Source organism: Paenibacillus sp. sgz302190 (assembly GCF_059820445.1).
Genome location: NZ_JBZYAO010000023.1, coordinates 1 through 111,314 on the forward strand (window position 1 = coordinate 1; position 111,314 = coordinate 111,314).

The following is a 111,314-nucleotide window of genomic DNA, read 5'->3' on the forward strand; positions in this document are numbered from 1 at the left end:
AGCTGGCGACGTTCCTGGACCGCGTACTGGGCAAAGATGCTGACGCTCGGGCAAAAACAGGCAGCGACGCTACAGTCTCCGACTGGGCTCAAGGTTATGTAGCCCTGGCGCTGGAGCTGAAACTGCTGCCTAACGGCACAGACGGCACATTCGGCGGCCAAGCGAACGCAACTCGCGACCTGCTGCTCACTGGCGCATACGAAGCCAAGCAGCAATACGTTCCAGCCGGTAAAGTATCGGTAACCGATGCGAAACCGACAGGCGTACAAAAAGTAACGGTCAACTTCAACAAACCGGTAGACACCGGCAAAGCGAAACTGGCTTTGACACAAGGTTCAACGGCCGTAGCGACTACGACGACATTTGCCGATGACAAAAAATCCGCAACCTTGACGTTGACGGACACCAATCTTCGCGCAGGCGACTACACCGTTACGCTGAGCGGTTTGGATACTGCAGCTGTAGATAAAACAACAGCTACTTTCACGGCCCAAGACGAAACCTTGCAAAAAATTGACTTCGTTAACGCCAGCGACACAGTAGCTCGTACCACAAAAGCAACGGTCATGGTCAAAGCAACGAACCAATACGGCGAGAACGCTTCGTTCTCCGCAGGTTCCTACACAGTTATCCTGGGTAACGGCCAAACGGCACAAATTACGAAAACAGATGCAGGCTTGCTGAAATTGACATTTGACAGCACATTGGCTGCTGCAGGCACGGCTTCCCAGTCCAACCTGACGGTCATTCCAGTGAACATCTACTTCAATGACACGCACTTGTCGGCGAGCAAAAACTTCACAGTCGGCGTAGCGCCGTTCATTACGAAAATGGAACTGGGTACTGTAAAATACTCGAACGGTCAAACGAGCATCGCTCAAAAAGGCGAGACAGCAACGATCCCAGTGAGCGTATTTGACCAATACGGCAATGAAATGGGCTTCAGTGCGATCCAAAGCGCCCTGAGTACAAACGCAAACGACCTGGTAACCGATCAAAAAGCGCAAGTGGTATTCTCGCCATACGAGGCGCTGCTGAACGCAGGCATGCAGGATTATGACAACAACGATACCCCAGAAGTACGCGTGAACCTGACCAACAACATCGAGAAAGCCGGCGACTACACGGTTCAAGTGTACCTGCAAGGCGCATCGGCATCGAGCAAACTATCGATCGCATCCAAAGCGGTAGCGACAAAAGTGGAAATCGGCGACATGGGCGACGTGATTGCCGCGGGCGACACAGACGTGTACATCCCGATCGTGGCTTATGACGCAGCGGGCAACAAACTGAGCGTAGACGACCTGACAAGCGATCAAAACGTGGATCGGATCAATGTGGCAGTATCCGGAGCCAGCGCCCTGAACGAAGGTACTACAACCGCAGCAAGCGTAGCGAAAATCTACCAAGGCGGCGAACACAAAGGTTCCATCCGCTTGTCGAACATCACAGCGGGCCATAACGGCGTTGTAACGGTTAATGCCTACATCGCAACGTCCGGTGCGAACAGCACGGCTACGAAGTCCTACACGGTCGGCAACGTACGTATCCCGGATCACTTGAAAGTCGTCACTGAGCCGGCTAAACAAATCGTACCTGGCGGCTACACAAGCTTCGTGGTTCAAGCGATTGACCAATACGGCAAAAGCCAGGATTCCTACCTTGCAACGGACGGCCAAGGCAATGCGTCAACAAACGCTACTCCTACATCTGTTTCCGGCAGCGTGTACTACTACGCAAAAATGACGCCGGTGAACACAACAACAGGCGTTCAAGCGATCACAGCGGACAATGACACTGCATCCAGCGCCGTAACAGCTGCGTTCACATCGGCGAACAGCTTCAAAAACCTTCAAGCTGTGAGCGGCGCTACAGGCATGGTTGAGAACACAGCGTTCAATCAAATGAACGATACGTACCGTCTGGCAACCGGATCCGGCGCGTCGGGAACGTTCGGCGTGAAAGTGGAACTGGTCAAAGTAGACGCATCGGGCAATGAGAGCGTAGTTGATACCGTGACTCGCAACATCGACGTAGCGACATCGACCGACAGCCTGAGCTACAGTCTGAACAGCGTACCGGCTTTGTTCAATGCCATCGATAGTGGAGTTATCATCGACGGCGCTCAATACGATACAAGCGGCACACTGAGTGCAGCGGATCAAAAAGCAGCTAACACAAGTAAACTGGCCCGCGAAGTAACCGTATCTGCAACGAATGCAGCCGGCGACACTGTAGCGCTTCCGAAACAAATTACCGCCATCACTTCTTCGAACACATCGGTAGCTCAAGTCGTGTACGCCAACGGCAAAGGATATGTGATTGGTGACAAAGCGGGAACGGCAACGATCAACGTGAGCTACAAAACGAACGACGGCAAAGTTAAAACAGCAACAACTGCAATAACCGTGAAGAGCGACGCGCTTGCGGTAGATCAAATCAGCTTCGACGATACAAGCAAAACGATCGGACTTAGCGGATTCAACGCCTTCACTGGAATGAACATCGTCGACAACTACGGCATCAAGTACGAAGACGGCGACGCGAAAATGTACAACTACCTGCTCGGCGCAGCATTCTCGGTCGACCATGTAGTGGGCGGAACGGTATCGGTAGACCAATACGGCAACGTAGTGGCAACGCCAACAAGCCCATCGACATCTGTAAGCTTCGACCTGACAGCTACAACACCAAGCGGCAAATCGGCAAGCATCGCATTGACTGCTCAATAATCAATAAGCAAGCAAAGAAGACCCTTCGGGGTCTTTTTTTGTTTGTTTATTTTTATGCAAACAACGTGTTTTTAGCCAATTCAAAATAAAAAATGATGCAGAAAAAACTTTTTTTTCATGTGACGCAACTTTTTTTCGAATACTGCGTTTAATACTTTTGAAAACAGTTAAGGCAAGAAGAACAGTTAGCCTGTTTTGGAAATGATTAAAAATAACTCTTTACGACGCTATTCGACCATTGTATAATGTGAAGTGGTATGAGTGGGTACCTATCTTTTCTTTTCTAGTTAAAGTTTACTAGTTTCCATGTGGCTAAAGGGCTACAAGCGAACTTAGTTATAATTATGCTCCAACTCTGGAAAGGGGGTGAACCGGACAATGAGTGAATCGAGCTCAAATATTGTTAGATCAAACCTACAAAATAAAGCGAAAGATATTCGAGGAGGAGAAAAAAAGGTTATGAAGAAAAGTTTATCCGTAGTTCTTTCTACAGCAATGGCATTATCCGTATTTTCTTCCGTAGCATTTGCTGATACAGCAGCAACAACTACATCAGCAACTACAGCAACAAAAACATCCGCTAACTTCACAGATCTTAAAGATCTTGACGCAGCGACAAAAGCAAAATTCGACGCTATGATTAGCGCAGGCATCTTCGACGGAATCAGCGACACCGAGTTTGGTCTGAAAGAAGAAATGAACCGCGCTCAATTCGCTAAAGTAGCGGCTTTGGTCATGTCTCTTGACATCAACAAAGACCTGAAAACTTCCAGCTTCTCCGATGTTAAATCCGACGATGCAGCTAACGGCTATGCGCTTCCTTACATCGAAGCTCTGAAAACTGCCGGCGTAACTGACGGTTACGGCGAAGGTACTTACAACCCAGCTGGCAAAGTAACTAAAGAACAACTGGCAACTTTCCTGGTTCGCGTCCTGAATAAAGATGCTGAAGCAAAAGCAAAAACTGGCGACGATGCAACAGTTGACGATTGGGCACAAGGCTATGTAGCATTGGCTCTTGAACTGAAATTGTTCCCAGCAGCTGACGGCGGTTTCGGCGGTAAATCCAACGCAACTCGCGACCTGCTTCTGACTGGCGCATACGAAGCTAAACAACAATACGTTCCAGCTGGCAAAATTTCTTTGACAAATGTTAAAGCTACTGGCGTTAAAACAGTTGTAGTAAGCTTCAACAAACCAGTTGACACTGACAAAGCTAAAGTTGCTTTGACTAAAGGTGGATCTACTGCAGTAAATACAACAGCAAAATTTGCTGATGATAAAAAATCCGTAACTTTGTCGCTTACAGACGAGACTCTTCGTGCTGGTGAGTACACAGTTACGCTTAGCGGTTTGGATGCAAATGTTGTTGACAAAACAACAGCTAAATTTACGGCTGTGGATGAAGTAGTACAAAAAATTGATTTTGTAAACGCAAGTGACACTATTGCACTTACAAAAAATTCCACAGTTTTAGTGAAAGCTACCAACCAATATGGTGAGAATGCATCTTTCTCGGCTGGTTCTTACACAGTAATCTTGGGTACTGGTCAAACAGCTCAAATTACGAAAAAATCTGATGGCATTCTCAAGATTACTTTTGACAGCACTGTAGCAAGTGCTGATGGTGTAACCAAATCTCAATCTAACTTGACTGTTATTCCTGTAAATATCTACTTTAACGATACTCACTTGTCGGCAAGTAAAAACTTTACAGTAGGTGTGGCACCATTTATCACCAAAATGGAAGCTGGTACTGTTAACTACTCAAATGGGAAAACAGGTATCACTAAAAAAGGTGAAACAGCAACATTTGATTTGAACGTATATGATCAATATGGCAACCAACTAGGCTTCAAAGCAGTTTCCGATATCTTGTCTTCAACTGCAAATGACCTCGTTGAAGATAAGAAAGCTCAAGTTATCTTCACTCCGTATGAGCAACTTTTGAAAGCTGGTATTCAAAATTATGGCAACAATGATGTTCCGGCAGCTCGTGTCAGCCTGACTGATAATATCGAGAAAACAGGAGATTACACTGCACAAGTGTATCTTCAAGGTGCCGCTGCATCCACTAAAATTTCCATTACTTCTAATGCTGTAGCGACTAAAGTGGAAATTGGTGATATCGGAAGTGTGGCTACTGGGGATACCGATGTTTACATTCCGATCGTTGCATACGACGCTTCAGGAAACAAACTGAGCCTTGATGATTTGACAAGCGATAGTAACAAGGAACGTATCAACGTAACTGTATCTGGTGCTAATGTTCTTAATGAAGATGGAACAACAAGTGTTGCGAAAATTTACCAAGGTGGAGAGCATAAAGGATCTGTTCGAATGTCTTCCATCACAGCAGGTAAAGGCGGTATCGTTTCAGTAAACGCGTATATTGCTACATCTGGCGCTAACAGTAATGCTCAAAAACAAGTTACAGTCGGAAACGTTCGTATTCCGGATCATCTGTACCTTGCTACTGAACCAGCCAAGAAAGTTGTTCCAGGTGGCTACTCGAAATTTGTAGTTCAAGCTATTGACCAATATGGCAAAAGCCAAGATTCTTTCCTTACAACAGATGGTCAAGGAAATGCAGTAAATGCAACGATCGCGGCAGATGGTACTGTGTCAGGAGTTGTTTATTACTATACGAGAGTTACTCCTTTGAATGTAGCCGATGGTATACAAGCTCTTACTGTTGATGACGATTCTAAATCAGGTCCAGCAGACTCAACTGCATTGGCGAGCGACCCTACTCTCCCGGGATATGGAAGCATCACGAATTTGAGGAAATTTGCTTATGTATCTGGTAACAGCGGAGTAGTTAAAAACACAACATTTGATCAACTTAATAATACTTATCGTGCTGCTACAACAGTATCTGCTAGCGGAACGTTTGGATTCAAAATTGAGTTGATTAAAGTAAATACCGACTCTAGCAGAACTGAAACAGTTATTGATACCATTACTCGCAACATCGATGTAATAACTTCAACAGACAGCCTGACTTATAGCCTTAACAGTGTGCCTACTCTCTTCAACGCTCTTGATAGTGGAGTAATTGTTGATGGAGTAAGATACGACAATGGAAACGGCCCTGATGGTGTTGCAGGTAATAGCGATGATCCAATCTTGTCTGCTGCTACTCAAAAATCTGCAAGTGACAGTAAACTGGCTCGTGAAGTAACAGTATCTGCAACAAATGCTGCTGGTGAAACTGTTGCTCTGCCGAAGAAAATTACAGCAATTACATCTTCCAATACCTCCGTTGCTCAAGTTGTATACAACGGTGCTGGAAAAGCTTATGTAATTGGTAATAAAGTAGGTACTGCAACAATCAACGTAAGCTTCTTGACAAACAATAACAAAGTTAAAACAGCGACAACTAGCATTACTGTTAAGAATGATGCACTTGGTGTTGATAAAGTAACATTTGATGATGCAACTAAAACAATTGCTCAAAGTGGTTTCAATACATTTAAAGGTATCAATGTAACTGATAACTACGGCATTACTTATGAAGATGACAAAGCTCAGAAATACAACTATTTGTTGGGCATCACCTTCTCGATTGATAACATTAGAGGCGGTACTGTAACGATTGATCAATACGGTAATGTGAATGCAACTCCAAATGGTACATTGAAAGATACAAAAGGTACTACGGATACAACTGACGATGTAGCTTATGTAACATTCGATGTGACAGCAACATCCCCATCAGGCAAATCTGCAACAGTTTCTTACACAACAACTCACTAAGATAGTTTTTTAGTAAAAAGGAGACCCTTCGGGATCTCCTTTTTACTTTTCATATTTGTTGAGTTATTTGATTACCTATCATTATTAGGGTATAATGAGTGTAAAAAATGTAAATTAGTCATTAGTGAGGAGGTTTACAAATGCATGCGAAATATGCTTTTCGAGTTACAGTTTTATTAATCCTATTCTTGACCATATTTCCAACTGGGATTTTGGCGAATTCAGAGAGTGTTAAATTTGAAGACACGCAAAATCATTGGGCAAGCAAATACATAGACTATTTGGCCAGTAAACAAATTGTTGCTGGCAAGACAGAGACTTCTTTTGCTCCTGACGAAAGTTTGACTCGGGCTGAGTTTACAGCCATGTTGGTAAAAGCGATGAACACCGGCTCGCAAACGTCCGTAACAAAGCAAACATATTTTCAAGATGTGAATCAAAGCGATTGGTTTTATCCGTACGTTACGGAGGCTACACAAGAGGGAATTATTGGCGGATATGAGAATGGTACATTCCAGCCGGATAAAGCAGTTACAAGAGTAGAACTAGCAAGCATACTGGTAAGGGCTCTTGAACATAGCAATATTGGACTTTCCATTGGTGATGCAAGAGAAAAAGAATTGCTTGGCCAATATAGTGATCTAAAAAATCTTTCTTGGGGCGGGAAGGAAATTGCGGAAGTTCTTAATGCTAAAATTATGAATGGTTTGAATGATGAATTATTTGGCCCCAACGAGCAAACAACTCGAGCTCAGGCTTCCGTTGTTATTGTACGTTTTTTAAATTTGATTAAATAAAGCAGTAAAAACCCTTCTATCTACGAAGGGTTTTTACTGCTTTTATATTTGGCTGCTATAAGATCATGAATGCATTTGTTGGTGAAGTTTAGGTTCTTCTGGGTTATGGTTTGAGAGTTTAACAAACTAATTTTTAAACTATTTGTTATTTGTGTGTCATTAGACTTAGACCGCCAAAGAGTAATCAGGTTTCTTGTTTGGCCGAGTTGTATGAGCGCACTGGTTTGATTCGTAAGAATGTCTTTGATCGAATTATTGATTTTAATATCATTGATTCTCTCAGTAGCAAACGCTAGCGATTCTTTATAAAGATTATTTAGGTCTTCGTAGTCACTATCCGTCAAATGATCCTGGTTAATTGTCAAATCCGAATCCGCATACTGCTGCAATCTTACAGCAAACATCCAGAGTGCCATATCCGTATCGCTCAGCCATTTGTAGGTGTCTTTAAGAATTTCGAGGTCGTCTTTTTTTGTATTTGCATCATCTTTGGTTGGGGTTGGGGTAGTTGGAGTTCCGGCAGCTTTATCTTTTACTGTTACATTTACGCTGTAAGTTGCATCGTTCCATACAGCTTCGACGCCGAGCTGCTTCAATAAATAAATCGGGACCATAGTTCTTCCGTTGTAATTAATGGCGGGGACGTCATCGACTTTTAGTTCTTTTCCACTAGATTGTATGCTCACTATGGGATTTCCTTCGAAACTGCCGTGATTGGTAGAGGCATTGACGCTGCTGGATATAAAGAATAAAATCAAAGTTGCGGTTAGTAACCTTTTCACCGGAATCACTCCATTTTGTCGAATTTAGTTATAAAGTATACTTCAACAAAAGGATTGGAATTTCCTTTATATTACCAGATTTTTTAATGACAGGAGTGCACAACTATGAAGAAGAAAAGAGTTCTTGCGACAGCTTTTTCGGTTATTTTTTTATCGACGTCATTTTTGTCCGTATCAAAAGCCGACGCTCCAACGCCAGGATCATCGACGGATCCGGTCATTACCAAGAGTTATTTTGATCAAAATACTTTAAGCGAGGCAAAAGTGAAAGAACTTATCGCTTCGGCGCTAGCTTCACAGGGCGATACGTCCAGCGGCACAAACTCAGGTGGGAGTGCGACTTCATCGAATATGAGCGTAGTTTTGCTAAAATCCGGACAAACTCTCTACGCCGGCAGTGGCAGTGAGTTTATTGTGCGAACGGGCAAAACGGTTGTGGTGAGCAAGGATGGCGAGGGTGTACCCGACGTTACTGCTGGTAAAGATGTGGCAGAGGGGGCAGCAGTGGAATTAAATCATTTGCTCATTTTTCCTCGCGAAGGCCGCGGGATTAAACCGAGTCCAAAAAATACAGCGGACATTTATGTTATGGTTCGCGGCAGTTATCTTTTGCTCAATGCTGACGGTAGTACAGTGACTCCATAATTTTACCCCAGTTGACAACATCTTATGAGTTTTCGGCATCTGCAATCTAGCCATACTACAGTTGAACACAACTTAAGGAGGAGAATAGTTATGGCTAGAAGCAATAACGTCAAGGTTGTTCCCGAGTCGAAGAAGGCGCTGGATATCCTTAAGTATGAAATTGCAGAAGAGCTTGGGTTGCCTGTAGGTAAAAATGCCTATGGTATCGGCAATACGGAGTTTGCTACCGAGCTCGGTTCGATCCCCGCCTCTTCCATAAAAGAGGATTACTGGGGCCATATTTCTTCCAGGGATGCGGGTGCGGTCGGGGGCAATATTACGAGACGGCTGATCCAAAAAGCGGAAGAGACCCTTTTTACTTTGTAGGATAAAAATTGTTATGATTCTATTAATTTCACATGCTTTCGTTGACACTAGACAACAAATGCAGTAAGATAATTAATTGAAGGTCAATGCCTTTGCAGCCTTTTCCACCCGGAGAAGGTTCATTTTTGTTATAAGACAACTATTCTTTATGTCGGAAATGTTTATTTTTTACACCGCACCAGCGAGTAGAATACACATTCCGGTCAGCATGAAAAGCTGCTGATTAAAGCGCGAACGAATGATGGCAAGAGGCATCAATTGGGGGCTTTTCATACATACTATGATTATAGGAGGATGAATGACATGGCACTAGAACGTGGACGTCGTTTATTTACATCCGAATCCGTAACAGAAGGTCATCCTGATAAAATTTGTGACCAAATTTCTGACTCGGTATTGGATGCTTTCCTTGCAAATGATCCGAATGCGCGCGTAGCGTGCGAGGTATCCGTTGCAACGGGTTTGGTATTGGTAATTGGTGAGATCACTTCCAGCTCTGAGTATGTAGATATTCAAGCTATCGCAAGACAAACGATCAAAGAAATCGGGTACACTCGCGCTAAGTATGGTTTTGACTCCCAGACATGTGCGGTTTTGGTATCCCTGAACGAGCAATCCCCTGACATTGCGCAAGGCGTCAACAAAGCGCTTGAAGCAAGAGAAGGTACAATGTCCGATGAGGAAATCGAAGCAATCGGCGCAGGAGACCAAGGTCTTATGTTCGGATTTGCGGTTAACGAAACTCCGGAGCTTATGCCGCTGCCGATTTCGATTTCCCACCAATTGGCGCGCCGTCTGACTGAAGTTCGCAAGAACGGAACTCTTCCTTACCTGCGTCCCGATGGCAAGACTCAAGTTACTGTAGAGTACGATGGAGACAAACCGGTTCGCGTTGACGCGATTGTCGTTTCCACGCAGCACAGCGAGGAAGTAACTTTGGAACAAATCCAAAAAGACATCAAAGAGCATGTTATTAAGCCTATCGTGCCTGCGCAACTTTTGGATGATAATACGAACTATTTCATCAACCCGACCGGCCGTTTCGTTATTGGCGGACCTCAAGGGGATGCGGGTCTTACGGGTCGTAAAATTATCGTCGACACCTACGGTGGATACGCTCGCCATGGCGGCGGCGCTTTCTCCGGTAAGGATCCGACAAAAGTTGACCGTTCTGGTGCATACGCTGCTCGCTATGTTGCCAAAAACATCGTAGCCGCGGGTCTCGCCGACAAATGCGAAGTTCAATTGGCTTATGCAATTGGCGTAGCAAGACCGGTTTCGATCGCAGTGGATACTTTCGGCACAGGCAAAGTTAGCGAAGACAAGCTTGTCGAGCTGATCCGCAAGCATTTTGACCTTCGTCCAGCCGGTATCATCAAGCAGCTGGATCTACGCCGTCCGATTTACCGTCAAACGGCAGCTTACGGTCACTTTGGCCGCAACGACCTGAATGTTCCATGGGAACGTACGGATAAAGCTGAAATTTTAAAAGCGGAAGCTTTAATCAATAGCTAAGATTGTCAAGAGGCCATCCCTCAACGGGATGGTCTCTTTTTGTATTTTTTTTCAATCATATAAATACAACGGCGGCTGCTCCGTAACTTTTTCAATAGAATTAGAGTCTATATATTTGTTAAGTTCAGATAGTAGACTGATAGAGGAGAGTGGAAAAGCAGCATGAGGTTACGGAAGCAGTTGGGGATTGGAGCGCTGGCTTGCGCATTGTCATTGCAGATGGTTATAGGAACCCCGGTCAGGGCGGCTGATTCAACATTGACGTTAAGTTCGCAGGAGACGATTACTTCTGGAGCTATTCTCAAAAATTACGTTTGGTCGACTGCGAGAAACAATAAGAATGTATCGGTGAATGCGAATGTCATAGAAGTAGATTTAACCAACCCCAATGTCAAGATTGACGCAATGGCGGGAACGAACAATCAGTTCACGAAAAACCAGAGTGTGCTGGGTATGGCTAAGGATACCGGTGCCGTGGCAGGGGTTAACGGGGACTTTTTCGATACAACGGCAGAAGGAGCTCCTGAAGGGGCGCAAATAACCAATGGTCAAATCATGTCAAGCCCGACTCAGACATCCGGAATTTATTCGTTTGTGATTACGAAGGATAATCAACCGATCATTGATATTTTTGATTTCAAAGGATCGGTCACGGCCAAAGACGGAACAGCTTTCGATCTTACGGCAGTGAACAAGACGTATTATTGGGATGAAAGCGGCACGCCAATGATTGCGAACGGTCTGCTTCTGTATACGAATGCTTGGGGAAATCAGCAGCGTGCCGTGGACGGAACGAATGTTCCTACGGAGGCATTGGTTCAGAACGGTGTAGTAAAGGAAATCGAAGTAGATACAAACGTCAAAATGATTCCTCCGGCAGACGGTTTCATTCTCAGAGGCTCGGGGCAGGCGAGAGATTTTATCGTCAACCATCTTAAAGTCGGGGATAAAATTACGGCAAAATACGATATGATCCCGCATGACGCTTCCAAAACGTACGACTGGAAAACGTTCAAGACGATGATCGGCGGCAGCACACTGCTTGTCGATGAAGGGAAGCCGAGTTATTTCACACGGAATGTGAATGATTTCAACGGCTACACGCCGCGTTCCAGAACGGCGATCGGCTATTCCAAAGATATGAAAACCGCATATATTCTTACATCCGATAGGAGCGGCGGCAGCCAAGGAATGACGCTTCCCGAGCTCCAGCAGTTCATGATCCAGGCCGGCGTATGGCGCGGTATGATTCTGGACGGCGGCGGATCTACGCAGATGGTATCGAGGCCGTTGGGAGAAACGGCGCCAAAGCTGACGAACAAAACCGAGAATGGCAATCAGCGCGCGGTAGCGAATGGTGTCGGCGTGTACTCGACAGCTCCCAAAGGCCAGCTGAAAGGACTTATTTTAAGGGGAGCGAACGTATTATTCAAAAACGAGTCCAGTACATATCAATTCAGCGCCTATGACGACTATTACAATCCAATGGACGTATCTTCGATTGTCCCGCAATGGAGCAGCTCCGGGTCCGCGGGAACGTTCAAAGATAATGTATTTACACCGGCGCAAGTGGGCAAAACGCAAATTACCGCGACGTCCGGAAAAGGTTCTGCGTCTATGGACGTAGAAGTAGTAGGACGTGACCAGATCGCGTCCATGACTTTTAGCGCAGGCGGATTTTCATTGACGGAGGGTGGGGATTTCAGGCTTCCTATTACAGTAACTACGAAAAGCGGTTTAACGAGAGAGCTGCCTGCCGCTTCGGCGGATTGGGAGCTTAGCGGAATTCAAGGGAAAATTACCGGCGGTGTGCTGCATGTGGATAGTACGGCAGGCAGCCAGGGAGCCCAGGTTATTGCCAGATATGACGGCTACAGTACAATGGTCACATTGCCTGTAGGTCAAGAGAAGATTTGGTACGACCTGGATCATAACGCGGTAATGACGAATGGAGACCAATATCCGGCTGAGGTCGTCTCCAACGTCAAAATAAGCCAAATGAACGGCAATAAAAACCTGGAAATCTCTTATGATTTTACCAAGGGTTCAGGTACAAAAGCGGCTTATGCCAGATTTGACGCTCCGAGTGGGACGCCAGTAGACGGTGAACCGCAGTTTATTACGGCGAAAGTATATGGCGATGGAAGCATGAACTGGGTGCGTGCAGAGTTTGTGGATGCCGACGGCAAGCAGCAGTTGAGAAGCTTTACGGAGAATATGAATTGGACCGGATGGAAAAAGGTAACTGCCGATATGTCGGGCCTGAAGTTTCCCGTAACATTGAAGAGCGTATACGTTGCCAATCCAGCTATTGGACAGGATGAAAGGGCGTCCAAAGGGAAAATTAATATTGATGACATATCGTTCATTTACAAAGGACAAATGGCTCAGCTCCCGAAAAATCAGGTGAAGCTGAACGTAAATAAAAAGCAGGTAAGTCTGAATAACAATCCGATGACATTGGAACAAGCGCCGGTCATTATTAATGGGAATACGATGATACCGATTCGTTTTGTTACGGAAGCACTGGGCGGCAATGTAAAATGGGACGATAAAGAGCGCAAGGTAACGATTATTCGCGGAGACAAACTGATCGACCTATGGCTCGACAATCCGGATTTGATCGTGAATGGGGAACGCGTGACTGCGGAAGTAGCCCCGCGGATTATGAACAATCTGACTATGGTGCCTCTGCGACTAATTTCCGAGAAATTAGGGTGGAAGGTGGGCTGGGAACCTATAAATCAAGGCATTACGCTGGAATAAATAGTGCTAGAAGTACACTTCAAAACTGTAGAATTATGTTACAATATGGGGTAGACCAATTTCGTTTTCATAAAGGAGCTTGTTCCATTTGCAGCCGGACGCTATAGATCGTGTCATAAAAAACGCCATTAACGTCATGGAGAGCAGCAAGTATCAAATTTTTGAAATTGCTGAAACGTCCCGCCTGGAAAGAGAGGCTCTTGTTCGCGAATTGGCAGAAATTAAAGAAGAGGCCAGCATTACTATCGAACTAGTGGATAGGTTGGAAAAGGACTACAAACGATCCCGTATTCGTCTTACGGAGGTAAGCCGCGATTTCAATCGCTACCGCGAAGAAGATATCAAAACGGCTTACGAGGCCGCGATCGCTCTCCAACTGGAGCTTACGATCGCACGCGAAAAAGAAAACCATCTGAAGGCGCGGCGCAACGATCTTCAGCAGCGCGTCAAAAATGTGGACAAGCAAGTGGAACGGGCCGAAACGATAGTCTCCCAAATGAATGTCGTACTTGAATATTTATCCGGCGATTTGAACCAGGTTACCCGCATATTGGAATCAGCAAAAAATAGACAATTGTTCGGGCTGAAAATTATTTTGGCCCAAGAGGAAGAACGCAAAAGAATTGCCCGGGAAATTCACGACGGTATGGCGCAAACAATGGCCAATGTCGTGCTTCGCACCGAAATCGCAGAGCGAATGCTGATGAAGCAAGATGTATCTGCAGTCAAAGAAGAACTAATAGATTTGAAGGGACAAGTCAGAGGGGGGCTTGAAGAAGTACGCAAAATTATCTTCAACCTCCGCCCTATGGCGCTTGACGATTTGGGAATTGTTCCTACATTGCGCAAATATGTGCAGGATTTTGAGGAGAAGCACAAGATCCGTACGCAGTTCAATCTCGTAGGCAAAGAGACTCGTATTCCATCCGGATTGGAGATCGCGATTTTCCGCCTGGTGCAGGAAGCTCTTTCTAACGTGATCAAGCATGCCAAAGCCACTTTCGTATCTGTGGAGTTAACCTTGGAGCCCGAACAGGTTCAGATCTATGTGGTAGACAACGGTGTCGGATTTGATGTAGCACAGATTGAGCAAAGAATTGCTAAGGGAAACAACTTCGGTTTACTTGGCATGCGAGAGCGTGTGGAGCTGCTGGAAGGTTCGATGGATCTGGACTCCGCAAAAGATTCAGGCACAAAAATTACGATGCTGATCCCTATAGGCGGCGCAGAGAACAAGGAGGAAAATCAGTATGGACAACACGGCGAGTCATAAACGCAATGTAAGAATTATTATTGCGGATGATCACCAGCTCTTTCGTGAAGGTGTCAAGCGGATCATTAATATGGAAGAAGACATGGAGGTGATTGGCGAGTGTGGAGACGGTATACAAGTTATTGAACTTTGTAACCAGATCACACCGGATATAGTTCTGATGGACATCAATATGCCGCTTGAGAACGGGGTTGTGGCGACTGAACGGTTAAAACTTATTTTCCCGGATATCAAGGTCATTATTTTGTCTATTCATGACGATGAAAGCTATGTATTCGAAACATTGCGTAAGGGGGCATCCGGTTATTTACTAAAGGATATGGAAGCGGAGTCACTGATCAATGCGATTCGTTCCGTCGTCGCGGGTCATGCTTACATTCATCCTAAAGTGACGGGCAAGCTGATTAATCAACTGAGAAGAATGACGTATTTGGATGACGTAGGCGTAGTGGGCCCAGGTCAAGGAGTCAAGGATTCCGGTCTCAAATATATACATAATACGAATAGCCCGCTCACCAAACGCGAAGCGGAAGTGCTTCGTCTGATGGCTGAGGGCAAAAGCAACAAATTGATTGGCGAGTTTCTCTACATTAGCGAGAAAACCGTAAAAAATCACGTGAGCAGCATCCTCCAGAAAATGGAAGTTGACGACCGGACGCAAGCGGTTATTATCGCCATTAAAAACGGCTGGGTGACTTTGTAGGAACCCCCCCTCCCTCCACCGCATACAATGCAGGTAAGGGAGGGAGCCGCCATGTGGATCGGATTGCTTTGGATAGTTGGCTGCTACGGACTCAGCATTGCCGTGCTTCATATCTTGTTCGGCAGCCGCAAGGCCAGCAGCAAGAAAGCAGCAAGAGTTCTGCTCATTACCAAAAACAATGAAAATCAAATTGAATGGTATATTCGCTCATTGTTCTTCTTTTCGCGGGTCAAAGGACGGGAGCTGCAAACAACCGTTATCGATAAAGGCTCGTCGGATGATACAATGAAGATCATTGAGCGATTATCCCATACTTTCCCGCTGGAGATCTGCAGCGATTCCAATTATGAATCTGTGGATCATTATTTGCACCAGCATGAGATGGAAGCTGTCATTGTCGTAAATATCAGCAATAGAGAGGAACTTATCGAGATTCCGTTTGTCATGCAGTAACCGTTTACTTTACAATTGAAAGCCAGGTGAAGAATGAAGGCTCAACTTTATGCGCTGCATATTGGGTCCAAGCTGGAGTGGCATCTTACGATCCACGCATACACCGACATTCATTATTGGTTCGAGCAATACGCTGCCGACGCCGGCATCGTCATGCTGGAACCTTTTATTTCGTTAGGACAAGCTATACAAATGCTTAACAAGCTTGCCTCCGAAACCTCTCCAACGTCAATCCATTCTCAATCCCTCGAGTATATCAGCATTCTGCGTCGCGCCGCCGAAGCGTGCGGCATGACAAGCGGCTCTTGCGCGTCGTTTCACCTCAAACCCATCGATTACGGCATGTGGAAGCAAGGCATGTTTCCGCGTGTTCGACTGGATACCGATTTTTACCGGAATATGGTCCGCGCCTGCAGTGGCAGGTCGCTTCTAGCCGAAGAACTCCAGCAGCTGCTGGAATATTTGGGAGCCTCAATGAAGCCGGATGACTGGCTGCCCTATATTCAACTTGCATTTCTGAACAAGGATGTCATGGTGACGAACGGCTTCAAGCTCGATGAACGAAGAGACTGGCGCCGGGGCTTTCGGAAAATGGCCTCATACAGCTGCAAAAGATGCGGGAGCGGTTCTGAACGCATGTTTTGGTCGGCCTGTGTGTACTGCGGGCAGGAATGCCCTTATTGCGAAGAGTGTCTGACGATGGGCAGGACGCGCTGCTGTTCTTTGCTCATTCAAGGGGTTGCCGCTGAAATGGGCGGTAGAGAACGGTCCTCCGCGGAGGATGTTGATTATCAAGCATATTTGCAGCCGTGGGGGCTGAGCAAAGCTCAAGCGGCCGCGTCGCTGGAAGGGCTCCGCTTCCTTGAGGAAGCCCGGGGAAGTCACCCGAGCGGCGGCGGGAGCCAAGGAAGCCCCCCTGAAGACGCTGGTCGGAGGGCGCCCCGCAGCTTTTTGATCTGGGCGGTGACGGGGGCCGGCAAGACGGAGATGATTTTTCCTTTTATCCAGCGCACGGTTGCTGCCGGAGGCCGGGCGCTTGTAGCGACGCCGCGCAAGGACGTCGTGCTGGAGCTGCAGCCGCGGATCGGCAAAGCTTTTGCCGATTGCCGCGTCGTCACTTTGTATGGAGGCAGCGAGCAGCGCTGGGAGCAGGGAGAGATTACGGTTGCCACGACGCATCAGCTGCTGCGATTTGATGAAGCGTTCGATCTGGTGATCATCGACGAGATCGATGCTTTTCCTTACCACGGCAATCCCATGCTGGAATATGCCGCCCGCAAAGCGTGCAAGCGCAGCGGCAGCACGATCTTGCTTACGGCGACGCCGCCGCGCGCGGTCCGCAAGGCTGCCGAGCGCGGACGGCTGCCGCACGTAAAGGTGCCGGCGCGGTTTCACCGAAACCCGCTGCCGGTACCGCAGCGGTTGTCCGTTCCCCCGCTGCGCCGGTGCGTGGAGAAAGGCACAGTGCCGCACGCTTTGGCGGCACAGCTGCAGACATCGCTGGAGCGGGGAGCGCAGCTGTTTGTGTTTGTGCCCAACATCAGGCTGGTTGAGCCGATGGTGGAACTGCTGCGCCGGCGCCTGCTGGCGGGGACGGGAGAGCCGGCGTCCCGCGTGGAGGGGACGTCGTCCAAGGACCCGCTGCGGGCGGAGAAGGTGCAGCGGTTTCGGAGCAGGGACATACGGCTGCTCGTCACGACGACGATCCTCGAGCGCGGCGTGACGGTGCCGAAATCCGACGTGTTTATTGTCGACGCGGATTCGGGTCTTTTTGACGAAGCCGCCCTTGTCCAGATGGCAGGACGTGCCGGCAGATCGCAGGAGGATCCGGCAGGCAAGGTTTATTTTGCGGCAAAGGAATGGACGAAGTCACAGAAAGAGGCGGTGCGCCAGATTAAGCAGATGAACCGGATTGCCCGTAAGCACGGGTATTTGAAAGGGGGAGATTCGTGATCGATCGACAATTGTGGAAGAGTTGGGCGAGCCGTGCCGCAGGCGCCTTGCACTCGCTGCTGAGCCCCGGCAAGGGGGAATGCCTGCTTTGCAAGCAGACCTCCGCGGCGGTAAGCGGCAATGAGCTGGGGCTGTGCAAGTCCTGCTACCTCAGCATCCCCTGGATTCGAAGTGCGCTTTGTCCCACCTGCGGGCGAGGAGAGGCTTGCCCGGACTGCGTGCGGAGGAAGCAGGCTTATTTTGTAAAAAGCCGCAGTGCAGTCAGATATGACGCCGCGATGAAAGAATTACTCGCACGATATAAATATCGCGGAGACGAACGATTGCGCGCGGTCGTAGGGCAGATGCTGGTTCATGCATACCGCTTGCTGCAAGCCGAGACGGATTGTGTGAAGCCGGGTCGAGGAGAGGTTCAGCGGCTGATAACTTTTGTACCGGTCAGCGAACGAAGGCTGCTGGAGCGCGGGTTTAACCAAGCCGAGCAAATGGCAGAGGAACTAGGCCGTAGGGTGGGCATCCCGGTGGTCTCGATGCTGCATAGAGCCAGGCATACGGACAAGCAGAGCTTCAAGAACAGAAGCGAGCGGCTTGAGGATCTGCAGAACGCTTTTGAGGCGGACGCACGCTTGTCGGAGCGGGTTACAGGTGCTGCGAGGGCAGGTACGCCCGGTGCTGCGCCGGTCATTTATGTCGTTGACGATGTCTATACGACCGGCAGCACGTTGAACCAATGCGCGAAGGCGATCAAGGAAGCGTTGCCCGCACAAGTGTTTGGGATTACATGGGCAAGGTAGAAAGCAGGAATAAATGCCTGCTGCGAGAAAAATATATTATACAAAACGTGTCGAATTGCGGTAAACTGGAAGTATAAGTCATAAAATAATGGGAATTTTTAAGGGGGGCTGACGAATGAGTCTGAATGTAGGAAATTGCTCGAGATGCGGCCGCATTTATGTCAAAGGCGGCATATACGATGTTTGTCCCAATTGTTTAAAAGAGATTGAGCAGCAATATGAGAAATGTTTGAAATATTTGCGCGACAATAGAGGCGCAACGATTATTGAATTGAGCGAGGCAACGGAAGTTTCGATCAGACAGATCACCAAGTTTATCCGCGAAGGCCGGATTTCCATCATGAACGCGCCTAATATGTCCTACCCGTGCGAAGTATGCGGGACTTTGATACGCGACAACAACATGTGCGATTCCTGCCGGAGCAAGCTTGTTAAGGATGTCAATCATGTTAACGAGGATGAAAAAAGAAGGCAGTCGCAGCTCAGCGCCAATAAAATGACATACAACATTCAAGACCGCTTGAAGGAAAGACATTAATTCTTCGAATTTGCTTTGTAGGATATAAAGTTTTATAAAATAGATGCCGATAATAATCCTAAAGATTATCGGCATTTTCTTATATCTGCGAAATAATGGGGGTGTTAAAGTATGAAAATTAATGAAAATCAGCGAATCGGTGCAGTCAATCCTTACAATAAATCCGGAGACTCCAAGTTCACTTACGCTGCCGGCAAGAAACACAAGCCAAAAGACCATGTCGAGATCTCATCCGAAGCGAAGGAACTGCTTGATGCGCAGGCAAGCTCCCGTTCCGAGGAGAAAATCCGCCAACTCGATGAATTGAAGGATTCCGTTGCGTCCGGGAATTATAAAGTGGATGCCAGAAAAATTGCCGAGAAGATATTTCCTTTTATTAAATAACTTAATAAATTGAAGAAAACAGGTGAAAATGCATGTCCATTCAGCCCTTGTTGGAAATCATAGCTAAAATCACTGAGAATCATCTTGCTTTGTTGGAGTTAGCTAAAGAAAAAACACCGGCTTTGGTGAAGAATGAAGTGGATCAGCTAAACCTTATTGTACATAAAGAGAGTAAGCTGGTAAAACAAATAACTGAGCTTGATCATATGCGATTTCAAGAGACCAGCTCCTATTTATTATCAAGAGGATACACGCCTGAACCTAGAGTTACAATTACTCATTTAATAGGAATTATATTTAAAGCTGAAGATAAACAAGCACTAACGGAGAGTAGAAATCGGCTTTTGGATGTAATTGCTCAATTGAATGATGTTAATGAAAGAAATCAAAAACTTATCGAACAATCGTTAGCTTTTATTAATTATTCGCTGGATTTGGTTCTGGGTACGCCTGAGGATGAAGCCTTTTATCAAAACCCTTCAACTCTTAGTAAATCTGCAACAAGAGCTGGAACTTTTGATACGAAGGCTTAAATATTTGAAAGGGGCGAAATCATGAGATCGACATTTACTGGATTGGAGATATCTAAACGAAGTCTGTTTACTCAACAAGCAGCACTTCAAACGACAGGACATAACATTGCAAATGCTAATACTCGAGGCTATTCCAGGCAGGTTGTTAATATGGTTGCATCAAAACCTCTTGAGCCGCTGGGACTTACTAAAAGCACAGTACCTGGGCAAATCGGACAAGGAGTCGAATTCACCAGCATAACAAGGGTTAGAGATAAGTTTCTGGATGATCAATATTATAATGAGAATAAAAGCTATGGCGACTGGTCCATTCGTAAAGATACATTAGCAAAACTTGAAGCAATAGTAAATGAACCTTCTGATACAGGCATCAGTCAAGTTATGCAAAATTTCTGGAATTCTTGGCAGGAGCTCAGCAAGGCGCCTGATAATCTAACGGCTCGTGCTGTAGTGAAGGAGAATGCACTTGCTTTAACAGATGCGTTTAATCATACAGCAACACAGTTGCAAGATCTGTCTAACGATCTTACAGATAATATTAACGTAAAGGCGTCAGAAATTAATTCAACATTATCCCAGATTGCGAACCTCAATGGTGAAATTTTTAGAATTGAAGGTTTGGGTGATGATGCAAACGATCTGCGTGACCAAAGAGATGTTTTGTTGGATGATTTATCCAAAGTGGTTAATGTAAGTGTAGTGGATACATCTTCGGGGTATAACGTTAGCATGGGAACCCAGCAGTTAGTTACTGGTGATACTGTTGCAACTACAGTAACAGCCCAATCTCTTGCCGATAGTGCACAAAGTGGTGATTTAAATAGTGGAGAAGTGTACGGTCTACTGAAGTCCAGAGATACTCATGTTGCAGCTTATAGAAAGCAGCTTGACGTTATGGTACAGTCTCTAGTACAAGGAGATGTTACGGTTACACTACCTGCTGGAACTGTTGTACCTAATGGTACTATTATCAATGGAGTAACCTACACGGATGTTGCGGGCTCTGTGGCCGGAAGAACGCTCGCTTCGGACCAACAAGTCGTGGTAAAAGGTATTAACGGACTTCATCACCTGGGTTACACGATGGGAAGCCCACTAAGCACTGGTGCAGATATTTTTGTTGTGAAGCCGAGTGCTACAGGTATGAGTGCGGCGAATATTACCGTCAATCCTGATATTGTCAACAATGTACAAAATATAGCTGCTTCTGCACGTACTTATATAGATCCTGCGAGTTCTACAGAAAAACTTGTTATCGGCAACAATACACTAGCTTTGGCATTTGCTGGTTTAAAGAATGCCAAGTTCAATTTTGATCCCACTAATAGCGGCAACACTGTGTTAAATGGTGGTACTATGGACGAATACTTCCGGGCCGTCGTAAGTGAGATTGGTGTGCAAAGCAAAGAGGCAAGCAGGCAAACGGATAATCAGCAGCTGTTAGTTAGTCAAATCGATTCTAGGAGACAATCGGTTAGCGGGGTATCATTGGACGAAGAAATGTCAAATATGATTAAATTCCAACATGCTTATAGTGCTGCTGCCCGTGCGATGACTACTTTCGATCAAATGCTGGACAAAGTGATCAATAGTATGGGTCTTGTTGGAAGGTAGCGAAATTCAATGTTGAATAGGAGGTTTTATTATGCCTAGCCGGGTTACACAGAATATGATGAACTCACAGCTAATACGTAATTTAAATTATAATTTAGCGACTTCAAGCAATTTGCAGAACCAAATGTCAACGGGCAAAAAGCTGAATAAGCCTTCCGATGATCCGGTCGGAATCAGTTTTGCCATGCGTTATCGAGGCGAAATATCAGAAAATGAACAGTTCCAAAAGAACGCCGATGGAGTTCTATCATGGCTTGACAATACGGATACGCTGCTCAACCAAGCCGGGGATGTCATTCAACGTGTTCGTGAATTGACAGTCAAAGGGGCAACGGGAAGTAACGATCAAGGAGCAATGGATGCTATTCAACAAGAGATGCAGCAGTTGTTCAACCAATTGGTCGAAATTGGAAACAGCCAGTTTAATGGAAAGTATGTATTTAATGGCGAGTTAACCAATAATGCTCCTTATAACAAAACAAATCCGGAAGCAGATACGCCGGATACGACTAAAACTAGTTTTAATGTTGGGGTTGGCGTAAATTTGCCGATAAACGTTACAGGTCAAGAAGTGTTCGGCAAGCCGACAGATACCGACAATTTATTTCAAACACTGAAAGATATCATGACAGATTTGAAAAATAGCAATTTTACCGGTTTATCGGCACAAATCGGCAAAATTGACTCCCGAATAAATACATTTCTGGAAGTTCGTTCGGATGTAGGGGCTAAGACAAATCGCATTGAGCTTTCACAGGATCGTCTCAAAGATATTAACTTAAACCTTTCCAGTCTACAGTCCAAAACTGAAGACGCGGATATGGCGCAGGTGTACACTAATCTTAAAACAAACGAAAATGTATACCAGTCCTCCTTATCTGTTGGAGCTAAGCTAATTTCTCCAAGTTTAATTGATTTTCTGCGCTAGGAGGCGAGATGAATGGCATCGTTTCCTACCATTCAAATTCGCCAGACACCTGGCCGAATTGGTATTGAGGCGGAACGAGGGATACTGGACATCCGCCAACCGAGAGCTACACTGGAGATGCAAAGCATCCCATCCAAGTTGGATATTCAATCGCCAAAAGGCGAACTGAAAATTGATCAAAGCGATGCATGGGCGGCATTGGGGAGAGGCCCGATATTAGCCATGTTTAGCAAAATGTATCAGTTAGCTAAGCAGGATGGATTACAGGGAATCCAGCGCATTGGACAAAAGGGTGACCATCTTGCGGCTATTCATCTTAAAACGGATGCCATCGCTGATAATGCGGCAGATGCGGCTTTAGAATCACGTTATGTGAACATTTATCCAGAAGCTTCTTCGGGAAATGTACATATTGATTATACTCCACATAAACCGGATATTAGAGTAACAGATGGCAAAGTAGAAATAAACACGCATCCTAATCCTCCTGAGATGAATAACCGCCAAGGGAAGCTCAATATCTACATGCTTCAGTACCCGAAAATTGAAATAACCCCACCTCAAATTGATTTAAAGCTTTGATGAGGTATAATTAAGCTATAGATGGAAATCTATGGCTTTATTTATTTGGTACAATATAATCACAGGAGATGTTCTTATGATTAAATTAGATACACTGCATTTTGGTGAAATCGAAGTTTCGAAAAATCAGGTCATTCAGTTCAAGCATGGACTTCCCGGGTTTGAGAATATTATAAAGTATGCGCTGTTGCAGCCTGAAGGTAGTGATCCATTTACCTATTTGCAAGCTTTGGACCACCCGGAAATCAGTTTTTTATTGGCCAATCCGTTTGTTTTTCATAAACAATATGAATTTGAATTGCCGGAAGCGCTGCAAGAGGAATTGGAAATCAAGCAGCCAGGCGATGTGCAAGTATGGTCGATTGTAACGATTCAGAAAGACATCAATCAATCAACCATTAATTTGCTTGCTCCTATTGTAATTAATTGGACAACCAAATCGGGAAAACAATTCATTTTGCATGATTCGAATTATGGCACTAGGCAGTTGCTGTTTATTTGATAATGTAACGACAGATTAATCTCGAAGAGGGTGAATCATCATGCTAGTGTTATCTCGAAAAAAAGGGGAGTCCATCGTTATCGGCAACGATATTGAACTTGTTGTTCTAGGTACGGAAGGAGATACGGTTCGGTTAGGTATTCGTGCGCCTAAACAAGTCGAAGTATACCGCAAAGAAATCTTCTTGGCGATACAGGAATCCAATAAAGAAGCATCCCGAAGCACAACTTCGCTCGAAGAAGTGAAAAAAATGTTGAATTTTAGAAAAAAAATTGAATAGGCTCTTCATTTCTCGCATAATCCTTCCGATAATGATATTGTAGGTTATTCAATAGGGCGGCCGACCTACTGGAATAACTAGAAATCCACATGGATGTGGATCACACTATGAACCTTCAGGGAGGAAGAAAAACATGATTATCAATCACAACATCGCAGCAATGAACACTCACCGCCAATTGACGGGCAACACTTCCAATGCTAACAAATCTTTGGAGAAATTGTCTTCCGGTCTTCGTATCAACCGTGCAGGCGACGACGCTGCTGGTCTGGCAATCTCCGAGAAAATGCGCGGCCAAATCCGTGGTTTGGACCAAGCTACTCGTAACTCCCAAGACGGCATCTCCTTGATCCAAACAGCTGAGGGTGCATTGAACGAAACTCACTCCATCCTGCAACGTATGCGTGAACTTGCCGTTCAATCCGCATCTGATACTAATACAGCTCAAGACCGTACTAACCTTCAAGCAGAAGTAACTCAATTGACTTCTGAAGTTGATCGTATCCGTGATACAACGCAATTCAATACACGTTCCCTGTTGAACGGTAACTTGTCAGGAACTACAGCGGGTCTAACTGCTATCGCTACAATTGACAACAACTCAGCATTAAATTCAGCTACAGCAATAACAGACAAATTGTCTGCACTGACAGATGTTAACGGAAACTCCCTGGGAATTTTGTCTTCTGATTCTATCGTTGTTAACTATGTTACTAGCGCTGGTACTTTGATGACAACCAGCTTCGTTGTTAGTGGTTTGACACTGTCCGCTGTTGCTACTACAGAATTCTCCGTAGCTGTTAACACAACTTCTGGTGGTATTGATTTCATCGCTAACACTGCTGGTTTTGCAGGAGCAATTAACGGTCTGACTATTACTGTTAAAGATTCCTCAGGAACAATCAAGCTTAACGGCACAAACATCTTGAGCAATATTCATCAAACTACAGCAGCTGCTGATAAAGTAACTAATGATGGACGAGTTACTTTCCAAATCGGCGCAAATGCAAACCAAAGTCTACAATTAGAGATTAAAGATACCGGTGCAACCGCTCTGGGTATATCTGGTATTAAAATTGATACTGCTCAAGGTGCAAACATTTCAACAAGAGTATTGGATGAAGCAATTCAAAAAGTTTCTTCCCAACGTTCTTCCCTTGGTGCGGTTCAAAACCGTCTGGAACACACAATCAACAACTTGGGTGCAGCTTCTGAGAACTTGAGTGCAGCAGAATCCCGTATTCGCGATGTGGATATGGCTAAAGAAATGATGAACTTCACTAAAAACAACATCCTTACTCAAGCTTCCCAAGCTATGCTTGCTCAAGCTAACCAACAACCTCAGGGCGTTCTTCAATTGCTTCGTGGTTAATAGGTAATAAAAAGGAGTCTTTTTTGACAATTTGTCAAAAAGGACTCTTTTTTGTTTTATTATGGATGAATTTTACTCTGACTTTTATCTTAAATTCTGAACTACCTAAACCGATATATATTTATAGATTATTAAAACTGCCTTCATAAAGATAGATAGCACTAACTATTTCAAGTGGCTTATGATAAGAAACTTTCGAATATGAGAGTTTCATTATATTGAAAAATTCTTACAAGAGGTGTGATCATGAGCCAAATGGAACAAAATTTGCAATTATTATGTACTAGATCTTGGCATTCAGTAGACTTAATTCAACAAAATGAACTTTCCTATGAATACGCAGGTATGATGGACAATTCGGAGTTTTTTGTAGACCTTACTAAAAAAGACCGTGTGTATGAAGTTAGGGCCGAGTTGGACTTAGAAAAACTACCTAATAAAAATCGCAAAGAGTTATTTTTCGTTATAGGACTCTACGGGGCAGAAGAAATTCAAGCATTGATTGAACAGGCAAATGAATACTCGTTGTTTATAATTATTGAACCAAATCCAACGTTGCTGCATTATGCATTTGAAAATAAAAAACTTGAATTTTTAGAAAGAGATAATGTAATACTGATATCACAGTCTGATGATAAATTACCAAATACGTTAGAAAGGTTACTTTCCAGCGTAATCATTTTTATGACATCGAATCTGAAAATTTATGGAACTTATTATTATAGAAGATATGATGCTAAAGTTTATGCAAATGTTGTGAAAACAGTATCCATACAAGTTAAAAATAAAATATATAATACTGGAAATTCCATTGGAGATTCACTCGTAGGAATTCAACAGTCCATGAGTAATTTTAAAAATTTTATTAAATCCAAGGATGCTGGGGCGTTAAAGGGAGCTTATACAGGTCTTCCTGCAATTGTAGTATCCGCTGGCCCATCGCTTGAAAAGAATATACATTATTTAAAAGAAGCAGTTGGAAAGGTACCTATTCTAGCTGTAGATACTATTGCAAGTAAACTAATACAGCAGGGCATCACACCTGATTTTATTTGTTCAGTAGAGCGTGGCATTGAGACTTACAAATATTTTTATCAAGATAGAGCTTATCCTGAATCTGTTACTCTTGTTGGGCCATCAGTACTCTGGCCTGATATATATAATGAATTTAAAGGATCACACATTATTCCGTTTAGAAGGAACGTGGGCGAGCACATATGGCTATCAGGCGCTATGGGCAAAAGTGAAAAAGACCATAGCATTTTCATGGGAATGTCCTGTGCGCACGTTGCCTTCGGTATGGCAGTCCATTTGGGATGTTCACCTATTGTATTGGTTGGACAAGATTTGGCCTACTCGGATGATGGTGTAAGGTCACATTCCTCGGGGACTATTTACGACGATGAGGGTCTTGCTGTTAAAGACGAAGCTGTTATTGTTGAGGGCTACTATAAGCCGGAAGTCCGTTCTACACTTACGTGGAATGTGTTTAAAGGACTGTTTGAAGTAGAGATTGCTCGTCACAAACTTAATGTAATCAACGCTACAGAAGGCGGAGCTAAGATTCAGCATACGATTCAAAGGCCCTTAAAAGATGTAATTGCTGAATATATAGAAGGCCGAAAAGAAATCAATGTTTATGAGTTGATTCGACAAACGCCAACTTATGAATTTGACTTAACGTATATTCAGGAAGGTCTACAGAAAGAAATCGATTACTTTACCTCAGTCATTGAACATGCGAATAAATTGAAAAAGCAACTTTCCCGTATAAGGGTGAACCCGCTTGCTAGCAACAAAGAAATGATTCGAATATTTGAGAAATTAGAGAAAACTAATACTTTATTTCTACAAATTCGAAATCATTCATTGCTTATGCATACGATGCAGCCGGAAGTGATTCTATCTGTACAAGATTTAAATATGCTGGATCAGGTTTTGAGAGTGGATGTTTTGCAAGAAAATCTTAAAATTCAGCTAAGATTTATTGAAATTACAATCGTAACTTTAAAGAAAATTGTTGAATACGTCGAAATGGGCATCGGACAACTAGATGAACAGAAGGAGACAGTGCTATCATGATGCCGTTTTTTCAAGATAAGAACATACTTGTCGTAGGTGGGACAGGCACGATAGGGAAGAGTTTGGTCATGCATATTTTAAAGGATAATCCAAAGGTTATTCGAATCTTCAGTCGCGACGAATTCAAACAATTTGAATTGCAACAAACACTTGGCGAATTTACAAACATTCGTTATTTAATTGGGGATGTGAGAGACAGTGACCGACTACTTCGAGCTATGGAAGGAATCGATTACGTATTTCATGCCGCCGCAATGAAACATGTCCCTGCCTGCGAATACAACCCATATGAGGCTGTCCAGACGAATATCATTGGCACACAGAATGTAATCCAGGCTTCTCTGACAACTGGAGTTAAAAAAACGATTTTTACGAGTACGGATAAAGCGATTGCTCCTTCGAACACCTATGGTGCTTCCAAGTTAATGGCCGAGCGATTGATTGCATCGGCTCAATATAATAGCGGATCCAAAGAAACAAAATTTGCCGCAGTTCGATTCGGCAATGTTATGAACTCAAGAGGCTCAGTTATACCCTTGTTTCAATCGCAAATTGAAAAATCCAGAAAAATAACTGTAACTGATTTAAAAATGAGTCGATTTATGATGTCTTTGGATCAGGCAACTGAGTTGACGATTCATGCAATGAAACAGGCGCAAGGTGGAGAAATATTTGTATTAAAGATGCCTGTAATAAGACTCGAAGACTTAGCGCACGCAGTAATAAATCAAATGTCAGATAAGCTAAACCTAGATCCAACTGATATTCAAATCGAGCAAATTGGTTTAAGGCCTGGCGAAAAAATGTTTGAAGAACTCATGACCATCGATGAAGCCAAAGGTGCTATCGAACTTCCGGAAATGTTTATAATTCCAAACTCATTCTTAAAGATGGAAAAAAGCTATTCGAATGCAAAGCCAGCAAAATTGCAAAGCTATAGTTCTGGTGATGTGGAGCCTATTTGCAAAGCAGAAGTTGAAGAGATGTTAAGAAGGATTTCCGATTGGGAGGCAGTATGAGTGTAGCTGCGATTATTCAAGCGCGAATGGGGTCTACTCGTTTACCAGGTAAGGTCATGAGAAAATTAGGGGATCAAACTGTCCTTGCTCATGTCATTCAAAGGGTAAGAGCAGTTAAAGATATAAGTGAAGTAATAGTCGCTACGACCCATAATCCAATAGATGATATCATCGTTGAAGAGTGTCTGAGATTAGGGGTAGAAGTTTCCCGCGGGAGTGAAGAAGATGTTTTATCGCGTTATTATGAAGCTGCTTCATTAACAGATGCAGGGACGATTATCAGAATAACATCTGACTGCCCTTTAATTGAACCAACAATTATCTCAGAATCAATTAGATATTACAAAGAGCAGTCAATTGATTATGTTACCAACGCAGGCTTCCCCCGAGGTTTGGATGTGGAAATATTTAGTAGGGAAACATTGGAGAAGGCGTTTAAGTATGGTAAAGAACCATCGGAAAGAGAACATGTAACTCCTTATATCTATAATCACCCTGAGTTATTCAAATTATCATCTCTATATAGTGAGCATAATTGGGAGCATTATCGATGGACTTTGGATACAGCTGAAGATTGGGAATTCATTGAAACAATTTATAATCGGTTATACAAAGCAGGCACTATCTTCTCATGGCTTGAAATCCTGAACCTTCTTGAGAAAGAACAAAATTTATTGCTCATTAATTCGCATGTACAACAAAAACAAATTTAATCGTTAATGAGGGATTTATTTGCAAGAGTTAATTGTTTTTCTGGTTATGGCTGGAAAGTCGATTGGTCTAGGTCATTATAACCGTATGAAAGTTATACGAAATGAACTCGGGGAAAGAGGAAAAGTAACCAAGTTTTTAATAGTCGATCCACAATCCGAATTAACTTGGAATGAGAATGAATGTGTTTTTAATGCGTTTTCAGATCTTCTAGCCTATTTAACAAAGAATACACCAATTGTTTTGGTTATTGATATGCCAGTTCAATTTTATGATAGCTTCAATTATGATGAAATAATAAAGCTCGGAATTTCTGTAATTATTATCGATGATAGTGATGAACTACAATGTTCTTTGAAATACCAAAGCAAAATATCTTGCAGCTTAATGTTCGAGAACAAGAAATCAGATTCTCAACACCTGTATGGAAGTCGATATTTGATTATTAATCCAAATTTTCATAGATGGATGGAACAAAAGCGATCTATTAGGCAAGTGCCTCAAAATGTTCTGCTCTCATTTGGCGGCAGTGACCCGAACGATGTAACAAGCATTGTGCTTAAAGCAATGGACAATAACAGTGAGAATAAAGCGCTAAATTTAGAGGTTATTTTAGGATTACTGGCTAATAATCTTAAGGAAGAATACCAAAACATTAATTATCATGTTTACCGAAATGTAACGGATATGGCAGAAAGGCTCTGGGAAACCGATATAGCAATTATTTCAGGTGGGGTAACCATGTATGAGGCGTGTGCATTAGGAACTCCAATGTTATTAGTAAATCAGAATAAGGAGCAAGATGATGAAGCTGCTGCACTAGAACGTCTAGGGGCAGTAATTAATTTGGGGATGCATGATGAGTTCTCTGAAGAGAAGTTAAGGGATGCAATTAATTTGACAAAAGACCATGGATTCCGTAAGCAGCTTTCAGAAAGAAGCAGATCATTGATAGATGGCCAGGGATATCGACGAATTGCCGATGTAATACTAAGTTGTTTAAGAAATTAATAGGCGGAGGAAATTATGTATATTGAAACTCATGAAGGAAAATGGGATGAACTGCACCAGCATACACAATTTAAGCCTAAGTATCCGAGTGAATCGGTGATTAGGTTCGCAAAAGGAAACTTTAAAGAACCTCAGAATACCTCCCTGCTAGATTTAGGGTGTGGTTCAGGCAGACATGTTGTAGCTTTGGCTGATGAGGGATTTATGATGTCAGGAATTGATTTTTCAGAGATTGGTTTAGCCGCAGCCAAAGAATTCTTGGATTCGCGTAAATTAAATGCCGAATTAATTCAGGGGTCTATTTTAACACTTCCATTTGAAAGTGAATCTTTTGACGGTATTATTTCATTCGGAGTTTTGTATTACTTTGTTAAAAGAGATATTGAATTAATCGTTGATGAGATATATAGAGTCTTAAAAAAAGGTGGAAAAGCGTTTTTAGTTGTAAGAAGTACTGAAGATAAAAGGTTTGGTAAAGGTGAAGAAGTTGAAAGAAATACATTCAAGATGACGAGCAATTTTAGTAACGAAGAGAATTTATTGATTCATTTCTTTGACGAAAATGAGATAAAGGATACTTTCCACAAATTCTCCGATATAAATATTGGATTTTGTAATGAAGCACTATCCTCACTAAGTGAGTACAATTCTGACTATTTAATCACTGTAACTAAATAACTACAGAGGATCTGATTATGAAAAAACTGTTAATACTGGGTGCAGGACCTCTTCAAGTTCCCCTTATACGTAAGGCAAGGGAGATGCAGATTTATACAATAGCAGTTGACATGAACTCAGATGCTGTTGGGAGTTCCGAAGTTGATGAGTTCCACCCAATCAGTACGAATGATGTTGAGAAATTATTGGATCTATCTTCGAATCTAGAGATTAGTGGAATTATTACAAATTCGGATTATCCGATGAGGACTGTTGCCAGAATTGCTCAAAAGTTAGATCTGCCTGCACTTTCGCATCCTACTTCTGTTATCTGTACTAACAAGCTTTTACTTAGGGAAATGTTGAGTACTGCAGGCATAAATACAGTTCGTTTTGCAAAGGTTGAGCAGATTAAAGATATCTATGCAAAAGTTGATTATGTAGGGTATCCCTTCATTCTTAAACCCGTTGATTCTTCAGCAAGCCGTGGAGTCAGCTTGGTTGAGAATAGCAAGCAAATTGCTGAAGCTTTTGAAAGAGCTTTGGTAAACTCAAGAGACCAAGTATTAATCATGGAGGAATATGTTACTGGGAGGGAGTTTTCCGTTGAAACGATCACTGAAAATTATCGTACCAGAGTTATTGCCATAACGGAGAAAACAACATCAGGTCCTCCATATTTTGTTGAAACAGGACACATTATACCTGCATCCGTTAATGGGGAAGAAAATGAATTAATAAGCAACCTCGTTAGTTCGTCCCTTGCTTCTGTTGGGTTTGAAATTGGTCCCGCACATACCGAAGTAAAGTTAAATGAAAAGGGCGCCCATGTAATTGAAATTGGCCCCCGATTAGGTGGAGACTATATAACATCTGATTTAGTGCCATTAGCGACAGGATATAATATGCTGGAGAATGCTATTTGCTGTGCGATGGGTTTTCCTCTAAAGACTTTTGAATATACAAAGCAATATGCAGGAATCATTTTCTTGAAATCTCGAAAAGGAACGTATAAATCCGTTGAAGGCATTGAATTATTAGAGAATCACCCTAATGTTGGACGAGTTGAGATTCTGGTCAAACAAGGTGCTGTGATAGGGAAATTGGGCAGTAGCCATGATCGAGAAGGATATATAATTTTGAAATCAGACAATCGAGATGAATTGAATACACTGATGAGGGAGTTGCCTTTGCAGCTTACTTGGGATGTTTCATGAAGGAGGTATTCTTTTGAGCGAATTTTCAGTAGGGAAATATAAAATTGGTCCTAACCATCCGCCTTTTATTATTGCGGAAATGTCTGGGAATCATAATCAGTCTTTGGAAAGAGCGCTTGCTATTGTTGAAGCTGCAGCAGCAGCGGGAGCTCATGCGCTTAAGTTGCAAACATACACAGCTGATACAATGACACTTGATATAGAAGAAGGCGATTTTTTCATAAATGATCCTGAGAGTTTGTGGAAAGGCACTTCATTACATAAGTTATATGAAGAAGCTCATACGCCATGGGAATGGCATGCTCCGATATTTCAAAGATGTAAAGAGCTAGGGATTATTTGCTTTAGTACACCTTTTGATGAGACGGCAGTAGATTTTCTGGAGTCTTTAGGTGCTCCTATGTATAAGGTAGCTTCTTTTGAAAATACAGATATTCCTCTCATTCAAAAAATTGCGAAGACAGGGAAACCTATTATTATTTCAACAGGAATGGCAACTGTAGCTGAGCTTGACGAGACTGTACGAGCTGCACGGGAAGCAGGTTGCAAGGATTTAGTATTATTAAAATGTACAAGTACTTATCCTTCCACCCCAGAAAACACCAACTTATTAACAATACCGCACTTAAAGGAACTTTTTAATTGCCAGGTAGGGTTATCAGACCATACAATGGGCATTGGTGTTGGTGTAGCTAGTGTTGTATTAGGAGCAACTGTTATAGAAAAACACTTTACACTACGACGAGCAGATGGCGGGGTGGATTCTACGTTTTCGCTAGAACCGGAAGAACTAAACGCCTTAGTTATTGAAACTGAACGTGGATGGCAGGCTCTGGGTAAGATCACATATGGTCCAACGGAGAAGGAGAAGTCGTCATTAAAATATCGCAGATCGATCTATATCTCGAAGAATATGAAAGCAGGCGATGTTTTCACTCTTGAGAATGTTCGGACGGTTCGCCCTGGCTTTGGACTTCCTCCGAAACATCTGGGGGAAATCCTTGGAAAATCAGTAAAGGTAGATGTTAGCAAAGGAACGCCTCTTAGCTGGGATTTGTTACTATAACTCTTAAATAAATGGGTGAAAATATGAAGATTCTACTCACCGGCGGAGCCGGTTTCATAGGAAGATGGGTGGCCAAAAGACTGCTCCAAGACGGCCATCAAGTATGGATTATCGACGATCTGTCAAATGGCAGAGAGGATAATTTAGAGGAGTTCAAGGGACATCCGGGTCTTGGGGAATTCAGAGTCGGTAATATTCAAAATGAACAGCTTCTGGCTGAAATGTTTGAATCTCATTCTTTTGATATCTGTTACCACTTAGGTGCATCCATTAATGTTCAAGATTCGATTGACAACCCTCGGACTACTTTTAATAATGATACGCTAGGAACATTCTATTTACTCGAACAGTGTAGAAAACATCAGGTTAAAATGGTGTTCATGAGCACATGTATGGTATACGATCGCTGTAATGATGATAGAGGCATTGACGAGAAGCATCCAATCAAGCCGGCATCACCATATGCAGGGGCTAAAATTGCAGCGGAGAACATGGTTCTGTCCTACTATTATGCGTATCAATTACCAACAGTCGTTATTCGACCATTCAATACGTATGGCCCTTTCCAGAAAACCGGTGGAGAAGGTGGCGTAGTGGCCATTTTCATTAAAAATAAACTTCAAGGCAAGGACCTAAATATTTACGGGGACGGGATCCAAACGCGCGATTTGCTTTATGTGGAGGATTGCGCGCGGTTCGTTGTGCAAGCTGGTTATTCGAGTGAAGTTAATGGCGAAATTATTAATGCCGGCTTGGGACGGGATATTTCCATAAATGAACTGGCGGAGCTTATCGTTCAAGATGAATCAAGAATTAAGCATGTTCCTCATATTCATCCGCAAAGTGAGATTCAGAAGCTTTTATGTAATTATGATAAAGCCAAACGGATACTTGATTGGGAGCCTCAGGTTTCGCTAGAAGAGGGCATTAAACGTACAGAGGAATGGATTCGAACAAGTCACCTGATGTAACAGGTGGCTTGTTTCAAATAACGGAGGTCAATATGAGCGACAAATTAGCTATAGATGGTGGTACCCCAATCCGACAGAAGCTGCTTCCTTACGGGCAGCAATGGATTGATGAAGATGACATTCAGGCAGTTACAGATGTTCTTCGTGGTGATTTTATTACTCAAGGTCCTAAAATCTTGGAATTTGAAAGACATGTTGCAGAGTATGCGGGTTGCAAATATGCTGTTGCGTTTTCAAGCGGAACCGCGGCTCTGCATGGTGCTTGCTTCGCCGCGGGTATTGGTGAAGGCGATGAAGTCATTACAACGCCGATTACTTTTGTCGCCAGCAGCAACTGTGTTTTGTATGTAGGCGGTACACCTGTATTCGCTGATATTAAAAGGGATACTTATAACTTAGATCCAGAAGATGCGGTTCAAAAAATTACGGATAAGACGAAAGCTATTATTCCGGTAGATTTTGCAGGACAACCCGCGGAAATGGAACGCTTCAGAGAGATTGCCAACTTACATCAACTTGTACTTATTCAAGACGCTGCTCACTCTTTGGGAGCTGAATATAAAGGGCGCAAAGTAGGTACCTGGGCTGATATGACCATGTTTAGTTTTCATCCTGTTAAACATGTGACAACTGGTGAAGGCGGGGTCATTGTAACGGACAACAAAGAATATTACGACAGAATGCTGCTATTCCGTAATCATGGAATCACAAAAGATCTGTCTGTCATGCATAAGTCGGAAGGCGCTTGGTATTATGAGATGCATGAGCTTGGTTACCATTACCGGATCACAGATATTCAAGCAGCTCTAGGTGTGTCTCAGATGAAGAAGCTGGATGATTTAGTTGAGAAACGCAGAGATATTGCAAGGATCTATACCGCCGAATTTAATGGTTTGGAGGGTGTTACTATTCCATACCAGCATCCGGATTCAAACTCAAGCTGGCATTTGTACGTATTGCGTCTTGAACTCTCTAAATTGAAAGTAGACCGCAAGGTTATTTTTGATGCATTACGCGCTGAAAATATTGGGATTCAAGTTCATTACATCCCAGTTTACCATCAACCTTATTATCGGAATATTGGCTACTCACAAACCGATTGCCGTGAAGCGGAGGCTTTTTATAACGCGGAGATTACGATACCGCTCTTTCCAAAAATGCAGCGGCAAGATATACAGGATGTAGTGAATGGTGTGAAGAAAGTGATTAAACATTACTTAAAATAAACCGGGAATTTCCCTAGATTACTCTAATCTCATCATGTTCACTTGCCGATATATATAATAAAAGCCGTGATCACGATGGAGGTTGAAGTATGGATCCCAAATTGTCAGCCGTAAATCCGATAACACCGGTAGTTCCTGCGGCAAATCCTGTAAGAAACATTGCACCGGAATCCTCGAATTCCATAGCATCTGTGCAAGATTTGAAAACAGCCGTTTCACAAGGACAAAATGTATCAATTAGTGACGAACAGTTGATCAGGGCAATCGATCGTGCTATTAAAGCTGTCCAAGGACCGAATACATCCCTGGATTTTTCGATTCACGAAAAGACGAAGAAAGTGATTGTTAAAGTACTGGACAAAGATACGGGAAAAACAATTCGAGAAATCCCGGATGAGAAAACGTTAGATTTTCTGGCGAAAGTTTGGGAAGCGGCCGGTATTTTGATTGATGAAAAGAGATAATGAAACCTGAAGGAGGAGATTTCTATGGTTGAGAGAGTCGGCGGACTTGCCAGTTCGATGGACACGGATGCGATTGTTGCTAAGTTAATGAAAGCAGAGAGGGTTCCCGTAGATAAGCTAGGGCAAAAGAAGCAAATACTGCAATGGACGAAAGATGCTTATCGGGATATGAATAGCAAGATATATGATTTTCGAAACAACAAACTTTCTAAATATCGCTTGGAGAGCACCTTTCTTGCTAAGAAAGTCGATATTACCGGCGATACGACTTCGGTAACTGCTGCAGCAACAGGAACTGCTACTCCGGGTACAAGCACAATCAAGGTAAACAATCTTGCTACGGCGGCATCTGTTGTCGGAGAAGCGGACATTCGCTCGAATGCAGCGACTTTTGACCCCAGCAAAGCGCTGTCAACTCAAAGTTTTGCAGGCGGTATCGATACTACGAAAACCAGTTTTACAATTAATGGAAAATCAGTCACCTATGATGCTACTACTGATTCACTGAATACTATTATTGCACGTATTAACCAGCAAACAGATGTGTCGGCTTTCTATGATTCGAGTACAGGAAAGGTATCACTTGTATCTAAACAAACCGGGGAAGTAAATGATACGACAAATGCTGCCTCAAATAGCGGAAAAAATATTACTTTCTCCGGTGATCTATTAACGAATACTTTCAAAGTTACAGGCGCGACAGCCGCTAATGTTACTGCTGGTACGAATGCCAGCGTGGAGATTAATGGATTAGCGACAACCCGTACAAGTAATACATTTTCTGTGAATGGGTTAGATATTACATTAAAGGCAAAGACGACAACTTTAGCTACATTAACTGTCGGTACAGACACAGATAAAGTGGTAGATGCCATAAAATCGTTTATCAGCGATTACAATGATATGGCGAAGACGTTGAACGATAAAATCAGCGAGAGCAAGTACCGTGATTTTCAACCGCTGACAGATGATCAAAAGAAAGATATGAAGGATACGGATATTACGAATTGGGAGACGAAGGCCAAAAGCGGACTCCTTAAAAACGATGACATCTTAAGTAAACTTATTACTGACATGCGAATGGATGCCGGTTCCGTTGTGACCTCCACAGGCGATTCCAAATATAAAACGCTCAGTTCCATAGGTATCACTTCTGGAGCTTATTCCGAGAAAGGCAAATTGTACTTAAGTGACGAAGCTAAATTACGTGAGGCTATCGAGGCCAATCCTGATGCTGTCTCGAAGTTATTTACAGCCACGGGGAATGGAGACAGTGACCATTCGGATGAAGGAATTGCCAAGAAAATGTATGACCATACACAACAAGCATTAAAGAGTTTAATTAATAAGGCAGGAAGTGTCGGTTCCGGGAGTTATGACAATAGTATAATCGGAAAACAGTTGTATAATGTCGCAGGAGACATAGACGCTGGCAATACCCGATTGACTGACATCGAAACTCGTTATTACAAGAAATTTACTGCGATGGAACAGGCCATTAATAGGTATAATTCACAATCTTCCGCTCTGAGTCAGATGAGCAGCAAATAATAATTAGTGGCAAGGAGGATTTCTTGTGATCAAAACACAACAACAAAATAAATACTTGGAGACCTCTGTTCAGACTGCCACGCCTGCACAATTACTCATTATGCTGCATGATGGAGCAATACGCTTTTGCAGGCAAGGTTTAGAAGCAATTAAGTCGAATCATGTTGCTGATGCTAATCATTATTTAGTTAGGGCCCAAGATATCGTTCGCGAGCTTATGGCCACATTAGATAAAAATGCAGATATCGCAAAAAATTTAGAGCCACTGTATGAGTATTTTATTTTCCGGTTAGTCGAAGCTAACGTTAAAAAGGAAGCTGCTTTCGTAGAAGAAATCTTGACTCATCTTATTGAGCTTAAAGACACATGGATTCAAGCCTCAAAACAAGTCAACGCTGCTTTATCCGGGGTTAAGCATGGATAATCATTTGAATGAATTAGAGTCTTTAATGAATTCTATTGTATCTCGGATTAATGATGTCGATATCGATCAAATCGTACAGTTTGTCGAGCAACGGGATCAGCTTGTGAAACAGATAGTTGAGAATGCTTCAGAAAACACGCCTGAACCATACAAATTAAGAGTCATGAACATACTTTCATTGGACCCGATCATCTTAAATAAGATGGATAGCTTAAAACAAGAAGTAAGTCAAAGGATTCAAAAGGTAGATTTCGCCAGACACCAAAGAAGTGTTTATGAAACTGTGTATTCGAGGGAAAGTGCTTTTATAGATAAAAAGAAATAAATGAAACCGAAGTTTTTTTAATAGAGCTATAAACTTTTGACATCTTCTGCCGATATATAGAATAGGCAGGTAAATGATAGTTAGTCCGAACTCACAAATTCATACCCCATATAAGTCAAGGATGGCTTGATAGGCGCTACATCTCCTCCGCAGGATGCGGAAGAGAGCGGCGACTTATTGAGCCGTCCTTTTTTTGTTTGCTCAAACTATCATTTCGTAGAATTTTTCAAGGAGTGGTAAATTATGCTGGTTTTGGGTAGGAGGCCCGGAGAATACGTTATGATTGGGCATGAAATTAAAGTTCAGGTAGTAAGGAGCAAAGACGGCGATCTCAGACTTGCCATAACCGCTCCGAAAGAAGTACCTATACTGCGTGGAGAAGTATACGAATCAAGTTTTGCTTCCGAGAACTGAATACAGCTTGGTTGCGGAACAAACTCAGGGACGAGTCGTTCCCTCCTGATAGTCGGTAGGATACCGAATACAGGAGGATAACGGCTCGTCTTTTTTCATTTCCCGGTAATAAATTGCCGTTTCGGCAATTTGTTATATAAAGCTTCAAGGTGAAAACGGATGTTCACCGTACCCAACTAAAGGAGGAGTTAAATCAATGAGAATCAACCACAACATCGCTGCTCTGAACACGTATCGTCAATTGAGCAGCAACAGCACGCAAACGAACAAAGCACTGGAGAAGCTATCTTCCGGTCTGCGCATCAATCGCGCAGCTGATGACGCCGCAGGTCTTGCGATCTCCGAGAAAATGCGCGGCCAAATTCGCGGCTTGACACAAGCGAGCAGCAACGCGCAGGACAGTATTTCCTTAATTCAAACGGCTGAGGGTGCGCTTAACGAAACGCATTCCATCCTTCAGCGGATGCGCGAACTTTCCGTACAAGCGGCCAATGACACGGCTACTGACTCTGACCGTGCCGAGCTGCAAAAAGAAGTCGCTCAATTGAAATCCGAAGTAGACCGGATTGCAAGCACAACCGAATTTAATACCAAGAAATTGCTCAACGGCAGCTTGAGCGCAGCAAAACTCACGCAAGGCTCGATCGAAGCATCGAACAAGTTCGATGTGGCGGACGTATTGGGGACAAGCGGTTCGATTACAGGCGGCGCAAATGCGACTACAAGCACAGCAAAATCCGGACAATCCGGTACGGGATCTTCTTACACAGCCGGTGGAACAATCGCTGACAAAACCGTTATTCAAACTGGCGTTAACGATAGATTCAACATCCAAATTAACGGAAATTCTTACGAGGCTACGATTGCGGCAAGTTCTTCGGCAGGCTACAGCAAACAAGAGTTTGTAGACGCATTGAACGCGGCTGTTAAAAATGCTGTAAATACTGACTGGAGCAACGAAAATAATCAGGCTACGTTTACCTTGGGAACGGATGGCCGCCTGAGTGTCACTACAGCTTCCAAAGGAAGCTTTGCGGCGGATACTATCACATTCAGTAAGGCTAACTATGGCGATGATGATAAAGCTATAGCAGCTGTTGCTGCAGGTGCAGATGACTTTACATTATCTTATAAAGGACTAACTACTGCTAGTATTGCTCCGGCTGCGGTTGCTGTAGGCGCCTTGGCATCAACAGCGGTAGCCGATCTGCAAACCCAAATTGACGCTGCTTTGACGACTGCGGCAACAGCGGCCGGCACTACTTACACGGCTGGTTCGGTTAAAGTAGGCTATGATAAAGCAGGTCATATTACTTTTACGGATACGAATGGTACAGGAACACTTGCCATTGCTTCCGGTACAGGAACTTTTACCCCAGGCGACAAAAGTGAAAAGACTAATGTCAAAGTTTACGGTTCGGCAGTTGCTGACCAATCCGCTACTTCCGCAATGGGCTTCGCCGAGAAAGCGACGACGATTAACGGCAGCAAGGATTTGAGCGCCGGTCTTTCAGTGGATGCGAATAATTCCAAATTCAATATCCAAATCGGCCATGGCAACGCAGGCGCTGCGGTAACTATTGACTTGACAGCCGATGCCAGCGTGGCAACGAAACTGTCTGTCGGTCAGAATGCCAGCCTTGGACAAGTGAAAGATGCGTTGCAAAGCGCACTTGATAGCAAGCTTGGCAAAGGAACCGTCACTGTGAGCGCGACAGACGGCCGATTGGTTTTGAGCAACAATGTAGGGTCCAAAACATTTAAACTTACTGAAGTAACTCCGGGTACCACTACAGGAGTAAAAACGCTATTTGATTCGGCAGGAACAGCAACCGCTACACCTATTCTTCAAGGCAACAACGTGATTACGGGCGGTAAGGATACAATTAACTCTGTGAAAGCAGGCACAGTGATTTCCAAAGACGTGAATGATCAGTTTACGTTAGGTGTAAACGGTAATGCGGCAAAAACTTTAACTTTAACGGCAGGCACATATGCAACCGCGAAAGATTTGATTGCCGAGGTCAATAACCAAATCAACGCCGACAAAGATCTGGTCGGTAAAGTAAAAGCTCAACTGGACAGCGATGGTAAAGTTCAGTTCGTATCCACAAGTACTGGAACTAGCTCCAGTGTAGTAATAGACGATCCGGCAGTCAAAGCGCAAAGCGCTCTCGGTGCTTTCGGCTACACCGGTTTCTCCAGCCAACTGACTCAAACGGCCGGTAGTGCTGTTGACATTAAAAACGGGTTGGATCTGGCGACAAATGCGAAAGACCGGAAATTCGATGTGACTTTAGGCAATAAAACAGTTACCATTGATCTTTCTTTCGAAGAAGGAATTAACACCGATGCTTCTCTAACCAATAAATTGACTTCCGGCGATGCGATTGTAAGAGCATTGCAAAATCAATTGAATAAAGCGTTTGGCGACAATGCTATTACAGTAAGCACGGTAGAAACAGATAAAGGCGAGCAGAACCTGGTGCTTACTTCCAACACTCGTGCCAGCTCGCTTAAAGTCACAAATGGCTCTAGTGACGGAGGAGTCACTCCTAACACAGGCGCTAACGCATTGTTCGGTGCTACCAAAACTGGCGCAGCCGGCGCAGCATCAGCACTTGATTCCGTTTCTGCAAGCGTGAGCGCAACAATAGCTACAGTTTCCAAAACAGGCACAGACGCAATAGATAAAACACTCGACACAACTACCAAACTGGTTGATATGTCCGATGTAGACGGCAACAAGCTGGGGCTGACTGCCGGGAACGTGATCAACGTTACAGGCACGCAGAATGGTAAAGCATTCTCTACATCCATTACAGTTAAAGACACTTCTACAGTCAGCGACATTATGAACTCTCTGCGCGATCTGGATGCATTCCAAGGCGCTACCGTATCCCTGGACGCAGAGACCGGCAAGTTCATCGTGAAAGGTGCAGACGGCGCAAGCAAAGATATTTCCAACCTGAAATTCACTGCGCAAAAATCGTCTACTGACACGACAGGCATAGCAGCATTCAATACGCAGTTCGGCAAGTTTAACGAAACGCAGCAAGCGCAAAACGCAAGCTCCGACAAATCGCTGACGATGCAAATCGGCGCGAACCAAGGACAAACGCTGCAAGTGGACATCAACGACATGGGTACTGAAGCTCTGCGTATCCAAAATGTGGATGTATCGACTGCCGCCAATGCTCAAACTGCAGTTTCCGTTGTAGACAACGCGATCGTAGCTCTTTCCTCCGAGCGAGCTAAATTGGGTGCATATCAAAACCGTTTGGAGCACACCATCAACAACCTGGGAACATCCGCAGAAAACCTGACTTCCTCCGAGTCCCGTATCCGCGACGTAGATATGGCGAAGGAAATGATGGAATTCACGAAAAACAACATTCTTTCGCAAGCTGCTCAATCCATGTTGGCTCAAGCAAATCAACAGCCACAAGGCGTGCTGCAATTGCTTAGAGGATAAATCGTCTAGTCCGTTTTTCCAAGGGTCTTAGCCAGGCTAAGGCCCTTTTGGCGTGTCTCCACCCCCCTCTCCACCCTAAGGGGGATTTTTTGGAAGAACCTCTCAAGTATAATCAATAAGCGCCTAAACTTTTAACGATGGTACAAGGGGGAAACAGGATGCTGGTTGTAGGCAGAAAATGCGGGGAATATATCGTGATCGGCGATCATATTAAGGTTCAGGTCGTCAAAAGCAAAGACGGTGCTCTTCGGCTTGCCATAGAGGCGCCGCGGGATTTGCCGGTCTGGCGCGGTGAGGTGTATGAGGAAATGACGGATAAGCCGCACTCCAAGGCGAAGTGAGGAGATGCTTTCAGGTTCGCGGGGCGGTTATATGAAATAATTGGAGTAGTATGCTATGATTGTGGGAATAGTACTATTTACCTAGATTGGAGCTGCCCGTGAATATGACACAATCTGAACAAAAGCCGAGTCCTTTTGCAAACAACCTTCTACTGAAAACAAAACTGTATGTCCCGTACAACATGTCCAACACGATTTCCAGAACGCGGCTGCTCAACCTGCTGGACAAAGCGCTGCAAGCCAAAGTGATTTTTGTATCCGCTCCTTCCGGTTTCGGTAAAACAACGCTTGTGCTCGATTGGGTGCGCAAGCAGGATGTTCAGACAGGGTGGCTTTCCCTGGCCGAAGAAGATAATGATTTGACGCGTTTCTGGACTTATGTTATTGCCGCTATAGATTGTGTCATTCCGGGATTTATGCAGGCTAATGAACAGATATCCTATTCCTTTCAACCTTCCGACTATGAAACCGGGGTTACGATGCTGATTAACGAGCTGTTTCGTGTGGAGTCCACCCTCATTCTATGCCTCGACGATTTCCACGTTATTTCGGACAAAACAATACTTTCATCCCTTTCCTATTTTATCGAATATTTGCCCCCCAATGTTCATCTAATTGTGGCTAGCCGCAAAGAACCGCCGTTTCCTGTGGCGAAATTGCGTAGCCTCGGACATTTGCTTCTGTTAAAAGCGAATGATCTGCGCTTCGACGTTCAGGAAGGAATGGATTTCTACCGGCAAAGCGCGGAACTGGAACTGTCGAACGAGGAAATCGAATTGTTTGTGCAGCGCACCGAGGGCTGGATTACCGCCATGAAGCTGATCGGCTTGTCCTTGCATGGCTCAGGGAATGCCTCCGTGCTGCTTCGTGATTTGCGGGGCGATTTTCGCTTGCTGGAGCAGTATTTGCTGGAAGAGGTATTCTCGCAGCAAAGCGCGCAACTGCAAGCCTTTATGCTGGATTGCTCAATACTCGGCAGGATGAACGCTTCCTTGTGCGAAGCGTTAACCGGGCATCCGAACGGCCAGGAACTGCTGGATTTTCTGGAACATTCCGGGCTGTTTCTGGTTCCTTTGGACGAGCATCGGAATTGGTATCGGTTCCATCATCTTTTTGCCGACTTTTTGCTGCAGCGGCTTCGCAAGACAAATAAGGGCAGATTAAAAGAACTGCATTATGCAGCCGGACGGTGGTGCGCCGACCATGAGTGGCGCGAAGAAGCTGTGGATTATTTTTTGCGGGAACAGTTTTTTGAAGAGGCTGTACGTGTACTGGAGGAAATGAAATCCGGCATGGGCTTTGTCAGCAAAAACATCCTTCGTTCATGGTTCGAAATATTTCCGGAAGAAGTGTTGTGGAAATACCCTTTCCTATATTTTTCCTATGCGTATGCGGTGCGTTCGGATTCCAAGCTGGCCGAGCATCTGCTTACAAGAGCGGAAAAAACGTTTGAGGCCAATTCGCACCAATGGACCGAGCGGGAACGCGATAATTTTCAAGGCGCTCTCTATTTCGTCCGCGGGGTAAAGGCCGGGCAATTCGATGCGGATATCGAGCAGGCTGTAAAATATTTTACACTTTCCAAACAGTTTACCTCCCCGATTTCGCAAATGATTTTTTACCAGCTGCCGGTCTCTCATACTTTGGTTAAAGGCGAAGGCGGAGAGGCGCCCGGGCAGTTGACCAAGGAAAACCTTCTACCGTTCATGAACGATATGATCGCCTTTACCGAAGAGGCTGGAATGTCGGGTTCTTCTTATATTGTGTTGAGCGAGTTTTTTTATGAGTGGAACGACCTCGAACAGGCCGAAGCCTACGTCGAGGGCGGCTTGTCCCGGGCCGATGTCCAAAGTCCGATCTCCCATGAAATTCTGATTCCCGGGTGGTTGGTGCTATCGCGCATCAAGAAAGCGCAGGGACATCGACAGTTGGCCAAGGAAACGCTGCTCCATGCAAAACGCAGCATTATCGATTGGGGAGTTCCTTTTGCAGCGATTTATTTTGATACGGACTTGGCCAGACTGGCGCTGGAAGACGGGGATATGAGCGTGGCGGAGGCTTGGCGGGCGAAGTATCGCCTCAGCATCAACGACCTTGTGCCCGCCAATAAGCTATATGAATATAAATTTTTGGTTCGCGTTCTGATGGCGCAGGGCAAATTGCAGGAAGCGCTGCAGCTTTGTGAGAAGCTTATCGCGCTCTGTAAGCGGTCCAGACGGCGTATGGAGTCCGGTGAAGTGTACATTTTGCAAGCTCTGCTATATCGGCGGCTGGGCGAGCCGGAACAAGCACTGAGGAAGCTGGCAAGCGCCTTGGCGATCACGGAGCCGGAACAATTCGTGCGCGGTTATGTGGATGAAGGCGCGGCAATGGCCGGGCTTCTTTCGTCGCTCATTCAATCGTGGGCCAAGCAAACGATGTGCGAAGGGGTCTCCCTGGGCTACATCCGAAGCATTCTGGCTTATATCGGGCCTGTCCATGGGGGCGGAGAACCGGCTACTCTGCTGGCGAATTTGCTGACCAAGCGGGAGCGAGACATTTTTAACCTTATAGTCCAAGGATTGACGAACAAAGAGATTGCGGAGCAGCTATATATCGGAGCGGCGACCGTAAAAACGCATGTGAATAACATTTACGGCAAGCTTGGTTTGAAAAACCGCACTGAAGCCATCCTGCGCAGCCGTGAATTTCAAGGGTGTTAAGGATTTCGGGCATGGGGGAATACACTGAATTGTCGTAATTTTGTGCACAAATTATCCCAAACACCCGCTGATACTGTGCATAACTTATATTTGAGCCTGTGGATAATGTGTATAATCTTGTGAATAACTAATGAAACCAAGCTTTCACGACAAATTTCGATGTTAAGGAAATGTGAATACGCGAATTTTCTAAAAATTTCGTACATATAAATTGACATGTCAAGCTATCGAGTGGTATATTCGTTAAGTAAGGGCTTACATTTATTTGAAAATGAAGGGATTGTGCTGCAATGCAAGGTAAAGTTAAATGGTTTAACGCAGAAAAAGGCTATGGCTTCATTGAACGCGAAGACGGTGGAGACGTATTCGTACATTTCTCCGCTATCCAATCCGATGGGTTCAAAACTTTAGAAGAAGGTCAATCCGTAGAGTTTGATATCGTAGAAGGCGCACGCGGCCCGCAAGCAGCAAACGTGACGAAACTTTAATCATCCGGCTGAGAGAGCCGCTTGAATACAAACGGAAATGAAGCCCTGTGGTTGAATGGGGCTGACTGCAAAAAAGGCTGAGGATAAAATCCTCAGCCTTTTTTCTATAGCGGAATAACTAGCATACTATGCTTGTTTTCAATTTCTTGAAGGTGCTTTACAGGATCTTTTCTGAAACTCTCTACAATTTTTATAATGGGTAAGTCGATGTCTCGGTAGTGGGTAACCTTCAGCCGCTTGAGGATTTGGGACATTTCTTTACGGATGGACTTGTTGAGGCTCTTCGGATGACCGCTATTCATGTTTTTGGCAACGAGTATGGTGCCGCTAAAAACTTCTCGCCTCACATAAAGTGTCTCATTTCCTTTTTCGGGTTGCACGCTGTCCATGGAAAGCATAGGACCACCATGTTGCAACTTCTTGTAAGATGGCACGGATATGTCGATCGATACTGGCACCGAGCAAAGCAAGATAGCGCTCATAAAGTATTTGAACATTACGATCGGTCGTTTTGACGCCGCGGCGATTCAGTTCATCGGCAATTTCTTATCATATGCTGTTTAAACCGAAGTTCTCTTACAAGGCAAAGCACATCGAATCCGTAGAGTGTAGCAATTTTTTTTTCGAACAGTAGGGGCTCGAACTATTTTTGATTCACAATGTGGACAGTTGGACATTTCGTGACGAAAGTATATGTTTTTTTCAGGAATAATCTATTTTTAGGACGCATAAAGAAACCCCTGTTCATCTAAGAATGATTTTTCATTACTTTGATAAACAGAGGCCAAAAGCCTTCGTTGCACGCTTATTCCGCTGCAGCTTTTTTTTGCTTTCACATGAAAAATTTTAAATATTTGGTTGTTTGATTTAAAAAAATAAAATTTTCAAAATATTCCACCATATGTTTAGACAAGATTTTATAATAAATGTATGATTATGATCGAATAAGTAAATAAAGGAGAGATTGTATTGAAAAAACTTGTTTCGATTATTCTGTTAACTATGATGATTTTCCTAGTAGCTCCTATTTCCTCTGTATTTGCTTCTGAACAGACTTGGGTTGAGCAAAAGGAAATGACCAATCCAAGGACAGGGTCAATGGTCGTTCAAGTAAATGGATTAATATACTCAATAGGTGGTGCAAATGGATCTACTGCATACTCAGATGTACAGGTATACGATCCAACTAAAAATACATGGTCTATAAAGACAAGTATGTCGAAAGCCCGAGGTTATGCAGTTAAAGCAGTTATAAATAATAAAATATATATAATGGGTGGATATACGGGAAATTTACAATCATGGAGTGGTGGAGAAGCACTTAGCACAGTTGAAGTCTATGACCCTACTACTGACACTTGGACAAAGAAAGCAGACATGCCTTTTGTATTAGGTGCAGCAGCCTCCGCTGTGTATAATGATAAAATTTATATTTTTGGTGGTTATGGGAATACATATACTTCGATTGACACAGTAGCTGTGTATGATCCTGTCTCTGAGACTTGGACATATAAGTCTAAAATGCCATTGGTAAACACCGGAGCAGCTGCAGTTGTAGTAAGTGATAGTGTTTACTTAGTCGGTGGAAAAAATAATCAAGCTAGTGCCATTTACTCTATTATGCAAAAGTATGATCCAATAAATGATAAATGGAGTACACAATCTTATATGCCTACTCCTAGAAGCGCTCTTAGTGCGGAGGTTTATGCAGGGAAAATATATGCAATAGGCGGAGCAAATGCTTCAGGAGTAGTAAATACAGTTGAGGCATATAATTTAGAGACAAATACTTGGTCAACAGAACCAAGTGTGGTTAATGCAAGATATCTTCATGGATCAGCAAATATAAACGGGAATTTTTACGTTATTGGTGGAAGTACCACATCTCTTTCAGCCACAGGTGGCGTGGAAAAACTCACAGTTTCTGATGGACAAGTGCCTCCAAGCAATGATAACAGAAGAGCTATTCTAACAATCACACTAGACACTGGTCTTGAAAAAGAGTTCGATCTATCCATGAAAGAAGTAAATGCTTTCATTTCTTGGTTTGAAGCTAAATCCGCTGGAACAGGCACAGCATCTTATGCGATTAATAAGCATGATAACAACAAGGGGCCTTTCAGTAGCAGGAAAGATTATGTGATTTTTAATAAGATTTTGACTTATGAAGTTAGCGAATACACGGTTACGACTCCGTAAAAGAATATGCTATTAATCGATAAAGCCCTCTTTCCAAAAGGATTGAGGGCTTTTTTGCACTTGAAAAGTTTCCTTCCCGCAAACGCCGAATCAGCATGACTCGGCGTTTTTGGTCGGTTCCCTGATGTCTCTCATCTGAGTAATATTTTGTATAAAAATAAAACAAGAACGAAATATGAAGGAATTTTAAAGATGGGCTGGAATGTAGTATAATGTAGTAGAAGGGAGAGATGCACAATGAATTTTAGCATTCGTGGACAAAACCTTGAAGTAACTGATGCCCTCAGGGACTACGTCGAGAAGAAATTGAGAAGGCTAGAAAGGTATTTTGAAGCTCCCCTTACCTCCGATGTGTATGTGACTTTAAGCGTTCTGAAAGGTTATCAGGCGGTTGAAGTGACGATCCCGCTTTCAGGCGTGCTGCTGCGGGCAGAGGAACGGAATAACGATATGTACGCATCGATTGATCTGGTTGTAGACAAACTGGAACGTCAAATTCGCAAGCACAAGACGAAAGCCAACCGGCAAATTCGCCAGGAAGGTGGTAAGCGGGATTTGTTTAAAGTCGATACGTCATCGGCTTATGTGGACGAAGAAGACGATTTTGAACTGGTTCGCAACAAGCGCTTCACGCTGAAACCGATGGATGTCGAGGAAGCCATCCTGCAGATGAACATGGTGGGCCACAGCTTCTTTGTATTTTCCAACATGGATACGGATCAAGTGAATGTGGTGTATAAGCGCAACGACGGCAAATACGGCTTAATCGAGCCAGCCCAATAATTGAACTCATACCATACAAATATGAATTGAAGCTTGGTTTGGCCGCGGCCGGACCAGGCTTTTTTCCATTAGTCAAGATGGTATAATGAAGGCATTATGTGTATAGAGGAGAATCAGGAAATGAGCTGGAAGTTTTGGAATAGGAAGCAGGAAGATCCGCTAATGGAAAACCTCCATACCCGGGTAACTGAGTTGGGTGACCAATTGAATAAGCTGACTCGCTTGCAATATAAAACGAGCCAGGATGTCCTGGGGAAAGTGGAGCGATTGTCCGAAAATGTGGATGGACTGCTAGGCCGGCAATCCTCTTACGAGCAGGCCCAGTCTGTCATCAATCAATTCGAGCATAAGGAGCAAGGAACTATCGGATCGCTGATCAGCTGGTTAGATGAACTGGATTACGCGATTGCTCAACTGCAGGATAGGGAACAGTCGGCGTGGGAGCAACTGCTGATTAGCTGGGCGGATCAAATCACCGCGGTTCTCGCGACGTTAGGCGTTAATGAAATCAATGTGCGTGGACGGAGCTTTGATCCCCGGCATGCAGAATCGTTACAGACCGTACCCGTGGCCGAATTGATCCAGAGAGCCAAAGATCAGGTCAGACAGTATGTGGCTTACGAAGTTGTTGAAGTCATTAAGCGGGGTTATCTTCATGCGGATGGCCGTTTGCTGCGCAAGGCTCAAGTAATAACGGTGAGAGAGGGAGATACGCAATGACAGAACCTAATACCAATAACGGATTTCGCCCTATTGTAGGAATCGACCTGGGGACAACAAATTCAGCTATTGCTTACATACGCAATGGAAAACCGGAGCTCATCCCTTCCGATCGCGGAGAGTTCATCATTCCTTCGGTTGTGATGATAGATTTGTCAGGGAAAGTGGTCGTCGGCAAGGATGCCCGCGATGCGCTCGTCGCTATGCCTCATCGTACGATCGCTGCTGTGAAAAGAAAGATGGGCGAGAGCGAACGTATTCCTTTGGCAGGCAGGGAGCTGCTGCCGCAAGAGATTTCCGCTTTGATTCTTAAAGAGCTTAAGGGCTTTGCCGATGCTCTGTATGGAGACGGAGAAAAAGAAGCCGTCATAACGGTTCCCGCTTATTTTACGGATGAACAGCGGAGGGCGACGAAGGAGGCCGGTGAATTAGCCGGATTTGTGGTAGAGCGGATTATTAACGAACCAACGGCCGCCGCACTGGCTTACGGACTGCAAAATCTGAATGAGGACTGCCACATTCTCGTGTACGACTTGGGTGGCGGGACGTTCGATGTCTCGGTCGTGGAGATGATGAGCGGCATTCTCGAGGTGAAAGCTTCTGCGGGCAATCGCCACCTTGGCGGCGAGGACTTTGATTGGCGGCTTGTGGATTGGTTCGCGGAACAAATGATCGCTCAGCACGGTGTAGATCCTCGATTCGATATTCGCGCCAAAGCGCTTTTGAAACAGGAAGCGGAGAAGGTGAAGATGGAGTTGTCCGCGCAGTCCGAATCGAACGTGGAGCTCCCGTTGGTCACGATCAAGGAAAACAAGCCAATAGGCTTGTTCGTCCGAGTTCGACGTGAACAATTGGAAAGCCTCATTGAGGATTTGCTGTCCGAAACGTTAGACAGCGTCCGCAAAGTCGTAGCCGATGCAGGGTTGTCCGGGAAGGATATTGACCACGTACTGCTGGTAGGCGGTTCTACCCGGATACCTCGGGTGCATCAGCTGATTGCCGACTACTTTGGGAAAAAGCCGCGCGCTGACGTGAATCCCGATGAAGCCGTAGCGTTAGGAGCTGCCGTTCAGGCTGGGCTCAAGTCCGGGGCCTTGTCAAGCAGCGGACTTATTGCTACCGATGTCGCCCCGTTCTCGATGGGAGTTGCAGCGTTAAAAGAGGGCAAGCTGGGGAGGATGAAGCCCGGCGGATTCGTGCCCATCATTCCCCGCAATACGACGATTCCCGTGACGAGGTCGGAGAGGTTTTATACGGCTGCCCCTGGCCAAACCGCTGTGTCCATTGAGATTTATCAGGGTGAACACGAATGGGTGAAACATAACCATCCTTTGGGAGACTACCTCATGGAAGGTATTCCGGAGAACCGGAATGCGAATGAAGAAATTGAAGTAACATTCCGATACAATTTGAACGGTATTCTCGAAGTATCTTCCAAATGCGTCAGCACAGGGAAAGCAATGACTGTTTCCGTGCAGGACGCTTTGCAGCGCGATTCTCAGGCCGCCTATGAAGAGAGCTTGTCTAAACTGGAGAGCCTCTGGAGTGCAACGGTTGAAGACGTCGCGGACTCAGAACCAGAGGTCGATGAAGACGACGAAGATTGGGATCTGCTTGATTTGATGGCGGACAGTGAGTTGGATGAGGAAGTAGACGAATATGAAACCGTCTCTCCTTCCGAGCTCCGCAATCAGGCTGTCACGTTGAGGGATCGTGCAGCAGCCTTGCAGTTGAAACTTGATGAGCCGGGCCGTGCGGCAGCTCAGGAGATCGTTGCTGCTCTCGAACAAGCCTTGCAAGATGATAATGCCGAACGTTTGGAGCAAGCTGTAGATCAAGCAACAGACGCTCTTATTGATTTGGAAATGTAGGAGGAATCACGTATGGAAGCAACCAAGCGGCCTGCGCGGAAGAAAGCGAAGGCGAAAACGAAAATTGAAAACTACTACAAAATTCTTGGAATTCGCGCCAATGCAACTCAAGCTTCAATCAAAAAGGCTTATATCGAGAAGGTTAAAGCTTTTCCTCCGGAAACGCACCCGGAACAGTTTCAACAAATTCGCGGAGCCTATGAGACTCTGAAAGACCCCATCAAACGTAAAGAATATGACTTGCTTCGCAAGTATGGGGACAATCTGGAGAATATTGTAGACGAAGCGATGGAAAAGATGGAATCGGAGCGCTGGGACGAAGCGGTTGAACTATTCCGACAGGCGCAGCGAATATCGCCGGATAATTTGTCCGTATGCCTGGGGCTGGGGGAAGCCTCTCTTATGAAAGGGGACGAGGTGACTTTCCAACATCAGTTTAGTCTGGGACGCGACCTGGCTTCGACTGATGAAGAGAAGGCGATTGTAGCCTCGCTGAAGGGAAAGCTTCTTCTGGAAGAGGATAGGGCGCAAGAGGCGCTTGAGGAGCTTCTGGAAGCGAAAGAAGCGTATCCTGAACAAATTGATATTTTAAGAAGAAATATATTACTCTCTTACGTGAATTTGGATCGGGCTGAGGAAGCATGGCTGCTCGCAGAAGCGGCTATTCCTGACGAACAATCTCAAACACCGGAGGATTTGCTGAAATTTATCGATTGGATCAACTCGATGATGGAGGCGGAAAAATGGAATTTATGGGGCAAGGTTCAGACACGCGTAAAGAGATTCCTTAAATCCGTTCAAGAGGAAGAAGACCGAGTGTATGTATCTGCCTCACTATTGATGGAATTTCTAAGCTTCTACGACGTCAACCGCTTTCGTGAAGCGGAAATATACGCCGATTTAGCCTGTTATTTTGAGCCGCAGCAGCCTGAGATTCGGGAAGCCCGCCGCGATGTTCAGGAGTTGGCGAAAGTAAAGAAGGAAGTCGAACGCATGCAAGAAGATATGGATTTATTTCCGCTGGTTGCACTGTATGCGATCGAATGGTTTTATGAGGGCTTGAGGGATTTTGATACGCTGGACGAAATAAGAGCACAACTGTCGCAGGGGCAGCTGGCTCAAATGAAGACGATGAAAGAAGAGTTTGCCGCGGGCATCCTCAGGGCTAAGAAGAAATATCCGGCGGTTTTTAAGCGATTTGAGGGAAATTGGACGGAGATGTATGAAGAAGCGGTATCCGGTTTGAACCGGGAAGCGAGAAGAAGATTGAGGTAAGCAGGCGAGCCGGTACGGATGAAGGACTTTACAACACTGTCAGTGTGAAGTGAAGTCCGGTCTGATCGGCTTTTTCTCTTTTTGAGCCAAAAAGCATTTTAAAAACAACATAAAACATATACAATAATATTATGCAATAATATTGTGCAATAAGAGGAGTGATTTAAGTGCAGACTTCCAAACCTAAAAATGTAACTTTTACGCTGCCGCCTGAATTGGTGGAGAAATATAAGTTTTTTGTTAAAGAGAATGTTATACCGTCTGTAAATGCCGGAGTTAAAGAGGCGCTTGAACAATATTCTAAAAAAATTGAAAAAGAGATGTTGAAAGCGGAAATGTCCCAGGCATCGAAAGATCCTTTGTTTATGAAGGATTTGCAAGAAAGCATGAAAGCCTTTGAGTCTGCAGATGATGAAGCGGCGAAGGGGACTGCTGAATGGTAAGCTATCAATGGGGAATTTTCTGGGCGGATTTAAATCCGACTCAAGGGTCAGAACAAGCCGGCAGAAGACCTGTACTTGTCATTTCGGTGGAAGAAGTGAATCAGGCATTGCCGATTGTAACGGTTATTTCATTAACGTCTGTAAAACCTGGCAGGAACATATATCCCATTGAAGTTTATTTAAAAGAAGAAGAAACGGGTCTGCCTAAAGATTCAATCGCTATGGCGCACCAGATAAGAGCAATAAGTAAAGAACGATTAGGTATGAAATGCGGTAATATTGAGTCGGATGAAACAAAGGCAAAAATTAAAGAAGTAATAAAGAGATATTTAGATCTGGAGTAAGCATACATGCGATAATGTTGAGAAGTTCCTGATGAATGCTTTCGACGCTTCCAAAAAATAATAAGAAATAGGAATTAAAACCAAATTCGCATTGCATTTGTTGCGGCAGGACCGCCAAACTGGTACAATTTAAGGATACGAATGCAAGGGAAAGGGGTTCACCGATGCTAGGACTTGTGAAGAAGATTTTTGGTGATTCCAATGAACGGGAAATTAAAAGGATGCTGAAAGCCGTTGACCATATCAACGGGCTGGAAGCAACGATTGAACCGCTGTCGGACGAAGAGCTGAAAGGCAAGACGGCAGAGTTCAGAAACAGATTGGAACAAGGCGAAGAGCTTGACGATTTGCTGCCGGAAGCTTTTGCGGTAGTGAGAGAAGCCGCGAAGCGTGTTCTCGGCAAACGGCATTACGACGTTCAGCTCATCGGCGGTATGGTGCTTCATGAAGGCCGTATCGCGGAAATGAGAACGGGCGAAGGGAAGACGCTCGTCGGGACGCTTCCTGTTTATTTGAACGCTTTGCTGGGCAAAGGCGTACATGTGGTAACGGTCAATGATTACTTGGCGCAGCGGGACAGCGCCGAGATGGGTCAAATATATACGTTCCTCGGCCTGACGGTTGGGGTCAATCTGCACAGTTTGTCGCACGAAGAGAAGCAGGCGGCATACGCTTGCGACATCACGTACGGCACGAACAACGAATACGGCTTTGATTACCTGCGCGACAACATGGTGCTGTACAAAGAGCAAATGGTGCAGCGTCCGCTGTATTTTGCCGTTATTGACGAAGTGGACTCCATTTTGGTCGACGAGGCGAGAACGCCGCTGATCATTTCCGGACAAGCTGCCAAATCGACGGATCTTTACTACGCGGCGGACCGTTTCGTAGCGAAGCTCAAGGAAGAAGAAGACTACACCATCGATATCAAGGTGCGCTCCGTAGCGCTGACCGAAGAAGGCGTAGCGAAGGCCGAGCGTGCTTTTGGCATCGAGAACTTGTTCGATCATCAGAACGTCACGATCAACCACCATGTGACGCAAGCCCTCAAGGCCCGCTTTATTATGAGGCGCGATGTGGATTACGTGGTGCAGGACGACGAAGTCATGATCGTCGACGAGTTCACGGGCCGGATCATGACGGGCCGCCGTTACAGCGACGGGCTGCATCAAGCGATTGAGGCCAAGGAACAACTGCAAGTGCAAAATGAGAGCATGACGCTGGCGACCATCACTTTCCAGAACTATTTCCGTATGTACCGGAAGCTTGCGGGCATGACGGGTACGGCCAAAACGGAAGAGGAAGAGCTGAAAAAGATTTACGGCCTGGAAGTTATTGTTGTTCCGACGAACCGTCCGATGATTCGAAAAGACTTGCCGGATATCGTGTACAAATCGGAAACCGGCAAATTCAAGGCTGTCGTGGAAGAGATCACGGAACGCCACAAAAAGAATCAGCCGGTGCTGGTCGGTACGGTATCCATCGAAAATTCCGAGCGTCTGTCCGATATGCTGAAGAAAAAAGGCGTTCAGCATAAAGTGCTGAATGCGAAATACCATGCGGAAGAGGCGGAAATCGTAGCGCGCGCGGGACAACCCGGGTCTGTTACGATTGCGACGAACATGGCCGGCCGCGGTACGGACATTATGCTGGGCGACGGTGTGCACGATGCGGGCGGACTGCATATTATAGGTACGGAGCGTCACGAAAGCAGACGGATCGACAACCAACTGCGCGGCCGCGCCGGACGTCAGGGCGATCCGGGTTCTTCCCAATTCTACCTCTCGCTGGAAGACGAGTTGATGAAGCGTTTTGGCGCCGAGAACATCATGGCGATGATGGATCGTCTTGGCATGGAAGAAGATCAACCGATCGAAAGCAGGCTGATCACGCGTGCCGTCGAATCCGCGCAGAAGCGCGTAGAGGGCAACAACTTCGACGTGCGTAAAGTCGTACTCCAGTATGACGACGTTATGAATCAGCAGCGCGAAATTATTTATAAGCAGCGCAGAGAGCTGCTGGAATCCGAAAACATCCGCGAAGTTGTCGAGAGCATGATCAATTCGGTTATCGAGCGCGTGGTCAAAGCGCATTGTCCGGAAGATCAAATTCCCGAAGAGTGGGAAATCCACGAAGTGGCGAATTTCGTCAATAACAACCTGCTGACGGAAGGTCAAGTGGCGGATGAGGATATCTGGGGCAAGGAACAAGAGGAAATTATCGAGCATATCCAAGGGCTCGTCAAAGCCCGTTACGATGAGCGTGAGCAGGAAATCGGCGGCGAATTCATGCGCGAATTCGAGAAGGTCGTAGCGCTTCGCGCGGTGGACAGCAAATGGATGGATCACATCGATGCGATGGATCAGCTTCGCCAAGGTATCCATCTGCGTGCATACGGCGGTACGGACCCGCTGCGCGAGTACCAGTTTGAAGGCTTCGAGATGTTCCAGGAAATGATTGAGAACATTCAGGAAGAAGTCGCTAAGTACATCATGAAGGCGCACGTGCAAAGCAATCTGGAGCGCCAGGCGGTAGCCGAAGGCCAGGCCGTCGATCCGAAGAACGAAGCGGCCGGCAAAAAGCCGCTGGTCCGCGACGATCGCATTGGACGCAACGACCCGTGCCCTTGCGGCAGCGGCAAGAAATTCAAGCAATGCCACGGTCAGGGCAGCTAATAGGCAAAGCTGCTGTGCCGGCGGCAAGTAGAATAAAAGAGGTGTAAGACATGCTGGAACCAGAAGTGAAACAGGATTTAAGGGAAACGGCAAAGCGACTAACTGAATTACGGGGGTCTCTTTGACTTAGATCATAAGCTCGAAGCGATCGGAGATTTTGAGGAAAAGATGGCTGCGCCGGATTTCTGGGACGATAACGAAAAGGCCCAGAAGACGATCGGCGAACTCAACGCGATCAAGGGCGTTGTGGAGCAGTTCCAGGCGTTTTCCGGCGAGTACGACGACCTGCTGGTGCTGGTCGAGCTCGAGGAGGAGGAAAGCGACGACGGTCTGGCCGCGGAGATTGGCGGCGGCATCGCGGCTCTGGTTAAGAAGCTCGAAGCGTTCGAGCTTCAACTGCTGCTCAGTCAGCCGTATGACCGGCTGAATGCGATTCTGGAGCTGCACCCCGGCGCAGGGGGCACCGAGTCGCAGGACTGGGCGGAGATGCTGCTGCGCATGTACCGCCGTTGGGCGGAGAAGCGCGACTTCAAAGTCGAGGTGCTCGACTACCTGCCCGGCGACGAGGCCGGCGTGAAGAGCGTCACGCTAATGATCAAAGGCTTCAACGCCTACGGCTACCTGAAGGCGGAGAAAGGCGTGCATCGGCTCGTACGCATTTCGCCGTTCGATGCCTCAGGACGCCGCCACACGTCGTTCGTGTCGTGCGACGTTATGCCGGAGATCGAGGACGATGCGGAGATCGAGATCCGCACCGAGGATCTCAAAATCGATACGTACCGGGCCAGCGGAGCGGGCGGTCAGCATATTAATACGACCGATTCCGCCGTGCGGATTACGCACATACCGACCGGTGTTGTGGTGAGCTGCCAACAGGAGCGCTCCCAGATCAAGAACCGCGAAAAGGCGATGAAAATGCTGCGCTCCAAGCTCTACGAGAAGAAAATCGAAGAGCAGGAGAAGCATCTCGCGGAAATTCGCGGAGAGCAGTCCGATATTGCATGGGGCAGCCAGATTCGGTCTTACGTGTTCCATCCTTACAGTATGGTCAAGGATCACCGCACTTCTGCGGAGACGGGCAACGTCGGCGCTGTCATGGACGGCGACCTGGACACGTTCATCGACGCTTACCTGCGTCTTCAAATCCGCAAGGATCCGAACGATTAAGATACGAGTATTGGGCCAATCGAAGCGCCGGACGGCATCACGCGCATACAACAAGCGTCCAAGAAAAATCCTACACCTGAGACGGTGTAGGATTTTTCTTGCGTGCGCGTCGGGCGCATCGTTTTGGAAGCATAGCCGTCCACGATTTTGACCGAAAATTTAAAGGAGGCGCTGCAGAGTGCCGAGAAGAAAACAACGGCTCCGGGTCGGCAGCCCCGCACATACGGCAATGGAATACACGCTGCTGGTGATTGGGTCTTTGGTGATGGCAGCCAGTTTTAACGCTTTTTTAAACCCGAATCAAATTGCGTCCGGCGGCGTATCCGGCGTCTCGACTATTGTGCAGCATTTGACCGGGATCAGCCCGGCCCTTACGCAGTGGGGGCTCAACATTCCGTTGTTTTTCCTGGGCTTGTGGCTGCTGGGTGGCCAATTCGGCATGAAAGCCGCGGTAGGTTCTGTCGTATATCCGCTGTGCGTTTTGCTGACGAGCCATATCGGAACGCCGACCCATAACACGCTGCTTGCCAGCCTGTACGGCGGGATGGGGATTGGCCTCGGGCTCGGCATCGTGTTCCGCGGGCGCGGATCGACGGGCGGTTTTGGCCTGGCGGCTCAGATTTTGCATAAATATACGGGGCTGAGTCTGGGGTTTTCCGTAGCCGTTCTGGACGGGCTGGTCATTTTGTCGGCGGGCTTCGTATTTACACCGGAAAATGCGCTTTTTGCGCTGATCGGCCTGTTTGTGTCAACGAAAACGATCGACGTCGTGCAGCTCGGTTTTAACTATTCGAAGGTAGCTTTTATTATTTCCGAGCATACGGATGCCATCCGGCAGGCGATTTTGTACGAGCTGGACCGCGGACTAACGGAGCTTAACGGCGCCGGGGGATTTACGGGAGCTTCGCGGACCGTTCTCATGGTCGTGGTGAATCAGAACGAGGTCAGCCGTCTGAAGACGCTTGTGCGCTCGGTGGACGAGCAGGCTTTTGTCATTTTGAGCGAAACGCATGAAGTGTTGGGGGAAGGGTTCAAGCGGCACGCCTGACCGTTCGGACAATACAAGATAAGCGTGGTTAATGCAGTTCGGATAAGCAATAGTTGCTCTTTGGGCGGGGATTCTGGGATAATGGAAAAGGGACTGTCCGCGGGTGAAAACAGACTGAATAATCGGCTGTAGAAGCACCGGAAACCTTCGCCGGTCCCATGGGGAAAAAACGCTTTAAAGCGCATGAAATCTGGAAAAAATGCATTGAATTATTATGTATGCGACTGTATAATAATACATATCTTTTTAGGGACGTTGGGGAGGAATGAAACAATGGGCAACGAACTGAGAGCGGCGATTATTGGGGCGACAGGCTACGGCGGCGCCGAGTTGATCCGGCTTTTGCAGGCGCATCCGTATATTACGGTAGCTTCGGTCGTCTCGACATCGAATGCGGGCGTGCCGATCGCGGACGGGTTCCCGCATTTGAACGAAATTTGCACGGACATTTTGGATGAATTGAACGTGGAGCTTATTGCCGGAAAAGCGGATCTCGTATTCCTGGCGACTCCAGCGGGCGTAAGTGCGGAGCTTACTCCAAAGCTGCTTGCGGCGGGACTCAAGGTGGTTGACATTTCCGGGGATCTTCGTCTGAAGTCGGCGGCTGACTACGAAAAATGGTATAAGCACCCTGCTGCGCCTGCCGCTGAGCTGGAACGGGCGGTATACGGCTTGTCCGAAGTGTTCGGCGATGAAGTGAAGGGCGTCGATCTCGTTTCCAATCCGGGCTGCTACCCGACGGCTACGCTGCTCGGTCTGATCCCTGCGGTGAAAGCGGGCTGGATCGACCCAGCGACGATCATTATCGATGCCAAATCCGGCGTCTCCGGCGCAGGTCGCGGCGTCAGTCTCGGGGTTCATTATTCCGAGCTGAACGAGAACCTGAGCGCATATAAAGTGAACAAGCATCAGCATATTCCGGAAATCGAGCAGGCGCTGAGCCGCATTGCCGGCAAACCGGTCGTGACGACGTTCACGACGCACCTGGTCCCGATGACGCGCGGCATTATGTCGACGATGTATGCGTCCGTGCTTGGCGACCGTTCCGAGGCTGATTTCATCGAGCTTTACCGCGAGTTTTATCAAGGACGCAGGTTCGTCCGCATTCGCAGCAATGGCAAAATGCCGTCCACCAAAGAAGTGTTCGGCTCGAACTACTGCGACATCGGGTTTGCGTTGGATGCGCGTACGGGGCGCGTCACGATTTGCTCCGTTATCGACAACGTGGTCAAAGGCGCGGCAGGGCAAGCGATTCAAAATGTGAACATCATGATGGGCTGGGACGAAACGACGGGATTGTTGTTTTCTCCGGTATATCCATAAATTCGCAAGCAGATCAAGAGTTAATCAAGCCTCTGGAGGGACAGGTGAAGGACGGAAATGTCGGTACATGAGCAAGGAAAGTTTATCGTATTGCCGGAAGGCTCGATCACGACGCCGAAAGGTTTTCGCGCAGGCGGGCTGCACTGCGGTCTGAAAAAAACGGAGCGCCACGATCTCGGCGCAATCGTGTGTGAGGTGCCGGCGTCAGCGGCGGGCGTATACACGCTGAACGCGTTCCAGGCGGCACCGCTGCGCGTGACGCAGGAGAGCATCGCCCAAGGCGGCAAGCTGCAGGCGATGGTCGTCAACAGCGGCAACGCCAACGCGTGCACCGGCCAGCAGGGCGAGGACGACGCGCGCGCGATGCGCGCCGCCGCTGCGAAGGCGCTTGGCGTGGCGGAGCATCACGTCGGCGTGACGAGCACCGGCGTCATCGGCGAGCTGCTGCCGATGGGCAAAGTGCTCGGCGGCATCGAGCAGCTGCCGCAGCGCGTGAAAGCGGACGGAGGCGACGACTTCTGCCAGGCGATCCTGACGACGGATCTCGTGCAGAAGATGACGTGCGTCCGCCTGACGGTCGGCGGCAAGGAAGTTCACATTGCCGGAGCGGCCAAAGGTTCGGGGATGATTCACCCGAACATGGCGACGATGCTCGGTTTTATCACGACCGACGCGAACATTGAGAGCGAGCACCTTCAGCTGCTGCTGAACCGGATCACGGACAACACGTTCAACATGATTACGGTGGACGGCGATACGAGCACCAACGACATGGTCGTGGTGATGGCGAGCGGGCTGGCCGGCGGGGATGCGCTGCATCCGGGCCATCCCGATTGGGAAGCGTTCGCGGCCGGACTGCAATACGTCGGCGAGTATCTCGCCAAGGCGATTGCCCGCGACGGCGAGGGCGCGACGAAGCTGATCGAGGTGAACGTGATCGGGGCGGCGTCCGACAACGCGGCGCGCGCGATCGCGAAATCGATCATCGGCTCGAGCCTCGTGAAGTCGGCGGTTTACGGCGCGGACGCCAACTGGGGCCGCATTATCGCGGCTGTCGGCTATTCGGGCCAGCCGGTAAATGTCGATACCGTCGATATTCGCCTGGGCGACATTGTCGTGCTGGAGCAGTCGCGTCCCGTGAAGTTCGACGAGGAGCAGGCGCTGGCGTATTTGAAAACGGACACGATTCACATCCATGTGAATTTGCATATGGGCAGCGGCAAGGCGACAGGCTGGGGCTGCGATTTGACTTACGATTACGTGCGGATTAATGCGGCCTACCGGACGTAACGATCCGGGAGCGGAGATCGGATGTAAGAGTTTGTAAGCTAAAGGGGTAAAGGGGAAGCGGAATCGGTGAAGAACAATTGCTTTGTGATGAAATGCGGCGGAAGCACGTTGGCTGCTTTGCCTGAGAGCTTTTTTGAGGATATGCGGCACCTTCAGGACGAAGGCATCGTGACCGTCATCGTACACGGCGGCGGGCCAGCGATTTCGGATACGCTGGCGAAGCTGGGCATCGAGACGGAATTCGTGAACGGCCTTCGCCGTACGACCGAAGCGGTGCTGGATGTCGTGGAGATGGTGCTCTCCGGCCAGATCAACAAGGAAATCGTACGCCGCATTCAACTGGCGGGCGCTTCGGCGCTCGGCCTGTCAGGCGTGGACGGACATTTGATTGAGGCGCAGCCGGTCAGCAACGCGGGCGAGGTCGGACTGGTCGGCGATGTGACGAAGGTGAATGCGGAGCTCATTCAGAACATCGTGCAGATGGGCTACATTCCGGTGATTGCGCCTGTAGGGCTTGGAGAGGACGGCGGGCAGCGCTACAACATCAACGCGGATACGGCCGCTGGCGCGGTCGCTTCGCATCTCGGCGTCGAGCGGATGATTGTGGTGACGGATGTGCCCGGCATCATGAAGACGGTGGACGGCGAGAAGCGGGTGCTGCCTGTCGTCACCGTTGCGGAGATCGAAGACATGATCGCCAGCGGCGAAATCTACGGAGGCATGATTCCGAAGGTTCGCGCAGCGATTCAGTGCATACACGGCAAAGTGAAGGAAGTCGTCATCGTCAACGGCTCCGAGCCGAACGTGCTGAGCAAGACGCTCAAAGACGGCAGCATCGGGACGCGGATCGTAAGATAAGCTTGAAGCAGCGGGGCCGACTCCGGCCGATACATTTTATAAGCATGCCAAAGGAGGGTTTAACATGGGTGAAGCAGGAAAAAGCTCGCTCTTTCCGACATATGCCAGATATCCGATCACATTGGTCAAAGGCGAAGGAAGCCGTCTGTGGGACGATACGGGCAAAGAATATATCGATTTGATGAGCGGAATAGCGGTGACGAATCTCGGACACGCGCCTCAGGCCGTCAAGGAAAAACTGATCGAGCAGCTCGATCAATTGTGGCATGTCAGCAATTTGTTCCACATCCCGAATCAGGAGAAGCTGGCGACGCTGCTTACGGACAACAGCTGCGCGGATGCGGTGTTCTTCTGTTCCACGGGAGCGGAGGCGAATGAAGCGGCGATCAAGCTCGCCCGCCGGTATTCGCAGAAGGTGCTGCAGAACGGCAAATACGAAATCATTACGTTCAACATGTCGTTCCACGGCCGGACGCTTGCTACTTTGACCGCTACGGGGCAGGATAAAGTGAAGGAAGGCTTTTTGCCGCTTCCGCAGGGCTTCGTGTACGCCCCTTACAACGATATCGAGGCTGTCCGCAGCCTTGTGAACGATAATACGTGCGCGATTATGCTGGAGATGGTGCAGGGCGAAGGCGGCGTATTGCCTGCCGATCCCGCTTTCGTTAAGCAAATCGCGGAGCTGTGCGAGCAGCGCGGCCTGCTGCTGATCGTGGATGAAATCCAGACCGGCATCGGGCGGACGGGCAAGCTTTTCGCTTACGAGCATTACGGCATTGAGCCGGACATTTTCACGTTGGCCAAAGGGCTCGGCGGGGGCTTTCCGATCGGCGCGATGCTGGGCAAGGCGAAGCTCGCCGAGGCGTTCGGCCCCGGCAGCCATGGCTCCACGTTCGGCGGAACGCCGATTGCAACGGCAGCGGCGATCGCTTCCGTAGAGGCGATACTGGACGGCAAGCTGCCTGAACGGGCGGCTGAACTCGGCGAATACACGGTCAAAAAGCTGCAAACGAGCCTCGCCGATAATCCGCTTGTGGCGAAGGTGCGGGGCATCGGCCTGTTGATCGGCATTGAATGCACGCAGCCTACAGGCGAGATCATTAGCGAAATTCACAAGCAGGGCGTGCTGGTCATTCCGGCGGGGCCGAATGTGATTCGTCTGGTGCCGAGCTTGACGATTCCGCAGGAGGATCTGGACCGCGGCCTGGACATTATCTGCTCCGTGCTCGCCGGGAAGGCGACTGCCGCGATTCAGTAATTTTAACAGCAGAGAGGTAGGATGAAATGAGCGGTATTGTAAAGGAAGAAATGGCGGCCCAACTGAAGGGCCGGGATTTTCTTGCTCTGACTGACTATACAACGGAAGAGATCGAATATTTGATCGACCTGGCGATTGACCTGAAGCGCAAGCAAAAAGCGGGAGAGCCGCACAAGCTGTTGGCGGGCAAAACGCTGGGGATGATTTTCGAAAAATCCTCGACCCGTACGCGGGTTTCGTTTGAGGTGGGGATGTACCAGCTGGGGGGGCAGGCGCTCTTTTTGAGCAGGAACGATCTTCAGCTCGGACGCGGGGAGACGGTCTGGGATACGGCGCAAACGTTGTCGCGCTACCTTGACGGCATCATGATCCGCACTTACGAGCACCGCAAGGTGATCGATTTGGCCAGAGGGGCGACGGTGCCGGTTATCAACGGACTGACGGATCACGCACACCCCTGCCAGGTGCTTGCCGATTACCAGACAGCGCTGGAGAAAAAAGGCAAGCTGCGCGGCTTGAAAGTCGCTTATATCGGCGACGGCAACAACATGGTGCACTCCCTCATGATCGGAGCGTCCAAGCTGGGCATGCATTTTGCCGTGGCGACGCCGGAAGGCTATGAGCCCGACGCCGAAGTCATTCAAACGGCCAAAGAGAACGCAGCGCAAACGGGAGGCAGTCTGCTTGTGACGCGCGAGTCCCGCGAAGCGGTGGAAAATGCCGATATCGTCTATACGGACGTATGGGCGAGCATGGGCTTTGAAGCAGAGCAAAAAGAGCGGGAAATCGCCTTTAAAAACTATCAGGTGAACGAAGCGCTCGTCCAATATGCCAAGCCGGATTACTTGTTCATGCACTGTCTGCCTGCGCACCGCGGCGAAGAAGTCAGCGAAGGCGTGATCGACGGCGTACATTCGGTTGTTTTTGACGAGGCGGAGAACCGTCTTCATGCGCAAAAGGCTATCATGGCCGCAATTATGTAACGAAACGGAGAGATTTTATTCATGGCTAAGGAAAAAATCGTGCTTGCCTATTCCGGCGGGCTGGACACTTCGGTCATTTTGAAATGGCTAAAAGAAACTTACGATGCGGAAATCATCGCTTTTACGGCGGATATCGGACAAAAGGAAGAGCTGGACGGTCTGGAGGAAAAAGCGCTGAAAACCGGCGCATCCAAAATCTACATCGACGACCTTCAGGACGAGTTCGCCAAAGATTTCATCTTCCCGATGTTCCAGGCGGGCGCTCTGTATGAAGGGCAGTACCTGCTCGGCACGAGCATCGCGCGCCCGCTGATCGCCAAGCGCATGGTCGAGATCGCCCGCGCGGAAGGCGCTACGGCGATTGCCCACGGCGCAACCGGTAAAGGCAACGACCAGGTGCGCTTCGAGCTTACGGCAGCGGCGCTTGCGCCTGAGCTATCCGTGATCGCCCCTTGGCGCCTCGAAGAATTCCGCGAGCAGTTCCCGGGCCGTGCAGAAATGATCGCTTATGCCGAGAAGCACGGCATTCCGGTTACCGCTTCGGCGGCAAAGCCGTACTCGACGGACCGCAACCTGCTGCACATCTCCTTCGAGAGCGGCATGCTGGAAGATCCTTGGTTCGATGCGGCTGCGGATTCCAACAAGGACATGTACGTGCTGAGCGTCGCTCCTGAGGATGCTCCGGATCAGGCTGAGTATTTGGAGCTTGATTTTGAAAAAGGCGAGTGCGTAGGCTTGAACGGCGCGAAATTGTCGCCTCTGCAAGTGATGCAAGCTTTGAACGAAATCGGCGGCAAGCATGGCATTGGCCGTGTCGATATGGTAGAGAACCGCTTCGTCGGCATGAAGAGCCGCGGCGTGTATGAGACTCCGGGCGGCACGATCCTGTTCACCGCTCACCGCAAAATGGAGTCGCTGACGATGGACCGCGATGTGATGCATCTGCGCGATTCGCTGATCTCGAAGTACGCGACGCTCGTCTACAACGGTTTCTGGTTCGCACCGGAGCGTCTGGCGATCCAGGCGCTGGTGGAAGAGAGCCAGAAAAACGTAACCGGTACGGTGCGCTTGAAGCTGTACAAAGGCAATGTCATCGGAGCAGGCGTAAAAAGCCCTGTATCTTTGTACAACCCGGACATCGCCACGATGGAAGCGGACCCTTCCAAAGCCTACGACCAAGGCGACGCAGCCGGATTTATCCGCTTGAATGCGCTGCGTTTGAAAGTGTCTTCCGGCGTGCAGCAAAAGTCGACAAAATAATATCATAGAGCGCATCATATAGGCTTTCCTGTCTGCGGGCGGAAAGCCTTTGGGCTATAGCGTGCGGCGGCTCCCCGGTTTGCGGGGGGCGCTTGCAGTGGTACGGTGGCCATACGAGAGGAGAGTATTCCCTGTGTCAAAGCTTTGGGGTGGACGTTTTACGAAACAAACCGACCAATTGGTCGAAGAATATACGGCTTCCATTACATTCGATAAAGAGCTGGCCGAAGAAGACATTCAAGGCAGCCTTGCGCATGTGACGATGCTGGGCAAGTGCGGCATTTTGCCTGCCGACGATGTGGAGAAAATCAAGGACGGACTTCACGCGGTACAGGGCATGATCCGCCGCGGCGAATTGGAATATACGGTTCAGAACGAAGATATTCACATGAATATCGAAAAGACGCTGATCGACCTGATCGGCCCGGTCGGCGGTAAGCTGCACACCGGCCGCAGCCGCAACGACCAGGTGGCGACCGACATGCATCTCTACCTGCGCAAGCGCGTGGTCGAGTTCGTCGGCCTGCTGATCAAGCTGCAGGAGGCTTTGCTTGGTCAGGCGAAGAACAATCTCGATACGATTGTTCCCGGTTATACGCATCTGCAGCGCGCGCAGCCGATTTTGTTTGCGCATCACATGATGGCTTACGTCAGCATGTTCCAGCGCGACCTTGAGCGCTTGCAGGACAGCTACAAGCGCATCAACACGCTGCCGCTCGGCGCCGGTGCGCTCGCCGGCACGACGTTCGCGATCGACCGCCATTTTGTAGCGGCCGAGCTCGGGTTTGACCGCGTGTACGAGAACAGCCTGGATGCGGTCAGCGACCGCGACTTCATCCTGGAATTCCTCTCGCACGCGTCGATGATTATGATGCACCTTTCCCGCCTTTGCGAGGAAATGGTGCTCTGGTCCAGCACCGAGTTCGCGTTTGTCGAACTCGACGACGCTTTTTGCACCGGCAGCTCGATCATGCCACAGAAAAAAAATCCGGACGTCGCCGAGCTCGTCCGCGGCAAAACCGGCCGCGTCTACGGCAACCTGTTCGGTCTGATGACCGTGCTCAAGGCGCTGCCGCTGGCTTACAACAAAGACATGCAGGAAGACAAAGAGGGCATGTTCGATACGGTTCGCACGCTGCAAGGCGCGCTGCAGTTGTTCGCACCGATGGTGTCCACGATGAAGGTGAACAAAGAGCGGATGCGGCAAGCGGTGAACCAGGACTTTTCCAATGCGACCGATATCGCGGATTACCTCGTGAACAAAGGGCTTCCGTTCCGTCAGGCACATGAAGTCATCGGCAAAACGGTGCTCTACTGCATCCAGAACAAAAAGTATTTGCTGGATATGAGCATCGAAGAATTCAAAAGCTTCTCCAGCCTGTTCGAAGCTGACATTTATAAGGTGCTTCAGCCTGAACAGGTTGTGAACGCCCGCAACGTCTTTGGCGGAACGGCCAGCAACCAGGTATCCGCCGCCATCGGCCGCGCGGAAGAAGTGCTGAAGCAGTCGAACGAGTGGTTCCAGACGTATTTGGAAAAAAGTAGATAAGCTGCCGATCCGATCCGGCACAAAAAAGGGCGTCCCAAAAATCAATTTATGATTTTTCATGCCCTGCTATACCTTGAAAAAAAGGACCTCAATTCCCCGCTTGGTAGTGGGATTTGAGGTCCTTTTGCTTGATTTTGGGCTGTTCCCGTGGTTGCGAGCATTTATGGGACAGCCCTGTTTTGTTTTTGCCGCTAAAGAAGGCGCGCTAGCGGCCCGGCCAGGTGGTAGCTGGCAGGTGGGTAGCTGACAGGTGGCAGCGCAGGCGGCCCGAAAAACCTGCGAAAGTGCAGGTTTTTTCGATAAAAGTGGCTCGTTTCGGCGAAAAGCCTGCAATTGTACAGGAATTTTGGCTGAAAGTGGCTCTGAGCTCGTGTATGAGCTGAAAAACCTGCATTTTTGCAGGAATGTTTCGCTGCTAGTGTAACAACGTGCAAAAACCTGCACTCTTGCAGGTTTTTGTACGCAGCACTGCCAATGAGCACCGCCAGTGAGCGCCTTTTTCCGTCTAGTATTTTTCGACCTTGATCGATCCGGTACTAGTTTGCGCAAGCACTTTTTTATTGCCGTCGCCAATCGTGCCCGTTATGGCGTTGCGATTGTTCTCCGATACGTCGACTCCCGGCACATCCAGGGTGACTTTGCCGACATCCGAAGAGAGGTCGAACTTGACGGAGGGCGGAACGGAGCCTAATTGAAGTTTGACAGATCCGGTATCCGTTCTAATATTAACGTTATCCCCGACTTCCCTCAGCTTTGTTTCAATACTCCCCGTGTTCGTCCGCAACCGCACGTTCCCTTGACCGTCGCCTACCGTAATCCGGCCCGTGTCGCTTCTCAGTTCGAGATCGTTGCCTTCGAACCGGTCGAGAGCTATGGCGCCGGTGTCGGATTTGACGACCAGTTGTTCGGCTTTGACATTTTTTAGCTGAATGGCGCCGGTATTCGATTTCACATTAATGGATTTGAACATTTTGTCGGGAATCATGACTTCCGTTTTTAGGCGGTTTTCGTGATTGGCAATCAAATTTTTTAATTCGTCGATATCAATGCCGATGTGAAACTTGTTCTTCTTATGGCATACGTTGACCGTCCAGGTGCTGGAATCTTCCGTCGCGTCAATGGTGCAGTCTTTGGCAAGAGTTTCGCTGGCGGTTCCGACCAACCGTACTTTAATCTCATCGGTATTTGAAGGAATAAAGGTGACGCCCCCATAGACGGTGTTGATGTTAAGAGCATCGATGCCGGCGGCGTTGATTTTCTGATCGACATCGACATTTATGATGCCGGAGTTGAAATCGGTCTCCTTGAACGCGATCGCCGTCCCCGTCAAGCCAACGGCCAGGCAGACAAAGCCGAGCAGCATAAAAAATTTCATTCCAAGCTTCATGACTATGCCCCCTTGATCAGCTTCGCGTTGAATTGGATGTATTTCCAGGTAATTTTGAAAAACCATTTGAACAGCCAGGTGGCAGAGGTGGTCAGGATGATTCCGAGGCCGAAGCAGGCGAGCATTGCGAATATAATCAGCTTAAGATCCTGCCCGGGATTTTCCCACATGCTGCCGATAACGCCTATGACCGGTGCTATAGTTAAAGCGAACCCGCCGACGAACAAGGCGATGAGGGCGGCGAATAATCCGAACCAGGGGCCGACGACAACGAGCAGATTAAAAAAACCGAGCGTAATGCTGACGATAATGGGTTTAACGCTCGATTCGGGTTTGACCGGGTATGGATAAGGATAAGGCGGCATATTCGCAAAGGAATGAGCCGCGTGGGGGTTGGCGTAATAGTTTGTGTCCGGGACCGGCTCGTGCCGCGGTTGCGGCTGAGGCGGTTCAGGCTTGGAAAAAGAAGCCGTCCGATTCGCATCCGGAGCCGCCGGTTTCGTTTTTTCCTGAGGGGTTTCACGCACCGCTTCCCAGTTGGGCACCCGGGGGTATCCCAGGGATTGTGCGACCTCGTCCTCGTGCTTCCCGTTCGCGATAGCTTTTTGAAATAGCTCTTCATATACCGATAATATATTATTACGTTCCTTTTCAGGAAGTCCGCGCAGTCTGTAGTTTAATTCTTTAAAATAATCCGCTTTGCTCATCGCTTCTTGCCTCCTTCATTGCTCCTATGTACCTAAGAATAAAAGAAAAAAGTCATAATGACCTAGTATCTAGAGTCATATGACCTGTCACTACTTCTATAAAGTAAGCGAGCCTGAAAGGAGGAAAAACCTAGCGAAAAGCGGGTCCCTTGATGCCGTCTTCAACGATCGGCTGCTGACCTGGAGCGGTGGAATTTCCTTCGTCCGGTTTGAAATCGCCGCTGTTGGAAGCGACGAGGGTCGGCACGGGCGAATATTGATCTTTGGAGATCAGCTCTTGGCTGACAAGCTGGCCGTCCTGGCGTTTGTAGCGGTACGTTTCCACGATATATCCGACTTTCCCCGTGCTGATCGGTTGGGTTGTGCCGCGGAGAAGGGCCGGGTTGTGCACATATTTTACCGGCGGCAAAATCGTCTTCACTATGCGGGATTCAATGTCATAGGTGGTGGAGGCAGACATGCTTCCAAAAAGCTTGACGGTCACGTCGCGGTCGGACGCAATGGTGCGAATGAGCAAATAAGCGCCGGTATTGTTGCGGAATTTGAAATTAATATAGCCATTGGCGAAAGTGGCATCCTGGCCGAGCGGCACGTAGCTGACAGGCAGCGAATGGTTGCGCCTCTCGACGATTTCCAGACCCGTCCGCAGTACGGCGTTGTACAAAGTCGAGGACACTTGGCAAATGCCGCCGCCGATGCCGGGAACCAGCTTGCCGTTCAAAATGACCGGCGCTTCTTTGTAGCCGAAGCGGGCTTCGGTTTGGGCGATAATTTTGCTGTAATCGAACGTATCGCCGGGCGCGAGAAGCAGATCGTGGATCGTTGCCGCCGTCGAGCGGATATTATAAATGCGCCCTTCTCCCGATGAGGGGAAGGAAGTAGTGAATTCGCTGATTTTGCGTTCGATTCCTTGTTTTTTCAGGGAATCGACGGTGACGGAGGATTGTTCCGTATAGAGCGGTATGGCAACTTTTAGCGGCGGCATTCCGCTTTGCAGCGTGCCGATCGGCGGAATCCGCGCTTCAAGCTCTTTCCGCAGCGTAATCGTATCGAATCGGGGCACGCCGCGTTCACTTTCATATTGGATCGTGTCATCGGCATTCACGATGCGGCGGGCCGCGGCAGGCTTACGGCCATACAGCTCTTTCCAGGCTTGTTTCACCGCGGCATTCAGCTTGTTCGGGTCGATGGAAGCCTGCAGCGGTAATTGGGCTTTGGCTAACGACCATCTGGCGGCAATGCGGTCGGCGAGCGAACCTTGAAACAAGCGCTGCATCGCGGTATCCAGCTGCTCTCTATGAACGACCAGTCCCAAATCTTCAAGCGACAGGTCTTTAGCGGCGATATTGGGATTCGCAGATTCCAGATGCACTTTGAGGGAAGAAAGCAGCTTCAACTGCTGATTCAACTGCTGCTGAAATGCGGTATAGCGCATGCCGCCCGCCTTCCAGCCCGCAACCTGCAAATGAGCGGGCAACTGCTGTCCGGTTCCGTATTTGTACAGAGCTCCGCCTGCGACGCCGGCCAATAGGACGATGATGATCGATGCGGCGAGCCAATATTTGCGAGCAGGCGATGGGCGCAGCAAATTCGATGGCATGGAACAGCGTCTCCTTTGCACTCGGATAAAAGAAGTCAAGCAAACCAATGCCTGTACTATCATATGTATCGTGGGCAAAAGGATTTTAGTACTTCCGGTCGTCGGGCCTTCGACGGTGGCGTGCCTGGCAATAGAAAGGCCATGCCGTTCTACGGTTGCAGAAGGGCATGGTCCTTTTTTACACATTCTGGGTTCGTGAGGGATGGTTTAGAGTAAAGTTTGAGCTCGAACGCGTTGGAGAAGCTGGGCCGTGCCGCAAAACAGTGCCTTTCACCTGTATCTACCGATTTCCGCCCATTTTCCGCCCGTTTTCCACCCAAGTTCCGTTTGTTTTCCTCCCGATTTCCGCCTGTCTTCCGCTCAAGTTCCACCGAGTCCACCAAGTCCGCCGAGTCTACCCGTCTTCCGCGGCAAAGCCTGCAAAACTAGCAAAACCTGCAAAAGTGCAGGAATTTTCGTTGGAACCGGCCCGTTTAGGGGAAAAGCCTGCGATTGTGCAGGAATTTCTGATCGTGAGAGGCCAAAACCCAAGTTTTAGCTATAAAACCTGCACATTTGCAGGAATTGTTCGGAGGCAAGCATATCAACAGCAAAAGCCTGCACTTTTGCAGGCTTTTTGCTAAATCGCCAAGTAGATGCATGAGTTGAAACGGTTAGGTTTCACGACATTCCCATTTTGCAGAATGTCTGCTAATTGGCCAAGCCCCTGTGCAAGAAAGCTTTGTCTTTCTATCTAGCGGGTTGGCCGCCAATTAGCCTGGCATTATTTTCGCACAGATCACTTGCTTGATGGCAGCTTGACTGGGATTGGAACGGAGCTGTTTTTAAAGCTGGCGTCTCCGAGTTGTCCTGCCTGATTTTTTCCCCATGCCCACAGCTTGCCGTCTTTGGTCACGGCTACCGCATGGTCATAGCCCAATGCCACGGAGGTGACATTCTTTAGGCCCTCGATATTTCTCAGTTTATCATTCCATACAGGAGAATCCGTTCCCAAGGCACCGCCTATTATACCTACGGTTCCGTCTTTTTTCACTACCACGGTTGTATAGAAACCTGTATAAATTGAAGCGGCGTCTTTCAAGCTTTCAATGAGGACGGGGCGGGTAACCTCGTCAACTTTCGGAATTCCGAGCGATCCTAATCTGTTCGATCCCCAGCCCCACACGGAGCCGTCTTTCTTCGTCGCAAAGTAGTGTCCCGATTGGCCGTGCGATAAGGCTACAACGTTGCTCAATCCCTCAATTTGATGTGCTTTATAGTCGGTGTTTGCTGCGAGTTCGGAATACGCGAACCATTCCCATACCGTTCCGTCTTCTTTCAGAATAATCACGTTGCCGTGGCCACCGGTCGTAATCTCCTTGGCCTTCTCGATATTGGTGAGTTTCACGGGCGTGGTCGAGTAAGGCTCAGGGAGCCGAGTCCAAACTTTGCCGTCCTCATCCAGGGCGGCAGCCAGGCCGTTCACAGCAGAAATTTTCGTAATATGAGATAGTTCCTTGATCTGTTTAGGAGCAGGGAATTCCGAGATTTTCTTGGCTTCGTTGTACTTGCGGCCCCAATCCCAAACCGTCCCGTCCTTCTTCAAGATCAAATCGCCGTTTCCGTATTGGGCAGCTATGGATTGGACGTTGTCCAGGCCTTGCATAAGCTCCGGCTTATTGTCCCGTAACTTGACTGGGTCCGAGCCGCCGCCGTCGGCTACGCCGCCCCAATACCAGACCTTGCCGTCGTCACTGTAGGCGACGCTGTGGTAATCCGATGCCGTAACGGCAATCGTCGGAGCCTTTTTGTCCGAGTCCGAACTCGGCGCAGCAAGCGCCTGAACCCCGGCTGTTAGCGACAAAGCGGCGACGAGCAGCATCGTGCGGCAAGTGCGGCCCACGATGGCCGTTTGCAAGTTGAATTTCATACATTTCACTCCTTGAATAGGGTATGTTAATATTTTCCTTAAGAATAGACGCAAGTTTATTGTATAAAGTTTCATATTATCCTTAATTTTCAATTGGTCATACGCAATCAAGCTCACCTGTACATGTATTTCCCAAAAGAAAAAACCATGTCGCTCTACAGTTGCAGAAGCACATGGCCTTGTTTCAACAGTTGTTATTTGGTTCCGGTAAACGTAATGCCTTTGATGAAAAATTTGTTGCCGAACGCATACACGAGCAAAGCCGGCAAGGTAAAGACCATCGATGCAGCCATAATATAGTTCCAGTACGAAATGTACTGGCCTTTGAACGTGTTCATGCCCAGAGGAAGCGTGAACATGGCGCGTTCGGACATGAAGAGCAGCGGCTTAAGGAATTCGTTCCACGATCCCATAAAAGTGAAGATCGCCATTGCCGCCAGCGGCGGTCCGGCGAGCGGGAGCGCTACCCGGAAAAACATGCCGAGACGCGACATGCCGTCCATTTCGGAAGCTTCCTCCAACTCTTTGGGAAAACTGATGAAAAACTGCCGCATCATGAAAATGTAGGTTGCTTGCACGGCCGCGGGAATAATCAGCGCCTGGAAGCTGTTCAGCCAGCCGATATCTTTAATGATCAGGTATTGCGGAATCAGCGTAACCTTATCCGGTACCATCAGAATGCTCAATATGAAGAAGAAAATAAGCTTGCTGCCGGGAAAATCAAATCTTGCCAGGGCGTACCCGGCCATAGAGTTCAGCAGCAGGTTCAGCAGAGTAACGGACAAGCCGACAAATACGCTGTTGATAAACCAGCGGGGGAACATTTGCTCGTTGGTAAATATATATTTGTAGTTATCGAGCGTAAAATGCTTGGGAATAAACGACAATCCGGTTGTGGAAATTTCCGCGAGCGTTTTGAACGAAGCGGAGAGCGCCCACAAGAACGGAACTACGGTAACGACCGCATAGAAGAACAGCATGAGATAAGTCAGCGCGCGCACAATCATGCGGGTTTTGGATGCCGCCATTTTCGGGACTCTCCTTTCCTAGTTCAATTTTTCCTCGCCGAACAGTTTGCGTTGAATCAAGGTAACGACCATAATGGCGCAGGCCAGCATAAAAGCCAAAGCGGAGGCGTAGCCCATATCCAGGTTTTTGAAAGCATATTGGTAAATCAGCAGTACGAGGGTCAGCGTCGAGTTGTCGGGCCCCCCGGAGCCGTTGGATAAAATATAAGCCTGATCGAACAATTGGAATGTACCGATCAGCCCCATCGTCACGACGAAAAAGGTAACCGGCTTCAGCATGGGCACGGTAATGGAGATGAACTTGCGCCACGTTCCGGCGCCGTCCAGCCCTGCGGCCTCGTACAGCGTATCGGGAATATCCTGCAGCGCTGCCAGGTAAATAACCATAAATTGCGGCGCTGTGGAAAAAATATTCATAATCATAATGCCTTTGAGGGCGACGCTCGGATCCCCCAGCCAGTTATAGCTGTCCATGCCAAGCATATTGAGGATATCGTTGAGCAGTCCGTCGGATTTGTAGATCCACATGAAGATGAGTGTCAGTACCGCGGATGAAGTAACGGTCGGCATAAAATAGACGACCCGGAAAAAATTGCGGAACCGTATTTTGGAATTCAGCACGGAGGCCATCAGCATGGCGACAATCGTTTGCACGGGCACGACATACAGCGCGTATTCGACGGTATTGCGCAGCCCGATCCAGGCGCGTTCGTCATCCGCGATGCGGGTGAAATTGCGCAGGCCGATAAATTTGTAGCTGACGCCGCCGAGCAGTTCTACCTTATGGAGAGAAAGAAAGACCGCGTATAAAATCGGCAGCAAAAAGAAGGCGCCAAGCACAATAAGCGAAGGCGATACGAACAAATATCCGGAGATGACGTCCCGCCATTTGCGGCGGTTCCAGCGGTTTTTCATTGGATTGCTCCCCCTTTCCTCAAAAATGCCGTAAAAGAGGAAGCTTCTCCTCTTTTACGGTCGTTATTAACGTCTATCCGGTTATTTGCTTGCGGCGATTTCCTTGTTGGCTGTTTCTTGCGCCTTTTTGAGCGCCTCTTCCAGAGATACTTTGCCCTGGTAGGCGGAGATGAATTGGTTGTTGAAGTTGTTCATAATTGTCGGCAGCGTTTCTTTGGCTTGCCATGGAATCGAGTAGGAGTTTCCGGCTACGAGCGCAGCGCGCAGCGGATCTTTGTCAAAACCAAGCTCTTTCGACACGGATTTGCGGGATGGCAGCGCCAGACCTTTGCTGGTCCACGTTTTCATGCCTTCTTTGCCGGTCAGGTAGGAGATCAGCTCCCATGCTTCCTGTTTATGCTTGGAATTTTTGTTCATGACGTAAGCGACGGTGTAGGCCATTGTCGCTTTTTTGCCAAGGACGGTCGGAACTTCCGCCGTGCCGAAGTCAAGATCCTTGAATGTGTTTTGCAGGTAAGGAATCGCCCAGTTGCCTTCGATCACCATCGAGGCTTTGTGCTGGCCGAACATTTCGCCGCCCCAGCCGGCGCCGAGATCTTTCGGCTCGCCTGCGGATTTGTCCTTCAGGTGCATGTCAACGACCGGCTGCAGCCCCTTCAACGCTTCAGGGGACGAGAAAGCCGCGTTGCCGTTATCGTCGGACACTTTGCCGCCGGCCGCTTGAATCATGAACATTTGACGAGCCAGCTCGGGAGCCGTACCGAATCCGTAACGGGATACTTTGCCGCCGTCAGCCTGCGTCAGTTTTTTGGCGGCGTCCTGGAGCTCTTCCCAAGTAGTCGGAACTTTGGTGATGCCGGCGTCCGCAAAATCTTTTTTGTTATAAAATAACGCTAGAGTGGACGTATCTTTCGGAAAGCCGTAGCTTTTGCCGTCCTTGCCTTTAAAGGCGTTGACCAGCGGCTCTTCGAAATCGGCGACGTCAAATTCAGGCTTCACGTAGCCGTCGAGCGGTTCGAGCACGTTTTTGGCAATCAGGCCCGGCGCTTCAAAAGCGTCAAGGAAGAACACGTCGGCTCCTTCGCCGCCCACCAGACGCGTCTTGATTACGTCCATGTATTGGTCCGCGATGACGTCGAATTTGACCGTGATGTTTGGATGTTTGGTTTGAAAATCTTTCAGCACCTGTTGGAACAGAGCTGTTTCTTCAGGGCTGGAGCCCCAGCCGTTCAACGTAATCGTAACGGGCTCCGAAGATTTGGATTGGCCGCCCGCCGTAGCCGCAGGAGCGGATGGGGCAGGGGACGCACTGTTCTGGCTGCTGCCGCAGCCGGAAATGACGATCATCGAAGATAACGCAACGAGTGAAATGCCGGTAAGCCATTTTTTCATAGATAATGCCTCCCTTTTTTTTACCTATCTCTACGCGTCTATACGTTTTATGAATGAAGCACTTGAAGACCGGTCGTATTGTGGAGCACGTCGACTGCAATCTTGTGCGATTGCGGGTCAAGCTGAACGTGCAGGCTCAATTTGCCCTGCGCTAACGTCATGTGGTGGACTTTCAACTCGGTCATTCCCGCCGGAAGCACCGGATTCAAGCGGATCGTGCCACCCAGCGCGTCAGGCTCGATCCCCAGCATCGTTTGCAGGAATATCAGCGGCGTGCCTGCCGCCCAAGCTTGCGGCGAGCAAGCTACCGGATACGGCACAGGTTCCCCGACGGATTCGTCGTATCCGCAGAAAAGCTCAGGCAGCCTGTCGTATTCGAAGCTTTCCGCCGCCTTCATCAAGCCTTTGATGACCTGCAGCGTCTCTTCCTTGTAGCCGCAGCGGCTCATACCGAGCAGCACGAGCGAGTTGTCGTGCGGCCAAATGCTGCCGTCGTGGTAGCTCATCGGGTTGTACCCCGACGATTCCGTGCTCATCGTGCGGATGCCGTACCCGCTGAACATATCCGCGGCAACGAGTCTGCGCACTACGGATTTGGCCCGGTCAGGCTGCAGCATGCCGGACATCAGAACGTGGCCCGGGTTGGTCGTCACGGACTGCACCTGCTTCTTGTCGGCATCCAGCGCGATCGCGTAGAAGCCTTCGTCCTCCATCCAGAAGCTGTCCTCGAACTTCTGTCTCAGCTCTTCCGCGGAACGCTCCAGCTCGCCGGCCAGCTGTTCTTTGCCCAGCTTGCGGAGGATCGGGGCGAGCTTCGTTTTGGCATGATACACGTAGCCTTGCACTTCCGCCAGCGCAATCGGCGCTTTGGCATAATCGCCGTTCTTGTGCACGACCGAGTCGCCGGAATCTTTCCAGCCCTGGTTGGCGATGCCTTTGGACGATTTTTGATAGTATTCCACAAATCGGTCGCCGTCCGCATCTCCGAACAGATCAATCCACTTGAGCGCGTTTTCAATGTTCGGCATCAACTGCTCGATCAGCGCCGTATCCCCGGTCCAGTCGACGTATTCGGCGGCCAGTAGAAGGAATAGAGGCGTCGCGTCAATCGTGCCGTAATATGGCGTAAAAGGAACCTGATTCGTCAGCGCCAACTCGCCGTAACGAATTTCGTGCATGATTTTGCCCGGCTCTTCATCGCGCCATACGTCTTCTTTGGTGCCTTGATATGCGGCCAGCGTGAGCAGCGTGCCTTTGGCCACGTTCGGCTCTGCCGGCAGCATTTGCAGGGCGGCTATCAGACTGTCGCGGCCGAACGGCACCGAATACCACGGCAGTCCGGCTACCGGGAATCGCCCATAGCCGAGATCGGTGAGCAGCACCCGCAGGTCTTGAAGTCCGCGGTTGTACAGGCGGTTGAACAGCGGGTGATCGCTCTCCACGGAAGCGGTATTGTCGTCCCACTCCTTGTAGGAAGCTTGCAGCTGCTCGATCGCTTGCCCGGCCGGAACTTGCTTCGGTCCTTCACCGTCCATGAAAGGAGCGATGAAGAAAGTGACGGACTGGCGCTCTTTGGGAGCCAGCTCAAAGCGGTAAGCGACGGTGCCGTCTTCGCCGATCGACGTTTCCGCGCGATCCCAGAGGATGTGCGTCTGACGGGTTACACCGTCGGAGCCTTTGTATCCTTTGATCAGCTTCCCTTGCTCGCGAACATCCGGGAGCGTGTCCCCGAACGTGCCGTTCTGAAAGCCGCGAACGACGAACATGTCGACGAAGTCGCTTTCGAAACGGGCGGTAAAGTCGAACGCCACAGGTTTCGGATAAAAGTTGGTAAATGATACGGTTTCGTAAAGCGCTCCTTCATAAATGAATCGTTGTCTTTCCAGTTCTACGGATTCTCTCCAAAGAATCAACTGCCCATCCGATTCCATATGAGGGTTTGTCAAGCGAATGGCAGCGATATAATTCGTTCCTGCGGATGAACTGAGCAGAATCGGCTTTTTGCCGTTGATCCGGATTTCGAAGCCGCTCAGGAAGCGGGTATCCTTCGTATACAGACCGTGACCTGCTTCATTGCCAGCGGGAATATCGCCGGTTTTATCGGTCATCAGAAAGAGATCGTTCTCTTTAATGACGCGGTAATCCATTCGGGCCACCTCTTTTCTCTGTGTTTTCTTGATGCATCCATGTGCAATCTAATTACCGAAACGTTTCGGATAAATTTGAAAAGAAGGGGAAAAGTGAAAGAAGTGGAATTAATCCGTATCATTTCCTTTTTCCCGCTTAATGATTCAACCGTTGTAGCGACTAAAACATTTCCGAAACGTTTTGGCAATCTCTATTTTTGATTATACATAACGATCTATTCGTTGACAATCCCCTAAAAACACTTTTTTAAGCGTTTTCAAAAAGCGGATAATTAACGTTGAAACTCTAAGGGTAATATATTAATATAGAATTTATACGAAAATTGAATGAAATATTGCCAAAACGTTTTGGAAAGGGGCGAACACGCAAACCATATGATTACGATTAAAGATATCGCAAGAGAAGCGGGCGTGTCCGTCACAACCGTTTCCCGCGCGCTTAACGGATATGACGATGTGAGCGAAGATACCCGAAAAAAAATTCAGCTTATCGCGGAGGGGCTTGGTTACAGTCCGAATATGGCCGCCCGCAGCTTGATTTCCAAAAAAACGAAAACGCTCGGGCTGCTGCTTTCCGGCATTACCCGCAACAGCTCCAAAGACAGCATTGCGTTTGAAACTTTATGCGGCATGAACGACCGGGCCGGGGAGCTGAATTACGATCTCATTCTGTTCAGCACGACGCCGCAGAAGCAGGCCGCAAAATCGTACAAATCGCTGTGCCAGGAGCGCGGCGTCGACGGCGTCATTATTATGGGCATCCGGTTGGACGACCCTTATTTAAAAGAAATCGTCGGCTCCAAGCTGCCTTGCGTGCTTATCGACATTCCTTTTAAGAACAGCAATGTCGGCTATGTGACATCGGACAACGTTCAAGGCGCATACCGGATGACCAAATATTTGATCGATCAGGGTCACCGCAAGGTGGCGCTTGTGAACGGCCATGCCCAGGCCGACGTCAGCATCAAGCGTCTGGACGGCTATCGGCAGGCGCTGCAGCAAGCCGCCATCCCGTTCGAGGAAGAGCTGGTGCTCGACGGAGGGTTCGCCGATGACAGTGCCCGTGACGCCACTTACCGGCTGATGTCGCAGCACCCCGACGTTACCGCGATTTTTTGCGCCAGCGACTTGATGGCGTTGGGCACGATGCAGGCGCTTCGCGGCCTTGGACTGAGCATTCCGGGCGATGTGTCGGTGGCCGGGTTCGACAACATCAGCATTTCCGCGTACTGCTCTCCGGCATTGACCACCGTAAGTCAAAACCCCTACGAAATCGGCTATCAATCCGCGCAAATGATGATCGACATGCTGGAAGGACGTCAGGTTGCCAAACAACTGGTACTCCCTACCGAAGTGCTGGTCCGAGCCAGTGTCGCGGCGCCCAGAGCGCATTAATCCGGCGCTGCATCCCAATTCGCTAAGTATGACGAATAACGAATCTCCAAAGGCCGGGCGCGGCTTTTGGAGATTTTTTGCAATCGGGGGGCTTGGTCGTTTGGAAGGGTATGGCACGAAGATGGCAGAGTCGTTCGTTCGTGAGCCGGCTTGGGGGCGCGATACTCGGTTTAGGTAGGGAGCCTGAATTGTTGGCGTGGCCAATTTGTGAAGCATTTAGAACTGGCAAGCCCGAAAAACCTGCAATAGTACAGGCATTCTCCGCGGAAATGGGCTGTTTTAGCAAAAAGCCTGCAATTGTGCAGGAATTCCCAATCAAAATGGCTCCGAGCCCATGTATTCGCTGAAAAGCCTGTACTTTTGCAGGTTTTCTCTGCGCCACCAGCTGCTCAGGAGAAGCTTTTTCGTCTGCAAATGCCAGAGGCGAAAGAATCATATTTTCTCGGAAAATGATATAATAGTGGCAAAGTTCACGAAATATCTTGCGAAGTAAAGGATTTTCGTCTTTTATGTCGAAAGTATATAGGCTATCTATATGATTGGGATGTGATATTGTGATCGAAATGCAGGACGTATGGAAAACATACTCCAACGGTACTCATGCATTGCGAGGGATTAACATAAAGGTGGACCGCAACGAGTTCGTGTATGTTGTGGGGCCGTCCGGAGCCGGTAAATCGACGTTTATGAAATTGATGTATAGAGAAGAGAAGCCGAGCAAAGGGCAAATTTTTGTGAACGGCTTTAATTTGGAAAAGCTGAAACAGCGCAAAATCCCGTATGTGCGCCGGAATATTGGCGTTATTTTCCAGGATTACCGACTTTTGCCTAAGCTGAATGTGTTTGAAAATATCGCTTTCGCCATGGAAGTTATCGAAGCCCCCAAGAAGCAGATCAAGAAGCGCACCATGGAGGTGCTGGAGCTTGTAAAGCTGAAGGATAAAGCGAATTCCCTGCCTTCCCAGCTGTCTGGCGGCGAGCAGCAGAGGGTGGCTATTGCCCGGGCAATAGTGAACAATCCTTCCGTCATTATTGCCGACGAACCGACAGGAAATTTGGATCCCGACACGTCATGGGGGATCATGAAGCTTATGGAGGAAATCAACTTCCGCGGCACTACGATTGTTATGGCCACTCACAACAAAGAAATCGTCAACACCATGCGCAAAAGGGTCATTGCGATAGAGCAGGGCATTATTGCTCGTGACGAAGTGCGGGGGGAATACGGCTATGAAGATTAGTACGGCCACTCGTCATTTGCGGGAGGGCGCGAAGAACATTATCCGCAACGGGTGGATGACATTCGCTTCGATCAGTTCGATCACGATTTCCCTGTTCATTCTTGGAATTTTTGTACTGATTACTTTAAATATCAACGATATTACGGGCCAGATCGAGAAGCAGGTTGAGATCAACGTTTATTTGGAGGTCAACACGCCGCAAGATCAGATCACGCTTTTGGAAGGCCAGATTAAAGATATCCCGGGAGTGAAGACAGTCAAATTCGTTTCCAAGGAAGAAGGACTCGTCTATTTGCGGGGCAAGCTTGGCGAGAGCGGCAATGAGCTGTTGGAAGGCTTTGACGGCAGCAACAATCCGCTGAATGACTCGTTTACCATCGAGGTTGACGATCCGCATAATGTAGCGGCGGCAGCTGATAAAATTTCCGCGCTGAATCTGGGCAAGGATCCCAAGCCGATTTATAAAGTGAATTACGGCAAAGGAACTGTCGAAACGCTGTTTAAAGTGACCGAAATTATCCGTTGGGTCGGCATCGGCATTGTTATTCTGTTGTCGTTCACCGCGGTATTTCTCATTGCCAATACGATCAAAATTACGATTTTGGCGCGCCGCAAGGAGATCGCCATTATGAAGCTCGTCGGCGCAACCAACTCTTTCATACGTTGGCCGTTTTTTATCGAAGGCGCCTTGATAGGATTCGTAGGCTCTATTATTCCGACCGGATTGATAGTAAGCGGGTACTGGAAGCTTATGAACATAGGATCGCTGGATATGAACCTGCTCATGATCAAATTGACGCCGTTCCACAAGATCGCAATTACGCTAATCCCGCTGCTTATTGGCATCGGCATCATCATCGGAATATGGGGAAGCCTGATCTCCGTCCGCAAATTTTTGCGCGTATAAGAAACAATGTCTATAGTTTCATAGTTATGCAGTTTGCTAGACTTAAGTTCCAGGTTCGGTTTGGAAGAATGAGGAGGCTAAGTGCTTGAAAAAGAAGATTCTGCCCTTGTTGTTGTCATTTGGAATTGCAGGTTCCCTGACGGTTCCTTATGAAGGCTATGCCGCTTCAGCTACGGAAAAGATCGATCAACAGCTGTCCCAGCTTAAAAAGAAAAAAGCGGATATGCAGCAAAAAGCAAACGACGCCCAAAATCAAATCACGCAAGTTCAAAATGAAAAAGAACAAACGACGCAGGATATGAAAACCATTATCACGCAGGTGAACGAAGCGAGCAAAAAGCTGACTGAACTGAACAATCAGATCGACGATGTATCCGATCAGCTTCAGGAGAACGCCAAACAGCTGGATGATGCGGAGGCGCGGGTCGTAAGCCGCGACCAGATGCTGAAATCGCGGGTGCGCCTGATGTATATGAACGGCTTTGTCTCCTATATGGACGTGCTGATGAGCGCTACCAGCTTTTCCGATTTCCTGAACCGTTTGGAGGCGCTCAAATCGATCGTCAACCAGGATAAGGAAATACTGGAAGCGAACAAGAAAGACCGGGATACCGTCGAGCAAAAGAAACATGAGACCGAGCAGCAGCTTGAGCAGGTTAAGGGACTGTATGCCGAAGCGGATGCGACCCGTACTGCGCTGCGGGTGAAGGAGAAGGAAAAAGAAGTGAAGATCGCTTCTTTAACCAAGCAGGAGAAAGTGCTGGAGGATATCTCGGAGGAGAGTGAGCAGCAGATGATCGCCATGGCCAAGCAGGAGGCCGATCTCCAGGCAAAGAAGCGCGCCGCGGCCGCGGCGGCGGCAGCCGCATCGAAGACCAAAGTGGCGTCGCCCTTCACATACAGCGGCGGCAAATTCGGCTATCCGCTTGAGACCCAGGGCGTATTAACGTCCGATTTTGTCAATCGGATCAATCCTATAACCGGAAAGTCGGAGAATCACAAAGGAATCGACCTTGCCGTACCCAAAGGAACGGAAATCCGCGCCGCGGAGAACGGTTCCGTCATCTATGCATCCTGGATGAGCGGCTATGGCAACTGCGTCATTATCGATCACGGAAACGGCGTCTGGACGATATACGGCCACATTATGAACGATGGCATTTATGTGAAAAAAGGCGATACGGTCAAACGCGGCCAGAGAATAGCAGGTGTGGGCTCTACGGGGCAATCGACCGGGAACCATCTGCATTTTGAAGTCAGAATCAACGACAACCCTGTAGATCCCAAACCTTACTTGAGATAGGACAACTTGGAGTCCGGCGGGCGGAGTTACTTTTGTGCGGTCATTATGCATAAAATGTAACTGCTGCGATACTTCATCGGTCAGACTCCTTGGTTATAAAACGGGGAACGCTTGTCATATACTAAACAGGCGGGCTGTTCGGAAAGCAGGCCCCGGATACAACAACTTCAGCCGAATCCCGGCTGACACGGGTTAAGGACAAAAGGTGGTGAATCACGCTGTGCAATTCAAAGGGCGAACGGTGCTTGTCTTTATTTTGTTATCGATGTTTGCAAGCAGTATAGTGACGTTGACGATCGTGGATTCCTCGATGCTCGCCGCATGGAAGGGAAAGCCGGCGGGGAGCGCCGCTGTGGCGGCCCCTGCTAATTCGGGAATGACCAACAAGGATTTGAGCAAAATCGCGACGACTTATCAGTTGATCGAGAACAAGTTTCTGAATCAGACGGATCATGACAAGGTCATTAACGGCGCCATCAACGGGATGCTGGAATCGCTGGAAGACCCGTTCACCGTGTACATGGATCAGAAGGAAGCCAAGCAGTTTGACGAAAGCATTACTTCATCTTTTCAAGGGATTGGCGCCGAAGTTTCCACGGAGGACGGAAAGGTCGTCATCGTTTCTCCGATCAAAGGATCTCCGGCCGAAAAAGCGGGCATTCAGGCGAATGACGTCATTTCATCGGTAAACGGCGAAAAGCTGGACGGGCTTACGCTGAACCAGGCGGTTATGAAAATCCGCGGGCCCAAGGGCACGCAGGCCAAGTTGGAATTGATTCGCCAAGGCGTAGGCGATCCGATTCAGGTGATCGTCGTACGCGATGATATTGATGTAGAAACGGTACATGCGGAAATGCTGCAGGATCAGATCGGTAAAATCGAGATTCGCCAATTTTCCTCGAATACGGCGACCCGATTTGCGGAAGAGCTGAAAAACCTCGAAGCCAAAGGCATGAAAGGGCTCGTCATCGACGTGCGCAACGACCCGGGCGGCCTGCTGAACGTCGTCGTCGATATCGTCAATCCGTTTGTCAAAGACGGCAAGCCGATTGTACAGGTGCAGAATCGCGACGGCAAGCGCGAACCGACCCCTTCCACGGGCAAGGGCAAAAATTACCCGGTAACTGTGCTTATCAATAAAGGAAGCGCCAGCGCTTCCGAGATACTGGCGGGAGCTTTCCAGGAAGCTGTCGGGAGCAAAATTATCGGCGAAACGTCCTACGGCAAAGGCACGGTGCAGGTTACGTTCGAGAAGGAAATGGGCGACGGCAGCAACATCAAGATGACGGTATACAAATGGCTGACGCCAAACGGCAACTGGATTCACAAAAAGGGAATTCAGCCCGATATCGCCGTCGAGCAGCCCGCATACTTCAAGGTAGCTCCGCTCACGAAGAAAACGGTTTTGAAACAGGATACAACGAGCGACGATGTGAAAAATTTGCAGTTGATGCTCACCGGGCTGAACTTCGCGCCGGACCGCACGGACGGCTACTTCAGCGACAAGACGGCGCAGTCCGTGAAGGCGTTCCAGCGCGTGAACAACTTGCCGATGACAGGCGAAGTGGACACGGAAACGGCGAACAAGCTGGAAAAATCGATCTTGGCGCAAATCCGCGAGCCGAAGAACGATCTGCAGCTGAAAGCTGCGGTGCAAGAGCTGCAGCAAAAGCTTGCGAAATAAATATGCGCGCAGATATTGGAAATTCGCCGTTTAGGCAGGAAATCGGCGCCGCTGGTCGAAATCAAATAGGAGGGATGCCCCCGGGTGTCCTTCCTATTTCTTTTTATCAAGGAGCCTCGATCTTATGGAATTTGTCGCGCAACTTCTAGAAAGGTTCTTGTATGCGATTTTGCAGTTGTTGATCAATCCTTTTTACTATATAGGCATTCTGTTTATCATCCTTCAATACCGGAAGCAAGTTCAGTTGGAGCGCAAGCTGTTTCATACGAAGCTGCACTCGATGCTGAGCGAAACTTGGCGGATGGTGCTCTGGGGATGGATCGGCGGCCTCGGCGCCTCGGTTCTCATCCTTTTTGCCGGAGTGAGCGTGCAGGCGGAATCGGTCATGCTTTTATGGGCGGTTTCCATCGTGCTGCTGCTATTCCGCGTCCGTTTTCTTTGCTTCGCTTACGCCGCGGGAGTTCTCGGCATTGCCCATACGATCGCCGTGTGGCTTCCCCAAATGGCAGAGCTGCGGAAGACGGCTCCGGTTCTCGAGTGGATCGCAAATGCGGACGTTCCGTCGCTTCTGCTGATTGCGGCGGTGCTGCACCTGCTCGAAGGGCTGCTGGTCGGTCTCCAGGGAGCGAGAATGGCCAGCCCGCTGTTTCTGGAAGGCAAGCGCGGAAAAATCGTCGGCGGCTACCAACTGCAAGGATTTTGGCCGGTTCCGCTGTTTCTGCTTGTGCCGTTTGCAGGCGGCAGTACGGAGGCTGTGCCGTGGGAGACGCTGCTCGGCGCCCAGTTGGACTCGGGCTGGAGCATGCTCGCCTTCCCGGTGATGATCGGCTTCACCGAGCTGACGGTTTCCAAGCTGCCGCGCGAAAAAACGCGTCTGAGCGCAAGCATGCTCTATTTGTACGGGATCATCGTGCTTGGGGCGGCTGTCGCAGCCGCCTACTGGACACCGCTGGTGATTCCCGCATCGATACTGACGATCGGGCTGCACGAAGCGTTGATCTGGTATCACAGCTGGTCGGAAGCGAAGCAAGTTCCGTTCTTCGTTCATTCCCCTAAAGGCCTTATGGTGCTGGCCGTAATTCCGAAGAGTCCGGCGGCCGAGATGGGCATTCTGGCAGGTGAAACGATTCATAAAGTGAACGGCCGCAAAATAGCGGGCAAAGCCGATCTTCATGCCGCCATGCAGCTGAATCCCGCGTTTTGCAAGCTGGAAGTGCTGAACGGGCAAGGCGAAGTGAGGTTTGCGCAGAGGGCGATCTTTGCAGGCGACCATCACCAATTGGGCATTATTTTGGCGCCGGATCAGCAAGCCATGTATTATGTGGAACATCGGCCCATGCATCTGTTCTCCTATTTGCGCGGCAAATTGACGGGCTTATTGTCGAACGATTCCGGCAAGCCGATGTAGAATTAAAAAAACCTGCATTTCTCCTTACGGAGAAGCAGGTTTTTTGGGTTGGGTCGGCGTCAGATCGTTGCGCAGGACGATGATTTCGACGCGCCGGTTTTTCGCGCGGTTCGCTTCGCTGTCGTTGCTGACTTTGGGCATCGTATCGGCATAGGCGGTTGCGACGAACTTGTCGTCCTCCACGCCTGCGGTATCGCTGAAATAGCGCAGCACGGACAGCGAACGGGCGAACGACAACCCCCAATTGTCCTTAAAGGGGGAGCCTGTCGCGAGAGGAAGGTTGTCCGTATGCCCTTCGATGCTCACTTTGGAGCGAAGCGTCGGGAACAGGGAGGCCAGCTTTTGCAAAATCGGGTATGAAGCCGGCTTCAAATCCGCCTTGCCCAAATCGAACAGGAACAGATCGTTCAGCGTTATCGCAACTCCGCGGTCCGTATCCGTTGCAGATACATCGGACTGAAGATTTTGCTCCTGAATATAGGCTTGGATTTGTTTCAGCAGGTCCTGAAGCTCTTTTTCCTTCTTTTCCTTCTCGGCGTCATTCTGTTTGGTATCCACGTTCTGCTGCTTGAAATCTTTATCCTTGCTGTCCGAGTCGCCCTCCTTCGGGGTTATTTGGCCGCTGATTCCCTTGCCGTTTTCCAAGATGGAGTCGGCTTTTTGAAATTGCAGGTTTAAGGCCTGGGCAAGAACGGAATACTTTTGAACATCAACTTTGCTCATGGCGTACATGATGATGAAAAAAACGAGAAGCAGCGTAATAAGATCGGCGTAGGTAATGAGCCAGCGCTCGTGATTGCTGTGCTCCGGCTGTTTCTTACCTCTCCTCGGCATTGCCTGCACCTGCCTCTCGCTGATCGGTTGCGGACGATTTGTCGTGGAGGAAGGAGTTCAGTTTTTTCTTGATCAACTGAGGATTTTCGCCGGCCTGCAGGGCGAGTATGCCCTCAAGCATCAGCTCCATGTCGGCTATTTGCTCTTTGCCGCGAAGCTTGATTTTGTTGGCGATAGGCAGATAGATCAGGTTGGCGCTCATGACGCCGTACAGGGTCGCTGTAAAAGCGACGGCAATCGCCGGACCCAGACTGGAAGGATCGTCGAGGTTGCCCAGTACGTGAATCAGCCCCATGACGGTGCCGATAATACCCATTGTAGGGGCATAGCCGCCGCCTGCCTCGAATATTTTGGACATGTTCTCCATCTCGTGTTCGATAGCGTCCATTTCTAGCTCCAGTATTTGGCGCGTCAGCTCGGGATCCGTACCGTCCACGACCATTTGAAGACCGTCTTTCAAAAAGGGATCGGCGTGATCCTGGGCGCGCTGCTCCAAGGCAAGAACGCCTTCTCTTCTTGCTATTGTGGCCATATCGACGATTTCGGCGATCATAGCCCCCGGGTCTTTAGGCGTTTGTACAAAAGCGATTTTGAGAGCTTGAGGAATTTTTCTCAAGATGCGTCCGGGAAAGCTGACGGCCACCGCGCCGAACGTTCCGCCGAAGACGATCAGCATTGCGCTGGGAATAAGCAGCGAGTTGATATGGCCGCCGTCCCACATATACCCGCCGATCAAGCCGGCAAGTCCAAGAAGCAATCCCAGAATAGTTGTCAAATCCATGATCATACCACTCCTATTTCAGCATAAGAACTATAGGGCAGAGTAAAATGCCGGTATCCTGATGGCGGCAAACAATTCGCAGCATCGAAACCAGCAGATATTGCCGTTTGCAACATGACAGCAAGAAGAGTATAATGGAAAAAGCAGAACAAACATTCTTATCGGAAATTTAAAATATTTGGAAGTTCTTATTTAATATCGGAAATTGAATACAGAAAGTTTATAGACAGTTTGATTTCGATGGTGCGGGTGATAATGATGAATGAAATTACGGTCAGTTCAAAAAAGTTTGAGCTTGTTTCGGAATTCGAACCTCAAGGCGACCAGCCCAAAGCGATCGATGAGCTTGTGAAGAGCATTGAGGCGGGGAACAAGCACCAGGCGCTGCTTGGCGCGACCGGTACGGGCAAGACGTTTACGGCGGCGCAAGTCATCGCCAGGTTGAATCGTCCGACGCTGATTATCGCGCACAACAAGACATTAGCCGCACAGCTGTGCAGCGAGTTCAAAGAATTTTTCCCCAATAATGCAGTCTCCTATTTCGTCAGCTACTACGACTACTACCAGCCGGAAGCCTACATCGCATCCTCCGACACCTACATCGAGAAAGATTCAAGCATCAATGAAGAAATCGATAAGCTTCGCCACTCGGCGACAAGCTCGTTGTTTGAGCGCCGGGACGTCATTATTGTGGCGAGCGTATCGTGCATTTACGGTTTGGGATCGCCGGCGGAGTACGGTTCCCTGCTGCTTTCTTTGCGTGTGGGGATGGAGAAATCGCGCAACGAGATTTTGCATCGTCTCGTGGATATTCAATATCAGCGGAACGATATGAATTTTGTGCGCGGCACGTTCCGGGTGCGCGGCGATGTCATTGAGATTTTCCCGGCGTCGCATGGAGAGCAAGCCGTCAGGGTGGAACTGTTCGGCGACGAGATTGAACGGATTACGGAAATCAACGTGCTTACCGGCGAAATTATCGGCGAACGCGAGCATATCGCGATTTTCCCGGCTTCTCACTTCGTGACGCACGAGGATTCGATGAGACGCGCATTGGTGGACATTGAGCGGGAACTGGAAGAACGGCTCGCCGAGCTTCGCGAGCAAGGAAAACTGCTGGAAGCGCAAAGACTGGAGCAGCGCACGCGGTATGATATCGAGATGATGCAGGAGATGGGTTTCTGTTCCGGCATTGAGAACTACTCGGGCCCGCTGACGTTCCGGGAGCGGGGAGCGACGCCTTATACCCTCATGGACTATTTCCCGGAGGATATGCTGTTCATCGTGGACGAATCCCATGTAACGCTGCCGCAGATCCGCGCGATGTACAATGGCGACAGAGCGAGGAAGGAAGTGCTGGTGGAGCATGGCTTCCGTCTGCCTTCCGCTTTGGATAACCGCCCGCTGCGTTTCGAGGAATTTGAGGATAAAATCAGCCAAATCGTATATGTTTCCGCAACGCCGGGGCCTTATGAGCTTGAGAAGTGCCCTGAGATGGTCGAGCAGATTATCCGCCCTACAGGGCTGCTGGATCCGATTATTGAAGTCAGGCCGACCAAGGGGCAGATCGATGATTTGCTGGCGGAGATCCACGAACGGATCCGCAAGGACGAGCGTGTGCTGGTCACGACGCTGACCAAGAAGATGTCCGAGGATTTGACGGATTATTTGAAAGAAGTCGGAATTAAAGTCAGGTATTTGCATTCGGACATTAAAACGTTCGAGCGGATGCAGATTTTGCGGGATTTGCGGCTGGGGACGTTCCATGTGCTTGTTGGGATCAACCTTTTGAGAGAAGGGCTTGACCTGCCGGAAGTATCGCTGGTCGCCATCCTGGATGCGGATAAGGAAGGGTTCCTGCGGGCCGAACGCTCGCTGATCCAAACGATCGGCCGGGCGGCGCGCAACGCCGAGGGCCGGGTTATCATGTATGGGGACAAAATTACGGATTCCATGGAAAAGGCTATCCGTGAGACGAATCGCCGGCGCAGTATCCAGGAAGCGCATAATGAGGAGCGGGGCATTACGCCGCAAACCATTGCCAAGAAAATCCGCGACGTGATTGAAGCTACGAAAGTAGCCGAGCAGAAGGCGGACTACCTCACGGAAGCGAAGAGCGCGAAAATGTCGAAAAAAGACCGGGCTTCGCTGATCGAACGCCTGGAAGCGGAGATGAAGGAAGCCGCCAAGAACTTGCAGTTTGAGCGTGCCGCCGAGCTTCGCGATGCGATTATGGAGATGAAGGCCGAGGCATAGCCTGCCATGCCGGTATTATTGATTAGAGCAGAGCGTCCGGATTTACCGGATGATGCGATAAGAGGACTTGAGAGGAAGGGTACCTGTGTCCAGAGACAATATCGTGATTAAGGGAGCGAGAGCTCACAATCTGAAAAACATTGATGTGACGATTCCGCGCGACCGGTTTGTCGTGCTGACCGGGCTTAGCGGCTCAGGCAAATCGTCGCTGGCTTTCGATACCATCTATGCGGAAGGGCAGCGCAGGTATGTGGAATCGCTATCCGCTTATGCCCGGCAGTTTTTGGGGCAGATGGATAAGCCGGACGTGGATTCGATCGAAGGCTTGTCGCCGGCCATTTCCATCGACCAGAAGACGACGAGCCGCAACCCCCGTTCCACTGTCGGAACGGTAACGGAGATTTACGACTACTTGCGGCTGCTGTTCGCCCGTATCGGCAGGCCGCATTGCCCTACGCACGGCATCGAGATCACTTCGCAGACCGTGGAGCAAATGGTCGACCGCATCATGGAGTACCCGGAGCGGACCAAGCTGCAAATACTTGCTCCCTTGGTATCGGGACGCAAGGGCGAACATGCGAAACTGCTGGCCGACATTCAAAAGCAAGGCTTCGTCAGGGTCCGCGTAAACGGCGAAGCGATGGATCTCTCCGAGAAGATCGAGCTGGACAAAAACAAAAAGCACAGCATCGAAGTCGTGATCGACCGGATCGTCGTGAAAGACGACGTTCATGCCCGTTTGGCGGATTCGCTGGAAACGGCGCTGAAGCTGGCGAACGGAAGAGTCATCGTCGATATTATCGACAAAGAGGAGCTGCTGTTCAGCCAAAACCTCGCTTGTCCGGAGTGCGGATTCAGCATTGAGGAGCTTGCTCCAAGAATGTTCTCATTCAACAGTCCTTTCGGGGCTTGTCCGGAATGTGACGGTTTGGGCAGCCAAATGATCGTGGACCCGGATCTGCTCGTTCCCGATAACAAATTGACCATAGAAGACGGCGCATTCGAGGCGTGGGCGGGAAGCACTTCGAACTACTACCCGCAATTTTTGGCTGCCGTATGCGATCATTACAAAATACGCCGCGACATCCCCGTATCCGAGCTGAGCAGCGAGCAGATGAAGGTTCTCCTGTATGGAACAGGCGGGGAGAAGATCCGCTTCCGCTATGAGAACGATATGGGAGCGTCGAAGGAAGCTCTCGTGCCTTTCGAAGGCATCATCCGCAATTTGGAGCGCAGATACCGAGATACGTTCTCGGACGGGATCCGGGAGCATATCGAATCATACATGAGCACCAAGCCCTGCCCGAAATGCAAGGGTCAGCGCTTGAAACCCGAGACGCTTGCCGTTACGGTCAACGGCAAAAACATCGCCCATGCTACGGCACTGTCCATCGGAGAGGCGCAGCAGTGGTTTGAGGGACTCGAACTGACGGACAAAGAGCGGGCCATCGCTCATTTGATTTTGAAAGAAATCAATGCCCGGCTTGGTTTCCTGGTCAACGTCGGTCTGGATTATTTGACGATGCACCGGGCCGCCGGTACGTTGTCCGGAGGTGAAGCGCAGAGGATTCGTCTGGCGACGCAGATCGGTTCCAGTCTGATGGGCGTTCTCTACATTTTGGACGAGCCCAGCATCGGTCTTCATCAGCGCGACAATACAAGACTGATCTCTACGCTTGAACATATGCGCAATCTCGGCAATACGCTGATTGTCGTCGAGCACGACGAGGACACGATGATGGCCGCGGATTACATTATTGATATCGGACCGGGAGCGGGTATTCACGGCGGTCAAGTTATCGCCAAGGGAACGCCGCAAGAACTGATGGAAGACCCGAATTCGCTGACAGGCCAATATTTGAGCGGCAAGAAATTTATTCCTATTCCGGCCCAGCGCCGCATGCCGAACGGCAAGTGGATCGAAGTGAAAGGCGCCAAAGAGAACAATTTGCGCAACGTCTCTATCAAAATACCCCTTGGTGTATTTTCGGCAGTGACGGGTGTCTCGGGTTCTGGAAAAAGTACGCTGATCAACGAGATCCTTTACAAAACGCTGGCCCGGGATCTGAACGGCGCGAAGGTTCGTCCCGGCGCATACAAGGAAATCAACGGGTTGGAACACGTTGACAAAGTGATCGACATCGATCAATCGCCAATCGGCCGTACGCCGCGCTCGAATCCGGCTACGTACACAGGCGTATTTGACGATATCCGCGACCTTTATGCGAATACAGGGGAGGCGAAGGTACGCGGCTACAAGAAGGGCCGGTTCAGCTTTAACGTGAAGGGCGGGCGCTGCGAAGCCTGCCGCGGCGACGGCATCATCAAAATCGAGATGCACTTCCTGCCGGACGTTTACGTGCCTTGCGAAGTGTGCAAGGGCAAGCGCTACAACCGCGAGACGCTGGAAGTGAAGTACAAGGGCAAAAGCATTTCCGAAGTGCTGGAGCTCACCATCGAAGACGGCTGCGAGTTCTTCAAGAACCTTCCGCGCATCCACCGCAAGCTGCAGACGCTGCTGGACGTGGGGCTGGGCTATATGACGCTCGGCCAGCCGGCGACGACGCTGTCCGGCGGCGAAGCCCAGCGCGTGAAGCTGGCGGCGGAGCTGTACCGCCGCAGCACAGGCAAGACGATCTACATCCTCGATGAGCCCACGACGGGGCTCCACATCGATGATATCGATCGTCTGCTGAAAGTGCTCCACCGCCTCGTAGAGAGCGGGGAGACTGTGCTTGTCATCGAGCATAACCTCGATGTGATCAAGACGGCGGACTATCTCATCGATCTGGGGCCGGAAGGCGGCAGCCGCGGCGGACAGATCGTAGCTACCGGCACGCCGGAGGATGTAGTGAAAGTGGCCGGGTCCTACACCGGCCAGTATTTGAAACCGATCCTCGAACGCGATCGCGCCCGTTCGGAGGATTATGCCAAGCGTCTTGAGGTGTTGGAAGACGCTGTCGGATAACACCAAAGCCCGGACCCGCGACACTTGTAAGTGTCGGTAGGGTCCGGGCTTTTTTACCGCCTAAACGTTTGTCACGTCATTTCGCCGAGCTGGGACAATCTCCTAGCAATGCGAAGAAAAATTGCTGCAAAAACTCTCATGACGCCGTGGACGTCACCCCACATAAAGAAAATAATCAGGTCTACCGTGTTATTTTCGTATAAAGTGCAGCTTTTTGCTCGTTAATACGCTGGCAGCGAAACATTCCTGCAAAAGTCATACTGTTGAAAAACCCCGCGTCAGAAGCGATACCCACAATCTGCCTGGCTGTACGAAGAAAACCTGCAAAAATACATGAATTTGCGTCCGTGATCGCTGGACACGAATAATTCCTGCAATTGTGCAGGCTTTTCAGCGGGGACATGGGCTCAGACCCATTTTGAGCGAAAATTCCTGCACTATCGCAGGCTTTTTGCCAAAACGGGCCACTTCCATGGAAAAAGCCTGCACTTTTGCAGGCTTTTCGGGTAAGCCTGGGAGATATAAGACATTTTTTGTTAAGATTTAACTGAATCATACAAGCTTCGACAATTTCAACCTCTTTCAAGACTACGGTAAACGGGGGTATAATTAAAGTGAATTATAGATTAATAATCGTAGACAGACACGGTTAAAGTAGATATGGAGGATTCCTCATGAAAATAACTTTTGAAATTCAACAACTGGTGGCGCAACTCGGCATTGATGCAGCTAGCTTCGAAGCATGGAAAGAACAAGAAATGGTACATAACGCCGATAGAAAAACCGTTCCCTCCGAAAAAAAGGGAGCTTCCGTATATGAATTGGTCATTTGAACAAAAGACGGCAGTTGAAAAGTAAAAGCAAGGGGGAAGTGCAGCAGCGGCCCGCTTGTTTTTTGTTTTATGCATATTGACAGCATGTCCGGAGTTATAAATATTTGAGGAAATGGACATTTTATACTTACGCTGCAGATTGGAGAAATCGCAGTTCATTAAGAAGAATCGTTCAATTGGTTCGTGAGTTCCATCGTGTCCATCAGCTCTTGTCTTTGAGTTAATGAATGGCAAGGGGTTTTTGCATGCAAATCTTGACAAAGTTGTTACACATACGGGGAATCACTTGATTCTTGTTCACATTCAGGCTAACATAGTAGTAAAATAGCTGAAACTGTGCCATGCACCGAGTTATCAAGAGGAGGGTTTCGCAATGTTATTCGCTGAAGAAGCGGCAGCAGCAACAACAAGTACATATAGTTCCTTTGATATTTACGTATTGCTCTTCACGCTCATTATCGCAATCGCTTTCGTCAGGCAATTGATTGCACCGAAGAAAAATTTGTTTGCACTTGGCTTCGCCACAGTCGCATTAATCGTATTCGGCATCATGGATGTCGTTATGATCAAAGGCTGGTAAATAAGCGTTAATGAACGAAACGAATCAATAAAGCCCGCAGTACCGATGAATCGGTAGCCTGCGGGCTTTTTGGCTGTGGTGTTACACCCACCACATCTCGCCGAGAGGTTCTTTGATGAGAACTTGCTGGAGGTTTTGCACGGCTTTGGAGAAGCCTTCATCGACGGACATCAGACCGTCTTCATGCTCGATGCTCACGACGTAATCATAGCCGACCAGACGCAGCGCGCTAATGATGTCGGCCCAAGTTTTCAGGTCGTGGCCGAAGCCTACGGAGCGGAACTGCCAAGCGCGGTCCAGCATGTTGGTGTAGGGCTGCATGTCGGTCAAGCCGTAACGGTTGACGTTGACCGGATCAATCGTCGTATCTTTAGCGTGGAAGTGGTGGATTGCTCCGGCGCGGCCGAGAATTTGCACCGCTTGCACCGGATCGATACCTTGCCACCACATGTGGCTTGGATCCAGGTTGGCGCCGATCACTTCGCCTGCCGCTTCGCGCAGACGAAGCAGCGTCGCCGGCGTATGTACCGAGAAGCCGCCGTGCAGCTCGAGAGCGATTTTGATGCCGCGGTCGGAAGCGAATTTACCGGTCTCAGTCCAGTAAGGAATGACTTTGTTTTCCCATTGCCATTTCAGCACGTCCTGGAAATCGTTCGGCCAAGGGGCTACAGGCCAGTTTGGATATTTGGCATCCTCGTGGTCCCCTGGACAGCCGGAAAACGTTGTAACAACCGGAACTTCCAGGCGCTGAGCCAGTTCAACGGTTTGAATAAATGTATCGTGGTACTCTTTAGCGATTTGTTTTTGCGGGTGCAGAGGGTTGCCATGGCAGCTGAGCGAGCTGATCGTCAATCCGCGGGATTCCACCGCTTTTTTGAACGCTTTCAATTTACCTTCGTCGGCAAGCAGCTCTTCCGGTTTGCAGTGAGCGTTGCCCGGGTATCCGCCGGTTCCGATTTCAACGGCATCAAGACCTTTTGCAGCTACATAGTCCAGAGCTTCCTCAAAAGGCTTGCCGCTGAACAGAACCATAAAAACGCCTAATTTCATTAGGTTACACCTCCATAAATGGTAAAAAAAGAACCACTACAAATTATACCACCACTACAAGCCAAAATGAAGCAAGCCCTTGTAGATTCTAAACACGGTTTCATAATTGGAGCTGTAGATGATGACCGAGAACGTAACGAGCGCCTGGGTAATCAAGCACCTCGTATAAAAATAAGCTTTGGACACTTTCTTTTTGTTCACCGTCGTCAGCTTGAACAAGTTTTCCAAAGCGAGAATAATGCCGTGGTACAGGCCGTAAAAGAAGTACAGCCACGTGAAGCCGTGCCATAGCCCGATCGACACCATAATGACGATGGAAAGCCCGGATGCGAGCTGGCGGGATGGGGCTTTGCGCGAGAAAAACATAAAAATATGATCGCGGAAAAAGTCGCCCAAAGTGGCGTGCCAATTCCGCCAAAACTGGGTCATGGAAGGCGACAGGAACGGTTTTTTGAAGTTTTCCGGCATCGTATACCCCATAAGCCGTCCGAAGCCGATGGCGATATCGGAGTACCCGGAGAAATCAAAATAAATAAGCGCGTAAAACCAGATCATCAGGAACAAGGACTGGTGCGTATGCAGATCCTGCTTCAACACTTCGTTGAAAATCCCCATCATCCACGTCACGACGACCAGCTTCTTGAACAACCCGAGAATAATCCGCTTCACGCTGTCCTCAAAAAGCGCCGAATCGACCTTATAAGGCTGCTTCGTATCCGCCATAAAATCGCGAAACTTCAAAATCGGGCCGGATGTGAACGTCGGGATGAACAAAATATAATTGCAGTAATCAATGGCGGGCACTTCGCCGTCTTTGCCGAAAAAGTACGCGAAATAATAAGCGTCGATCACTTTCAGGACGTTATAAATGAGTCCCAAATAAATAACCGCGTCAAAAAGCGGGTTGTGGAACACATCCATGACGAAAAGCCGGACCCCAACAAAAACGCCGACAACATTAGCGGCGATCGCAAAAATAAACGTCGCCTTCCGGCGAACGTTCGTTCTGCAAAGGTAAACAAATCCGCCGTAATTGATCAGCGTATACACGGCGTAGAACAGGCAGAGCTTTATGCTGAACAGCAGCAGGAAGCACAAGCTGAATACGATCATGAGTATTCTTTTGTTATTCGCCCACTTGCGCGTGAGCATCAGAACGGCGATCATGCCGGCCATGGCGACAATCGCGTTCATGTTCATATAAAACATGGCTGCAGAACTCCTCGTATATGCTGCTGGAATAGCCGTAGCATCTAGAATTTCTCGTAAATAAACAAGCCCTTGCCGGTGAAATAAATCAATACCAGGTACAGCATGACGAGATAGATCAAGATTTCGCAGGTTTTTCTAACGATTTTAGCCATGCGTCAACCTCCTTCGTGAAAAGCGGCGCCCCGTCTTCGCGGTTCAAATGAACAAGGTCGTGAAAATATTTGGGTTCGTAGCGGTCCATCACATCAAGCGTCGGCACATTTGCCGCCTGAAGCTGAGCATTTACAGCTTGCTTGAGGGATGCGACATAAGGCGGCTGGGCGTACGCTTTGTTCCAAGGCATCCAGACGACGCGCAGCGGAAGCCGGTGCTCTCCCGCATAGCGAATGACCCACTGCATCGCATCGAGATTCGCCTGAAAGTCCTTCAGCGCCATCCAGCCGAACCGCTTGTCGTAATCGGCCCATTTCTCTTTCAGCGCGGCATCGTCCTGGCGGCCGGGGTACAGCTCTTTATCGATCCAGCGCGGCTCGTAGGCCAGACTGCCTTTGAATAAATTTTTGGCGAATTCTTCGCCGGAATCCCGGAAATAGTCGCGGTACGTGTAGACGTACGGCTGGTACCAAGGCTTGAACCACTGGTAAGTCGGGTCGGTTTGCAGGCTGTCGATCATCGTATGCACGTCGATGCCGATCACAAGCTCGCCTTGGAACTGGTACAGCTTGCGGTCCAAAATTTCCTTCAAATCGGTAATTTTCCCGTACGACAAGCCCATTTCAACGAGATGAGCGTCCGACTTTTCTTCGATGTAGGAAGCCGTAACCGAGGAATTACCGAAGAAAACCGGCCCCGATTGGGACCAGCCGTGGTGATAAAGCGTTTTGGTAAAATCGTTTTTGTAAAAACGGCGCGAGCTGACCATCGGGTTCCACCATGAAACCAGCAGGTCGGAAAGCACGAGAGCCAGCAGCAGGCCGAGAATAAAGCTGTTTTTCTTAAGAAAAGCCGCAAACTTCACAGGATATCACTCATTATCAGGTGGATTGGACTGCATGATGAAATCGACAATTCAGAGCATCCGTCGCACGAGGGCGCTTCACTTACAGCTACAGCGCCTTCTCCTGCCATGCATGGTACTGTTCGCGGAAAGCCGCCGGCCACTGCTGCTCGTCCAAGCCGTACTGCGCGAGGAAAGCGAAAGCCCAGCGCTCGATGCCGAAGCCGACGCAGCCGGTCACGGCGTTGCGCTTGCCCATTTTGATATTGAAGGCATTGCCGAACGTATTGCTGTGGAAATTCACGGAGCTGCAGGCGATCGACTTGTTAATATGCGGAATCGTCAAGCGCAGTTCGTATTTCATCTCCTGGTTGCGTTGGAAAGAAGCTTTTACCTGGAAATCGTTCGTAAAGAACGGATCGTTGGCAATTTCCAGCAAGCTGTCCACGTTCCATTCCACAGCCAGCTCTTTCAAATATTCGATCGATTTGAGGCGGTTTTCCTTGACGAAATCAGGCTTGCCGACAAAAATAATTTCCCGCATCGAGAAGTCGAGCAGCCTGCCGAAATCGCTGTGGTTTTTGGATTCGAAGCGGTGGCATTTGGCAATGGCCGTAACAACGATGCCTTCGCCTTCGAGCGTCTCGTCCTGCAAGCCCTCGTAGCAGTGATAGCAGGTGGAAGGGTTCATCGTAAAGTTGGGCTTCGGCATGCTGCGGTCAAGATCCAGAACGTGATCTTTATTCCAGCCGCCGGCTTCGCGGATCGATTGGGAGAAGGACTCGATAATGTCCAGATCCTCACGAAGGTGCGTCAGGAAATGAATATGTTCCGGGAACGACGTGAAATGATTCGTTTTGTTCAAAGTTTCGGCATGAATGACGGCAGGATAAGATTCCTCCTGAACGCCTTCAAAGCGGTTGGCGATTTTGGTCACAAAGGAGTAATCCAGGAAGCGCATCAAGCTGGAAAACGGCTCGCGGAAAATAAACAATCCCGGCTCCAGCACTTTAATGGCTTTGCGCTCAACCAATTCGGCAACGATATCGCCTTCGTACGGCGTATCGACTTTGTGTTCGAACAAAATGTTTTCCTTGAAGCCAAAATCGCCCTTGGAAAAGCGCTCGATCAAACGCTCGATACGCTCGGCAATGACCTCGTTGCCTGCCGGCGATTCATGTTCAATATGGATGTGGCCGTCAGCGATGCGAATGTCGCGAATATGCTCGTCGACGAAAGCGGAGGCGTATTTGAGCTGTCCATGCTGGCTTTCAGCCAACCGTTCCAAAGAAATGACACATTGCATGCAAAGTTACCTCGCAGTCTTAAGGGATATGAAATCGGCGATTTCCCGAACCGTGTTCAGCGGATACAGCATCAGATCCTGATTCGTCACCTGGATGCCGTATGTTTTTTCGATATGGGCAATGAGCGCGGTAGCGCCGATGGAATCAATAAAACCGTAATCGAACAGATGGACGTCAACGCCGAAATCGTCGTCATCCTCTTCGATTTCATAGCGCTCGCGAATGTGCTGCTCCAGCTGTGCTACAAGTTCTTCGTTGGACATGTTGGAAAGCCTCCTGATTCAAGTAAAGTAAAAGCAAAAGGAAGGCGGCGTTCCTTTAAGGTGACTGCGCCTTCGCAAAGGTAAGACGGGTGAGATCCCCGTACCGGGTAATCGTATACGTATGCGCCTGGGCGTCATGCTCGATTGTGGCGTCCGCGGCATCGAAGCGCAGTTCGTCCGGGCTGTAAAGCTTGATTTGCTGCAAGCCCGCAGATTTCAGTTCCAGCTCGTATGCGTCTCCTGCCTTCTTGCTGAGGGAGAACGGTACGTTGGAGCGGATCATGTGAAAACGGTCGTCGTTCCGGCTGATGCGAAGCGTAGTCTCCTTCGATACGCCGACATAGAACCGGGTATCCTGAGCGCTGTAAATATCGGAGTCGCTTTGCAAAGAGTATTGGGCGAATCTGGCGCCTTTTTCCACGACGACTCCAAGCGTACCGGCATATTCGCCGGCAAGATCGGGCACTTTGGCCGTGTTCGGCGTCAGCGTCGCATTCCAGTGCGGATTGCCCCCCGCGATAACATCCTTCAGCCTGTCCCACGCATATACGGCCCACGGGCGGCTGACGCGGACTTCGCTTTTCATTGCGGCCAAAAACGATTTGGCCATCTGCGTCTCGGTCATGAAGTTGTAGTCGTGCTGCGTCCGCAGTTTATCGAAATAATCGGCGAATTCGGTTAAATCCGCGATTTTTGCAGGTATTGGAAAATGGTACTCGATGTGCTCGAAATAATCAATCGGCATATCGAGCTTGACCATGGATTCAAAAATGTCGGTTGTGGCGTAATCGCCCTGCCGCAGCACAGGCGTCGGCGCATGAATAAGCATCGTCTCTTCGGAACCCTGCTTGTCTTGCAGCAGGAAGGGCAGCGACCAGATCGAGTCAGGCCGGGGAATGACCGGCGATTCCGACGGCAGGAAGCCGAAGTTGTACCACATCCCTTGCGCCTGCTCGCTGAGCAGCGTCTGCTGACGTTCCGGATTGTTGATGCGCCACGTGTGCTGATTCGTACCCGGATGCAGCCACGGGATGCCCAGCTTGTCAAAAGCTTGCTTTTGCAAGGTCAGTTCCTGGCGTTCCTGTTCGGCACTTTTGAAATTATGCACGAACACGTGCGGATTCAGATCCAGATGATTGTTTTTGGCATACTGGATAAACTCTTTAAGCTGCGCCTGATAAGGAAACTGCGGATCGTCGATCGGAACCGAAGAACCGAATTCGACGCCGCCGACGATCAGGTCGTCTTTGCCGTCATGGTTGAGATCGAGCCAGAGCGGAACCGAGTAATGACCGGCAACCAGTGCGCGGTTGCCCATCTGGTTGAGGGTTGCACCCTCAAGGGGACCCTGGAGCGTCCAGGCGCCGTCTGCGCCCTGGAGGTAGATCAGCAGGTCCCCTTCATTGCTGCCGACCACAAGGTCCGGTCGGCCGTCGCCGTTCATGTCGCGCACCGCAGGCGCGGCATGGGTTCTGCCGCCGGGCAGCCGGAACAGCTCGCGGCCCTCGCCCAGCACAAGGGCACTAGCGCTGCTGCCCTTGTACAAATAGACGCGGCCGTCCGCAGCGCCGGCCACGAGGTCGAGCTTGCCGTCGCCGGTGATGTCGGCGACGGCTACCGCTGCAGGCCCGCCGGGCAGCTGCAGCGGCTTGCCGCCCGCGCGCAGCGCCGCGGGCTTGCCGAAGCTGCCGCCTGCAAGCTGCGGCAGCACCTGCACGGCCCCGGACTCGTCGGAGACGAGGAGGTCCGGGCGCCCGTCCCCGTTCACGTCAGCGGCGTGAACGGTGGTGTAAGGCTTCAGCCGGAGCGGCTCGCCCGACTCCAGCTTCAAAGGCACCGGCGCGGCGAACGTGTCCGGCAGCGCCACGCCCTCCGGCGGCGGCTCGCTCGCGTACGCCGCCGGGTCAGGCCCTTGATTCGTGTACACGTACACGAATCCGTCGGCGCTGCCGGCTAGCAGGTCGATGCGGCCGTCGCCGTTCAAATCCGCGGCGGCCGGGTACGCGCGGTAAGGCAGCTCGATCGCGCTCGCCAGATCGCGGTACTGCGGGAACACGGCTTGCCGCAGAGGCTTGCCGCCGCTCATCACGTGCAGGCCGCTGGCGTAGCCCGAGCCCGGCAGTTCGCCGGCGAACGCGGGCTTCGCGTTCGTCCCGGTGTTCAACTGCACGGTCAGGCTTTCGCGCCACTGGCCCCAATAAAACGCGCTGCGTACAAGCGTAAACGAGGGGATCTCGTTATACTTTTTGAGCAGCTCGGCCCAGGCGATGCCGTCCTTTTGCTGAATCGCCGGCATCGCTTCAAAATGGTTCTGAAACGCCATCGCCGGGCGTCCGTACGGGCCGAGCACTTTTTTGACGCTGTAGCCGAGCGTTTCCTTGGAGACGTACGCCAGCATTTCGCTGCGGAACTGCATATTGGCGGCCGCGAAGGCGAAGTTGAAGTACGGCTGCAGGGGCAGCTCTCTTTTGTTGAAATAAGCGCTGCCCGGCGCCGGTTTGCTCTCGGCCTTGTACTTGGCCGCAAGCTGGGCGAAGCCTTGAGCCGGGTCCATCCCGCTCTGCATGTCGTAGCCGGTCGGGAAATAACGATTCGGAAGGAACGCGCTGCTGAGCAGCACCGTGCCTTTGCCGGCTTGATTCCATGTACATAGCGCAAGCCCGTTCATCGAAACGACCGTCTGCGCGGAAGAAGGAACGAGGCCATACCCCCAGTCAAACCCGGGCAGATCGGTCATGGCATTGTGCTTGAAGTAACTGTCTGCAAACAACCTGAACACCTGCTGCAAGCTTTGCAGATTGTAGCTGACATCAGGGTAGCCGAAGCTCGGCGCCGCCGCTCCTTGCGCTCCTTGGCTGCTTGGCGCCCCGATTTTCTCCACCTTGCCGGCGCCGAGGAATTCGGGCGGGAAGCTGGCGGCAAAACCGTTCTCAAGCAGCAAGTGGCCGCCGTTGTTCACGTACTTCATTAATACGGCCGCGTCCGCCTGCCAGTCGGCTTCCTGCCGCAGCGCAGGGTCCAAATAAATCGCGTCGTATTTGCTCAAATTGCGCGCTGACAAGCCGTGCAGGCCGGCTTTTTCAACGATCAGATTCGCTTGCAAGGATTGCTGAAAATTTCCGTACGCCGCAGAGTCGTAGGTGTCCCCGCCCGTAGCGTAAAGCAGCTTGACTTCGTCGGTTTTCGGAACAAAAAAAAGCACCGAAACAATAAGAATAAAAGCAAGGACGATACCGGCAACCAGCTTGAAAAAACGAATTTTCGACAAAACCAAAGTGGTATCCCTCAATTGCTGTAGTGGTAACTATCCTTGCCATTATAGCATTTACTCCGGGGTTTGTTAACTTGTGCAAAGCCTCCCCGGGAGGGAAGACCGGCTTGTCCGGAAAGGGGCGCGTGCCCGAATTCGCCTGGCGGGTTCTTTCCAAGCTCCCTCTATGGATTCCCTCCCTCTCTTTCTGTTACACTAAAGAATAAATATAGAAATGTTATTTGCGAAAGGATTTGCTGCCATGCGTACGTTACGCAGAGAAGATATAGAATTGCTGGCTCCGGCCGGAGATTGGGATTGCCTGAGAGCCGCTGTGGCTAACGGAGCCGATGCCGTATTTTTCGGTGTCGAAAAATTTAACGCCCGGGCGCGCGCGCACAATTTTACGATGGACGAACTGCCGGAGATTATGTCGTTTCTTCATCTATATGGAGTCAAAGGTTTCCTCACGTTCAACATCCTCGTTTTCGAGGAGGAGCTGGATGAGGCGAAGCAGTTGATCGACGCTTGTGTCGATGCGGGCGTCGATGCGGTCATTGTGCAGGATCTCGGTCTTGTGAAAATGATTCGCGAAATTTCGCCGGATTTCCCGATTCACGGCTCCACGCAGATGACGATCACCTCGCCGGAGGCGGTCGAGTTTACGAAGCCGTTCGATATCGAACGGGTGGTGCTCGGGCGCGAAAACAACCTGAAGCAGATTAAGCAAATCGGAGATCAGGCCAAGCTGCCGATGGAAGTGTTCGTGCACGGGGCGCTGTGCGTGTCCTATTCGGGGCAATGCCTGACCTCGGAAATGTGGGGCGGCCGCTCGGCGAACCGCGGAGAGTGCGCGCAGGCGTGCCGGCTGCCGTACGATTTGATGGTCGACGGCGTGCAAAAGCCGATGGGTGACATCGCCTATTTGCTGTCGCCCAAAGATTTGGCGGCGCTGGAGCTGGTGCCGGAGCTGATTGAGGCCGGCGTGACGTCCTTCAAGATCGAGGGCCGGTTGAAAAGCCCCGAGTATGTCGCCAACGTCGTGAGCAAGTACCGCCGCGCGATCGACCGCTATTTCGACGGCGAGAACCCTCGCCCGACGAAGGAAGAGCTGCGCGAGCTGGAGCAAAGCTTCTCGCGCGGGTTCACGTTCGGCTTCCTGCAGGGGACGAACAACAAGCAGCTCGTCGAGGGGACGTATCCGAAGAGCCGCGGTGTGTTTGTGGGCCGCGTCAAGCAGATTTTGCGCGACGGGGTGATTTGCGAGCTGGAGGCGCCGCTCAAGCGCGGCGACGGCATCGTCTTCGACGCGGGGGACCCGACGAAGAAGGAGGAAGGCGGCCGCGTGTACGACCTGCGCCGCAAGGGCGTGAAGCTCGAAGGCGAGGCCGAGGGCGGCCTGATCGAAATCATTCCGGGGCGGAATGATGTGAATTTGGGTAGGCTGCACGTCGGGGACCGCATCTGGAAGACGAACGATCCGCATTTGGACAAGCGGCTGCGCCAAACGTTCGAGACCGACAAGCCTTACCGGACGTTCCCGGTCAGCGTCACCGTCACCGGCGCCGAAGGCGAGCCGCTGAAAAGCTGGTGGACGGACGTCCGCGGCGGCCATACCGTCTTTGTCCAATCCGAGCTTCCGCTCGTACGCGCGGAAAAACGGCCGATGGACGAAGCGCTCTTTCAGGAGCAGTTCGGCCGGCTCGGGGGCACGATCTACGAGCTTGCCCAGCTGGAGCTGTCGCTGAACGGCGAGCTGATCGTGCCGATGCGGGAGCTCAACAGCATGCGCAGGCAAGCTGTCGAACTGCTGGAAGACGAGCGCCAGAAGCCGCGTTCGTATCAAAAGCGGCACATCGGCGTCTACAGCGATGTGCTCGCCGCGGGGGCAGCAGGTGCCGCGCCTGCCGCGCCTGCTGCGTCCGGGCAAGCCGTGGACCGCACGCAAGTGGAACTGACTGCGCTGTGCCGCAATCTGGAGCAGGTCAAGGCCGTGCTTGAAACCGACGTGAATTTCATTTACGCGGATTTTGAGTTCATCAAGCAGTTTCCGGCTGCGGTCGAAGCCGTTCATGCTGCGCGGCGCAAAATCGCTCTTGTAACACCGCGTATCCATATGCCCGGGGAGACGGGATATTTTAACAATATATTGAAGCTTGCTCCGGATGCCGTACTGGTGCGCAATACCGGCGCTGTATATTATTTCCTGAAACAACAGCGGGAGCGCGCGAACGGTCCGCATCCGCAGCTGATCGGGGATTTCTCGCTCAATGTGGCTAATCACAAGACGGCTGCGCTGTTCCTGGAAGCGGGGCTTTCCAAGGTGACGCCTTCTTACGACTTGAACATCCAGCAAATGGTCGATCTGCTGCGCCGCACGGATACGTCCAAGCTGGAGGTAGTCATTCATCAGCATATGCCGATGTTCCATACGGAGCACTGCGTGTACTGCACGTTCCTGAGCGAGGGAACGAACTATACGAACTGCGGCCGTCCATGCGAGGAGCACAGCGTATCGCTGCAGGACCGCGTCGGCATGTCTCATCCGGTTCGGGTGGACGAAGGCTGCCGCAACACCGTGTACAATGCGATCGATCAATCCGGGGCGGAGTATTTGAGCCATTTTATGGATCTGGGCGTGCGTACTTTCCGGGTTGAATTTTTGGAGGAGACGCCGGACAAGGTGAAAGAAGTGATTTCCTTGTACCGCCGTGCGATCAGCGGGCAAATTAGCGGCACCCAGGTGTGGAAAACGCTGAAAGCTACCAACCAACTGGGAGTTACGCGGGGGCAACTGGTAAAATAAAGAGTCGTATAGACTGCGGGGAACTCTCTATCATAATGAAGGCATGGTTTGGCGTTTCGCACCGCATGCATCTCCCGGCGTGCGGTCGACCGCATGGAGGAGAATGCAATGTCTTTAAAAAGCTTGACCATTCTAAAGGAAAAAATGGTTCATTTCCAGGAGTATCCGTTCTCTTTGCCATTGATAAAAAGATTGGAATCCATTGAGTTTTCAAGCAATGTCACATTTTTTGTGGGCGAAAACGGCTCCGGCAAATCGACATTGCTTGAGGCAATCGCGTATCAATGCGGATTCAATACTGCCGGCGGGGGACGGAACAACGCCTATCATGTGGAATCCTCCGAGGCGGCATTGGGCAATTACGTGAGGTTGTCCTGGTTCCCCAAAGTAACAAACGGATTTTTCCTGAGGGCGGAGTCGTTTTACGAGTTTGCTACCCACATCGATCAAATCGGGAGGTACGAATCGTACGGAGGCCGCTCCCTCCACAGCCAGTCTCACGGAGAATCGTTTCTCAGTTTGTTCAACAACCGGTTTAGAGGCAAAGGGATCTATTTGTTAGACGAGCCCGAGGCGGCGCTATCGCCGGCAAGGCAGTTGTCTTTGCTCAGAGTAATCAAGGATCTGTCCGGGGATTCGCAATTTATTATCGCGACCCATTCGCCCATATTAATGGGATACCCGGGCGCTCAAATTATAAATTTCGACGGCGATCCGATTTCGCAAATCGTTTATGAGGATACCGATCATTACCAGATTACCCGGCGTTTTCTGGAAAACAGGCATGCGATGCTGCGCCATTTATTCGACGATTCGGACGACGAACGGGATACGTAAGACGCCCGGGGACTGTCGAAAGACCTGATCGGTATACCCGTCGGCCGGCACGCAGAGGCAGGAGGCAGGAAACCTGCAAAAGCGTAGAAAACCCGCAAAAGTCAGACTACTGCAAACCCGCACGTTAGGAGACAGCACATATCTGCTCGGCAACTTGGACAAGACTTGCGAAACTTGGAGAAAACCTGCAAAAGTGCAGTTTTTTGCTCGTGAATACGCCGGCAACGAAAAATTCCTGCGAAAGTGCAGGCTTTTCATCGCTCACCCGGCCTTAGACCCGTTTTAACCGGAAATTCCTGCACAATTGCAGGCTTTTCGTCAAAACGAGCTACTTTCACGGAAAAAGCCTGCACTTTCGCAGGTTTTTCGTTGAAACGAGCTACTTTTACGGAAACTTCCTGCCCAATCTCAGACTTTTCACCAAAACTAGCCACTTTCACGGTAAATTCCTACCCAATCCAGGCTGTAGAGAAAGTCCAATGGATTTGCCCTTAGATTCATTTTATGAGGGGAGCTTCCATTTACGTTAGGAGACAGCACATATCTGCTCGGCAACTTGAAGAAGACTTGCGAAACTTGGAGAAAACCTGCAAAAGTGCAGTTTTTTGCTCGTGAATACGCCGGCAACGAAAAATTCCTGCGAAAGTGCAGGCTTTTCATCGCTCACCCGGCCTTAGACCCGTTTTAACCGGAAATTCCTGCACAATTGCAGGCTTTTCGTCAAAACGAGCTACTTTCGCTGAAAAAGCCTGCACTTTCGCAGGTTTTTCAGCTTGCTAAGCCACGTTGCGAATGGCTGCGCCCCCAATTAGCGCCACTTCCGGCAGCCTTAACAAAGCCCACCCATGCCGCCGGGCTGCACCCATAACGCGCATTATTCTCAAGATAGTGCCGCGACTTTCTCGGGCGGTCTGACAATCGCAGATTTTGCGGGCTGCCACTTTAACAATGAGAGCTGCTGGGGCAGCTCTTTTTTTCGTTTGCATGGACCTGCTGCATTCAAGCCAATATTGCGATCGGACATCCTCCATACATTTAGGCGGAAATATGTCCGGTCACTTTTCAAGATGCCATGGATTGGGCATGATGGGAGTATATCCCTCAAATTCCTAACTTTGTTCACATTTTAGTCACAATTTTTTAATCTAATTTTCAGATTGGCTTAAGGTTGGCTTATTGTTGCAAAGGTATAGTGATGAGGGTTTCTATGAACGAGTGTATGAAATGGAGGGTCATTCATGCTTGAGGTCAAACAGGTCAGCAAGCTCTATGAGAACCAGCGCGGCGTGCATAACATCGATTTTTCGATGCAGCGCGGTGAAATCGTCGGCTTTCTCGGGCCGAACGGCGCCGGTAAAACTACAACAATGCGAATGATTACAGGATATGTCAACCCGACGCGCGGGCAAATACTTGTGGACGGGTTTTCGATGGCGGATCACCCGAAAAAGGCCCGCCGGAAGATCGGCTATTTGCCGGAGACCCCGCCGCTGTATCCGGAGATGACGGTGCAGTCTTACTTGAAATTTATCGCGAACCTTCGCGATGTGCCTGTCCGGGAGCAAAAGCTGCGCGTGGGCGAAGCTATAGAGAAGCTCGGATTGCAAGGACGCGAGAAGCAGGTCATCCGCGGCTTGTCCAAGGGCTACAAACAGCGCCTGGGGCTCGCGCAGGCGATTCTGCACAAGCCGGATCTGCTTATTCTGGACGAGCCCACGTCAGGGCTCGATCCGAAGCAGATCATCGAGATCCGCCAGCTCATCCGCGAGCTGGGCGAGAATCATACGGTGCTGCTGAGCACGCACATTTTGCCTGAAATCAACACGCTGTGCAACCGCGTGCTGATCATTAACGCGGGACGCGTCGTGCTCGACGAGCGTCCGGAAAATCTCGGCCGCACGATGGGCGAGACGTTCGAGGTATCGCTCGAGGTCAAGGGCCCGCGCGAGCGGATCATTGCCGAGCTGAGCGGCCTGGAAGCCGTGGCCGGCGTGAAGGAGCTCGGCGGCGCGGAAGACGTGTCGGACGAGTCCGCCGTATCCGGCATGGAGGCTTCCGAATCCGTGAAGCTGCTCGTGACGTCCGCAGACCGGTCCGATATTCGGGAAGCGCTGTTCTTCCGTCTGGCCGAGGCGGGCTACCCGATTTTGGAAATGAAGCGGGAAAGCTTGAGCCTGGAGGACATCTTCCTCAAGCTGACGACCGACGAGCCGGCAGCGCAGGATTCGGCTCACGATGGCGAAGAGGAGGTGGCCGCCGATGCGTAGAGTATGGGCGATTTGCTCCAAGGAGCTGCAAATGTATTTTTATTCGCCCGTTGCGTACGTGGCGTTCGCATTTTATGTGGTGCTGTCGAGCTTTTTCTTCTACGTCAATTTTGTCGCCGGACAGCCGCCGATTGTCGATGCCCGTTACGTGGTCGGCAACACTACTTTTATCTACCTGTTCATCATCCCGCTTTTGACGATGCGGCTCGTAGCCGATGAGTTCCGTCAAGGGACGGATGAGCTGTTATTGACTTCGCCGGCCGGGATCGGGGAAATTGTTTTCGGCAAATATTTGTCGGCATTGGTCGTACAATTAGGTCTGGTTGCCATCAGCCTGATTTATCCGCTCATCATGTCGGCATTCGGGACTCTCGACAAACCGATTTTATGGCTGTCGTATCTCAGCATGTTTTTGCTTGGCTGCGCGATGATGGCCGTCGGCTTGTTTGCGTCCAGTCTGACGAACAATCAGATGGTGGGCGGCATCGCCGGATTCGTCATTTTGCTGCTGCTGTGGCTGCTGGATTGGCTGGGCGACAGCTTTGGCGGCAAGCTGAAGGAGTGGGTCGGTCAATTTTCGCTGACCAGCCATATGGCGAATTTGCAAAAGGGCGTTTTGCACGGCGGAGACATTCTGTTCTACATCACGCTGGCAGCGGTGTTTATCGTGCTTAGCATACAAGTACTCGAAAGAAAGCGCTGGAGGTGAGAAGGGTGAACAAGTGGATACGGGGTACCAATGCGACTATTTTGTCAATCGCCGTTATCGGCATTTTCATCATTCTGACGATTTTTCTTCATTCGCTCAAAGGCTTCCAGATTGACTTGACGAAAAATAAAAGCTTCACGCTCTCCGACCAGACTGTGAACACGCTGAAAAATTTGAAGCAGGACATACACATCATCGCCTTCACGAATTCCGGCCAGCAAAGTGCGGATGATTTTCTCACGAAGCAGGTTACGGATTTGGCGGAAGAGTACAAAAAACAGACGAGCAAAATCACTTTCGACCAATACGACATGCTGAAGCAGCCTTCCATGGCGAAGCAGTACGGCGTCGATCAGAGCGGAACGCTTGTGTTCGAGATCGGTGACAAGAAGAAAAATATCAACTTTTACGAAATGTTCAACGGTCAGCAGGATGGCTCGTATACGTTCAGCGGGGAGGAAAAATTTACGCAGGCCATCAACAGCCTGACCTCCACGGAAAAGCATACCGTCTACGTGCTGTCCGGCCACCAGGAATACCCTCTTACCGCCATGAGCGTGCTCAGCAGCAGCTTGCAGGGTGAAAATTACGATGTGAAGGACCTTAACCTCTACCGCGAGGGCAAAATTCCCGATGACGCGCAAATGCTGCTGCTGCTCGGGCCTCAAACGGATTTGAACGATAAGGAAACCGAGCTGATTAACGCCTATTTGAAAGATAAAGGCAAAATTTATATTGCCCTGGGCTTTAACAAGGACATGGCGACGAAATGGAAAAATATCGATTCCATCATGAATACGTTCGGCGTTCAGGATCAGCATGCGGTGGCGATTGAAACGAAGCAAACTTCTTTGTTCGATCCGCTTACCATTATTCCAGAGTACGGTTCCCACGATATTACGAACAAATTGTCCAGCTACAATCTGGTGACGATCATGTCGCTCGCGATTGCGCTGAACTCGGATGAAAGCAATACGAACTGGACGAGATCGCTGCTGCTCAAAACGACGGACAAAGCTTACGGGGAAACGGACATTAATCTGCTGACCCAGTCCAAGACGAAGCAGGATGCGAATGACGTGAAAGGCCCTCTGAACCTCGGTTACGCGATCGCGAGCAAGGATAATAAGCCGAAGGCGGTCATTCTGGGCGGTTCCACGTTCCTGCTTGACCAGGATATTCAAAATCAGGGCAACAAAGACTTTGCTTTGAACAGCATCGGCTGGCTCCAAGAGCAAAAAGAGCAGGTTACGATCCGCCCGCGTGAAGGGGCAGCCATTCAGCAAGCCGTCATTACGGCCAGCCAGGCGAATACGATTTTCCTGACGACGGTGGTGTTCCTGCCGATTCTGTTCCTGGTCATCGGGGGTCTCATTTGGTGGAGGAGGAGACGGGGATGAAAAGGTTTATTCCTACGATTCTGTTAGTCGTCGTTTGCATCGGAGCGTTTTGGTACGCTTCGAGCAAAGACTTCTTTCGAGAGAAGAAAGAAGAACCGAAAGCCCTCGTTTCGATTCAGCAAGAGCAGGTGCAATCCTTAAGTTTGCATACAGCGCAGCAGCAGATCGAATTGAGCCGCAAAGACAGCGGCTGGGCTATGTCGAAACCGTCCGCAGCGCCGCTGAACACGAACCTGGTGAACAGTTGGCTTGATGCGTTCGGGCTGGTCAGCCAGGAAAAAGCAGTCGAAGACAACGCCGCGGATTTGTCCAAGTACGGGCTGGATCAACCGTCTCAAGTGTATGAAGTGACGATGAAGGACGGCTCCAAAAAAGGGTTGCAAGTCGGGGCGGCGCTTCCGATCCAAGGGTATTCTTACGTGAAAACGGAGAATTCACCGGCTGTTTATCAGGTTAGCGACCAGTCGCTGTCGCAGCTCAACAAGGCTCCTCTGGATTTCGCCGAGACGAGTCCGATTCTGTTCGACAACGACAAGGTGCAGAGCGTCAAGCTGACGTGGAAAGGCCAGACGTGGACGCTGACGAAGACCGACAAGGACAAGGTTACTACGGAGGCGAACTGGAAGCTGGGAGACAAGGAGCTGAAAGGGGCGGACGCCAGTCCGCTGCTCAATCAGCTGACCTTCCTGCATACGGCGCAGCTTCCGCAGCCTGCGGCGTCCCAGCCGACGGCAGGCGGCGAGCTTAAAGTGGAACTCGGCCTGACTGCCGATGGCAAGGATACCACGGAAGTCTATGAAGGAAAGCTGAGCCAGGACCAAGTTTGGCTGGCCAAACAAGGCGGCGAGTGGTCCTACGCGCTGACCGCAGCAGACGTGCAAAAATTGGCCGATGCCTACGCCGGCAAACCTGCGGGGACTGCATCGCCATAACCCCAAAACGACTACCCCCATTCCGGGAGGATAGTCGTTTTTTTTCGCCGGAGCGGGTCGTCCGAAGATCAAGACTGGCGCAGCCCGCTCTTCCCGACGCTGACCTCTTCCCGGATAGCTGCTTGCACGGGGAGTAGTCATGAGGCGGCTTGGCAGGCCAGGCCGGGAGGAAAACCTGCGCGGATCGTGCGGGAATTTCCTGCGGAGCCCCAGCGCAACACCGCGTGCAGCACCCAGCGTGCGGTGCTGCGCTGCATGTCGGCGGTCGGCCGACCACATTGCTGCACAATTGCAGGAATTTATCGTGGCAAGCGCGACTTGGAGCAAGAACCTGCAAAAGCCAGAGTGTCGAGAAAGTCGCGACACACTTTCAGGGCTGCCGGAGGGGGCTTGATTTTAGAGTGCAGCCATATGTGTACGTGAAGCGGCTTGGCAAACTTAAAAGCCTGCGAAAGTGGAGCGACCAAGCATAGGTCGAGTGAGGTAGCAGGTGGGAACCCTGCTTGGAAAGGTGTTAGCCACATCACCAATAACGAGTCTTGGAACGA

The 111,314-nt window shown here is 49.2% G+C and carries 92 protein-coding genes and 1 pseudogene; 74 read left to right on the plus strand and 19 right to left on the minus strand.

Features of this window, described 5'->3' with window-relative positions; translation table 11 throughout:
- The 3 genes from AC6RNO_RS23030 to AC6RNO_RS23040 all read left to right on the plus strand — a co-directional run.
- Positions 1–2,732 (plus strand): autotransporter outer membrane beta-barrel domain-containing protein (locus tag AC6RNO_RS23030; RefSeq protein ID WP_497106896.1); only part of this gene is annotated, 2,732 nt, incomplete at its 5' end.
- 378 nt (positions 2,733–3,110) lie between these two features.
- Positions 3,111–6,491 carry an S-layer homology domain-containing protein gene (locus AC6RNO_RS23035; RefSeq protein WP_497106897.1) on the plus strand — a complete coding sequence of 1,127 codons (3,381 nt, stop codon included), beginning with the start codon at positions 3,111–3,113 and terminating at the stop codon, positions 6,489–6,491.
- Between the two features lie 140 nt (positions 6,492–6,631).
- On the plus strand, positions 6,632–7,288 hold the full coding sequence (locus AC6RNO_RS23040) for an S-layer homology domain-containing protein (RefSeq protein WP_497106898.1): 657 nt from the start codon (positions 6,632–6,634) through the stop codon (positions 7,286–7,288).
- Between the two features lie 20 nt (positions 7,289–7,308).
- Here AC6RNO_RS23040 and AC6RNO_RS23045 read toward each other — a convergent pair whose 3' ends face one another.
- A complete protein-coding gene (locus AC6RNO_RS23045; RefSeq protein ID WP_497106899.1) occupies positions 7,309–8,070 on the minus strand; it encodes a stalk domain-containing protein in 762 nt (253 codons plus the stop codon).
- Between the two features lie 105 nt (positions 8,071–8,175).
- Between AC6RNO_RS23045 and AC6RNO_RS23050 the strand changes: the two genes are divergently transcribed.
- The 37 genes and pseudogenes from AC6RNO_RS23050 (at position 8,176) to AC6RNO_RS23230 (ending at position 45,415) form a co-directional block, all read left to right on the plus strand.
- Complete coding sequence (locus AC6RNO_RS23050) at positions 8,176–8,715, plus strand: hypothetical protein (protein WP_474684352.1); 540 nt, start codon at positions 8,176–8,178, stop codon at positions 8,713–8,715.
- A gap of 90 nt (positions 8,716–8,805) precedes the next feature.
- Positions 8,806–9,081, plus strand: coding sequence for a small, acid-soluble spore protein, alpha/beta type (locus tag AC6RNO_RS23055; protein WP_497106900.1), 276 nt, complete (start codon positions 8,806–8,808; stop codon positions 9,079–9,081).
- Between the two features lie 303 nt (positions 9,082–9,384).
- A complete protein-coding gene (metK, locus tag AC6RNO_RS23060) occupies positions 9,385–10,596 on the plus strand; it encodes a methionine adenosyltransferase (RefSeq protein WP_474684388.1) in 1,212 nt (403 codons plus the stop codon).
- Between the two features lie 162 nt (positions 10,597–10,758).
- Entirely contained in the window at positions 10,759–13,362 is a 2,604-nt protein-coding gene (locus AC6RNO_RS23065) for a stalk domain-containing protein (protein WP_497106901.1), read from the plus strand.
- A gap of 88 nt (positions 13,363–13,450) precedes the next feature.
- On the plus strand, positions 13,451–14,635 hold the full coding sequence (locus AC6RNO_RS23070) for a sensor histidine kinase (RefSeq protein WP_474684349.1): 1,185 nt from the start codon (positions 13,451–13,453) through the stop codon (positions 14,633–14,635).
- On the plus strand, positions 14,613–15,338 hold the full coding sequence (locus AC6RNO_RS23075; protein ID WP_474684348.1) for a response regulator: 726 nt from the start codon (positions 14,613–14,615) through the stop codon (positions 15,336–15,338). Before AC6RNO_RS23070 ends, AC6RNO_RS23075 begins: the two co-directional genes overlap by 23 nt.
- A gap of 51 nt (positions 15,339–15,389) precedes the next feature.
- Positions 15,390–15,791 (plus strand): hypothetical protein, encoded by a 402-nt coding sequence (locus AC6RNO_RS23080; protein WP_474684347.1) that lies wholly within the window; start codon positions 15,390–15,392, stop codon positions 15,789–15,791.
- 33 nt (positions 15,792–15,824) lie between these two features.
- A complete protein-coding gene (locus tag AC6RNO_RS23085) occupies positions 15,825–17,744 on the plus strand; it encodes a DEAD/DEAH box helicase (protein ID WP_497106902.1) in 1,920 nt (639 codons plus the stop codon).
- Positions 17,741–18,538 (plus strand): ComFC family protein, encoded by a 798-nt coding sequence (locus tag AC6RNO_RS23090; RefSeq protein ID WP_497106903.1) that lies wholly within the window; start codon positions 17,741–17,743, stop codon positions 18,536–18,538. The genes AC6RNO_RS23085 and AC6RNO_RS23090 overlap by 4 nt, the downstream gene beginning before the upstream one ends.
- A gap of 115 nt (positions 18,539–18,653) precedes the next feature.
- Complete coding sequence (locus AC6RNO_RS23095) at positions 18,654–19,076, plus strand: TIGR03826 family flagellar region protein (protein WP_497106904.1); 423 nt, start codon at positions 18,654–18,656, stop codon at positions 19,074–19,076.
- Between the two features lie 111 nt (positions 19,077–19,187).
- Positions 19,188–19,460, plus strand: coding sequence for a flagellar biosynthesis anti-sigma factor FlgM (gene flgM, locus AC6RNO_RS23100; protein WP_497106905.1), 273 nt, complete (start codon positions 19,188–19,190; stop codon positions 19,458–19,460).
- A gap of 32 nt (positions 19,461–19,492) precedes the next feature.
- Entirely contained in the window at positions 19,493–19,993 is a 501-nt protein-coding gene (locus tag AC6RNO_RS23105) for a flagellar export chaperone FlgN (RefSeq protein ID WP_497106906.1), read from the plus strand.
- Positions 19,994–20,014: 21 nt separating this feature from the next.
- Positions 20,015–21,607: a flagellar hook-associated protein FlgK gene (flgK, locus tag AC6RNO_RS23110; RefSeq protein ID WP_497106907.1), complete on the plus strand. Its 1,593-nt coding sequence runs from the start codon at positions 20,015–20,017 to the stop codon at positions 21,605–21,607.
- Between the two features lie 31 nt (positions 21,608–21,638).
- Positions 21,639–22,535 carry a flagellar hook-associated protein FlgL gene (gene flgL, locus AC6RNO_RS23115; protein ID WP_497106908.1) on the plus strand — a complete coding sequence of 299 codons (897 nt, stop codon included), beginning with the start codon at positions 21,639–21,641 and terminating at the stop codon, positions 22,533–22,535.
- A gap of 12 nt (positions 22,536–22,547) precedes the next feature.
- A complete protein-coding gene (locus AC6RNO_RS23120; protein ID WP_497106909.1) occupies positions 22,548–23,117 on the plus strand; it encodes a DUF6470 family protein in 570 nt (189 codons plus the stop codon).
- Between the two features lie 76 nt (positions 23,118–23,193).
- On the plus strand, positions 23,194–23,619 hold the full coding sequence (gene fliW / locus AC6RNO_RS23125; protein ID WP_497106910.1) for a flagellar assembly protein FliW: 426 nt from the start codon (positions 23,194–23,196) through the stop codon (positions 23,617–23,619).
- A 40-nt stretch (positions 23,620–23,659) separates the two neighbouring features.
- Positions 23,660–23,899 (plus strand): carbon storage regulator CsrA, encoded by a 240-nt coding sequence (gene csrA, locus AC6RNO_RS23130; RefSeq protein ID WP_497106911.1) that lies wholly within the window; start codon positions 23,660–23,662, stop codon positions 23,897–23,899.
- A 133-nt stretch (positions 23,900–24,032) separates the two neighbouring features.
- Positions 24,033–25,271 (plus strand): flagellin N-terminal helical domain-containing protein, encoded by a 1,239-nt coding sequence (locus tag AC6RNO_RS23135; protein ID WP_497106912.1) that lies wholly within the window; start codon positions 24,033–24,035, stop codon positions 25,269–25,271.
- 246 nt (positions 25,272–25,517) lie between these two features.
- A complete protein-coding gene (locus tag AC6RNO_RS23140; RefSeq protein ID WP_497106913.1) occupies positions 25,518–27,353 on the plus strand; it encodes a 6-hydroxymethylpterin diphosphokinase MptE-like protein in 1,836 nt (611 codons plus the stop codon).
- Positions 27,350–28,372 (plus strand): SDR family NAD(P)-dependent oxidoreductase, encoded by a 1,023-nt coding sequence (locus AC6RNO_RS23145; RefSeq protein ID WP_497106914.1) that lies wholly within the window; start codon positions 27,350–27,352, stop codon positions 28,370–28,372. Before AC6RNO_RS23140 ends, AC6RNO_RS23145 begins: the two co-directional genes overlap by 4 nt.
- Positions 28,369–29,085, plus strand: coding sequence for a cytidylyltransferase domain-containing protein (locus tag AC6RNO_RS23150; RefSeq protein WP_497106915.1), 717 nt, complete (start codon positions 28,369–28,371; stop codon positions 29,083–29,085). The genes AC6RNO_RS23145 and AC6RNO_RS23150 overlap by 4 nt, the downstream gene beginning before the upstream one ends.
- A gap of 19 nt (positions 29,086–29,104) precedes the next feature.
- Positions 29,105–30,094 (plus strand): glycosyltransferase, encoded by a 990-nt coding sequence (locus tag AC6RNO_RS23155; RefSeq protein ID WP_497106916.1) that lies wholly within the window; start codon positions 29,105–29,107, stop codon positions 30,092–30,094.
- 15 nt (positions 30,095–30,109) lie between these two features.
- Positions 30,110–30,772: a methyltransferase domain-containing protein gene (locus AC6RNO_RS23160; RefSeq protein ID WP_497106917.1), complete on the plus strand. Its 663-nt coding sequence runs from the start codon at positions 30,110–30,112 to the stop codon at positions 30,770–30,772.
- Positions 30,773–30,789: 17 nt separating this feature from the next.
- Positions 30,790–31,968, plus strand: coding sequence for an ATP-grasp domain-containing protein (locus AC6RNO_RS23165; RefSeq protein WP_497106918.1), 1,179 nt, complete (start codon positions 30,790–30,792; stop codon positions 31,966–31,968).
- Positions 31,958–33,034 (plus strand): pseudaminic acid synthase, encoded by a 1,077-nt coding sequence (gene pseI / locus AC6RNO_RS23170; protein ID WP_497106919.1) that lies wholly within the window; start codon positions 31,958–31,960, stop codon positions 33,032–33,034. Before AC6RNO_RS23165 ends, pseI begins: the two co-directional genes overlap by 11 nt.
- Positions 33,035–33,057: 23 nt before the next feature.
- Positions 33,058–34,005, plus strand: coding sequence for a GDP-mannose 4,6-dehydratase (locus tag AC6RNO_RS23175; RefSeq protein ID WP_497106920.1), 948 nt, complete (start codon positions 33,058–33,060; stop codon positions 34,003–34,005).
- A 32-nt stretch (positions 34,006–34,037) separates the two neighbouring features.
- Positions 34,038–35,231, plus strand: coding sequence for a UDP-4-amino-4,6-dideoxy-N-acetyl-beta-L-altrosamine transaminase (gene pseC, locus AC6RNO_RS23180; RefSeq protein WP_497106921.1), 1,194 nt, complete (start codon positions 34,038–34,040; stop codon positions 35,229–35,231).
- 89 nt (positions 35,232–35,320) lie between these two features.
- The gene (locus tag AC6RNO_RS23185; protein ID WP_497106922.1) at positions 35,321–35,695 is read left to right on the plus strand and encodes a flagellar protein FlaG; all 375 of its coding nucleotides are present in this window, start codon (positions 35,321–35,323) and stop codon (positions 35,693–35,695) included.
- A 24-nt stretch (positions 35,696–35,719) separates the two neighbouring features.
- Entirely contained in the window at positions 35,720–37,246 is a 1,527-nt protein-coding gene (gene fliD / locus AC6RNO_RS23190) for a flagellar filament capping protein FliD (RefSeq protein WP_497106923.1), read from the plus strand.
- Between the two features lie 25 nt (positions 37,247–37,271).
- Positions 37,272–37,670 (plus strand): flagellar export chaperone FliS, encoded by a 399-nt coding sequence (fliS, locus tag AC6RNO_RS23195; RefSeq protein WP_497106924.1) that lies wholly within the window; start codon positions 37,272–37,274, stop codon positions 37,668–37,670.
- A complete protein-coding gene (fliT, locus tag AC6RNO_RS23200; RefSeq protein ID WP_497106925.1) occupies positions 37,663–37,995 on the plus strand; it encodes a flagellar protein FliT in 333 nt (110 codons plus the stop codon). Before fliS ends, fliT begins: the two co-directional genes overlap by 8 nt.
- A gap of 243 nt (positions 37,996–38,238) precedes the next feature.
- Positions 38,239–38,409, plus strand: a complete 171-nt coding sequence (locus AC6RNO_RS23205) for a carbon storage regulator (protein WP_497106926.1) — start codon at positions 38,239–38,241, stop codon at positions 38,407–38,409.
- A gap of 196 nt (positions 38,410–38,605) precedes the next feature.
- Positions 38,606–39,023, plus strand: a pseudogene (locus tag AC6RNO_RS23210) (flagellin N-terminal helical domain-containing protein); the annotation flags it as partial.
- Between the two features lie 2,528 nt (positions 39,024–41,551).
- On the plus strand, positions 41,552–41,884 hold the full coding sequence (locus AC6RNO_RS23215) for a flagellin (RefSeq protein WP_497106953.1): 333 nt from the start codon (positions 41,552–41,554) through the stop codon (positions 41,882–41,884).
- A 158-nt stretch (positions 41,885–42,042) separates the two neighbouring features.
- Positions 42,043–42,225: a carbon storage regulator gene (locus AC6RNO_RS23220; RefSeq protein WP_497106927.1), complete on the plus strand. Its 183-nt coding sequence runs from the start codon at positions 42,043–42,045 to the stop codon at positions 42,223–42,225.
- Between the two features lie 104 nt (positions 42,226–42,329).
- Positions 42,330–44,927, plus strand: coding sequence for a winged helix-turn-helix domain-containing protein (locus AC6RNO_RS23225; protein WP_497106928.1), 2,598 nt, complete (start codon positions 42,330–42,332; stop codon positions 44,925–44,927).
- Between the two features lie 290 nt (positions 44,928–45,217).
- Entirely contained in the window at positions 45,218–45,415 is a 198-nt protein-coding gene (locus AC6RNO_RS23230; protein ID WP_474684317.1) for a cold shock domain-containing protein, read from the plus strand.
- Between the two features lie 104 nt (positions 45,416–45,519).
- Here the strand turns inward: AC6RNO_RS23230 and AC6RNO_RS23235 are convergent, their stop codons facing one another.
- Positions 45,520–45,804: a hypothetical protein gene (locus AC6RNO_RS23235; RefSeq protein WP_497106929.1), complete on the minus strand. Its 285-nt coding sequence runs from the start codon at positions 45,802–45,804 to the stop codon at positions 45,520–45,522.
- 49 nt (positions 45,805–45,853) lie between these two features.
- Between AC6RNO_RS23235 and AC6RNO_RS23240 the strand changes: the two genes are divergently transcribed.
- From AC6RNO_RS23240 to argH, 18 genes are all read left to right on the plus strand, one after another.
- Entirely contained in the window at positions 45,854–45,979 is a 126-nt protein-coding gene (locus AC6RNO_RS23240; RefSeq protein WP_497106930.1) for a hypothetical protein, read from the plus strand.
- 405 nt (positions 45,980–46,384) lie between these two features.
- Positions 46,385–47,614 (plus strand): Kelch repeat-containing protein, encoded by a 1,230-nt coding sequence (locus AC6RNO_RS23245; RefSeq protein WP_497106931.1) that lies wholly within the window; start codon positions 46,385–46,387, stop codon positions 47,612–47,614.
- Between the two features lie 237 nt (positions 47,615–47,851).
- Positions 47,852–48,397 (plus strand): ribosome hibernation-promoting factor, HPF/YfiA family, encoded by a 546-nt coding sequence (gene hpf, locus AC6RNO_RS23250; protein ID WP_474684315.1) that lies wholly within the window; start codon positions 47,852–47,854, stop codon positions 48,395–48,397.
- A 120-nt stretch (positions 48,398–48,517) separates the two neighbouring features.
- Positions 48,518–49,117, plus strand: coding sequence for a nucleotide exchange factor GrpE (locus AC6RNO_RS23255; RefSeq protein ID WP_497106932.1), 600 nt, complete (start codon positions 48,518–48,520; stop codon positions 49,115–49,117).
- Positions 49,114–50,988, plus strand: coding sequence for an Hsp70 family protein (locus AC6RNO_RS23260; RefSeq protein WP_497106933.1), 1,875 nt, complete (start codon positions 49,114–49,116; stop codon positions 50,986–50,988). Before AC6RNO_RS23255 ends, AC6RNO_RS23260 begins: the two co-directional genes overlap by 4 nt.
- Positions 50,989–51,000: 12 nt before the next feature.
- A complete protein-coding gene (locus tag AC6RNO_RS23265) occupies positions 51,001–52,263 on the plus strand; it encodes a J domain-containing protein (protein WP_488437826.1) in 1,263 nt (420 codons plus the stop codon).
- Positions 52,264–52,430: 167 nt separating this feature from the next.
- Positions 52,431–52,706 (plus strand): hypothetical protein, encoded by a 276-nt coding sequence (locus tag AC6RNO_RS23270; RefSeq protein WP_474684311.1) that lies wholly within the window; start codon positions 52,431–52,433, stop codon positions 52,704–52,706.
- Entirely contained in the window at positions 52,700–53,050 is a 351-nt protein-coding gene (locus tag AC6RNO_RS23275) for a type II toxin-antitoxin system PemK/MazF family toxin (protein WP_474684310.1), read from the plus strand. The genes AC6RNO_RS23270 and AC6RNO_RS23275 overlap by 7 nt, the downstream gene beginning before the upstream one ends.
- Positions 53,051–53,214: 164 nt before the next feature.
- The gene (gene secA / locus AC6RNO_RS23280; RefSeq protein WP_474684309.1) at positions 53,215–55,725 is read left to right on the plus strand and encodes a preprotein translocase subunit SecA; all 2,511 of its coding nucleotides are present in this window, start codon (positions 53,215–53,217) and stop codon (positions 55,723–55,725) included.
- Between the two features lie 50 nt (positions 55,726–55,775).
- Positions 55,776–56,892 (plus strand): peptide chain release factor 2 gene (gene prfB / locus AC6RNO_RS23285; protein ID WP_474684308.1). Its coding sequence is split into 2 segments (ribosomal slippage): positions 55,776–55,847 and positions 55,849–56,892, totalling 1,116 coding nucleotides; the frame shifts between segments, so codons are not numbered across the junction.
- A gap of 229 nt (positions 56,893–57,121) precedes the next feature.
- Positions 57,122–57,940: a YitT family protein gene (locus AC6RNO_RS23290; protein WP_497106954.1), complete on the plus strand. Its 819-nt coding sequence runs from the start codon at positions 57,122–57,124 to the stop codon at positions 57,938–57,940.
- A 273-nt stretch (positions 57,941–58,213) separates the two neighbouring features.
- The gene (gene argC, locus AC6RNO_RS23295; protein ID WP_497106934.1) at positions 58,214–59,263 is read left to right on the plus strand and encodes an N-acetyl-gamma-glutamyl-phosphate reductase; all 1,050 of its coding nucleotides are present in this window, start codon (positions 58,214–58,216) and stop codon (positions 59,261–59,263) included.
- Between the two features lie 57 nt (positions 59,264–59,320).
- Positions 59,321–60,553, plus strand: coding sequence for a bifunctional glutamate N-acetyltransferase/amino-acid acetyltransferase ArgJ (gene argJ, locus AC6RNO_RS23300; protein ID WP_488437828.1), 1,233 nt, complete (start codon positions 59,321–59,323; stop codon positions 60,551–60,553).
- Positions 60,554–60,640: 87 nt separating this feature from the next.
- Positions 60,641–61,411 (plus strand): acetylglutamate kinase, encoded by a 771-nt coding sequence (gene argB / locus AC6RNO_RS23305; protein ID WP_497106955.1) that lies wholly within the window; start codon positions 60,641–60,643, stop codon positions 61,409–61,411.
- A 64-nt stretch (positions 61,412–61,475) separates the two neighbouring features.
- Entirely contained in the window at positions 61,476–62,669 is a 1,194-nt protein-coding gene (gene argD, locus AC6RNO_RS23310; RefSeq protein WP_497106935.1) for an acetylornithine transaminase, read from the plus strand.
- A gap of 26 nt (positions 62,670–62,695) precedes the next feature.
- On the plus strand, positions 62,696–63,652 hold the full coding sequence (argF, locus tag AC6RNO_RS23315; protein WP_474684304.1) for an ornithine carbamoyltransferase: 957 nt from the start codon (positions 62,696–62,698) through the stop codon (positions 63,650–63,652).
- Positions 63,653–63,673: 21 nt separating this feature from the next.
- Entirely contained in the window at positions 63,674–64,912 is a 1,239-nt protein-coding gene (locus AC6RNO_RS23320) for an argininosuccinate synthase (RefSeq protein ID WP_497106936.1), read from the plus strand.
- Between the two features lie 133 nt (positions 64,913–65,045).
- Entirely contained in the window at positions 65,046–66,461 is a 1,416-nt protein-coding gene (argH, locus tag AC6RNO_RS23325; RefSeq protein ID WP_488437831.1) for an argininosuccinate lyase, read from the plus strand.
- 505 nt (positions 66,462–66,966) lie between these two features.
- On the opposite strand, the gene AC6RNO_RS23330 is transcribed toward argH, so the two are convergent.
- The 8 genes from AC6RNO_RS23330 to AC6RNO_RS23365 all read right to left on the minus strand — a co-directional run bounded on the left by AC6RNO_RS23330 (position 66,967) and on the right by AC6RNO_RS23365 (position 77,546).
- Positions 66,967–67,848: a DUF4097 family beta strand repeat-containing protein gene (locus AC6RNO_RS23330; RefSeq protein ID WP_488437832.1), complete on the minus strand. Its 882-nt coding sequence runs from the start codon at positions 67,846–67,848 to the stop codon at positions 66,967–66,969.
- Between the two features lie 2 nt (positions 67,849–67,850).
- Positions 67,851–68,555, minus strand: a complete 705-nt coding sequence (locus AC6RNO_RS23335) for an HAAS signaling domain-containing protein (RefSeq protein ID WP_497106937.1) — start codon at positions 68,553–68,555, stop codon at positions 67,851–67,853.
- 130 nt (positions 68,556–68,685) lie between these two features.
- Entirely contained in the window at positions 68,686–70,155 is a 1,470-nt protein-coding gene (locus tag AC6RNO_RS23340; protein WP_497106938.1) for a VanW family protein, read from the minus strand.
- Between the two features lie 778 nt (positions 70,156–70,933).
- Entirely contained in the window at positions 70,934–72,064 is a 1,131-nt protein-coding gene (locus AC6RNO_RS23345; RefSeq protein ID WP_497106939.1) for an RCC1 domain-containing protein, read from the minus strand.
- Positions 72,065–72,258: 194 nt separating this feature from the next.
- Positions 72,259–73,092: a carbohydrate ABC transporter permease gene (locus AC6RNO_RS23350; RefSeq protein ID WP_474684296.1), complete on the minus strand. Its 834-nt coding sequence runs from the start codon at positions 73,090–73,092 to the stop codon at positions 72,259–72,261.
- A gap of 18 nt (positions 73,093–73,110) precedes the next feature.
- Complete coding sequence (locus AC6RNO_RS23355) at positions 73,111–74,007, minus strand: ABC transporter permease subunit (RefSeq protein WP_497106940.1); 897 nt, start codon at positions 74,005–74,007, stop codon at positions 73,111–73,113.
- Positions 74,008–74,088: 81 nt separating this feature from the next.
- A complete protein-coding gene (locus tag AC6RNO_RS23360) occupies positions 74,089–75,399 on the minus strand; it encodes an extracellular solute-binding protein (RefSeq protein ID WP_497106941.1) in 1,311 nt (436 codons plus the stop codon).
- Between the two features lie 47 nt (positions 75,400–75,446).
- Positions 75,447–77,546 carry a glycogen debranching N-terminal domain-containing protein gene (locus AC6RNO_RS23365; protein ID WP_497106942.1) on the minus strand — a complete coding sequence of 700 codons (2,100 nt, stop codon included), beginning with the start codon at positions 77,544–77,546 and terminating at the stop codon, positions 75,447–75,449.
- Positions 77,547–77,921: 375 nt separating this feature from the next.
- Between AC6RNO_RS23365 and AC6RNO_RS23370 the strand changes: the two genes are divergently transcribed.
- The 6 genes from AC6RNO_RS23370 (at position 77,922) to AC6RNO_RS23395 (ending at position 85,484) form a co-directional block, all read left to right on the plus strand.
- Positions 77,922–78,941 carry a substrate-binding domain-containing protein gene (locus AC6RNO_RS23370; RefSeq protein WP_497106943.1) on the plus strand — a complete coding sequence of 340 codons (1,020 nt, stop codon included), beginning with the start codon at positions 77,922–77,924 and terminating at the stop codon, positions 78,939–78,941.
- A gap of 554 nt (positions 78,942–79,495) precedes the next feature.
- Positions 79,496–80,182 carry a cell division ATP-binding protein FtsE gene (gene ftsE / locus AC6RNO_RS23375; RefSeq protein WP_474684291.1) on the plus strand — a complete coding sequence of 229 codons (687 nt, stop codon included), beginning with the start codon at positions 79,496–79,498 and terminating at the stop codon, positions 80,180–80,182.
- Positions 80,172–81,089, plus strand: a complete 918-nt coding sequence (gene ftsX, locus AC6RNO_RS23380) for a permease-like cell division protein FtsX (protein ID WP_497106944.1) — start codon at positions 80,172–80,174, stop codon at positions 81,087–81,089. Before ftsE ends, ftsX begins: the two co-directional genes overlap by 11 nt.
- 85 nt (positions 81,090–81,174) lie before the next feature.
- Positions 81,175–82,392: a peptidoglycan DD-metalloendopeptidase family protein gene (locus AC6RNO_RS23385; protein ID WP_497106945.1), complete on the plus strand. Its 1,218-nt coding sequence runs from the start codon at positions 81,175–81,177 to the stop codon at positions 82,390–82,392.
- Positions 82,393–82,612: 220 nt separating this feature from the next.
- Positions 82,613–84,076 carry a S41 family peptidase gene (locus tag AC6RNO_RS23390; protein ID WP_474684288.1) on the plus strand — a complete coding sequence of 488 codons (1,464 nt, stop codon included), beginning with the start codon at positions 82,613–82,615 and terminating at the stop codon, positions 84,074–84,076.
- A 124-nt stretch (positions 84,077–84,200) separates the two neighbouring features.
- Positions 84,201–85,484 carry a PDZ domain-containing protein gene (locus AC6RNO_RS23395; RefSeq protein ID WP_497106946.1) on the plus strand — a complete coding sequence of 428 codons (1,284 nt, stop codon included), beginning with the start codon at positions 84,201–84,203 and terminating at the stop codon, positions 85,482–85,484.
- 24 nt (positions 85,485–85,508) lie between these two features.
- Here the strand turns inward: AC6RNO_RS23395 and AC6RNO_RS23400 are convergent, their stop codons facing one another.
- Both AC6RNO_RS23400 and AC6RNO_RS23405 read right to left on the minus strand, forming a co-directional pair.
- Positions 85,509–86,318 (minus strand): flagellar motor protein MotB, encoded by an 810-nt coding sequence (locus AC6RNO_RS23400; RefSeq protein ID WP_474684286.1) that lies wholly within the window; start codon positions 86,316–86,318, stop codon positions 85,509–85,511.
- Positions 86,302–87,099: a flagellar motor protein gene (locus tag AC6RNO_RS23405; RefSeq protein WP_474684285.1), complete on the minus strand. Its 798-nt coding sequence runs from the start codon at positions 87,097–87,099 to the stop codon at positions 86,302–86,304. The genes AC6RNO_RS23400 and AC6RNO_RS23405 overlap by 17 nt, the downstream gene beginning before the upstream one ends.
- A gap of 258 nt (positions 87,100–87,357) precedes the next feature.
- Here AC6RNO_RS23405 and uvrB point away from each other — a divergent pair, with 258 nt between their 5' ends.
- From uvrB to AC6RNO_RS23425, 4 genes are all read left to right on the plus strand, one after another.
- A complete protein-coding gene (gene uvrB, locus AC6RNO_RS23410) occupies positions 87,358–89,355 on the plus strand; it encodes an excinuclease ABC subunit UvrB (RefSeq protein ID WP_474684385.1) in 1,998 nt (665 codons plus the stop codon).
- 85 nt (positions 89,356–89,440) lie between these two features.
- Positions 89,441–92,323: an excinuclease ABC subunit UvrA gene (uvrA, locus tag AC6RNO_RS23415; RefSeq protein ID WP_474684284.1), complete on the plus strand. Its 2,883-nt coding sequence runs from the start codon at positions 89,441–89,443 to the stop codon at positions 92,321–92,323.
- 674 nt (positions 92,324–92,997) lie between these two features.
- Positions 92,998–93,156 carry a hypothetical protein gene (locus tag AC6RNO_RS23420; RefSeq protein ID WP_474684283.1) on the plus strand — a complete coding sequence of 53 codons (159 nt, stop codon included), beginning with the start codon at positions 92,998–93,000 and terminating at the stop codon, positions 93,154–93,156.
- Between the two features lie 373 nt (positions 93,157–93,529).
- Positions 93,530–93,736 (plus strand): DUF2759 family protein, encoded by a 207-nt coding sequence (locus AC6RNO_RS23425; protein WP_474684282.1) that lies wholly within the window; start codon positions 93,530–93,532, stop codon positions 93,734–93,736.
- Positions 93,737–93,817: 81 nt separating this feature from the next.
- On the opposite strand, the gene AC6RNO_RS23430 is transcribed toward AC6RNO_RS23425, so the two are convergent.
- The 6 genes from AC6RNO_RS23430 to AC6RNO_RS23455 all read right to left on the minus strand — a co-directional run bounded on the left by AC6RNO_RS23430 (position 93,818) and on the right by AC6RNO_RS23455 (position 101,839).
- Positions 93,818–94,786, minus strand: a complete 969-nt coding sequence (locus AC6RNO_RS23430; RefSeq protein WP_474684281.1) for a sugar phosphate isomerase/epimerase family protein — start codon at positions 94,784–94,786, stop codon at positions 93,818–93,820.
- Between the two features lie 54 nt (positions 94,787–94,840).
- The gene (locus tag AC6RNO_RS23435) at positions 94,841–95,995 is read right to left on the minus strand and encodes an MBOAT family O-acyltransferase (protein WP_488437841.1); all 1,155 of its coding nucleotides are present in this window, start codon (positions 95,993–95,995) and stop codon (positions 94,841–94,843) included.
- 118 nt (positions 95,996–96,113) lie between these two features.
- On the minus strand, positions 96,114–97,016 hold the full coding sequence (locus AC6RNO_RS23440) for an SGNH/GDSL hydrolase family protein (protein ID WP_497106947.1): 903 nt from the start codon (positions 97,014–97,016) through the stop codon (positions 96,114–96,116).
- Positions 97,017–97,104: 88 nt separating this feature from the next.
- Complete coding sequence (locus tag AC6RNO_RS23445; RefSeq protein WP_474684278.1) at positions 97,105–98,301, minus strand: class-II aminoacyl-tRNA synthetase family protein; 1,197 nt, start codon at positions 98,299–98,301, stop codon at positions 97,105–97,107.
- 6 nt (positions 98,302–98,307) lie between these two features.
- Positions 98,308–98,565, minus strand: coding sequence for an acyl carrier protein (locus AC6RNO_RS23450; RefSeq protein WP_474684277.1), 258 nt, complete (start codon positions 98,563–98,565; stop codon positions 98,308–98,310).
- A gap of 55 nt (positions 98,566–98,620) precedes the next feature.
- Positions 98,621–101,839 carry an FG-GAP-like repeat-containing protein gene (locus AC6RNO_RS23455; RefSeq protein ID WP_497106948.1) on the minus strand — a complete coding sequence of 1,073 codons (3,219 nt, stop codon included), beginning with the start codon at positions 101,837–101,839 and terminating at the stop codon, positions 98,621–98,623.
- A 238-nt stretch (positions 101,840–102,077) separates the two neighbouring features.
- Between AC6RNO_RS23455 and AC6RNO_RS23460 the strand changes: the two genes are divergently transcribed.
- Positions 102,078–104,621, plus strand: coding sequence for a U32 family peptidase (locus AC6RNO_RS23460; RefSeq protein WP_497106949.1), 2,544 nt, complete (start codon positions 102,078–102,080; stop codon positions 104,619–104,621).
- Between the two features lie 108 nt (positions 104,622–104,729).
- On the plus strand, positions 104,730–105,458 hold the full coding sequence (locus AC6RNO_RS23465) for an AAA family ATPase (protein ID WP_497106950.1): 729 nt from the start codon (positions 104,730–104,732) through the stop codon (positions 105,456–105,458).
- Positions 105,459–105,712: 254 nt separating this feature from the next.
- Here the strand turns inward: AC6RNO_RS23465 and AC6RNO_RS23470 are convergent, their stop codons facing one another.
- On the minus strand, positions 105,713–105,898 hold the full coding sequence (locus AC6RNO_RS23470; RefSeq protein WP_497106951.1) for a hypothetical protein: 186 nt from the start codon (positions 105,896–105,898) through the stop codon (positions 105,713–105,715).
- A 798-nt stretch (positions 105,899–106,696) separates the two neighbouring features.
- Between AC6RNO_RS23470 and AC6RNO_RS23475 the strand changes: the two genes are divergently transcribed.
- Genes AC6RNO_RS23475 through AC6RNO_RS23490 form a run of 4 tightly spaced genes read left to right on the plus strand, consistent with a single transcriptional unit; the run spans position 106,697 to position 110,766 of the window.
- The gene (locus AC6RNO_RS23475; RefSeq protein WP_474684272.1) at positions 106,697–107,725 is read left to right on the plus strand and encodes an ABC transporter ATP-binding protein; all 1,029 of its coding nucleotides are present in this window, start codon (positions 106,697–106,699) and stop codon (positions 107,723–107,725) included.
- The gene (locus tag AC6RNO_RS23480) at positions 107,718–108,434 is read left to right on the plus strand and encodes an ABC transporter permease subunit (RefSeq protein ID WP_474684271.1); all 717 of its coding nucleotides are present in this window, start codon (positions 107,718–107,720) and stop codon (positions 108,432–108,434) included. Before AC6RNO_RS23475 ends, AC6RNO_RS23480 begins: the two co-directional genes overlap by 8 nt.
- Positions 108,435–108,439: 5 nt before the next feature.
- Positions 108,440–109,834, plus strand: a complete 1,395-nt coding sequence (locus AC6RNO_RS23485) for a GldG family protein (RefSeq protein ID WP_474684270.1) — start codon at positions 108,440–108,442, stop codon at positions 109,832–109,834.
- Complete coding sequence (locus tag AC6RNO_RS23490; RefSeq protein ID WP_497106952.1) at positions 109,831–110,766, plus strand: DUF4340 domain-containing protein; 936 nt, start codon at positions 109,831–109,833, stop codon at positions 110,764–110,766. Before AC6RNO_RS23485 ends, AC6RNO_RS23490 begins: the two co-directional genes overlap by 4 nt.
- The last annotated feature ends 548 nt before the right edge of the window (positions 110,767–111,314 follow it).

What these genes read in the sequence shown, in the direction of transcription:
- ftsX (WP_497106944.1), top strand. Translation starts at nt 80,172, where the DNA reads ATGAAGATTAGTACGGCCACTCGTCATTTGCGGGAGGGCGCGAAGAAC.
- AC6RNO_RS23435 (WP_488437841.1), bottom strand. Translation starts at nt 95,995, where the DNA reads ATGTTTTATATGAACATGAACGCGATTGTCGCCATGGCCGGCATGATC.
- AC6RNO_RS23340 (WP_497106938.1), bottom strand. Translation starts at nt 70,155, where the DNA reads ATGCCATCGAATTTGCTGCGCCCATCGCCTGCTCGCAAATATTGGCTC.
- AC6RNO_RS23040 (WP_497106898.1), top strand. Translation starts at nt 6,632, where the DNA reads ATGCATGCGAAATATGCTTTTCGAGTTACAGTTTTATTAATCCTATTC.
- AC6RNO_RS23230 (WP_474684317.1), top strand. Translation starts at nt 45,218, where the DNA reads ATGCAAGGTAAAGTTAAATGGTTTAACGCAGAAAAAGGCTATGGCTTC.
- AC6RNO_RS23215 (WP_497106953.1), top strand. Translation starts at nt 41,552, where the DNA reads ATGGGTACTGAAGCTCTGCGTATCCAAAATGTGGATGTATCGACTGCC.
- AC6RNO_RS23320 (WP_497106936.1), top strand. Translation starts at nt 63,674, where the DNA reads ATGGCTAAGGAAAAAATCGTGCTTGCCTATTCCGGCGGGCTGGACACT.
- AC6RNO_RS23240 (WP_497106930.1), top strand. Translation starts at nt 45,854, where the DNA reads ATGTCGATCGATACTGGCACCGAGCAAAGCAAGATAGCGCTCATAAAG.
- AC6RNO_RS23105 (WP_497106906.1), top strand. Translation starts at nt 19,493, where the DNA reads ATGTCCATTCAGCCCTTGTTGGAAATCATAGCTAAAATCACTGAGAAT.
- pseC (WP_497106921.1), top strand. Translation starts at nt 34,038, where the DNA reads ATGAGCGACAAATTAGCTATAGATGGTGGTACCCCAATCCGACAGAAG.
- argB (WP_497106955.1), top strand. Translation starts at nt 60,641, where the DNA reads ATGAAATGCGGCGGAAGCACGTTGGCTGCTTTGCCTGAGAGCTTTTTT.
- argD (WP_497106935.1), top strand. Translation starts at nt 61,476, where the DNA reads ATGGGTGAAGCAGGAAAAAGCTCGCTCTTTCCGACATATGCCAGATAT.
- AC6RNO_RS23080 (WP_474684347.1), top strand. Translation starts at nt 15,390, where the DNA reads ATGTGGATCGGATTGCTTTGGATAGTTGGCTGCTACGGACTCAGCATT.
- flgL (WP_497106908.1), top strand. Translation starts at nt 21,639, where the DNA reads ATGCCTAGCCGGGTTACACAGAATATGATGAACTCACAGCTAATACGT.
- AC6RNO_RS23360 (WP_497106941.1), bottom strand. Translation starts at nt 75,399, where the DNA reads ATGAAAAAATGGCTTACCGGCATTTCACTCGTTGCGTTATCTTCGATG.
- AC6RNO_RS23445 (WP_474684278.1), bottom strand. Translation starts at nt 98,301, where the DNA reads ATGCAATGTGTCATTTCTTTGGAACGGTTGGCTGAAAGCCAGCATGGA.
- AC6RNO_RS23140 (WP_497106913.1), top strand. Translation starts at nt 25,518, where the DNA reads ATGAGCCAAATGGAACAAAATTTGCAATTATTATGTACTAGATCTTGG.
- flgM (WP_497106905.1), top strand. Translation starts at nt 19,188, where the DNA reads ATGAAAATTAATGAAAATCAGCGAATCGGTGCAGTCAATCCTTACAAT.
- AC6RNO_RS23425 (WP_474684282.1), top strand. Translation starts at nt 93,530, where the DNA reads ATGTTATTCGCTGAAGAAGCGGCAGCAGCAACAACAAGTACATATAGT.
- AC6RNO_RS23355 (WP_497106940.1), bottom strand. Translation starts at nt 74,007, where the DNA reads ATGAAAAACCGCTGGAACCGCCGCAAATGGCGGGACGTCATCTCCGGA.
- fliT (WP_497106925.1), top strand. Translation starts at nt 37,663, where the DNA reads ATGGATAATCATTTGAATGAATTAGAGTCTTTAATGAATTCTATTGTA.
- flgK (WP_497106907.1), top strand. Translation starts at nt 20,015, where the DNA reads ATGAGATCGACATTTACTGGATTGGAGATATCTAAACGAAGTCTGTTT.
- argJ (WP_488437828.1), top strand. Translation starts at nt 59,321, where the DNA reads ATGTCGGTACATGAGCAAGGAAAGTTTATCGTATTGCCGGAAGGCTCG.
- AC6RNO_RS23275 (WP_474684310.1), top strand. Translation starts at nt 52,700, where the DNA reads ATGGTAAGCTATCAATGGGGAATTTTCTGGGCGGATTTAAATCCGACT.
- AC6RNO_RS23150 (WP_497106915.1), top strand. Translation starts at nt 28,369, where the DNA reads ATGAGTGTAGCTGCGATTATTCAAGCGCGAATGGGGTCTACTCGTTTA.
- AC6RNO_RS23065 (WP_497106901.1), top strand. Translation starts at nt 10,759, where the DNA reads ATGAGGTTACGGAAGCAGTTGGGGATTGGAGCGCTGGCTTGCGCATTG.
- AC6RNO_RS23365 (WP_497106942.1), bottom strand. Translation starts at nt 77,546, where the DNA reads ATGGATTACCGCGTCATTAAAGAGAACGATCTCTTTCTGATGACCGAT.
- AC6RNO_RS23345 (WP_497106939.1), bottom strand. Translation starts at nt 72,064, where the DNA reads ATGAAATTCAACTTGCAAACGGCCATCGTGGGCCGCACTTGCCGCACG.
- AC6RNO_RS23055 (WP_497106900.1), top strand. Translation starts at nt 8,806, where the DNA reads ATGGCTAGAAGCAATAACGTCAAGGTTGTTCCCGAGTCGAAGAAGGCG.
- secA (WP_474684309.1), top strand. Translation starts at nt 53,215, where the DNA reads ATGCTAGGACTTGTGAAGAAGATTTTTGGTGATTCCAATGAACGGGAA.
- AC6RNO_RS23330 (WP_488437832.1), bottom strand. Translation starts at nt 67,848, where the DNA reads ATGAAGCTTGGAATGAAATTTTTTATGCTGCTCGGCTTTGTCTGCCTG.
- AC6RNO_RS23335 (WP_497106937.1), bottom strand. Translation starts at nt 68,555, where the DNA reads ATGAGCAAAGCGGATTATTTTAAAGAATTAAACTACAGACTGCGCGGA.
- AC6RNO_RS23085 (WP_497106902.1), top strand. Translation starts at nt 15,825, where the DNA reads ATGAAGGCTCAACTTTATGCGCTGCATATTGGGTCCAAGCTGGAGTGG.
- AC6RNO_RS23160 (WP_497106917.1), top strand. Translation starts at nt 30,110, where the DNA reads ATGTATATTGAAACTCATGAAGGAAAATGGGATGAACTGCACCAGCAT.
- AC6RNO_RS23475 (WP_474684272.1), top strand. Translation starts at nt 106,697, where the DNA reads ATGCTTGAGGTCAAACAGGTCAGCAAGCTCTATGAGAACCAGCGCGGC.
- AC6RNO_RS23120 (WP_497106909.1), top strand. Translation starts at nt 22,548, where the DNA reads ATGGCATCGTTTCCTACCATTCAAATTCGCCAGACACCTGGCCGAATT.
- AC6RNO_RS23255 (WP_497106932.1), top strand. Translation starts at nt 48,518, where the DNA reads ATGAGCTGGAAGTTTTGGAATAGGAAGCAGGAAGATCCGCTAATGGAA.
- AC6RNO_RS23480 (WP_474684271.1), top strand. Translation starts at nt 107,718, where the DNA reads ATGCGTAGAGTATGGGCGATTTGCTCCAAGGAGCTGCAAATGTATTTT.
- AC6RNO_RS23135 (WP_497106912.1), top strand. Translation starts at nt 24,033, where the DNA reads ATGATTATCAATCACAACATCGCAGCAATGAACACTCACCGCCAATTG.
- AC6RNO_RS23400 (WP_474684286.1), bottom strand. Translation starts at nt 86,318, where the DNA reads ATGCCGAGGAGAGGTAAGAAACAGCCGGAGCACAGCAATCACGAGCGC.
- AC6RNO_RS23290 (WP_497106954.1), top strand. Translation starts at nt 57,122, where the DNA reads ATGGAATACACGCTGCTGGTGATTGGGTCTTTGGTGATGGCAGCCAGT.
- AC6RNO_RS23175 (WP_497106920.1), top strand. Translation starts at nt 33,058, where the DNA reads ATGAAGATTCTACTCACCGGCGGAGCCGGTTTCATAGGAAGATGGGTG.
- AC6RNO_RS23450 (WP_474684277.1), bottom strand. Translation starts at nt 98,565, where the DNA reads ATGTCCAACGAAGAACTTGTAGCACAGCTGGAGCAGCACATTCGCGAG.
- AC6RNO_RS23035 (WP_497106897.1), top strand. Translation starts at nt 3,111, where the DNA reads ATGAGTGAATCGAGCTCAAATATTGTTAGATCAAACCTACAAAATAAA.
- AC6RNO_RS23430 (WP_474684281.1), bottom strand. Translation starts at nt 94,786, where the DNA reads ATGAAATTAGGCGTTTTTATGGTTCTGTTCAGCGGCAAGCCTTTTGAG.
- AC6RNO_RS23420 (WP_474684283.1), top strand. Translation starts at nt 92,998, where the DNA reads ATGAAAATAACTTTTGAAATTCAACAACTGGTGGCGCAACTCGGCATT.
- AC6RNO_RS23220 (WP_497106927.1), top strand. Translation starts at nt 42,043, where the DNA reads ATGCTGGTTGTAGGCAGAAAATGCGGGGAATATATCGTGATCGGCGAT.
- AC6RNO_RS23050 (WP_474684352.1), top strand. Translation starts at nt 8,176, where the DNA reads ATGAAGAAGAAAAGAGTTCTTGCGACAGCTTTTTCGGTTATTTTTTTA.
- AC6RNO_RS23395 (WP_497106946.1), top strand. Translation starts at nt 84,201, where the DNA reads ATGGAATTTGTCGCGCAACTTCTAGAAAGGTTCTTGTATGCGATTTTG.
- AC6RNO_RS23260 (WP_497106933.1), top strand. Translation starts at nt 49,114, where the DNA reads ATGACAGAACCTAATACCAATAACGGATTTCGCCCTATTGTAGGAATC.
- AC6RNO_RS23185 (WP_497106922.1), top strand. Translation starts at nt 35,321, where the DNA reads ATGGATCCCAAATTGTCAGCCGTAAATCCGATAACACCGGTAGTTCCT.
- AC6RNO_RS23075 (WP_474684348.1), top strand. Translation starts at nt 14,613, where the DNA reads ATGGACAACACGGCGAGTCATAAACGCAATGTAAGAATTATTATTGCG.
- AC6RNO_RS23490 (WP_497106952.1), top strand. Translation starts at nt 109,831, where the DNA reads ATGAAAAGGTTTATTCCTACGATTCTGTTAGTCGTCGTTTGCATCGGA.
- AC6RNO_RS23465 (WP_497106950.1), top strand. Translation starts at nt 104,730, where the DNA reads ATGTCTTTAAAAAGCTTGACCATTCTAAAGGAAAAAATGGTTCATTTC.
- AC6RNO_RS23225 (WP_497106928.1), top strand. Translation starts at nt 42,330, where the DNA reads ATGACACAATCTGAACAAAAGCCGAGTCCTTTTGCAAACAACCTTCTA.
- pseI (WP_497106919.1), top strand. Translation starts at nt 31,958, where the DNA reads ATGTTTCATGAAGGAGGTATTCTTTTGAGCGAATTTTCAGTAGGGAAA.
- hpf (WP_474684315.1), top strand. Translation starts at nt 47,852, where the DNA reads ATGAATTTTAGCATTCGTGGACAAAACCTTGAAGTAACTGATGCCCTC.
- AC6RNO_RS23350 (WP_474684296.1), bottom strand. Translation starts at nt 73,092, where the DNA reads ATGGCGGCATCCAAAACCCGCATGATTGTGCGCGCGCTGACTTATCTC.
- AC6RNO_RS23370 (WP_497106943.1), top strand. Translation starts at nt 77,922, where the DNA reads ATGATTACGATTAAAGATATCGCAAGAGAAGCGGGCGTGTCCGTCACA.
- AC6RNO_RS23460 (WP_497106949.1), top strand. Translation starts at nt 102,078, where the DNA reads ATGCGTACGTTACGCAGAGAAGATATAGAATTGCTGGCTCCGGCCGGA.
- metK (WP_474684388.1), top strand. Translation starts at nt 9,385, where the DNA reads ATGGCACTAGAACGTGGACGTCGTTTATTTACATCCGAATCCGTAACA.
- AC6RNO_RS23235 (WP_497106929.1), bottom strand. Translation starts at nt 45,804, where the DNA reads ATGGACAGCGTGCAACCCGAAAAAGGAAATGAGACACTTTATGTGAGG.
- argC (WP_497106934.1), top strand. Translation starts at nt 58,214, where the DNA reads ATGGGCAACGAACTGAGAGCGGCGATTATTGGGGCGACAGGCTACGGC.
- csrA (WP_497106911.1), top strand. Translation starts at nt 23,660, where the DNA reads ATGCTAGTGTTATCTCGAAAAAAAGGGGAGTCCATCGTTATCGGCAAC.
- AC6RNO_RS23145 (WP_497106914.1), top strand. Translation starts at nt 27,350, where the DNA reads ATGATGCCGTTTTTTCAAGATAAGAACATACTTGTCGTAGGTGGGACA.
- AC6RNO_RS23405 (WP_474684285.1), bottom strand. Translation starts at nt 87,099, where the DNA reads ATGGATTTGACAACTATTCTGGGATTGCTTCTTGGACTTGCCGGCTTG.
- argF (WP_474684304.1), top strand. Translation starts at nt 62,696, where the DNA reads ATGAGCGGTATTGTAAAGGAAGAAATGGCGGCCCAACTGAAGGGCCGG.
- uvrB (WP_474684385.1), top strand. Translation starts at nt 87,358, where the DNA reads ATGAATGAAATTACGGTCAGTTCAAAAAAGTTTGAGCTTGTTTCGGAA.
- AC6RNO_RS23165 (WP_497106918.1), top strand. Translation starts at nt 30,790, where the DNA reads ATGAAAAAACTGTTAATACTGGGTGCAGGACCTCTTCAAGTTCCCCTT.
- fliW (WP_497106910.1), top strand. Translation starts at nt 23,194, where the DNA reads ATGATTAAATTAGATACACTGCATTTTGGTGAAATCGAAGTTTCGAAA.
- fliD (WP_497106923.1), top strand. Translation starts at nt 35,720, where the DNA reads ATGGTTGAGAGAGTCGGCGGACTTGCCAGTTCGATGGACACGGATGCG.
- AC6RNO_RS23095 (WP_497106904.1), top strand. Translation starts at nt 18,654, where the DNA reads ATGAGTCTGAATGTAGGAAATTGCTCGAGATGCGGCCGCATTTATGTC.
- AC6RNO_RS23265 (WP_488437826.1), top strand. Translation starts at nt 51,001, where the DNA reads ATGGAAGCAACCAAGCGGCCTGCGCGGAAGAAAGCGAAGGCGAAAACG.
- AC6RNO_RS23205 (WP_497106926.1), top strand. Translation starts at nt 38,239, where the DNA reads ATGCTGGTTTTGGGTAGGAGGCCCGGAGAATACGTTATGATTGGGCAT.